This is a genomic window from Labrys okinawensis (assembly GCF_047345005.1).
Classification (GTDB): domain Bacteria; phylum Pseudomonadota; class Alphaproteobacteria; order Rhizobiales; family Labraceae; genus Labrys; species Labrys okinawensis.
The window spans coordinates 3,967,625-4,082,000 of record NZ_CP178864.1; the positions used below are offsets into that span (position 1 = coordinate 3,967,625).

Consider the following 114,376-nt stretch of genomic DNA (forward strand, 5'->3'; position numbering starts at 1 on the left):
TGGCGCAAAGACACGCCCTTCATGAACGGAACGGGAGCCCGCGATGGCGGTGATCGAAGCAGCGCAAGAGATGGCTGACGGCAAGACCGCGCCGACGGTGTCCTATGTCTCGCTGGGCTGCCCGAAGGCGCTGGTCGATTCCGAGCGCATCCTCACGCAATTGCGCGCCGAGGGCTATGGCATCACGCGCAACCACAAGGGCGCCGATCTCGTCATCGTCAACACCTGCGGCTTCCTCGATTCCGCCAAGGCGGAGTCGCTCGGCGCCATCGGCGAGGCCATGGCCGAGAACGGCAAGGTCATCGTCACCGGCTGCATGGGCGCCGAGCCCGATCCGATCCTGGAAAAGTTCCCGAACGTCTTCGCGGTCACCGGCCCGCAACAATATGAGACGGTTGTCGAGGCCGTGCATAAGGCCGCGCCCCCGGCGCATGACCCTTTCGCCGACCTGGTCCCGCCGCAGGGCTTGAAGCTCACGCCGCGCCACTACGCTTATCTGAAGATTTCGGAGGGCTGTAACAACCGCTGCAGCTTCTGCATCATCCCCAAGCTGCGCGGCGATCTCGTCTCCCGTCCGGCCGCCGATGTGATGCGCGAAGCCGAGAAACTGGTGAAAGCCGGGGTCAAGGAGCTGCTCGTGATCAGCCAGGACACCTCGGCTTATGGCGTCGACATCCGCTACGCCGAGAGCCCCTGGCAGGGCGCGCCCCTGAAAGCAAAGTTCTACGACCTGTCAAAGGCGCTTGGCGAGCTCGGTGTCTGGGTGCGCATGCATTACGTCTATCCCTATCCGCATGTCGACGAGGTCATCCCGCTGATGGCCGAGCGCAAGATCCTGCCCTATCTCGACATCCCCTTCCAGCATGCCTCTCCGACGGTGCTGAAGGCGATGCGCCGCCCCGGCCATCAGGACAAGGTGCTGGAACGCATCAGGAAATGGCGCGAAGTATGCCCTGACATCACCCTGCGCTCCACCTTCATCGTCGGTTTCCCCGGCGAGACGGATGTCGATTTCGAGTTGCTGCTCGACTGGCTGCAGGAAGCCCAGCTCGACCGCGTCGGCTGCTTCGAATATGAGCCTGTGGCGGGCGCCTCCGCCAACGATCTCGGCCTGCAGCCCGTGCCCGACGAAATCAAGAAACAGCGTCATCGCCGCTTCATGGAGACGCAGCAGGCGATCTCGATGCGCAAGCTGAAGGCCAAGGTCGGCAAGCGCCTGCCTGTGATCATCGACGCCGTTGGCCCGAGCGTGGCCAAGGGCCGCTCGATGGCGGATGCGCCGGAAATTGACGGCGCCGTTTACGTGGCCAGCCGCCGCCCGCTGCGCGTGGGCGATATCGTGACGGTGAAGATCGAGCGCTCGGATGCTTATGACCTGCACGGAATGGCGGTGTGAGGGGACGTGCCGGGTGCACGGGCATCTTGGCCGCTCTTGAACCACCGCGCCCGCAGGATGGAAACAACGGGCCAGATGCCCGCGCATCCTGAAAAGGCCCCCACGATGTTCCGAGCAGGAACTCTTCCCTGCGACCATGCGTTCTTCTCAACTCACGCGGAGGTTGTGAACCCGCACGCGCGTGATCCCAGATGAATATCGTCAACCCAGGAGCGACGATCATGGGTATGGATCTGATGCCGAAGGAAGTCTACGAGGCGTTGCGCGATCTCGACATGGAGGGGCAGGACGCGGACCTTTCCCCCGCCATGATCCAGATCCTCCAGGACGGGGGTTATGTCGAGATCATCGACGGCATTCCTACCGTCACCGAAGCCGGTCTGGTTGCCCTGCGGACGCATGAACGGAATATGCCGACCTTCTTCGTGAAGCCGCCCTCCGACTAGTGCTGCGCCCCGCTCAGCACGGCGCCGACGCTCGCTGCGATGACCAGGGCAATGCCGAGAATCTGCTGCATGCTCAGCGGTTCGAGCAGGATGAGGAAGCCGGCGAGCGCGCCGATGCCAGGCTCGGCGCTCATCAGGATGCCGAAGGTCGCCGACGGCAGGCGCCGTAGCGCGGCCATTTCGAGCGCGTATGGCAGCAGCGGCGTCAGGACCGCGAGGCCGATGGTGTGGAGGACCAGCCCGCCCGGCAGGTGAAAGCCCGCCTCGTAGAGGCCGAAGGGCGTGGCGATTAGCGCGGCTGACACGAAGGAGATGGCAAGTCCATCCAGCCCTTTGAAGGCCGCGCCGATATGCTTCATCAACAGGATGTAGGTGCCCCAGCCGACGCCGGCGAGGATTGCGAAAGCGAAGCCGAGCGGGTCGACGCTCCAGCCCGTGGTGTCAAGCACCAGGCAGAGCACGCCGGCAAGGGCGATGAACAGCCAGATGATGCGCCAGCTGCGGGCAAAGCCCAGCGTGGCGACGCCGAGCGGTCCCAGGAACTCGATGGCGACGACCAGGCCCAGCGGCACGCGGGTGATCGCCACGTAGAAGAACAGTGTCATGCAGGCGATGGCGGCGCCGAGCGCGAGGGCCGCCAGGATTTCCTTGCGGCCGTAGCGCCTGGGATCAGGCCGTACGATCGCCATGAGCAGGATGGCGGCCCAGGCCAGGCGCCCCCAGGTGGTGGCGAGTGTGCCATAGGCATCCATCGTCGGCTTGGCGAGCGCCGCGCCGAGCTGCACCGAGGTCATGGAGCCGACGGCCATCAGGGCGGCGAGGCCCGCCTGCGAGCGGGAGGATGACGCTCCCAAGGCCGTGCTTTCTTGTTTTTCCTGCAATGACGCTTCCCCCAGGGGCGTTCTTGTAGAGCGGGAAGTGTTGGAAGGGAAATGATCTTTGGCCTCGTTCTGCAGGAGCGAAAAGGCCGCCGAGGCGCTACCCGCCGACAGGGAATTGGTGTAACAAGCGGGCTGGCTGGTTCTTGCTGGAACGTCAGCGGCATCGGCACCAAGAGACGATCGCGGAGCGGAAGATGCCGGGGGGGACTGGCGACGTCATCGTTCAGATCGAGAAGGCCGACGGCAGCTTCGAATGCCGTGCTTTCACGGGCGTGCCGGCGGCGCGCCGAAGCTTTATTGCCATCGTCTCGTCAGGCTCCGTCGAAGGAAGCAAGACGGCGGGCGAACTCGGCGCGGAGCTGGAAGCGGTGTTGCTGGGATCGAATGCCGAGGTCCGGGTCGAGACGATCGACTGTCCCAGCACCCCAGACCGCTTCGATGTCAAAGCCGATGACACACAGGTGAAGGTACTGGTGCTCATCGGCAGTACCCAAATGCCGTTCCAGGGACTGCCCTGGTATGACAACTGGTGGTCCGACGAGCACAGCGCCTATGTCATGGTCGTGCTGAAGGCCGGCGATTACGGTGCCTATTTTGATCCGGCAATCAAGGACGAGGACCTTTTGCGTCGCGTCAACGCCTCTATCTGGCAGAAAAAAGTGAGCGAGGTTTTGCCGGGCCTGCTCGCCCGTGCCGAGATCACCGCTGCCGTGAGTCGCATCTTCATCAGCTATCGCCGCGTGGAGACGTTGCCGGTGGCGCTGCAGCTCTTCGATCGGCTGGTGGAGGAGGGCTTCGAAGTCTTCCTCGATCGCTTTTCCATTCCGCCCGGCTACGACTTCCAGCGTCGGCTGGGCCAGGAACTCGAAGACAAGTCGATGGTTCTGCTGCTCGAATCCAAATCCCTCAAGGATTCGCACTGGACCCAGCATGAGATCGATTTCGCCAAACGGAATCGGTTAGGCCTAGTTGCGGCGCGCATGCCGGATGTAACGCCGGGCGACGCACTGACCTCAGTCAGCGCGGATGCGCGCTTGGTTTTGGACAGGAAGGATTTCACCGGCGCGCCGGTCCCACACAAGGTGATCGATGCGCTCCGTGGCGAAGTCACGGTCGATGAATGGCCGAAGCTCGAGGACGACGCGCTCCAGCGGCTCGTTGCCAAGGTCAAGGAAGTCCATGCCGCGGCCCTCTTCCGCCGGCGCTATCGGCTGCGCACGGATGTCGTGGCCGCCCTCAATAAAGGTGGGCTGGCCACCCAATACAGCGCCGTTGGGCCGATCCGAATCGCGCAAGGCAGCGCCAAGCATACAGTTTGGCTGACCACCCGGCCTCCGGAGGTCGACGATTTTCGCTCACTTCAGGGTGCACATGCTGCGCTGGGAGCGAGCAAGCCGAGCTGGGTGGCGGCGATCATTGGCCCACGCGCTGCGCTAGAACCCGATCGGCAGACCCGGCTCGGGTGGCTAGAGAGAATGAGCGGCTGCCTGAGCTTCGATGAAGGTTCTCTCTCCACCTTTATCGACCGTCTCCTCCCCAAGGACCAAGCATGAAAGAGGGCGATACCATTTTTCTATCGGCAAGCGTGCCCTACCGGACTCCATGGGCGGAGAATGCGCGCGCCAGCGAGATCGAGGAGGCGATCGTCAGCCTCGCCCGCGCCGTGTTCGCGCGCGGCGGGCGGCTGGTCTTCGGCGGCCACCCCAGCGTCTCCCCTCTCATCGCGGCGGTGGCGGGCGAATATTTTCCACCCGATCCCAACCGCAAGGAGCGGCCGATCATCACCTTCCAGTCGCGCCTCTTCGAGGATGTGCTGCCCAATGAGACGACGGAGATGGTGCGCTTCGGCTGGTCGACCATCGAATGGACGCCCGCTTTGCCCGGCAAGACGGATGGCGACACGGCGCCGAGCCTGGCGCTGATGCGGGCGGCGATGCTCGATGTCGAAGGCAAGGCCTACAAGCGGTACAAGCTGAGGCCTCCCGTGGCCATGGTCGCCATTGGCGGCATGGAAGGCGTGCGCGATGAAGCGGATGCTTTCCTCGTCGCGCCGATGCCTTCATCCGCCATATGGAAGGCGCTCCGTTCCCTCGACCGATCACGCCTTCCACCGGCTGTGGGGGAAGAGGTCGGTGCTGTGCTGGATCGCTCGGCTCCCAGGCCGGTGCCGTCGCCTATCTACCTTTTTCCCAGCGGCGGCGGCGCTGCGGAACGGCTGCTCACTCCCGATGCATTGAACCACAATGTCACGGAGGACCGGCACGCCGATGAGAAGACGATCTTCGCGCTGACCGCGGCAAGGAGAAAAGGTCGTATCATCGATGCGGAGCAGCAATGGCGAAGCGAGCAAAAGGGCCTGCCGGAGATCCTGCTTTTCCAACCCTACGCCGCCATCTCACAGTGGCTTCTCGATCGTACCGCGCCGGCAGGCTGACGATGTCCGAGCCCAAGGTATCCCGCGATGAATGAAAGCCCGACTGACCCCGAAGAGGTCCAACCGGAGCGCGCCCCGCCAACACCGCCTGCTGCGCCCCCCGCCCCCCAGCCGGCCAAGCCGGATGCGACCTATCTGCAGATGCTGCAGGCGGCTATCACCCGCATGGCCGGCAATGCCTTTCTGGCCAAGGGCTGGAGCATCACGCTCACCACGGCGACGCTCGGCCTGACGGTAAAAGATGGCGGGCCGGCGTTTGCCTTGATCGGCCTGGTGCCTGTCGCTCTGTTTGCTTGTATCGATACCTATTACCTGGCGCTTGAAAAAGGCTTTCGAAACCTCTTCACCATCGCGGCGGCGGCCTACAACGCCGGCGAGCCACCAAGCTTCGTGATGAACCCCGGCGAGGTCGACGGCGATAAATTCGGCAAGGCAATACAAAGCCCATCAGTATGGGGTGTCCACGGCCCGCTGGCGGTTTCTCTGCTGCTGGCATGGCTTTGGGTTATATTTCGACAACTGCCGCATTAGACGGATCTGCTGTGCCTCCGTGAATGGAGCTGACCCATGCCCCTCCCCAACCCGGTTCCCCTTGGCGTTTCCGGCAAGAAGACGGTGTCGAGGGCAAGCTTCGAGGCCGCCGGCGGCAGCGAGGCATTGACGACGGAAGAGGAACGCGAGGCCTATATCGTTCTCAACCTGATTGAGGCCTTGCAACGTCCTCTCACCGGTGCGGGAACGGAAGCGCTGCTCAAGCCGGTGTTCGACCACATCCCGAACATGGCTGAGGTTCTCAGGGCCTTCGCCAAGAAGGTGCTGCAGACGCTACGCGATGGCGAGCCGCATTCGACCGTCGCGGTCTCCGGCACGACACTGCCCGTGGCGGTTGCCTTCGGTGCCTGGAATGGCAGCCATCGCGAGGTCCAGCCGGAGCGGACCGGCGGCTATCTGCCCGGGCTCTTGACCACCGGGCTGAAACTTCGCGACAAGGGTTTGAGCGTGGCCGCGCTCCTCGCCATCGACGTCTTCGCTCGCGAGGCGGTCGATATATCGGCGCCCGGTCGACCGCTCGATGAATGCTTCCTGCTCGATGCCGAACTGTCCTACGTCCCGGGCCTGCTGTTCGGCTACCCAGAGGACCAGCCGAATGATCTGCCCGCCGTGTTCCTGGTCAATCGCAGCCTGTGCACGCCGGATCAGCTTCAGATGCTGGAGCGGGTGAATCGCTGACGCAGGGCCTCCGGCACCGCCGCCAGATGATCGCCGTCGCTGCCGAACCCCCGCCAGGACAGGGCGACGGCAGGGGCGCTTGCCTGGCCGAGAGAAAGGTGCAGCATCTGTTCGCGAGGCGATCCGACTTCAATCTCCGCGATAACGGCAGGGTCGGAACTGGTGGAGGCGCATACACGGATGATCGACCCCCCATAAGGCAGGTCGAGCAGCCGCCAGGCCAGCCTCCCGACCTCCTGGTATATCCAGCTCGCCTCGGCTGCCAATGCGGCGATTTCCTTCTCATGCGCGCTCACGATCAGCCGCGCGAAGGAAGGTACGTCCTGAATCCAGGGCCCCCGACCAAGCTCGTCGAGGAGGTCGAGCCAGGTCCGGTACAGCGAATCCCATGCTGGCCGCTCGCCTTGCCAGCCAAGCAGATTCTGCATGCGCATCCCGACAAGGGCATCGACGCATTGGCGCCGCCTGCTATCGATCCGGTCAAGCCAGGCATCGAGCGTCGCGGAAGGGACATCCAACAGGCCGCCATAGAGACCTCTTGCAAGGAGCTGTTTCAGCAAACGCAGCAAGCCGGTCTGATAGCGCAGCAGAAGTCGTCGCTCATTGTCGCCCCAGCCCGGTACGGTGGGCCAGGCCAGGAAGGCGGTTGGAGAGGTGATCAGGAAGGCGATGTCGTCGTCGATGGGATCGGGATCGTCGAGATTGCCGGAGAGCGGCCGGCGCACACCGGCGACGGCGCGGCCACTGGCGATGAACCAGCGACAGGCGCGGATCATGGCGTCATCAGGCCAACGATCGAAATCCCGCAAGGTCATGTCCCAATCCAGCCCTTCGCCGGCAGCACGAAACTCGGCACGCGCCGCCACGGCTTCCCCGGAATTGTCGCTGCTCGCGCACGCCACCACCTTCTCGACCGTGAGTTGAAGCATGCGTTCGACGTGCCGGATGCGGGCGCGGAGCGTGACCAGTTCCAGCTCTCCGCCAGGTTCGATTGACGGGCGCTCGGCTGTAGTGACGGGCGGTCTCTCGGGCAGGACAATCGTCGGAGCTGGCATCGTCAGGCGCGCGACCAAAAGCTCCCGCAGGCGGTCGGTATTCTCCTCGTCGATCTCGATCCGCGGCCAGTCGGAGACGACCGTCGGCAGGATCGTGGCGGGCTCGGTGACGATCAGCATCCGGCGGATGCGCGCACCCTTTCCATAGTGCCCGATAGCCCAGGCCAGTTCCTGCGTGGCATAGCCGGCGCGCTCGAGAAACTCGTCGCTGGCGCACATCAGATAGACGTCGCAGGCGGCGATCCGATCAGCGAGCCCAACATCGAGCCACTCCTTCTGCAGTGGCTGGGCCTGGTCGAACCATGTCTCGGCCCCGGCCTGGCTCAGCGCATCATAGAGGCGCGCCGCCATGCCGGCCGCCTCGGAGCGGGCATAGGAGAGAAAGACGCGCATGCCCGAAAGCGGCCCGGATTGCGCCGGCATGATAACGCCGATCTTGTCGCGCCGGGCGCGGCCGCGCACGCGTCTCAGCTCATCGTCTACGGCGCGCTCGCAGGCCTCCAGCCACGTGTCCCACTTTCCTTCCGGGGCGGTGGCGCCGAGGCGAGGCGGCGGCATCACATTCTCGGCGCCCAGCGAGCGCAGTGCGAGGCCTGCAAGCTGCGTGGCCCGCGTGAGCCGCGGCTCGAAATCCGGGAGCTCCCCCCGGCTCGCGAGCAGCAGGCGAATCTGAGCGATCTGCTCATCCAGAAGATCCTCGGGCGCCGCGCGGGTCAGATCGATCATGGCCTCGGGCCAGGCTTCCGGCGGCGCCCATGACCAGGCGATCCGCGCTTCCGGAGTGCACTCCTCGCCGAGAACGAAGGCAGCGGCGAAGAGCTTGTCGGCGGCATCTTCCCACGAAACGATCAGATGATGGCAAGCCTCGCGGGCGGCCTTGCTCATCGCGGCGAGAGCGCGTCCCGCTGCTTGCGAGGCCGCACTGTCGGGATCGGCGGCCTCGCAACGGCCGACGAAGGCCAGCACCTGCCCGACGCCGGTGATCGCCATCACGAGAGGTTTGCCTCTCTCCCTCGCCCGATCGAGCAGGCCGGGCTCCAGCCGAAAATTCTCCGGGCGCAAATTGAGCGCCGGCAGCATCTTGCGAATAATCGCTTCCAGTTCCGCCGTGTTGTCCATGCGAGCCCCCTGCACCGCATCGAGACGGACAGGCGATGTCTCTCAATCGTCTGCGCGCCGCCGCCCCAGCCTGGCGGGATCGAAACTTTCGATGAATTTGATCAACGCCGCAACCGCCAGCCCCATATCCCTCACCGAGGTGAACTCGGCCGGGTTGTGACTGATCCCGCCCCGGCAGCGGACGAACAGCATGCCGATCGGGCACATTGCGCCCACCGCCTGGCCGTCATGGCCGGCGCCGGAGGGCAGATGGATGGCACTCTTGCCATCGCGCCCGCCGATGGCCGCGGTGAAGCCTGACTGCAGCGCGGGATCGCAGGGCCGGGCCGCAGCTTCATGGGTGCGCTCGATCCAGGCGGTGACGTGGCGCTTCGTGGCGATGGCGAGGATTTCCTCGCGCAGCCAGTTCATCGCCTCGATGCGGCGGGCGTCCGTCTGCGAGCGCAGATCAACGGTGAAGACCACGCGCGCAGGAATGACGTTGGAGGCGCCGGGCGACAGGCTCAGCTTGCCGATGGTCGCCACCATGAAATCGTCAGCGTTGCGCTGGGCGAGAGCCTCGACGGCGAGCGCGATCTCCGCTGCTGCCGTGAGAGCATCATGCCGCAAGTTCATCGGCACTGTGCCGGCATGGCCCGCCTCGCCCACCACCGTCACTGAATGGCGCGACTGGCTGGCGATGGCGGTAACGACGCCGAGCGCCTCATCCGCCTGTTCGAGCACCGGACCCTGCTCGATATGGAGTTCGACGTAAGCTGCCGCTTCGCCCGGCTCGTAGGCTGCGGCCGGGATCTCGGCCGGATCCTTGCCATAGGCTCGCAGCGCGTCCTCGAGCTTCACGCCGTCGACCGACTCCACCTGCAATGCAGCGGGATCGAAGCGCCCGGCCACGGCCTGAGAGCACAACAGCGTCGCCGGAAAGCGCGAACCCTCCTCGTCACCGAAGGCCAGCACGTCGATGCCGAAGGGCATCCTGCCGTGTTTTTTCATCACCTCGCGCACGGCCAGGATGCCGGCGATCACGCCCAGAGCGCCGTCATAGGCGCCGGCGTCGATCACCGTGTCGATATGGGAGCCGATCAGCAGGCGCTGCACGGAATTCCGGCCGTCGCTCTCCGGCGCCAGGCGCCCACGTACGGTGCCGAGCGCATCCTCGCTGACGTCGAGCCCGGCCTCCGCCATCCAGCGGCGCACGAGGTCGGCTGCCAGGCGATGTTCGGGCGTAAGATAGAGGCGCGTCAGATGTCCTTCCTCGGCGCTGATCAGCGCCAGGGCGCGGATCATGCTTTCGGCCTCGCGACCGAGTGCCATGGCACGTTCAACCATCCACCCGCTCCTCCAGACGGAAGCGGATGATACGCATCACCTGAGCCAGAGCCGTCAAGAACTCCTCCTCGCGCCCCCCGTGGATTCGGTTCGAGAAGGCATCGAGGATCTGGTGCTTCGTAGCGCCCTTCACCGCGAGAATGAAGGGAAATCCAAAGCGCTCCTTGTAACGCGTGTTGAGATCGGTGAAGCGCGTCATTTCCTCGGCCGTAAGCGTGTTGAGGCCGGCGCCGGCCTGTTCCATGCGAGAATCGGGCGCGAGCGTAGCCTTGCCGGCAAGGTCGGGATGCAGACGGATCAGGGCTTCCTGCTGTGCGCGCGGGGCCTGGGCGAGCACGGTCTGGAAGGCATCGACCATCGCCGCGCGCGAGGCATAGGAGCGTAGCGCGGCAGCCGCCTCCGCCACCCAAGGCGAGTGCTCCGCGATATCGCCGAAGGTTCGGACGAAAGCGGCCGGCGTAAGGGCGTTGATGGCGTCGAGGTTCATGGGAGAGCGGCCTGGCGGGATGAGAAGGTCATCCTGCATAGGGGAAGGAAAATGGGGCCGCAAGGCGGGACGTTTGAGGAAGAGGCACGGGCCTTCCCCACGAAGCTGGGGAGGGATTAAGGGAGGGGTGAGGGCGGAGTGAAGTAGCACGCGAGTTGACGGGACCGGGTTGCGTACTTGGATCCATGGGCGAGCCTATTCCTGGCCACGCCCCACCCCTGCCCCTCCCCAGCTTCGTGGGGAGGGCCCGTATTTCACTCCGCCAGGCTTTCCTCAATTCGGGAACTTGTCGTCGATGCCCTTCACATACCAGTTCATGCCCAGGATCTGGCCGGCGTCGAGGTGGTCGCCGCCTTTGCATTCCACCGTCTCTCCGGCCTGGTTCACCACCGGGCAGGAGAACGGGTTGATCTTGTGCGACTTGAGGCCCGCTTCGGTGTCCTCGGCGAGCTTCTTGACGTCATCCGGCATGTTGGTGAAGGGCGCCATCTGCACCATTCCCTGGTCGAGGCCTTCCCAGACATCGGACGACTTCCAGCTGCCATCCATCGCTGCCTTGGCGCGCTCGATATAGTAGTCGCCCCAATTGTTGACGATGGCGGTGAGCTGCGCCTTGGCACCGAATTTGATCATGTCGGAGTCCTGGCCGAAGGCGTAGATGCCCTTCTCGGCGGCGGCCTGCATGGCGGCCGGACTGTCGGTGTGCTGGGCGAGGATGTCGGCGCCCTGGGCGATCAGTGCCTTGGCGGCATCGGCTTCCTTGCCGGGGTCATACCACGTCGACACCCAGACGATCTTGAGCTTGAGGTCCGGACGCACGGACTGGGCCCCACGCATGAATGAGTTGATGCCGGAGATCACTTCCGGGATCGGGAACGAGGCGACATAGCCGACCACGCCGGTCTTCGACATCTTGGCGGCGATCACGCCCTCTACATAGCGTCCCTCATAGAAGCGGCCGGCATAGGTCGAGACGTTGTCCGCGCGCTTGAAACCGGTGGCGTGCTCGAAATCCACGTCCGGGAAGTTCTTCGCCGCCTTGATAGTGGGATCCATATAGCCGAAGGAGGTGGTGAAGATCAGCTTGTTGCCGGCATCGGCGAGGTTCTCGATGGCGCGTTGCGCGTCCGGACCCTCGGGCACGTTCTCGACATAGGTCGTCTCGACCTTGTCGCCGAGCGCCTTGACCAGCGCCTGGCGGCCGACCTCGTGCTGGTAGGTCCAGCCATAGTCGCCGATCGGGCCGAGATAGATGAAGCCGACCTTGAGCTTGTCTTGCGCCTGGGCCGGGCTGAGTGCGCCCGCCGCCAGGCCGATGGCCGCCATCGCCGCCAGAATGGTTTTCTTCATTGAAGTTCCCCGTGCTGTCGGGCCGCGAACAGATCCGAACTGCCAGGCCACGGCCCAAACCCGGCAAGGAACCTTTCCTCCTCAGCGATCCGGCACGAAGGGCGTACCGAGCGAGGCCGGTGCAGCGCCCCCTCTGCCCGTGCCTCGGGAGATCATCACCAGGACGATGACGGTGGCGAGATAGGGTAACGCCGTCCAGAATTGCGGCGGCCACACCAGCCAGGACGGCAGCGAGCCGCCAAGGGCCTGCATGTGCAGGTTGCCGATCCAGATCGCACCGAAGAAATAGGCGCCGATCAGCAGCCGCCAGGGCCGCCAGGAGGCGAACACCACCAGCGCCAGGGCAATCCAGCCGCGCCCAGCCGTCATGCCCGTCCCCCAGAAGGGCGTATCGGCGAGCGAGAGATAGGCGCCAGCGAGGCCCGAGCAACCGCCGCCGAACAGCACCGCACCGAAGCGGATGAGACGCACGGGGTAGCCAAGCGCATGGGCCGAGGCATGACTCTCGCCGACCGAACGCAGGATCAGGCCACCACGGCTGCGATAGAGAAACCACCAGACGGCGGCGACCAGCGCGATCGAGATATAGACCAGCGCATCCTGGCCGAAGGCGATCGGGCCGAGGAGCGGGATGTCGCTGAGGCCGGGGATGTGGAGCGAGGGAATCTTCGGGCGATTCAGGCCGACAAAATTGGTGCCGAGCAGATCCGAAAGGCCCAGGCCCAGAATGGTCAGCGCCAGGCCCGAGGCGACCTGGTTGGCGGCGAGGCCGAGGGTCATCAGGGCGAAGAGCGAGGAGAAGATCATGCCGGCAAGGATGGCGGCGATGAAGCCGAGAATGGCGCTGTCGGTCATATAGGCCGTCGCAAAACCCGCGATCGTGCCCATGATCATCATGCCTTCGACGCCGAGGTTGAGAACCCCGGCGCGCTCGACCACGAGCTCGCCGATCGCCGCCAGCACGAAGGGCGTCGAGGAGGTGATGATGGTGAGGATGATGGCTTCCGCGAGGTTCATTCAGGCCACCCTCGCCTCGGAGGCCACGACACGCAGGCGGTAGACGATGAGGGTGTCGCAGGCGAGCACATAGAAGAGCAGCAGGCCCTGAATCACGCTGGTGATGCCGATCGGCACCTTGAGTGCGATCTGCGCCGCCTCGCCACCAAGATAGGAAAGCGCCAGGAGGAGGGCCGCCAGCAGGATGCCGACCGGGTTGAGCCGTCCCAGGAAGGCGACGATGATGGCTGTGAAACCATAGCCCGAAGCAAAGGGGATCTGCAGCATGCCCATGGTGCCGTCGGCAACGCAGATGCCCGCAAGGCCGGCCAGGCCACCCGACACCGCGAAGACGAACAGCGTCATGCGCGTCGGGGAGAAGCCGGCAAACAGGCCCGCGCGCGGGGCCTGACCGAGTACCCGGATCTCGAAGCCCTTGAGGCTGCGCGAGAGCAGAATGGCCGCCGCCGCCACGATGATCAGCGCGAACACCGCATCCAGATGGATCGGGCTGCGCCGGAGCAGCGCCGGCAGCGTATTGTCGAAATTGGCGGTGAGCGGGAAATTGAGGCCGGCCGGATCGCGCCAGGGCCCGCGCACCAGATAGTCGAAGATCTTGTCGGCGATATAGACCAGCATAAGACTGGTGAGGATCTCGTTGGTGTTGAAGCGCGTCTTGAGGAGAGCCGGGATCAAGCCCCAGAGCGCGCCGCCCACGATGCCTCCGATGAGGATGAGAGGCACGGCGTAGAAGGGTGTCTGCCCCTGGAAGGCAAGCGCGATGCCGCCGCCCACCGCCGCGCCTATGAGGTATTGCCCTTCGGCGCCGATATTCCAATTGTTCGAGATGTAGCAGAGGGACAGGCCGACCCCCATGATCACCAGGGGCGTTGCGCGCACCACAAGTTCCTGCACGGTGCGCCAGCCGGTGAGCGGCTTGACGAAATAGACATAGAGAGATTCGAGGGGCCCGTGACCGTAGAAGGAGAAGATGATCGCCGCCGACACGATGGTTAGGCCGATCGCGATCAAGGGCGAGAGCACTGCCATCACAGTGGAGCGCTCGGGCCGCTTTTCCAGTTCAATGCGCATGGCCAGAGCCTCCCATCAGGAGGCCGATCTTCTCCAGACTCATCGCCGCCACCGGCTCGGGAGGCGAGAGGCGCCCGTCGTGGATCACGGCGATATGGTCGGCCACCTCGAAGATCTCGTCGAGGTCTTGGCTGATCACGATCACGGCAGCGCCGCGGCGGGAAAGGTCGATCAGCGCCTGGCGGATCAGCGCGGCGGCGCCGGCATCGACGCCCCAGGTCGGCTGGTTGACCACCAGCACTTTGGGCTCACGCAGCATCTCGCGCCCCACCACGAATTTCTGCAGGTTGCCGCCCGAGAGCGAACCGGCCTCCGGATCAGGCCTGCCCTTGCGCACGTCGAAGACTTTCGAGACCTCCGCCGCCTCGCGCGAGGCCTTGCCCATGTCGACCAAGCCATAGGAAACGAGGTCATTGGTGGCGTGGCCGGTGAGCAGGGTGTTCTGTGACAGCGTCATGCGCGGAGCTGCGGCGTGGCCGAGGCGCTCCTCCGGCACGAAAGCCGCGCCGAGACGGCGGCGCTGCGTGATGTCCAGGTCGCCGGAGGGCTTGCCGTCGATCTTCACGGCCTCGCTGCTCCCGGCCGCGCGCTCGCCCGAGATTGCTGCGAAGAGCTCGCCCTGCCCGTTTCCGGCGACACCGGCGATAGCGACGATCTCACCGCCGCGCGCCTGCAGCGCGATATCCCTGAGGGGCGTGCCGTGCAGGTCCTCTGGCGCCAGGTTGAGCCCCCTTAGTTCCAGCCGCACGGAGCCGCTGGCATTGGCAAGGCGGCCATGCTCGACCTTGGCGATGTCGGCGCCCACCATCATGCGCGCCAGACTCGCCGCCGTCTCCTGGCGTGGATCGCAGGTGGCGACCAGCTTGCCGTGCCGCAGCACGGTGGCAGTCTGGCACAGGCGCTTCACCTCTTCGAGGCGATGCGAAATATAGAGCACCGCCCTGCCCTCGCCGGTGATGCGCTCCAGCGTGACGAAGAGCTGGTCGGCCTCCTGCGGGGTGAGCACGGAGGTCGGCTCGTCGAGGATGAGGAGCTTGGGGTTCTGCATCAGACAACGCACGATCTCGATGCGCTGGCGCTCGCCTACCGACAGTGTATGCACGGGACGGCGCGGCTCCAGCGGCAGGCCATAGGCGGCCGAGACTGCGGCGATCTTCTCCTCGACATCGCTCAACCTCGTGCCGGGCGGCTGCGCCAGCGCGACGTTTTCTGCGACGCTGAGATTATCGAACAGCGAGAAATGCTGGAAAACCATGCCGATGCCGATCGCCCGCGCCACTGCCGGCCGCGCCAGATGGATGGGCTGGCCCTCCCACAACAGCTGGCCCTCGTTAGGCTGCAGCAAGCCATAGAGGATTTTGACGAAGGTCGATTTGCCGGCACCGTTCTCGCCCAGCAGGGCATGGATCTCATGCGGCATGATCTTGAGATCGATGCCGTCATTGGCCCGGAGCGAGCCGAAGATCTTCACGATGCCACGCGCTTCGATCAGCGGCGTCTCGGTGTCCAACATTGCTGCCACATTCATGGTCGTGCCCAATTCATAGGCGGTATTATGCGGCTTGCGAAGGGCTCAGACATTACGACGCGGCTTTTCCCCAACTGAGCGGTGTAGAACCGGCGCCTCCTTCGGCAGAGCCGAGGACTTGGCCGCTCGATTGCTCTCCACGAGCAAGATCTGGGCCACGACCGAGGCGGCGATCACCGCCGGTTCCTTACCCTCGATCCCGGGAATGCCGACGGGGCAGACCATCCTGTCGATGGCCGCCTGCGTCAGCCCCGCCTGGCGCATCTGCGAGACGAAGCGCGCCCGCTTGGTGTCGGAGCCGATGACCCCGACATAGGCAAAGCGGCCGGAGGAGAGCGCGGCCGAAGCAATGGCGAGATCAAGCGAATGGCTGTGCGTCATGATCAGGATGCGGGCGTCATCCGGCGCGTCGGCCAGGATCCTTTCCGGTTCGGCCTCCCGCCGAAGTACCACGCGCTGCGGCACGCGGCTGGGAAAGGCCTCGGGCCGGGAATCGCACCAGATGAGGTCGAGCGGTAGGGGCGCCAAGGCCAGTATCAGGGCGCGGCCAACATGGCCGGCACCGAAGAGATAGACGGGCGGGTTGCGCAGCCCCAGACTCTCGATCATCCGCCCGTCAGGCAGAAGCCATTCGTTCTCGCCCTGCGGCAATAAGGTGGCTTCGGCCGCATCGGCCCAACGGCGCACATAAGTGCCGTGAGGCTGGGGCGTACCGATCACCACCCGGCCGCCGGGGGCCGATGGTTCAACCAGCCCGGCCAGCCAGGACAGATCGTCGCGCTCCAGCCGCTCCAGCATCAACTTGACGCGTCCGCCGCAGCACTGACCGAGATCTGGGCCGAGCGCCTTGTCGAGCGTCCGCATCCGGCTCCCCCCGCCCGAGAGCAGCGCCTGCGCCTCCGCAAGGGCCTGCCATTCGAGCGCACCGCCGCCGATCGTGCCGGAGAAGGCCCCATCCGCACGCACCACCATGCGCGTCCCCGCCTCGCGCGGACTCGAACCACGTACAGCCGTGATGGTGACGAGCACGGCCCGGCCGTCCCGTTCGATCATGGCCTTCAGCGTGTCGAAGATGGACATCGGCACCCCATGGTGTGGCGGTCTCCGACCGCCACTATTGGACCCGGGTCGTTCATCGGATAGGCAGATGGCGGTCGGAGACCGTCACTCCGTTTTTATATATCACTTCAACTCGGTCGCATAATGGCTTTGATAGCCTTCAATATTTCTTCAGGAGTGGCCGGTGCGTTTAGCAGAACCGGTGCGCCCGGCGCCAGGCTGTGGATGGCATCGGCGATGGCCGAGAACACCGAGATCGGCAGCATCAGCGGCGGCTCGCCTACAGCCTTGGAACGACCCACCACATCTTCGCGATTCTGGTTGTCATAGAGCGCCACCCGGAAATCAGCGGGAATGTCGCCGGCCGTCGGTATCTTGTAGGTGGAGGGTGCGTGGGTGGCGAGGCGCCCCTTGCCGTCGAACACCAATTCCTCGGTGGTGAGCCAGCCCATGCCCTGCACGAAGCCGCCCTCGATCTGGCCGATATCGATGGCCGGATTGATCGAGCGACCGACGTCATGGAGGATGTCGACGCGGTCGACCTTCATCTCGCCGGTAAGCGTGTCGACGGTAACTTCAGAGCAGGCAGCGCCATAGGCGAAATAAAGGAAAGGCCGTCCCCGCCCCGCCGGGCGGTCCCAATGGATCTTGGGCGTCCGGTAATAGCCTGTCGAGGAGAGCGAGATGCGCGCCAGCACGCATTGCCGGGCGAGTTCGTTGAAGTCGATCTTCTTGTCGCCAGCCGTGACGTGGCCACCGCGGAACTCGACGGACTCGACTGCCACGCCAAACTCGCCGGCGGCGAAGGCGGCCATGCGGTCGCGGATCGTGCGCGACGCGATGCGGGCAGCCATGCCATTGAGATCCGTGCCCGAGGAGGCGGCCGTAGGCGAGGTGTTGGGCACCTTTGCGGTAGAGGTCGCCATGATCTTCACGCGGTCGACGCCAATGCCGAAGACATCCGCGGTCACCTGCGCCACCTTCTGGTAGAGCCCCTGCCCCATCTCGGTGCCGCCGTGGTTGAGATGCACCGAACCATCGGAATAGACATGCACCAGCGCGCCGGCCTGGTTGAGATGAATGAGGGTAAAGGAGATGCCGAATTTCACCGGCGTCAGCGCAATGCCCTTCTTAAGGATGGCGCTGGTCTCGTTGAAAGCAGTGACCTGCCTGCGGCGCGCCCGATACTCCGAGCTCTTCTCCAGTGTTTCAACCAGGTCGAGGATGACGTTGTCCTCGACGGTCTGGCCGAAGGGTGTGACATCCCGGCCGGGCGCATAGAAATTCGCCTTGCGAATATCGAGCGGATCGCGGCCGAGCCGCCAGGCGATGGCATCGATGACGCGCTCGATCCCCATCATGCCCTGCGGCCCGCCGAAGCCGCGGAACGCGGTGTTGGACACCGTGTTCGTCTTCATGCGGCGTGTGGCGACGCGGCAATCGCCCAGGAAATAGGCATTGTCCGCATGGAACATCGCGCGGTCGCAGATGCCGAGCGACAAATCCGCCGAATAGCCGCAGCGCGCGGCATAAGTAATGTCGTAGCCGCCGATCACGCCCTCATCATCGAAGCCGACATCGTAGTTGACCAGGAAGTCGTGGCGCTTGCCGGTCATCGCCATGTCGTCGTCGCGGTCGAGCCGGAGTTTGCAGGGCTTACCGGTGACACGGGCCGCAAGGGCCGCCAGCGCCGCCCACTGGCTGGCCTGGCTCTCCTTGCCGCCAAAGCCGCCACCCATGCGGCGCACGGCGCATTCCACTGCCGCGTCCGCCACGCCGAACACACGGGCGACGACATGCTGCACCTCGCTCGGATGCTGGGTGGAGGAGAGCACGTGCATGTCCCCGGCTTCGCCGGGCGTCGCCAGCGCGACCTGGCCTTCCAGATAGAAATGTTCCTGCCCGCCAACCCGGATCGAGCCCTGCAGGCGGTGTTCGGCCTTGTCGAGAGCCGCATCTGGATCGCCCTGGCCGAAGACGTAGTCGGGCATCACCTCGCCGCCATGGTCGAGTGCCTCGTCGACGCTGACGACAGGAGCAGCCTCCTCATAGGTGATCCTGGCCAGCCTACCCGCTCGCCGCGCCTCGTCGCGCGTACGGCCGACCACGCAGAACACCACCTGGGAATGGAACTCGATGCGCTCTTCAGCAAGGCAGGGATCGACATCGAATTGCACGGGCGAGACGTCGTTCCTGCCCGGCACGTCGGCTGCCGTCAACACTGTCACGACACCGGGCGCCGCACGGACCGCGTCGAGATCCATGGCGAGGATCTTGCCGGCCGCGATTTTGGCGCCCACAGGCACGACATGCAGCGTTCCCGCCGGCTCCAGCACATCGTCGATATAGAGCGCGGCTCCAGCCACATGCCGTGTAGCGGAATCATGCGGCAACGCCTGCGAGACAGAAGCGGTATCGGGAGAAGTCGCGGGTTTATGCAGCATCGGCGCGCTCCCTGTGACCGGTCAGCCGCGTCTCGGAGCTTTCGGCTCCGGCGATCTCAACCAGCGCCCTCATCAACAGCGCCCGCGCCACTTCGTTCCGATAACTGGCCGAAGCGCGCATGTCGGAGATCGGCTGGTAGTCGACCGCGAGAGCATCGAGCGCCCTGCCCCAGTTCGAGGAGTCGTCGAGTTCGATGCCGGCGAGCGCCGCCTCGGTATGAAGGCCGCGCTTCGGGGTCGCCGCCATGCCGCCAAAAGCGACGCGGGCAGAGACAATTTGTCCCTCGGCCAAGGTGAACTTGAAGGCGCCCATCACGGCCGAGATGTCCTCGTCGAAGCGTTTGGAGATCTTATAGCAGCGGAAAGCTTCGTCCTCGCCGGGCTTGACCACCGCAAGGCCCACCACGAATTCACCGGGCTGGCGGTCCTGCTTGCCGTAACCAACGAAGAAATCCTCCAGAAGCAGGGCACGTCCCTCCTCGCCCCGGCGCAGATAGAGCCTGGCGCCGAGCGCGATCAGGGCCGGCGCGAGATCCCCGATCGGCGAGCCATTGGCGATGTTGCCACCCACCGTGCCCGAGGCGCGCACCTGCGTGGAGCCGAAGCGCCGCATCAATTCGCCAAGGTCTGGATCGATGGCCGCAAGCGCCGGCAAGGCACACGAATGGGTGACTGTGGCGCCCATCGAGACGCCGTCATCGGCAATAGTCAGCCGGTCGAGCTTCGCCACCCGGCCGAGCCAGATGATCTTCTTCAGATCGCGCAACTGCTTGGTGATCCACAGCCCGACATCGGTAGCGCCGGCCACCAGCGTCGCATCGGGGTGCTGAAGATAGAGGCGGGCGAGTGCATCGACGGAGGCTGGGGCGGCGAAGAAACGCTGCTCGTCACCCACAAACACATCCATCTCGTCCTGTAAGTTGATCAAGGCCTGCCGCTTGCCTGCGCGGGCACGGGCGAACCTGTCGGCAGGCGGGGCAGCGCAGGCCGATTGGGCCGCGTCGATGATCGGCCGATAGCCGGTGCAGCGGCACAGATTGCCCGCAAGCTGGTCGGTGGTGGCCTGACGGGTCACCGGCCGCGCGCCGTCCTGATAGAGAGCGAACAGCGACATCACGATGCCCGGCGTGCAGAAGCCACACTGCGAGCCGTGATGATCGACCATGGCCTGCTGGACCGGATGCAGCATCTCGCCCTCCGCCAGGTCCTCCACGGTGATGACTTCGCAGCCGTCGACCATGCCGGTTAGCGTGATGCAGGCATTGACGGGCTCGTAGTGGAGCTCGCCGTCGCGGATGCGGCCGAGCACCACCGTGCAGGCGCCGCAATCGCCCTCGTTGCAGCCTTCCTTGGTCCCGACGGCCAGCTTGGATAGGCGCAGATGATCGAGCAGAGTCTCTCTGGGATCGAGCTCCTCGATGATCTCGACGACATCGTTGCGCAAGTAACGAACGGAGTTGCGCATTCAGTTGCCCCGGCAGTACGGCCAGCGGGTCACCGCGAGCCGGCTAACATGATACTGCGTCGCAAGAGGCAAGCCAAAGCGATTCGAGACAAGGCGTCCAGCTTGCCTGGCCAGCCCGCCTGTCGATATTTCTAATGCCATGCCGCCGGCTGCCTCCATATAGAGCAAGCCGATGATTGCCTCTTTTTGTGGCGGCGGAAAGAGGAATCTGGGACCGCCGGCTTTCCAGCAGGCCTCTTTCTTGCCGGCAACCGAAGCGGTTCCCAGAGCCCGCTGGAAAGCGGGCGGTCCAGGATCAGCGTGCCGGTCTTGAGACCGGCATCTTACCACCTCGGTCCCGGGTGTGCCGGTCTGAAGACCGGCACACCGCTTGTGGCCGCTGCCGGGGAACCCTCACCCCGCTCTATCAAGCGCCTGGTTGAAGTCCTCGATCAGATCCACCGAGTCCTCGATGCCGGCGGAGAAACGCAGCATGCCCTGCCGGATGCCCATGCCGAGGCGCTGGTCTTCCTCAAACCGCTGATGCGTCGTGGTAGAAGGGTGGGTGATCAGGCTCTTGGTGTCGCCCAGATTGTTGGAGATTCGGGTGATGCGCAGGGCGTTGGCCACTCTGAAGGCTGCCGCCTTGCCGCCCTTGATCTCGAAGGTCACCAGCGTGCCACCGGCCTTCATCTGGCGCCGGGCGAGTTCCATCTGCGGATGGTCGTGGCGGAAGGGATAGATAACGCGCTCGACCGCCCTGTGATCAGCAAGCGCATCCGCCACCCTGGCGGCGTTTTCGAGCTGGCGTTGCACGCGCAGTTCCAATGTCTCCAGCCCCTTGAGCATCACCCAGGCATTGAAGGGGGAGATCGAGGGGCCGGTCTGGCGCAGGTAGGTATGGACGTAGTCGGTGATGAACTTCTCCGAAGCCAGGATCACACCGGCGAGGCATCGGCCCTGCCCGTCGATATGCTTGGTGGCCGAATAGACCACGCAGTCGGCGCCGAGTTGCAGCGGGCTCTGCAGCAGGGGCGTGGCGAAGACATTGTCGACCACCAGCGTGGCGCCGGCACTCTTGGCGATCGTGGCGATGGCCGCAATATCGAGAATCTCGAGCGTGGGATTGGTAGGGCTTTCCAGGAAGAAGACTTTGGTCTCCGGCCGTACCGCCGCCTGCCACTGGTCGAGCTCGGTGCCGTCGACCAGGGTCGACTGGACACCAAAACGCGGCAGCAGTTCTTCAATGACATAGCGGCAGGAGCCGAAAAGCGCCTTGGCGGCGACGACGTGATCACCGGCCTTGAGCTGTCCGATCAGCGCGGCGGTGACGGCCGCCATGCCGGAGGCTGTGGCGCGCGCCGCCTCGGCGCCTTCCAGCTCCGCCATGCGCTGCTCGAACATCGCCACCGTCGGGTTGGAGAAGCGGCTGTAGATGAAGCCGACATCCTCGCCCTTGAAACGCGCCTCGGCCTGTTCGGCGGTCTCGTAGACGAAACCCTGCGTCAGGTACAAAGCCTCGGACGTCTCGCCATATTGCGAACGCAGCGTACCGGCATGGACGAGCCGGGTCGCCGGGCGCAATTCCCGGGTGGAGCGAGCGGTGGTGACATGTTTGGTCATCTGCGGCATCCCAATAGCCGCAAGTGGAGCCTTTCAGCTCTTTCCCACGGCCCCTTTAGCAAGTTGTTTTACGTGGCTGCAAGCCGGCCGGCCCAAATCCACCACGACGAAGGCTGTTGAGTAGACCCGCTGCCCCGTGGCGTCAATGGATCGTTTCGTCTAGCAAGGCGGGGAGCAGAAAAAAGCGAGACCCATGCACTCCCAAGGCATCCTGCCCTCCCAGGCGATTTCGGCCCTCGTCGAGAAGGGCGCCATCCGCATCGAACACCCTCTGGCGTCAGACCAGGTGCAACCGGCGAGCCTCGACTTGCGCCTGGGCACGAAGGCCTATCGCATGCGGGCGAGCTTCCTTCCGGGCCCGCGCGCTACGGTGGCCGAACGCATCGCCGACCTCGCTTTGCACGAGATCGACCTCACCAACGGGGCGGTGCTGGAGACAGGCTGCGTCTATATCGTGCCGCTGCTCGAAAGCCTCGCCATGCCGGAGGGGCTGCTCGCCTCCACCAATCCGAAGAGCTCGACCGGCCGTCTCGACGTCTTCACGCGCGTGATCACCGATCATGCCCGAGCTTTTGACCAGGTCGAGGCCGGCTATGACGGACCGCTCTATGCCGAGATCGGTCCCCGAACCTTCCCTGTGCTGGTGCGCACCGGCTCGCGCCTGTCGCAGATCCGCTTCCGCAGGGGCGAGGCGCGCATCGAGGACATGGCCCTGCGCGAATTACAGCGCCGCATGGGCCTGGTTTCAACGCCCGATCCGGATATCGCAGGCGGCGTCGCCGTCTCCGTGGATCTCACCGGCTTCAATGACGGCATTGTCGGCTTCCGTGCCAAGCGCCACACGGCCGTGATCGATGTCGACAAGCGCGGCGCCTGCGACATGCTCGACTTCTGGGAGCCGATTCCTCATCGCGGCAAGAACGACATGATCCTTGACCCGGACGAGTTCTACATCCTCGCCTCGAAGGAAGCCGTGCATGTGCCACCGGACTTCGCCGCTGAAATGGTGCCCTTCGATCCGCTGGTTGGAGAATTTCGCGTGCATTACGCCGGATTCTTCGATCCTGGCTTCGGCTATTCGCCCGACGGCATGGAAGCCGCTCGGGCCGTGCTGGAGGTGCGCTCGCGCGAAGTGCCCTTCATCGTCGAGGATGGACAGATCGTCGGGCGCCTGATCTATGAGAAGATGCTGGAGCGGCCCGGGATTCTCTATGGGGCCGGGCTCAACTCGAACTATCAGGGCCAGGCGCTGAAGCTCTCCAAGCATTTCAGATGAACCGTCGAGGAGGCGAGATCCATGAAGGCAGGCTACGCGATCGCCGCTCTCTCCTTGCTCCTTGCGACGCCGGCGGCGGCCCAGCAGGAGTGCATGCCGGGTGTGAGCTGCCACCAGATGGCAGAGGCTTCGGTGTCCTTCGGCATCGTGCGGGACTGCCCCGCCAATTTTATCATCAAGCCGGAAATGAAGTCGCGCTACGACGACATCATCCGTGCCCTGAAGGGCGCACCCGCGAAAAAGGGCGGCCAGCAGCTCTCGTCCAAGCGTCAGCCGGTGGCGCCGGGTTTATGCGACAACGTCGCCCGCAAGATACTCAAGGGTACGACGAACATCGAGTTTCTCGCGGTGAAGCCGGATGCTGCCGCTCGTTTGATGCCGAACGTGAAGTAGCGTGAAGTAGAGCGACGATCATCGCTACGCAGGGAGTGTCGATCACCGATCGCCATCTTCCTCCGCCGTCGACGCTCCATTTCAAGCTTGTCGATCGGTGATCGACACTCCAATCTTGCGTCACCCGTTTTGGTCAGGCCACCTAGCCACTTGATTGTTTGAGCGGCTCTGTTAGTCTGATGAATAACCAACAACAATGCGCATGGGCAGGTTATGCCATTTCAGGCGGTCGCCTCGCAGAGGCTGTTTCAGCAGGTGGCCGAGCAGATCGTCGGGCTGATCCGCTCGGGCGAATTGCCGCCCGGCACTCGCCTCCCTGCTGAACGCGACCTTTCCAAGAAGCTTGGCGTCAGCCGTCCTGTGGTGCGTGAAGCGATGATCGCGCTGGAAATCTCGGGCTTCGTCGAGGTGAAGACCGGCACGGGCAGCTATGTCTGTGATGGCACGCCGCGAGCAGACGATGTGGGTGATGCCGGCCCAAGTGCCTTCGAATTGCTCGCTGCACGCCGGAACATCGAGGGCGAGATCGCCGCCGTCGCCGCCGAGTCGGCCACGCCCGCGGACATCGAGCGCCTCGATGAAGCGTTGGCCTGGTATCGGCGCGAATACCTCAAGGGCGAGGACTCCTTTGAGGCCGACCGTGCCTTCCATCTCGGCGTGGCCGGGGCCACCGGCAATTCCGTCTATGTCCGCATGGTCGAACTTCTCTGGGGCGACATGCGCGGCCAGATCTTCTCGCGCCTCGGCGAACTCACCAAGAATTCCAAGAAGCTGCGTACCAACATGGCCGACCACGAGGCGATCCGAGATTGCATCGTGGCACGGGATGGCGTGGCCGCGCGGCGGGCGATGCAGAATCACATCGCCAATGTCGAAACCTATTTCCTGATGGATGCTGCGGAAGACGGCCAGTCAGGGCAGGTCAAGCGCGCCACGCGCGGAATAACGACACCCTAGACCGACAAAACACCAAACCTGGGAGGGTTTCATGACTTCATCCTTCACTCGACGTCAAGCGCTGGGCATGGGCGCCGGCCTGTTCACCCTTGGCGTGACCGGCGCCCGCGCGCAGGCACCGGCTCTGCCGAGTTCCCCCGTGACGCTCAACATCGTCGACGTCGCCGGCAACCTCGCCCTCACCCAGAAGGCGATCCAGAACTATGCCAAGGCCAAGACCAATCTCGTTTCTAAGATCAACTTCGCCAAGGCCCCTGCCCCGGAACTGCCAGGCAAGCTCAAGGCGCAGCAGGATGCGGGAAGCGTCGATATCGATCTGGTGCTCACCGGCACCGACGCCCTCTCGGCCGGCCTCGACCAAAAAATCTGGGTCCAGCTCCTGCCGGATCTTGCCGGTTCTCTGCCCAAGCTTGACGACATCCTGATCCCACCGGCTGCCAAGATGCAGGGCCTCGCCAGTGGAGCGGGCGTCGTCGTCTCCTACTATCCATCCGGTCCGCTGCTCGAATATGCGCCCGAGCGGGTGTCGAAGCCGCCAACCAGCGCCGAGGAACTGATGGCCTATGCCAAGGCCAACAAGGACCGTTTCTTCTATGCGCGTCCGGCCAATTCCGGCCCGGGCCGCACCTTCCTGATGGGACTGCCCTATATCCTCGGCGACGCCGACCCGAAGGATCCGGTCAAGGGCTGGGACAAGACCTGGGCCTATCTCAAGGAACTCGGGGAAAACATCGAATATTATCCCACCGGTACCGCCGCGGTGATGAAGGAGTTCGGCGAGGGCTCGCGCGACATCATCGTCTCCACTACCGGCTGGGACATCAATCCGCGCGTTCTTGGCGTGGTGCCGGAGAATGCCGCCATCGCCACGCTCAAAGGCTTCCACTGGGTGACGGACGCCCACTACGCCTGCATCCCCAAGGGCCTGGCGCCAGAGAAAATTGCCGTGCTGCTTGACCTGATCACCTTCATGCTCACGCCCGAACAGCAGGCCTACACCTATGACCAGGGCTATTTCTATCCCGGCCCTGCAGTGAAGAACGTCACGCTCGACATGGCGCCGCAGGACAGCCAGGACGCCATCAAGGGGTTCGGCCGGCCGGAATATGACAAGCTGATCGCCGACAATCCCACCGAACTGCCGCTCGTCCCAGCCCGGATGGTGCAGGCGTTCAACATCTGGGACAAGGAAGTCGGCGCCGCCAAGACCAAGTGAGGACACGACAAGGGCGAAAGCACCGCATGTCATCCCCTTCCCCCCGCTGCGCTCGGCCGGGGATGACAGTGCCTTGTTTTGACAAGATTTCTCGACGGCTGGGAGATACCCAGTCTCAACTTCCGCGCTCCATCTTCCGGTGGCTACCATGTCCGCGTTGAACACCTTCAAGACCCTGAAGCTCGATCGCGTGGGGCGCGATTTCGGCGCCATGAACGCCCTGAAGGACCTCTCCCTCGACGTCAAGCGCGGCGAGTTCATCGCCCTGCTTGGCCCTTCGGGCTGCGGCAAGTCGACTGCGCTGAACTGCATCGCCGGCCTCTTGCCTACGACTCGCGGCTCGATCTGGCTCGACGACAAGCGCATCGACACGCTCGGCCCGGAGGATCGCGGCTTTGGCATGGTATTCCAGAACTATGCGCTCTTCCCGCATATGAGCGTACGCGACAATGTCGGTTTCGGCCTGCGCATGCGTGGCGTGGCGCGCGAGGAGGCCGCCAAGCGCATCGATGCGGCGCTCGCAACCGTGCGCCTGTCGAACCAGGCGCAGAAGCTCCCGGGTCAAATGTCGGGCGGCCAGCAGCAGCGCGTCGCCATCGCCCGCGCCATCGCCATCGAACCGCCGCTGGTGCTGATGGATGAGCCCCTGTCGAACCTGGATGCCAAGCTCCGTCTCGAGATGCGCCAGGAGATCCGCCGCATCCACGCCGGCCTCGGGTCGATCACGCTTTATGTCACGCATGACCAGGACGAGGCACTCTCGCTGGCCGACCGTATCGTGGTACTGCGCGACGGCGAGATCCGCCAGATCGGCACGCCGGAGGAGCTTTATCAGCGCCCCGCGACCCTTGACGTCGCCGAATTCATGGGTTTCCGTAATCGCTTGCCCGGCGACATCGTCGGCACAATGGGCGACACCGTCTCACTGAATGTCGGAGGCGAGACGCTCGACGGTTCCGCAAGAGAGAACCTGGCCGGCGGGACAGCGGTCGCCGCCATCCGACCCGAGGATCTGCAGGCTGGCGAGCACGGCTTCCCGGCCGTCGTCGATATCTGCGAATATCGCGGCCATGCCTTCTTCGGCGCCGCCAAAGGCCCTGGCGGCAGCGAGGTGTTCTTCCGCTCCGCCAGTCGCATGAACCCCGGTGAGCAGGTGCGCCTCGCCGCCGATCCAGCCCGTGTGCTCGTGTTCAACGAGGCCGCGGCATGACCAGCCTCAGCACGCGAGTCCCCAACGACGCGAAAGTGGAAGTCGGCCTCAAGGCACGCCTTGCCGCACGCGGCATCGACGGCGTGACCCTGCTGGTCCTGCCGGCCGCGCTCTTCCTCCTCGCCCTCTTCATCTACCCCTTCTTCTACGGCCTCTGGCTATCCTTCCGCCCGAAGGATGGTTCCGTCTTCGGCAATTACATCACCTTCTTCAGTGATCCCGCGCTCTACGGCACCATCGCCACCACGTTGTGGATCTCCGTGCCCGTGACGGTGTTCAACCTGTTCGCCGCCATCCCGGTGGCCTTCCGGGTGCGGCTGATGCGCCACCAGCGCCTGCTCACCACCATACTGGTGCTGCCGATCACGCTCGGCACCGTGCTGGTGGCCGAGGGTCTTCTCAACTATCTCGGTCCTCAGGGCTGGTTCAACCGCGTGCTTGTCACCCTCGGCCTCGGCCAGGCCAGGCTCGTTCACAACTACTGGGGGGTCTTCCTTTCGCTCGTCATCACCGGCTTTCCCTTCACCTTCCTGCTGACGCTCTCCTATGTCACCGGCATCGACCCGGCGCTGGAGAATGCCGCCTCGACACTGGGGGCAAGGCCAGCCGCCCGATTCCGCTACATCTTCCTGCCGCTGCTGATCCCAGGGCTTGCGGTCACCTTCTGCCTGAGCTTCGTACAGGCCTTTTCGGTCTACCCTTCGGCGGTGATGCTGGGCGCACCGGCCGGGCCGACGAGGGTGATCACGATCCCCGCCTACCAGGCGGCGACCGAGCTCTACGACTACTCCATGGCCTCGGCGATCGCGATGATCATGGGAGCGATCCTGCTCGTCGTCATTACCATCGTGCTCGGGCTGAGGTCGCTGGCCTATCGCGGCCCGGCCGGCGGTGGAAAGGGCTGAAGCCGATGCAAGCATCCCGCCCGCTTACGGAGCGCCTGTGGGTTACGGCTGTCTGGGCCCTCACCATCTTCTTCGTCATCAACCTGATCGCGATCATCGCCACGGTGGTCGTGAGCTCCTTTGCCACGCGCTGGCTCGGCACCTGGCTGCCGGCAGGCTGGACCACGCGCTGGTACTCCTCGGCCTGGGATGAGTTCCAGCTTGGCGGCATCGGAGGCGTCCTCGCCGTCACCTTCGAGGCCGTGTTCGGGGTCGTGCTGCTCTCGGCCGTGCTGGGCATTCCCGCCGCCTATGCGTTGGCCAGACGCGACTTTCCGGGCAAGAAACTTGTGACGCTGCTCTTCCTGCTGCCCCTCCTGGTGCCACCGGTGACCTACGGCATCCCGCTCACCACCGTCCTCTACAAGGTCGGCCTCGGCAGCACGCTCGCAGGCGTCATCATCGCCAATCTCGTGCCGGCCCTGCCCTTCGTCATCCTGGTGATGATCCCCTTTATCGAGCAGATCGATCCGAGGCTCGAAGCCGCCGCCCGCGTTTTCGGCGCCCGCACCGCCTCGATCTTCCGGCATGTGCTGATCCCGCTGCTGCTGCCGGGCGCTCTGGCCGCCCTGCTCCTCGTCATGGTGCGCACCATCGCCATGTTCGAGCTCACTTTCCTCATCGCCGGGTCAGACAGCCAGACGCTGGTGGTCTCGCTCTATGCTGCCGTCACCGCCTCGGGCGTACGGGCGCCACAATCGATCGACGCGATGGCGGTGATCTACATGCTGAGCACGCTGATCTGGCTGGTGATCGCGCTGCGCTTCATCAATCCGACGCAGATGGTGACAAGGGTGAAGAAGCAACCGGCGCATTGAAGGGTGCTCGCTGCTTGCCGGGCCGATGCGGGCTACGGAAGCGAGCCGCGGCAAGAAGTTACAGACGGTAATGCGGATGAGACAAATCGATACAAATCGATGCGCTCGGGTCAAACGTCACTGACAAAGGCGATGCATCATCCTCCCATGATCTCGATGGCCAGGCTGCCAATCGTCGCTGGAAGGCCGTCGTGACATGGGTCTGTCGGAACTTGCGATCAGGCTCGACGCGTCATCGCACGGTGTAGGCCGTGTCGATCATCTGGAATGTCGTCAATGTTACGCAAAATCGTTCTTGCTTCCATCGCGGCGGCCGGCATGGCCCTCGCGGCGGCGCCCGCACAAGCCGGAGGATGGGTGGCTTGGGGCCACGGTTATCACGGTGGCTACTGGCACGGCGGATATTATGGCGGCTATTGGCATGGCGGCTATTACGGTCCTTGCTGCCGCGCGGGAGCTGTGGCCGCCGGTGTGGCTGTGGGAGCCGCTGCAGGCGTCGCGGCCGCAGCCGTTGGCCCCGCTTACGTAGCTCCGCCCGTCGTCTATGCACCGCCCCGCGTGGTGTATGTCGCGCCGCCCGTCGTCTATGGCGGGCCGGTCATCGTCTATGGGCGCTGAGATGTCCCGGCCCCGGACCGACAAAACGGGCCGGGGCCGCCATTCCTTTTGCTTCCTGGTCAATCGCATGTGCCGGCCATTGCGAGGCAACGTGGTTCACCGGCCCGCTCAACGTAGAACGGACCGCCAGCCTTACGCCTTGGTGGCCGTCGGCAGCGGTGCGGGCGGAGGCAGCAGCTTGCCGCGGATCAGGAGGTAGAGACTGCCGATTGCAAGGATCCCGATCACGATATTGGCAATGGCGAATAAGATCGGCGCCAGCACCAGCATGGGTTGGCTGCCACCCTCCGCTGCGAGGCGAACGACCGCCGTCGGCAGGGCGGCGATGCCGAAGCTGAAGCCCCAATAACCAGCCGAGAAGGGCTGCGCCATGATCCAGGGCAGCAGCCGCAGCAGGATAAGGCCCTGCAGAATGGCGTAGCCCACCAGCGCCATGGCGAAGACATCGCTGTGGCCACCACTGACATTCAGATAGGCGACCGCCCCAACCGCCGGCGGAGCCAGCTGGATGCCGAGACTCGGTCGCAGACGCTCGGCGAGGGTCGGCGCATGCAGCAGGCGATTGACCAGCACGGATTCGATCGCGAGCCAGGAGAACACGCCGCCGCCGAAGGCAAGCTGCCCCCAGTCGGGCCAGCCGAGGGCCGCGAGGGTCGAAGCCGTTACGAAACTGCCGGCGACCGTTGGCAGATAGAGGATGGCTGTTGCCGACGAAAGCTCGCGCCCGCCTCGCCACAGGCCGCCCGAGCGGTACACCGCGAACACAATCGCCCCCATGGCGCCCAATGTCCCCAGCAACAATGCAGCGCCGCGCGAATAAGGCAGAGCCGCCTGTGCCGTCAGCATTGTCGTCACCGGCGCGAGACCGATGAAGCAGCATTGGATGGCGTCCGCAAATTCGGCCCTCGCTTCGGGCGAGGCGAACAGCCATTTGGCGGCGAACAGCACGATCATCAACGCCCACACAACGGCGCCTACGGCCAGGATGGCCTCCGATATGCTCGGTGGCAACTGCCAAAGCTTCTCGGCTCCCCGCCACAAAAGACCGAGCGCGAGAAGTCCGAGGGGAATGCCGAAGAAGGCGGCCGGCGGGTAACGGAAGTTGGCAGGTGTCATCGGTCGCTCCCAGATCTCTCCTTGATTGTGCCCAGTATCATAGCCGAATAAGGCAGTCCGATACCTCGCTGCGCGGCGCAATAGTCTAGCTGGGCGGATCAGGTTGGAGGCTGTGATGGACGAGAAGACAGATGCGTTCGCGGGCCTGGCGCCTCTCCTGCGGGTGCGACCGCAATTGCAGCAACTCTCCAGCTTCGGCGCGCAATGGGCATCCTGGCACGACCACGAGGAACAGGGTTGGGCGCCCTTTCATATCGTCAGCCATGGCGGCTGCCTCCTCGATGTCGGCGAGCAGCATGGCATCCTGCTGGAGGTAGGCGATGTCGCCATCCTGCCCCATAGCGGCCAGCACAATGTACGCTCGCTGCAGGTCGGCACCGACAGGCCGCAGCCGAAAGCAGTGGTGAAACCCAGACGCGCCTATAGCGGCTTGACCATGCGCAGCGTCTCCACCGCAAAGCCGTTCTTCTCATAGAAGCGCCGCCCTCGGCCATTGCTCGCGAAGACATCGAGCGACAAGGCCGCATAGCCCTTTGCCCGGGCCCAGGCTTCCGCGCCATCCAGCAGCAACCGGGCAACACCCCGTCCCTCCGCCGCCTCGACAACAGCCAGCAGCGCGACATAGCCGATGCTCCTGCCGGTAATGCCATCGGGGCCGGGCAGAGCATGCAGGAAGCCGAGCCGCTCGCCGCCATCGCCTTCAGCGATCAGGGTCAGCGAATCTGGCGGAGGATCCTTGAGATTGGCGGCCGAATAGGCGTCCTGGAATGCCACGATATCATCGGCCTCGTGCAGGCTGGTCTCGATCACGCCCGCAAGGCGGCTGCTGAGGCCGAGCATGAAGCCCGTGTCCTCTTCGCCGGCCGCCCCGCGGATGCGTGCGCTCATCAGCGATAGGCCGCGGCGATGCCGAGGAAATCGGCCGCCTTAAGCGAGGCGCCGCCGACCAAGGCGCCGTCGACGTTGTCGACGCCCATCAATTCGGCCGCATTGCTTGGCTTGCAGGAGCCGCCATAGAGGATGCGAACGTTGTGGCCCTCCTCGCCAAGCGCGGCAATGAGCTTGGATCGGATGAAATCATGCACTTCCTTGATGTCGCCGGTGGTCGGCGTCAGGCCGGTGCCGATGGCCCAGACCGGCTCGTAGGCGATGACCACATTGGCCCCGGTGGCACCGGGCGGAAGGGAGCCCGCGAGCTGTACGTCGACGACTTCGAGCGCCTTGCCCGATTCGCGCTCGGCCCGGGTCTCGCCGATGCAAATGATGGCGGTGATGCCGGCGCGCTGCGCCGCTTCGGCCTTCGCCTTCACATCGGCGTCGGTCTCGCCGTGATCGGTGCGTCGCTCGGAATGGCCGACAATGACATAGCTCGCGCCGCAATCCTTGAGCATCTCGGCGGAAATGTCACCGGTATGGGCACCCGACGGCTTGGCATGGCAGTCCTGCGCGCCAATCTTGATGTGCTGGCCGGCAGCAGCCGCAGCAAAGCGGGCAATCAGAGTGAAGGGCGGGCAGATCAGCGTCTCGGCATGGCCGGCGCCGCCACCGGCGATGCCGGAGGCAATGGCTTCAAGCTCACCGACTCCCTTGAGGAGACCGTTCATCTTCCAATTGCCCGCAATGAGCGGGCGCGGCCGCGTCGCAGTCATGCTCTCTATCCTTCCTTGTCGAGTGGTTGCGGGTGATTATCAACCTGCCCGGGTCTGAGCAAGACGTTGGGGGCATATCGCGGCGGGATCCGCAGGAAACCCGCAGCCGGAATGTCAAAGGCGCTGTGCAGAGGTTACAAGAAACACATGCGCCCACCATTGCGACGCCACGCCCTCATCCCTATGATGCGCCGCTTTTCTGGGGAGGCTGCCGGCCGCTCCCGCCTGATGGAACCAAGACACCTATGCTGAGCTCATTCCGCAATGTTATGACCAAGGGACCAGCCAAGATCGTCACGGCTGTGATCATGTTTCTCTTGATCGGAAGCTTCGGCTTGTGGGGTGTCGAGGGCTGGCTCCATGGCAACACCTCCACCGATGTCGCCACTGTCGGCGGCACGCCGATTTCAGGCAATGCCTTCAGCGATGCCTATCGACGCCGCACGACCATGATCACCCAGGCCACCGGCCAGGCGGTGACGCCCGATGTCGCGCGAAGCCTGCAGATCGACAGGCAGGTGCTGAATTCGCTGGTCGCCGACACCGCTCTCGACGTACAGGCCAAGAAGCTCCACCTCGGCCTCGATCAGGCTGCGATGGTCCAGGCCGTGATGAATGACCCGAATTTCCAGATCAGCCAACCCGGCAAGCCACCCGTTTTCGATGCCACCAGCTTCCGCCGCCTGCTGCAGGACAACGGGCTAAACGAGGGCATGTTCTTCGCGCAGCAGCACGAGTTCTACCTTCGAGGCCAGATGAACGAGGCTTTCGCCGTCGGTGGCCCGGTGTCCCAGACCATGCTGCAGGCCGCTGCCCGCTTTACCCAGGAGAAGCGCAACATCTCCTATTTCGCTTTGCCGCAGAGCTCTGTTGGCGATGTCGGCCAGCCGGACGCCGCCACCCTGCAGAGCTACTATGACGAGCACAAGGGCCAGTTCCGCACGAAGGAACTGCGCAGCCTCACCTATCTGCTGGTCAACCCCGCGCAGATCGCTTCCGCCGCGACCGTGACGGACGCCGATGTCCAGGCCCGCCTCGCCACCGAGAATGACAAGGGCGCCGGCCTCGAGCAGCGCACTGTCGAGCAGATCGCTTTCCCTTCGCTGGATGAGGCCAAGGCCGCGGCAGCGCGGATCGCGTCCGGCCAGATCACCTTCGAGGGACTGGTGGCCGAGCGCAAGCTGGCGCCCGAGGACACTGAACTCGGAACCGTCACCAGATCGCGACTCACGGACTCCAAGATCGCCGACGCGGCGTTCGGCCTCGCGGAAGGGGCCACCTCCGGCGCCGTGCAGGGCACGCTCACCAATGTCATCGTGAAGGTCACCAAGGTGGTCACGCCTCAGGATGTAGCGCGCGCCGAACTGCTGCAGCAGCGGGCGCAGGAAGCGCTGAGGAACCTGCGCGATACCATTGAGGACGAGCGCATGGGCGGCACTCCGCTCAAGGATATCGCGACCAAGCTGAAGCTGCAGGCCGTGAGCGTGCCCCCAGTCGATGCGCAGGGTCTCGATGCCACGGGCAAGCAGATCGAGGTTCCACTGGCAACGCAGGTGCTTCCCGCCTTGTTCAAGACCGAGCAGGGCTCGGATCCCGAAGCGATCGATGGCCGCGACCAGGGCCTGATGTGGTTCTCGATCGACAATGTCGTGCCCTCGCGGGACCGCACACTCGACGAAGCCAAGGCCGATGTCATCGCCGCCTGGAGCGTCGACGAAAAGGCCAACAGGCTTCGCCAGAAGGCAGACGATCTCGTCAAGCAGATGAATGGCGGCAAGACCCTGGAAGACATGGCCAAGAGCGTGAATGCACAGATCATGCCGGCCTGGGACCTCATTCGCAGCGGCCAGAATGCCCCCGTGCCGCCAGCGACCGTCAGCGCCGTCTTTGCCACGCCGCTGAAGGGCTTCGGCTCCTCCATGGCCGCCAACGGCACAGATCGCCTGATCTTCCACGTCGAGGACAATGTGATCCCCGAGCTCGATCCGAAAGCCGACCAGACGGTCGCTACCGGCAAGCAGCTCACTGCAGCCATCGGCCAGGACCTGATCACGGAATATGTCGCCAAGGTCCAGGATCAGCTCGGTGTGACCATCAACCAGACCAATGTCGACCGCGTCGTCGGCACCCGTAGCTTCTGAGCCCTGTCCATGCTTCTCGAACCGTCCTCCGAAGCCTTCTCGGCTGACTATGCCGCGGGCAAGGCTCAGATCGTCACGCTGACCTTGGTCGGCGATTTGGAAACACCGGTCTCCGCTTTCATGAAGCTGGCCGGCGACCGCCCCAACGCTTTCCTGCTCGAATCGGTGGAAGGCGGCGCCACGCGTGGGCGCTACTCGATGATCGGCCTCGAGCCCGATCTGATCTGGCGCTGCCAGAACGGTAAGGCCTCGATAAACCGGCACGTCTCGACCGATGTGTTCGAGCCGCTGGAGGGCCATCCCCTGCAGACGCTGCGCGACCTCATCGCCGAAAGCCGCATCGAACTGCCCGAGGGCGCCCCGCCCATGGCAGCGGGCCTCTTCGGCTATCTCGGCTATGACATGGTGCGCCTCGTCGAGGAACTGCCTGCCGACAAGCCCGATCCCATCGGCATCCCCGACGCGATCCTGATGCGCCCGACCGTAATGGTGGTGTTCGACGCTGTACGCGACGCCATCACGGCGGTAACGCCGGTGCGCCCGCAGCAGGGCGTTACCGCCAGGCAGGCCTTCCTGAGGGCCGAGGAGCGGCTGATGGCCATCGTCGACGGCCTCGACCGCCCGACACCCAAGCTCGCCGAGACCATCGACCTCGACGGCCTGCACGCTGCGCAGATCTCCAACACCAGCGAGGCCGATTATCTCGCCATGGTGGGACGCGCCAAGGAGTACATCAAGGCCGGCGACATCTTCCAGGTGGTGCTGTCGCAACGCTTCTCGGCGCCTTTCCAGCTGCCGCCCTTCTCGCTCTACCGCGCTCTGCGCCGCATCAACCCAGCGCCCTTCCTGGTCTATCTGCAGCTCAACGGCTTCTCGGTGGTCTGCTCAAGCCCGGAGATCCTGGTGCGCCTTCGCGACGGCAAGGTCACGGTGCGCCCGATCGCCGGTACGCGCCCACGCGGCAAGAGCAAGGCCGAGGATGATGCATTCGCGGCTTCGCTGCTCAACGACCCCAAGGAACTTGCCGAGCACCTCATGCTGCTCGACCTCGGCCGCAACGATGTCGGCCATGTCGCTGCGGTGGGTACGGTGAACGTCACCGACCGCTTTTTCATCGAGCGCTACAGCCACGTCATGCATATCGTCTCGAATGTCGAGGGCCGGATCGGCTCCGGCCATGATGCCCTTGACGCTCTGGCCGCCGGTTTTCCGGCCGGCACGGTCTCGGGCGCACCGAAGGTGCGCGCAATGCAGATCATCGACGAGCTCGAAAAAGACAAGCGTGGCCTCTATGCTGGCGCCATCGGCTATTTCGGCGCCGACGGCCAGATGGACACCTGCATCGTGCTGCGCACCGCCTTGGTGAAGGACGGTGCAATGCATGTCCAGGCCGGCGCCGGCATCGTCTATGACAGCGTGCCCGCCAGCGAGCAGGCCGAATGCATCAACAAGGCCAAGGCCTTGTTCCGCGCCGCCGAGGAAGCAGTGCGGTTTGCGGGGCAGCCGGGACGCGGGCAGTGACCTGGGAGTGCGGGCGTCCCTGCCACAGGCGCTAACTTTGCTGACTAAGGAGCAGGATCGGAGTGTCGATCACTGATCGACAATCTTGGAAACGGTGCGCTTTGTCCGGAAATGAAGATGGCGATCGGTGATCGCCACTCCGCGTTTCTACCGCCTCGCAACGCAAAGTTAGTCAGCGCGTCTTACTTTCAGATAGAATCACCAAGAATCGCAAAACGCTTTTGATACCAGTGAGTTAATTTCGAAATCCGTTTCTATCCGAACGCATTTTGCTCTAGTGCCTATGGGCGTCCCTGCAGTCTCACACTTGTTGTATCGGCCCCGGATATCGGGCGACAACTTCGTCGCTAGTGAGCAGCTGAATTCCTTCGGCCATAGCCTGCGCGATCAGGATGCGATCGAAAGGATCCTTGTGGATTGCTGGCAAAGCATCGATCGTTACCGCATGTTCGCTCGTGACGGCGAGCTCGGCATAGCCGTTGTCCAGCAGGCCGCGGCGAAGCAGCCGAACATCGACCCGAAAATCGGGGCGGCCCAATCCGCTCTTGATGGCGACTTCCCAGATGCTGGCGGCGCTGAATATCAGTTCGTTTTCGGGGTCCTCCAGCAGTTCGGCGGCCCCAGGAGAGAGACGCCCCGGGGAGCTGGCAGCCCATAGCAACAAATGGGTGTCGACAAGATATTTCATGCTTCCCCGCCAAAGAGCACCTCGATATCGGCTTGCCCAATCCGGTCGAAATCGTCAGGCACTGCAAACTGATCGCGGAGGAAGCCGAGGCGCCGCTTCTGCCCTGCCTGCGGCCCCTCCAACGCCATGACCTTGACCATGGGCTTTCCGGCCTTGGCGATCACGAAAGGCTCACCCGCGGCAGCCTGTTCGACGAGTCGCGACAGATGCGTTTTCGCCTCGTGGATATTAACCGTCCGCATGTTGCCGCTCCTAGACTAAGTCTAGTTAGCTTAGTCTGTATTCAATGATGGGACAAGCTTGACCCGGAGCCGGTTCCCCCATATTGCCGCAGCCACGATGCCAGCGCCGATATCTCTCCGCAATTCACCCCATTCGAAGATCGCGCGCCATGCATAGATGGCCCGGTTCCACGCGCTCGGCGCTACTCACCATCGCCGCCGCCTACGTTGTGCTGCTCGCCGATTTCTATTTCTGGGGCCTGCCGGATGGAGAGCAGATCGCCGTCCTGCTCCTCAGCATCTTCATTCCGGCGATTGGCGCCGCCTATGGCATCTTCTTCTTCCACTGGCTGTTCGAGAGCGGGCGGGCAGGCACCAACTATGGAGCCGACTACAGTTTCGGCATCTGGCTGATTTCGTCGCTCGTCTCGATCGTCTATATGGGTGTCTTCGCAGGCTTTGCCGTGCTGGTCCCCTATACGATCACGCTGTTGCCCGACCTCTTTCCCACTGCTGCCAGGGCCTTTGCGGCGCGCATGATCGGCGCCACCGCCTATTTCGAGCCCTTCCTGTGGCGCAGCATCGGCATGTTCATCATCCTGGAGATCTTCGCCTGTGCCTACGGCAAGCAGGAAGGTATGCGAGGGCTAGGTTCCGAACGACCTGGAATGCCTCCTCCTTCCGACACTTCGCCGTAGCGCTTGACCCCGTGCCTCCACGCGCATAGTCGTGTTTGCTCCAAAGGAGGCCAGTGCCGTGACGACGACAGACCGTTCCATGACCGTGACGCTGATCGACAATTATGACAGCTTCACCTGGAACCTCTGGCATTATCTCGGCCAGCTGGGGTGCAAGGTCACGGTCTATCGCAACGACAAGATCAGCGCGGATGAGGTCATCGCCGGCAATCCCGATGCCATCGTGCTCTCGCCCGGCCCCTGCACGCCCACCGAAGCCGGCATCTGCTGCGAACTGATCGAGAAGGCGCAGGACAAGATTCCGCTCTTCGGCGTCTGCCTCGGCCACCAGGCCATCGGCCAGGTGTTCGGTGGCGATGTCGTGCGCCTCGCGGTGCCCATGCATGGCAAAATCTCCTCGATCGAACACACAGGCCGCGGCGTGTTTCGTGGCATCAACGGGCCCTTCATGGGCACGCGTTATCACTCGCTGATCGTCAAGCGCGAGAGCCTGCCGCTCGATCTCGAGATCACCGCCGAGACGGATGGCGGCGTGATCATGGGTGTGCAGCACAAGAGCGCGCCCCTGCACGGGGTACAGTTCCACCCCGAGTCGATCATGTCCGACCATGGCCATCGCATTCTCCAGAATTTCCTGGACATCGCGGCCGCCTGGAATGTGCAACATCGCGTCACGCAGCCCGAGCACGCCTGATGGACGGCTTCAAACCCTATATCGGCAAGGCCGCTGCAGGCGCCTTGTCGCGGCAGGAGGCGGCCGAAGCCTTCGACCTGCTTCTTTCGGGCCAGGCGACGCCCTCCCAGATCGGCGGCTTCCTCATGGCCTTGCGCGTACGTGGGGAAACGCCGGACGAGATCACCGGGGCGGTCACCGCCATGCGCTCCAAGATGCTGCCTGTGACGGCACCTGATGATGCCATCGACATCGTCGGCACGGGGGGTGATGCCTCCGGCTCCTACAATGTCTCGACGGCTGCCTCGCTCATCGTCGCGGGGGCGGGGGTGAAGGTCGCCAAGCATGGCAATCGCGCCCTCTCCTCCAAATCCGGTGCGGCGGACGTGCTGGTGGCGCTCGGCGTGAATATCGAGCTGAAACCCGAGGCGATCGCCCGCTGCATCGATCTTGCCGGTGTCGGCTTCATGTTCGCGCCCGCCCATCACGGCGCCATGCGGCATGTCGGGCCTACGCGCGTCGAGCTCGGCACCCGCACGGTGTTCAACCTGCTCGGCCCGCTTTCCAATCCCGCCGGGGTGAAGCGGCAATTGCTCGGCGTCTACGCCCGCAACTGGCTTCAGCCGATGGTGGAGGTGCTGAAGACGCTCGGCTCGACCCGCATTATCGCCGTGCATGGCAGCGACGGGCTCGACGAAATCACCACTACGGGCCCTACGGAGATCGTTTCGCTGGAGAATGGCGAGATCACGCACGGCAGCATCACGCCCGACGAAATCGGTCTGAGGGTAGCGAAGCCCGAGGATCTCAAGGGCGGGGATGCCGCCCACAACGCCGTCGCCCTGCGTGCCGTGCTGGAAGGCGAGAAGACGCCCTACCGCGACATTGCCATTCTCAACGCAGCAGCCGCTCTCCTCGTCGCCGGCAAGGCGAGGAACCTTGCCGAAGGCGCTGAACTCGCACGTGAATCCATCGACAAGAGCAAGGCTCTTGCAACCCTCGGCCGCCTGGTCGAGGTTTCCAATATGTGAGCGCCATGGCAACCATCCTGCAAAAGATCGAAGCCTATAAGCGCCGCGAGATCGAGGCGGCGAAGGCCGCCGTCCCACTGCCCGCCTTGATCAGGCACGCCGAACAGGCCGCGCCGGTTCGCGGTTTCAAGCGCGCGCTCGAAGCCAAGCTTGCCGCCGGCGAGACGAGCCTGATCGCCGAGATCAAGAAGGCGAGCCCCTCCAAGGGCCTGATCCGCGCTGATTTCGATCCGCCCGCCCTCGCCCGCGCCTACGAGGCCGGAGGCGCTGCCTGCCTTTCGGTGCTGACGGACGAGCCTTCCTTCCAGGGCAAGCCGGAATTCCTCACCGCGGCGCGCGCTGCCGTTTCGTTGCCGGCGCTACGCAAGGACTTCCTCTACGATCCCTATCAGGTGGTCGAAGCCCGCGCCTGGGGCGCCGACTGCATCCTGGTGATCATGGCGAGCGTCACCGACGAGGAAGCACGCGCCCTCATCGCTGCCGCAAAGGACTGGTCGCTCGATGTGCTCTGCGAGATCCACAATCTCGAAGAACTGGAGCGCGCCCTGCCGCTCGATGTCAGCATGATCGGCATCAACAATCGCGACCTCAACGATTTCGTCACCCGGCTGGAGACGACGGAAACCCTGGCGCCGCTGGTGCCGAGCGACCGCCTGCTGGTGGGCGAGAGCGGCATCTTCACGCCTGATGACGTGGCGCGGCTGCGTGAAGTGGGCGTGAACACCTTCCTCGTCGGCGAGAGCCTGATGCGCCAGGCCGACGTCACCGCCGCCACGCGCGCCTTGCTGGCGCTGGGCGCGGCGGCATGAGCTCAGGCCTCACCCACCTCGATGCGTCGGGCGCGGCCAATATGGTCGACGTCTCACAGAAGGATGTGACGAGCCGGGTCGCCGTCGCCGAGGGCCGGGTCGTGATGCAAGCTTCCACGCTTGGCCTCGTGCTCTCTGGCGATGCCCGGAAGGGGGACGTACTTGCCACCGCCCGCATCGCCGGCATCATGGCGGCAAAGAGGACGCATGAGCTGATCCCCCTTTGCCATCCCCTGCTGCTCAGCAAGATCGCCGTCGAGATCGAGCCCGATGCGAACCTGCCCGGCCTCACGGTGCGGGCCACTGCCAAGGTCTCCGGCCAGACCGGGGTGGAGATGGAGGCGCTCACCGCGGTCTCCGTCGCCTGCCTCACCGTCTACGACATGGTAAAGGCCGTCGACCGCGGCATGCGCATCGAGGCCATTCGCCTGATTGAGAAGTCCGGAGGCAAATCCGGCGATTGGCACGCGGAGGACGCCCGATGAGCCTGCTACCGGTTGCCGACGCCCTGGTCAAGGTCGTCGCCAATGTCAAGACGCTGCCGACCGTTGAAGTACCTATTCAGGTGGCAAGAGGCCGGACCCTCGCCTCGACCATCACAGCGCTGCGTACCCAGCCCGGCTTCCATGCCTCGGCGATGGATGGCTATGCGGTGCGAGCCGAGGACGCCTCCGATGGCGCCACGCTGGACCTGATTGGCGAATCGGCGGCCGGCCACGGCTATGCGGGCCGAGTCGGCGAAAAGCAGGCGGTACGTATCTTCACGGGCGCGCCGGTTCCTGATGGTGCCGACGCAGTGGTAATCCAGGAAAATACCAGGCGGGACGGCAGCCGCGTCATCATCGCGAGCGGCGTCCGGCCGGGCGCCAATATCCGCAGCCGCGGGCTCGACTTCGCCGAGGGCACTGAGGCCCTGACCCCAGGCAGCGTGATCGGCCCGCGCGATATCGCCCTTGCCGCCGCTATGAACCACCCGCGCCTGCCGGTTCGGCGCAAGCCCAAAGTCGCCATCCTCGCCACCGGCGATGAGCTGGTGCTGCCGGGCGAAGCAGTCGGCCAGGACCAGATCGTTGCCTCCAACACCTTCGCCATCGCTGCCCTGGTGGAGGCCGAGGGCGGCGATGTGCTCGACCTCGGCATCGCCAGCGACGACTTTCCGGCCCTGGAAGCGGCGATCAAGCGCGCCCGCAATGAAAAGGCCGACATCCTCGTCACCATCGGTGGCGCTTCCGTAGGTGATCACGACCTCATCCAGACGGCTCTCACCCGCGAAGGCATGACGTTGGGTTTCTGGAAGATCGCCATGCGCCCCGGCAAACCATTGCTGCACGGACGGCTCGGCGGAATGCATATTCTCGGCCTGCCGGGCAATCCGGTCTCCTCGGTGGTGTGCAGCGTGCTCTTCCTGGTGCCCCTCCTGCGCACCCTGCTCGGCCGCGCCGAGACCAATCTTGCCCGCAGGAAAGCCGTGTTCGCCGCCTCTTGGCCGGCCAACGACCTGCGCGAGGATTATATCCGCGCCCGCTTCGTACTTGACGATGCTTCCGGCATCATCAAGGTAGCACCACTGGCGCCACAGGATTCGTCGCTGGTCAGCGTGCTGCAGCATGCGGACTGCCTCGTCATCCGCCCGCCCTTCGCTCCGGAAGCAAAGCCAGGCGATGTGTGCGAGATAATTGACTTGCGCGCTGCCGGTTATTGATCGTGCTTTAACGGGAACTTCATTCTTGCAGAACACAGTGTGAACATGTAGCAATGTTCTTGCTTTGTTTGCCAAATCATCGTGATTCGCAGGCTGCCATAACGGGATCGCCCATGCTGACCAAGAAACAACACGAATTGCTTCGGTTCATTCATGAGCGGTTGAAGGAACAGGGCGTGCCGCCCTCCTTCGACGAGATGAAGGAGGCGCTGGATTTGCGCTCCAAGTCTGGCATTCACCGGCTGATCATGGCGCTGGAAGAGCGCGGCTTCATCCGCCGCCTGCCCAACCGGGCGCGGGCGCTGGAAGTAGTCCGTCTGCCGGAATCGGCTGTGCCGGGCCTCTCGCTCGCGAGCTCGCAGCGCGGCTTCCGACCCAATGTCATCGAGGGCAACCTCGGCAAGGTACGCACCGTCCGCCCGGAGGCGGATGACGATGCCGCCCGCCCGGTCCTCATCCCGGTGATGGGCCGCATCGCGGCGGGTACACCGGTCTCGGCCATCCAGACCAAGAGCCACACCATCAGCGTGACGCCGGAAATGCTGTCCTCGGGCGAACATTTCGCCTTGGAAGTGCGCGGCGACTCGATGATCGAGGCCGGCATCTTCGACAATGACACGGTGCTGATCCGCCGCCAGGACTATGCCGACACCGGCGACATCGTGGTGGCCCTGATCGACGACGAGGAAGCTACGCTCAAACGCCTGCGCAAGCGCGGTGCCTCCATCGCACTGGAGGCCGCCAACCCGGCCTATGAAACCCGCATCTTCGGCCCGGACCGGGTGCGCATTCAGGGCAAGCTGGTCGGCCTGTTCCGCCGCTATTGACGGGAGCACGAACCTCCGGTCCGTTCTCCTGGCAATCAATCCACGGCGATCATCACATCCGAGGCCTTGATCACCGCATAGGCGGCCTGACCGGGCTTAAGCTTAAGGTCGTCGACCGCCTCGTTGGTGATCGAGGCGGTGACGATGGTGCCGTTGACATCGAGCTGGACATGCGAGGTTGTCTGGCCTTTCGTGACGCTCTTGATGATGCCCTTGATCTGGTTGCGCGCGCTGAGCTTCATGAGATGTCCTCCCGATTTGAGTGATGTTCAATCATCCCCATCCGGTGCAGCGGTGTCCACAGCCGAATCAGCATCGGGCGTCTGCGTCGATGCCGCCGGCGCAGGCACGGAGACCTTCGCCGCCCAGGCCGGCATCGGTGCCCAGGGCCGCGAAGACCCCAGATCACGGGCCGTAACCACTCGCCAACGTGTTTCGCCGCCCCTCTCGGTGGGACGGTCAGCGTAGAGTGCGACGGAGCCGGCGGCGAAGATAAGGTCGCGGTTGAGCACGATCCCCCTGCCCGCGCAGCTCGTGCCGAGAGCGACAGGGCCGGCCAGCACGCTGACATGCCCGCAATCTTCCTGCGCCGCGTTGAGAGTGTGGTCGAGCATGAAGATATCGCCACCCTCGATCGGCGCGGAGCAGCCTTCCTTGTCACACAGGCGTTGCTCGGCGAGGCTGGGATCGTCGGGTTTGCGTCGGTCGCCCATCGCCAGCAGCCATTGCTGCACGGCGAAATTGTCTGAGCGGTTGGCGAGCGAGGTGAGGGAATCGCCCTTGCGGACCAGGGCGGCATGGCCGTTGGCGCCGAAGATCGCGACCGGAGTCGGCGTAGTCGCGGCCGCGGCGATGCCGCCGAACAGGGGAACGAGCGTAAAGACCGCAAGCCGGCCGCGCATCAGGGTGAGCAGCACGAGAGTGAGTGAGAACAGGCATAGCGCAACGGACGAGAATTGCGGCAGGACGAGATCCGAGCCCGGCCATGTCGCGACATAGCGGGCCACCTGCATGAACAACCCGACCGACCAGCCCATGAGATGCCAGAAGAACGCCCCGTAGCCGAAAGGCTCGGCCAGCACGGCCAGCAACGCCAGCGGCATCATCAGGAAGGAGACGATCGGCGTGGCAACCAGGTTGGAGGCGAGCGACTGCATGGTCAGGCGGTGAAAGTGATAGGCGGAGAAGGGAGCGGTCGCGAGCGAAGCCACGAGCGTCGTCAGCATCATCGCCAGCAGGATGCCCAAGCCCGAAGCGATGCCGCGTTCCCAGAAGGTCGCGTATTTGGTCCGCTTGCGCTTGCCCCAGGCGTCATGCGCCGCCACCAGCATGGCGACGGCCGCGAAGGACATCTGGAAGCTCGGGCCGAGCAACTGCTCCGGCGTGGTGAGCAGCACGAAGCTGGCGGCGAGGGCCACATTGCGCCGCGTGATGGCGCTGCGCCCGAGCGCCACTGCCAGCAGCACGATGGCGGTCATCACGAAGGAGCGCACAGTCGCAACCTCTGCCCCCGAGAACAGTGTATAGGCCGCGGCAGGCGCCAGGGAGAGCATCGCGGCGATTTCCTTGGCGCCACGATAGAGCACGACGCGCCGGGAGAGCGCCAGCAGGGCGCGGATCAGGGCGAAGAGACCACCGGCGAACAGCGCCATGTGGAGGCCGGAAATCGAGACGACATGATAGAGGCCGGAGGCGCGCAAGGCGTCGTTGGCCTCGTTCGGGATTTCGCCGCGCTTTCCCGTGACCTGCGAGGCCGCGATCGCTCCGTTCTCGCCAGGAACCGCCTCGACGATACGCGCCGTCAGCCGGTTGCGCTGGGTGTCGATCCAGATATTGAAGGCTTCCGCATAGCCCGGCTCGATAGGTGCTGCCGCCGGCGCGATCTTGCCGGCGACGAAGCCCACAGCGCCAATCCCGTCGAAGAAGGCATCTCGGGCGAAATCGTAACCCCCCGGCAGGGCCGGCGGCGGAGGAGGACGCATCACGGCCTTGACGGTGATGCTATCGCCGGCCTTGAGATCTCCCGCCCGGCGCAGCGTGAGACGGATCTGGCCCGGCGTGGCCTCGGCGGAAAGCCCTTCGATGGCAACGGGCCGCATGACGACACGGGCACTGTCGCCAAGCCGGGATTCCACCGAGAGCACCAGCCCCGTGACATTGCCGGAAAGCGACCGGGCGAGTTGCGGCGTGGCCACACTCATGGTGCGCAGTTTGGCGGAGCAGAAGCCGACACCGATCGCGGCAAGGCAGACAAGCGCGACATGCGGCCACCAGCGTCCGCGTAGCGAATAGGCGGCGGCGGTGACGACACAGGTGGCGATCAGGGGCGCTGTCAGACTCGGCTCATCCGGCGCCGCGAAATAGGCGATCACGCCGAGACCGAGGAATATGGGAACAACCAGGGCCAGCTCGAAGGCCGCCACTTCCGCGGCTACCCCCTTGGCAAGCCAGGCCAGCACGTTGCCGAAGACCTGTCCGACCCCTTCGGCGCCCGGGAGGACGAGACTTCCCTCGCCTCCCCTGCCACCGAGGACACCAACTCGTACACGTGCCCGATCATTCCCAGACAAAGGCGCCCCGCCGCTACCGCCCGATGAAACCCTGTGCTAAACGCCCTAGCCTATTTATATCAACGTCGCTCGCCAAGGGGGTTACCCTAAAGTGAGCGCCTTGCCCGTCCGTCGTCTTTGGAATTTTCAATGTCTTCGCCCGTCGTCACTCGCTTCGCCCCCTCGCCCACCGGTTTCCTCCATATCGGCGGCGGCCGTACGGCCCTGTTCAACTGGCTCTATGCCAGGGCCAAGGGCGGCAAGATGTTGCTGCGCATCGAGGACACCGACCGCGAACGCTCGACCGATGCGGCCATCGCAGCCATCCTCGACGGCCTGTCCTGGCTCGGCCTCGATTGGGACGGCGAGCCGATTTTCCAGTTCGCGCGGGCCTCCCGCCATCGCGAGGTGGCCGAGGCCATGCTCGCCAAGGGCAAGGCCTATTATTGCTACTGCACGCCGCAGGAACTGGACGACATGCGCGAGAAGGCCCGCAAAGAGGGTCGCGCGCCACGCTATAATGGCTATTGGCGCGACCGCGATCCGGCGACCGCGCCCAAGGACGTCAAGCCAGTCATCCGCCTGCGCGCACCCACCGAGGGCACGACCGTCATCGACGACGACGTGCAGGGCACGGTCACGTGGTCCAACACGGACCTCGACGACCTCGTTCTGCTCCGCTCGGACGGTACGCCGACCTATATGCTCGCAGTGGTGGTCGACGATCACGACATGGGTGTCACCCACATCATCCGTGGCGACGACCACCTCACCAATGCGGCGCGTCAGAAACAGATCTACGAGGCCATGGGCTGGGAAGTACCGCGCATGGCCCATATCCCGCTGATCCACGGTCCGGATGGCGCCAAGCTTTCCAAGCGCCACGGCGCCTTGGGCGTCGACGCCTATCGGGCCATGGGTTACCTGCCGGCGGCCATGCGCAACTATCTCGTGCGCCTGTCCTGGAGCCATGGCGACCAGGAAGTCTTTTCGACCGAAGAGATGATCAAATATTTTGATACCAACGCCATCGGCAAATCGGCAGCGCGCTTCGACTTCAAGAAACTAGAGAACCTCAACGGCCTCTATATGCGCAGTTCCAGCGACGAAGAGCTGATGGCGGCCATCGACCAGCTGCTGCCGCATATTCCGGAAGGACCGGCTCTGGCCGCGGCGCTGGCGGCCGGCAATGGCTCCAAGCGCATACAGCTACTGGCGGCCATGTCCGGCCTCAAGGAGCGCGCCAAAACGCTGATCGAGCTGCTGGATGGGGCGAACTTCCTGTTCGTCTCCCGGCCGCTGCCGCTGGACGACAAGGCGAAGGCGGTGCTCAGCGACGAGGCTCGCGCCACGATCGCCGCACTCGTGCCGCGCCTCGAGACGGTAACTGCGTGGGGCGCCGTGGCGACGGAAGCCGTGGTGCGTGCAATGGCCGAAGAGACGGGCGCCAAGCTCGGCACCCTCGCCCAGCCGCTGCGCGCAGCGCTCACCGGCCGTACGACCTCCCCACCGGTTTTCGACGTGCTGGCCGTGCTCGGCCGCGAGGAAAGCCTGGTGCGGCTTAAGGACCAGGCGGCCTGAACTCCGCCCAAGCTTTGGCACTCACCCATCATGTGAGCTCGTGCTACAAGAATGGCGCCATTTCGGCGCCATTTTCACGTCGCATGCGAAACCGTCTTTCGGTGCAATCGTGTAATCGTCACGCCCCGCATGCTCGGCAAAGCGAACCGTCGGTTTGGTCTCCTGTCATTCTTGCGGCATTGCAGCAAATGGTCTACCCAACGTGAACGGATCCACGGATACGCTTGCCCTTGCAGGGCCGGACCCGGAAACGGGCCCCGGGCGTGACGCTCAGATTTTCCGTGCAAGGAGGATTTCATGACCGGTAATACGGCGACTCTGACTATTGACGACAAGACGATCGAGTTGCCGACCAAGGGCGGCTCCGTCGGTCCGACGGTCGTCGACATTGCATCACTTTATAAACACACGGGTATGTTTACTTACGATCCGGGCTTCACCTCGACGGCGAGCTGCGAGTCCCAGATCACCTATATTGATGGCGACGAGGGCGTTCTGCTCTACCGCGGCTATCCGATCGAACAGCTAGCCGAACATGGCGACTTCCTCGAGACCTGCTATCTCTTGCTCTACGGCGAATTGCCGACCATGGCCCAGAAGGCCGATTTCGACTATCGCGTCACGCGCCACACCATGGTGCACGAGCAGATGGCCCGCTTCTTCCAGGGCTTCCGCCGCGACGCCCATCCGATGGCCGTCATGGTCGCCTCCGTCGGCGCTCTCTCGGCCTTCTATCACGACTCGACCGATATCGCCGACCCGCACCAGCGCATGATCTCCTCGATGCGCCTGATCGCCAAGATGCCGACGCTAGCGGCGATGGCCTACAAATATACGATTGGCCAACCCTTCGTATATCCGCAGAACAATCTCGACTACCCCTCCAACTTCCTGCGCATGTGCTTCTCCGTGCCTTGCGAGGAATACAAGCCCAACCCCATCCTGGCCCGCGCGCTCGACCGCATCTTCATCCTGCACGCCGACCACGAGCAGAACGCTTCGACTTCGACGGTGCGCCTCGCTGGCTCCTCGGGCGCCAACCCCTTCGCCTGCATCGCCGCGGGCATCGCGTGCCTGTGGGGCCCTGCCCATGGCGGTGCGAACGAAGCGGCTCTCAAGATGCTCAGCGAGATCGGCTCGGTCGATCGCATCCCGCAATATATCGCCAAGGCCAAGGACAAGAACGATCCTTTCCGCCTGATGGGCTTCGGCCATCGGGTCTACAAAAACTACGATCCGCGTGCCAAGATCATGCAGCGCACCACGCATGAGGTGCTTAACGAACTCGGCCACAAGGACGACCCGCTCCTGGAAGTGGCGCTCGAGCTCGAGCGCATCGCCCTGCACGACGACTATTTCATCGAGAAGAAGCTCTATCCCAATATCGATTTCTATTCGGGCATTACGCTCAAGGCGATGGGCTTCCCGACGTCGATGTTCACCGTGCTGTTCGCTCTCGCCCGTACTGTCGGCTGGATCGCACAGTGGAAGGAAATGATCGAGGATCCGTCCCAGAAGATCGGTCGGCCGCGCCAGCTCTACACCGGCGCTACCCGCCGCGATTACATCTCCCCGGCCCAGCGTCGCGGATAAGCCAAGAGGGCCGGTCCAACGACCGGCCCGTTTCTTTTCGCAGACCGGCCACCGTTACCGCTGCCGCATCGTCTCCAGAACGATGCGCGCCGCACGCTGGGAAGGCGTCTCACCCACGACCTGCATGCGCCGGTCAATCTCGTCGAAAGCCTGCATCTGTCCAGCACGCTCCGGTGTCTTGCCCAGAAGCGGCGTAAAGATGGCTGTCAGATTGTCGGGAGTGACTTCTTCCTGGAACAACTCGGGCACCGCCCGGCGGTCGACGATCAGGTTCGGCAACAAGAAGAACGGCGCCTTGACCAGACGACGGGCGATAAAGGCTTCCCACGCCGGGAAGCGATAGGCGCCGATCATCGGAATCTGCGACAGAGCGAGCTCGAGCGTCACCGTGCCGGAGGCAGCGAGTGCGCCGCGGGCACGCCGGAAGGCGGCAAATTTCTCCGCTTCGTCCGAAACCACCTGCGGCTTCTGTGGCCAGGAGGCCGTCGCCTCCTTCAGACGGGCGGCATGGCGCGCTACGGTCGGCAGGATCGTGTCGAATGCGCCGATCGCAGCCTCCAGGCGCTGGAGCGTCGCCCCGAAGATGTCGGTCAGCCGCGCCACCTCGCCCGAGCGGCTGCCAGGCAACACGAGAACCAGCGGCTTCTCGCCATCGCGCACAGCCTGCTCGGCGGCATTCGGGCGCAACTCCGCAAGGCGCTCTATCAGGGGATGGCCGACATAGCTGCACGGCGGGCCATCCAGGCGCTGGTAGGCCGCCGGCTCGAAGGGGAGCAATGCGAGGACATGGTCGACATAGGCCTTCATCTTCTTCGCCCGCCCTGGCCGCCAGGCCCAGACGCTGGGCGAGACATAGTTGACGATCGGCAGGTTCGGCAGGCGCTTGCGTACGCGCTTGGCGACGGCGTGCGTGAAATCCGGACTGTCGATGATCACAAGCACGTCAGGTGGCTCGGCCACGACATGGTCTATCGCCGTCCACGCGCGGGCGCGGATCGCCGGATAGCGCTTGATGACATCGCCAAGGCCCATGACGGCGATATCGTCGAGCGGAAACAGGCTCTCCATGCCCTCACGGATCATGGCCGGGCCTGCCACCCCCGTGAAACGGATGGGGCCCTGCACTGCGGCTCTCAAGGCCTGGATCAGCTTGAAGCCAAGCTGGTCACCGGAATGCTCGCCTATGACCAGGGCGACATGGAGGGCGCGTTCGGTCATGGCGCCACGCCGATGATATAGAGGCCGGCGGCGTCGGCGGCCTTGATGGTCGTCGCTCGCTCCACGACAAGCACACTGCCCGCCTCGATGGCGATACCACCAAGCCCGGCCTCGCGGGCCAGGCGCACCGTGCGCGGGCCGATGGCCGGCAGGTCGACACGGAAGTCCTGCCCCGGCTTGGCGGCCTTCACCAGCACGCCCCCCGACTGCTCGGCCACAGCCGGGCGGCCATGACGCAAGAGGCGGCCGATCAGGCCCTTGCGCCGCAATCCGGTCACGCGACGGATCATGTTATCGGTGCCTTCGGCTGCCTCCACTGCGAGCACCCGTCGCTGGACCACCACGACACCCTGGCCGATATCGCTCGCCCCCATGGCAGCCAAGGCCTTCTGCCCGGAGGTAATGTCCTGCCAGTCCGCCTCGTCAGGCCCATGCCGGCCGAGCAAGCCAGCCTGTGCCATCAACCCGGGGGCCACATCGCGCACGCCGAGCACGGGAAAGCCATTATCCTCAAGAAAAGCAATGATGCCGCGCAGGAGGTTGTCGTCCCCACCCTGCACCACCTTGCGGATCTCGTCGCGGTTGCGCACCGCTTCGTAACCTGCCATGACCAGCCCGATTCCGGGTCGGTGCACGGTGCCGGCCATGATCACCGCCCGCGCCTTCAGGCCGCCGAGAGCGGCCAGCACGCCATTGGGATCGAGCATGCCGACCGGCTGTTGCCTGAAGGCCGAGAAATCGGCATTGGCGACGCCTTTGATCGGCAGGATCGCCACTTCCTCCTGGCGTCCTGCCACTTCCGCAGCGATCTCCGCCGGCAATTGACCGGCCCCGGCGATGATCGCCAAAGGGCCTTCGCCGGTGCGGGCGCCTGCGCTCACGCCTCGGCGTCCGCCAGATCGCGCGGCGTCACGAGGGCGCGCTCACCGCCGGTGCGCACGAAGTCCACGATCTGCATCACCGCCGGCTGATCGGCGAACTCCTCCGCCACTTTCTCGACGCGCTCCTTGAGTGAGCCCTCCGACGTGAACAGCGCACGATAGGCACGGCGCAGAGCGTGGATCTGCTCGCGTTCGAAGCCGCGGCGCTTGAGGCCCACGATGTTGAGGCCGGCAAGGCTGGCGCGGTTGCCAAGCGCCATGCCGAACGGGATCACATCGTTCTCGACACCGGCCAGTCCTCCAATGAAGGCGTGAGCTCCGATGCGTGAGAACTGATGCACGGCCGCGCCGCCACCGACGATCACATGATCGCCCACCTGGACGTGACCGGCCAGCATGACATTGTTGGAGAAGATGACATTGTTGCCGATCTTGCAGTCATGCGCGACGTGGCTCTGGGCGAGGAACCAGCAGCGGCTCCCGGTCTGGGTCAGCAGGCCCCCGCCGGCGGTGCCGGGATGCATAGTCACGCCTTCGCGGATGACGCAATCTTCACCAACGACGAGCTTGGACACCTCACCGCGATACTTCATGTCCTGCGGCGGATGGCCCAGGGCGGCAAAGGAATAGATCTGCGTACGGGCGCCCACCGTGGTGTGACCTGTGACGACCACATGCGAGTGCAGGATCACGCCTTCGCCGAGGACGACGTTTTCACCTACGAGGCAGAAAGGCCCGACCGATACGCCTGCGCCAAGGCTGGCGCCGGCCGCAACGAGCGCCGTCGGGTGGATAACGGGAACTGACGTCGGCGTCATTCCATCACCACCATGGCCGAAACCGTCGCTTCGGCGACGATGACGCCGTCAACCTTCGCCTCGCCCTTGTACCACCACATGTTTCGGCGATTCTTGATCTTGGTCATGTGCAGACGCACCTGATCGCCGGGGGTAACGGGCTTGCGGAACCGGCATTCGTCGATCGTCATGAAGTAAACGACCTTCGGGCGGGAATTGCCCATGGTATTGAGCACGCAGATCGCTCCCGCGGTCTGCGCCATCGCCTCGATGACCAAGACGCCCGGCATCACCGGCTGCCCGGGGAAATGGCCGGTGAAATGGGGCTCGTTGACGGTGACGTTCTTGATGCCGATCGCGGAATTGTCGTGGTCGATTTCGATGATGCGATCGACCAGCAGAAACGGATAGCGATGCGGCAGCAGGGTGAGCAGCTTACCGATATCCACGGACTCCAGTGTCGTAGGCGTTGTTTCAGTCATAACAGTCTCGTTTCTGGGCCGGCCCCGTCCCAGGCAGGGCCGTTTCGTTGAGTATCGCTGCCTTCTCCGGCTGCTGGTTGCGGCTCAGCCTTCCTTCTTGGTATCGGATCGCACCCGCGTCTCCTTGACCAGGCGCTTGAGCAGGGCCAATTCTCGGGCGAAGTCGACCAGCGGCTGTGCCGGAGTGCCTGCCATGCGGGCGCCCGGCGGCACATCATCCTTCACATTGGCGGCGCCGGCGATCTGGGCTCCCATGCCGATGCGGATATGGCCCACCGTGGCTGAGGCTCCGCCCATGACCACGAAATCCTCCAGAACCGTCGATCCGGAAATGCCAACCTTGGCCACCAGCACGCAATGCCGGCCCACCATGACATTGTGGCCGATCTGGACCTGGTTATCGATCTTGGTGCCCTCGCCGACGATGGTGTCGCGATTGGCGCCACGGTCAATCGTAGTTCCCGCGCCGATCTCGACATCGTCCTGGATCACGACCCGGCCGACTTGCGGCACCTTGAGATGCCCGCGCGGCCCCATCGAGAAGCCGAAGCCATCCTGGCCGAGGCAGGCCCCGGAATGGATGATGACACGGTTGCCGATGAGGGAATGCTGGATCACGGCATTGGCGCTGATCGAGCAGTCACGGCCGATGCGAACGTCGGGCCCGACCACCGCATTGGCGCCGATAATGGTGCCGGCGCCGATCTCCGCCCGCGGCCCAATGACCGCGCCGGGATCGACCGTGACGCCGATCTCGAGCCGGGCCTCGGGATGAACGACGGCACCGGGAGATACGCCCTTGGCCCCAAAAAAGGACTGGGGTCGGGCCGCCTCCGGGAACATGGCGATGCCGATCTGCGCGAAAGCCCTGTAGGGTTCGCGCGCCACCATGAGTGGAGCGCTCCTTGGAGCCCGGTCAAGGAATTTCGGCGAGATCAGGATCAACGCCGCCTTGGACGTCGCCAGCATCGGCAGGTAGTGCGGATTCTCCAGGAAGCTGAGGTCGCCCTCCCCAGCCTGGTCGAGCGGTGCGACGCGTTCGACGGTGATGTCAGGCGACAGGCCCTCGATGGGTTCCGCGCCGGTGAGACGGGTGATGTCCGCCACGGCGAGCCGGCTGCGCGCCCGAAAGAAAACCGGATCAGTCATCATATCCACGCTGCGATCAGCCTCTTGGAAATCAGCACCGGAGGCCAGCAGGCCCGAAGCTGATATCAGTTCTTACGATTACGCCCGCCGATTTGCAAAAAAGTTACCGCAAGTGAGTGGTCGCGCCAGCCCATACACGAGTCTATCCTGCGGAGGCAAAACACTGAATATTTCAGAACTTTTCGTGTATGGCGCCTTCTAATCCATTTGGATCAGGAAACCTTCACATCCTATTGAATTGTATATCTTCTTTGCACGAACCGCTGACCGCCCTGCCTGAGTTCCTGCAATCTTCCATCATCAGTTGCGACCACAAAAAACCGGCCGGCCACATGGTGACCGGCCGGCCATGGTGGACAGGTCAGACCATCAATAGTTGACGATCGTGCCGAAATGGAAGGCCTGGGTGTCGTCATGCTTCGCTTTGGTAAGAACGAAAGCGTAGTCGAAGCGTAGCGGACCAATGGGCGAGGCCCAGAGCAAGCTGGCACCGACGGACGAGCGGATCGGATTATTCTTATAGAGGTCGAAGGGCCGAACACCACTTCTCAGCCCCCCACCGGCAAAGTCGCAGTTGCCGGTACCGGCAGGGTTGCCTGCAGGAAGCGGTCCGCACTGCTGGCTGAAATGCGTACCGCCATAGCCGAACACCGAGCCGGCGTCGGCGAAGATCGCGCCGCGCAGGCCGACTTCACGCGGCAGGCCGAAAATCGGGAACTGCAGTTCCAGCGTGCCACCATAGTAGCTGGTGCCGCCAAGCCCGTTGCCCTTGGAGCCGCCCGCCAGATCCCGGTCGCCGATGCCGCCAGGGGCGAAGCCGCGCACCAGATCCGGACCAGGGTTGAACTGGTCGACGATCGCAAGCTTTTGGCCACCGAAACCGACCATGTAGCCGCCCTGCGCGCGTGCCATGATCGTCAGGTCGTCGGTCAGCGGATAATAGTAGCGTGAATCAACCGAAGACTTCACGAACTTGGCATCGCCACCAAGACCAGCAACGTCCTGCTTGAACTGAGCGTAGATACCTTCGCTTGGCTGCTTCAGGTCATCCAGCGAATTATAAGTGAGGGTATAGCCGATCTGTGAGACGAGCCGATTCTTATTATCCAGTTCCTTGATGGCGCGCGAAGCTTCACCATTGAGGTAGTTATTGTCGTTATACTGCGAAGGGATGGTGACCTTCTCAGTATAGATCGTATAATTCACGCCGACGGTGAAGTTCTCGGTGATCGGGAACGCGGCGCGAAGCGTGCCGCCCGTGGTCTGGTCCTTGTAGAACTGGTAGTCGCTGTCATCGGTCGTCTTCGAGAAGAGATCGAAGCCGGCAGCGATGCGCTGGCCCATGAAGTAAGGCTCGGTGAAGGACAGTCCGTAGCCCTGTGTGCGCTGGCCATACTGGACCGACGCCTTCACATACTGGCCACGGCCGAGGAAGTTGCGCTCGGTGAGCGAGACTTCGCCGAGGAAACCGTCCGAAGTGGAGTAGCCACCGCCGACCGAGAACTCACCGGTCGACTGGTCGACCACTTCGACATTCACCACAACGCGGTCAGGCTCGGAGCCCGGCGTGTTGGTGATTTTCACGCTCTGGAAGTAGCCGAGGTTCCGCAGGCGGCGGGCCGCCCGGTCGATCATGGCCTGGTTGTAGGGGTCGCCTTCACCGATATCGAACTCGCGGCGGATGACATAGTCACGCGTGCGGGTGTTACCGGTGATGTTGATGCGCTCGATATAGACCTTCGCGCCTTCCTCGACCACATAGTTCACGCCGATCGTGTCACCGCTGTCATCGCGGACCGCACGAGGACGAACCTGCGCGAAGGGATGACCGGAGCCGGCAAGCTGGATGGTCATGTCCTCGACGGTCTTGTCCACGTCTTCGCCGCGATAGGTCCAGTTGTTCCAGCTATGAATGTTATGCTGAAGCTCATCCGGATTGACGTCCGAGATAGTGGACTGAACCTGCGAGGGGCCAAATTTGTAGTATTTCCCTTCATCGACCGTGATGGTGATGATGTAGCCGTCCTGCTTGTCGTTCAGCGAGGGCACCACCGAAAGCACGCGGAAGTCGGGATAGCCGTGGTTCACGTAGAACACGCGCAGACGCTCTTCGTCCGCAGCGAGGCGGTCCGGATCGTAGGTGTCGGTGGTGCGCAGCCAGCCCAGATAACCGGATTCAATCGTCACCATCTGACGCTTCAGGCGCCAGTCGGAATAATTGTTATTGCCGACGAACTTGATCTCGTCGATGCCGATCTTCACGCCTTCCGCCACCGTGAAGACAAGGTCGACGCGGTTGTTCGGCAGCGGAACTTCACGATAGCTGATCTGGACCGTCGAGCGCCCAGCCCGGTTGTAGGCTTCCTTCATGCGATCGATATCGGCATTCAGGGTGGCCTGGTTCAGCGGGCTGCCGGGCTTCGTCTCCATGATGGACGTGAGCTGATCCGACGTGACCTTCTTGTTCTTCTCGAAAACGATACGATTGACGATCGGCGCCGACCGCGACGCAACTTGCTTCCTAGGCGCAGCTTCGGCCGAGCCTACCAACGGAGAGGCTATAAAGGCACCGAAAAGCGATGGAACCGCGACAGCCGCGAGGGCAACGCCCAGCTTCAACTTGTACATTGCTGTTGCCATCGGGTCTTAATCCCACTCTTTTTACCAAACCAATGTGAGTTTCGATGCCAAGCTTAGAAGGCCCGCATTGAGCTCATTGGAAATGCTTCTACAGGGTTTCCCGACGCATGCAAACCGACCCGGGAGAGGCAGTCGTCCTTTTTTGGGAGACCGTTGCGAATCCGCCACGCCCATTCAACCGCCATAAATTTGTCGTGACAGATCATGGCCCAACACCAAAACAGTAATTGTAATTATCAACATGAGGCCGATGCCGAAGGAGAGCTCCTGCGCCCGCGCGCCGAGCGGTCGTCCGCGCACCGCTTCGATGGTGTAGAACACGAGATGGCCGCCATCGAGAACCGGGATAGGCAGTAGATTGATGAAGCCGACCGAGACAGAAAGGCTCGCCGTGAGCAGCACGAGGCCCATCAGCCCCATGGTCTCACCGATGGTCTTGGAGGCCACTGCGATTCCGACAATGCCCGCAACCTGGTTCGGATCACCTCGTCCGACGATCCAGCCATAGATAAAATCTACTGACGCACCAATGGTTTGCGCCGTAGCAAGAGTTCCCGTCCAGAGTGCCGTGAAGGGGTCGAGCCGCTCCATACCGCCCGGCCCGATGCCGATTCTGCCTTGGGTGACAGGCTTTCCATCCAGCCCCGGGGCCGTGGTTACCTTCGGCACGACGCTCACATCGAAACTCTCCGATCCCCGCTGGATCGTCAGCTTCACAGGTTTACCCGCCTCTCCCGCAATCAGGCCAGGAAGCTGGTCGAACACCGTAACCTTGGTGCCGCTGACTTCGACGATGCGGTCTCCCCTCTGCAACCCTGCCTTGGCGGCGGCGCCATCCACACTCATAGGGCCAATTACGGGATCATCATTTGGGTAACCATAAATGGAAAATGCCGCCGCGAAGACGAAGATGGCGAGGATGAAATTGGCCAATGGCCCGGCCGCGACGATGGCGATGCGCTGCCAGACCGTCTTGTGAAACAGGCTCACAGCCCGCTCCTCCGGCGTCATCAATTGATTGCGTTCCACGTCTGGCATGGAGGCGGCATTGGCGTCGCCGAAGAAGCGGACATAGCCACCGAGGGGGATGGCGGCCACTCGCCAATGTGTGCCGTGCCTGTCGTCGAAGCCGAAGAGTTCGGGGCCGAACCCGATCGAAAAGGTCACCACCTTGACGCCACACCACCGGCCAACAAGAAAGTGGCCGAGTTCGTGGAAGAAGATCAGGATGGAGATGATTATGACGAACGGCACGAAACCGAGCGCGCCCATGCCAAGACTGTCGAGAACGCCCATCATCCCATAACCCTCAAGCCTCGTCCGCGGGCGAGGCCCCTTTCCCAAGATCGGATTCGGGCCCTACCAGGCCACGAACCCCGAAGCCGGATGCACGCCGGCGCGAAGCAGTCCAATCACCAGCGCCACGAAGGCCGCGGCCAGAAAGCCGTCGAGCCTGTCCATGACACCGCCATGCCCTGGAATAAGGTGACTGGCATCTTTGGCATCAAAACGGCGCTTCAGGGCGGATTCAAGGAGATCGCCTCCCTGTGACACGGCGGCCAGCAACGCGCCCAGCAACACCAGCACAGATGAACCTGCAACCAGCCCGGCAGCAACCGCACCGAAGACAAGGCCGCCGATGAAGCCGGACCACGTCTTCTTCGGGCTGATGCTCGGCCAGAGTTTGGGTCCACCCAAGGTTCGGCCGGTAAAGTAGGCCATGATGTCGGAACCCCACACGATGGCGAACAAAACGAAGACGGCAAGCATACCATGCGGCTCGTCCAACCGCAGCAGCGTCACCGGCAGGACGATGCAGGCCGCGTAAGGCAAGGCCGCCGCCGTTAGAAGCGGCTGGGGCCAGGGCCGTGCGATAGCAACCGATCCGAGCACGATTGCTCCGCCGGCGATAATGAACAAGGCGGATATGCCATGGCCCTCGTAAGCGAAAGCCGTGGCCAGGATCAGGAAAGCGGAAGCCGCGATGACCGTGGGCCAATCCTTCGCCCCCGCCCGGATAAGGAATAGCCATTCGCACAGAACGGCAATCGCGGCGAGCAGCCAGAAAAGCGCAAAGGCAGGACCACCTAGCCAATTGGTGAGGAGTGCCAACCCCGCCATGACGAAAGCGGAAGCGATGCGGACCGTGAGGTCGGACCAATTGGTCTGGGCGCTCGGCATTTCAGAACCTGCAGGCGATCTGGGCATGGCGGGCAATTTGCCGCATCCGCATTTGTTTCCCGTGACGCCCAAACCGGAAGCACCCGCTGCCCTGCCCTTTCCTTCGCCCGTTCGCGCTCACTCCGGAATCCACGCGAGGCCTAACCTGAAGTTGCCTGGCGCGGGGGCGTTGGCTCGGACACACCGCCGAACCGACGGTCGCGAGCCTTAAACTCCGCCAGAGCCGCCTCCAAGGCGCTGCGGTCGAAGTCGGGCCAGAGCAACGGCAGGAAGACAAACTCGGCATAGGCCGACTGCCAGAGCAGGAAATTGGAGATCCTTTGCTCGCCCGAGGTACGGATCACGAGGTCGGGGTCGGGAATATCGACGGTATGCAGCTTGCCCGCCAGCAACTCCGGGGTTATCTCCTCCGGCCTCAGCGTCCCGGCAGCGACCATCTCGGCCAGGCGCCGGGCTGCGGAGGCGATTTCCTGACGGCCGCCATAGTTGAAGGCAACGATCAAAGTGAGGCCGGTATTGGCGGCGGTGAGGTTCTCGGCATCGACCAGAAGATCGGCGAGTTCGCCCTCCAGGCCGTCGCGCTCGCCGATGATGCGGACACGGACGTTGCTAGCATGGAGTTCGGCGAGGTCATTGCGCACGAAACGCTTCACCAGGCCCATGAGGTAGTCGACCTCGAGGCGAGGCCGCGACCAGTTCTCCGACGAGAAGGAGTAGAGCGTCAGATAACGAATGCCGATATCGGACGCCGCACGCACCGTGCGCCGCAGGGCTTCGACGCCGCGGCGGTGCCCCTCGAACCGCGGCATCAGGCGCCTGGATGCCCAGCGCCCGTTCCCATCCATGATGATGGCGACATGTGCCGGCAGCGTCGCCACATTCGCATCCTCGATCAGATCCCTGCCAAACATAAGTGCCTCGAAGCTTCATCCGCCCTATATTGGCACGAATTCTATCGAACGATCATCCGGGGGACAGTGGATATTTCGTGTCAAAACAGATCAAGAAATAGTCCTTGCGGACGGATTGCAAGACCTGTGTATCACACTTGCAGGATCTCTTTTTCCTTGGCGGCGAGCGTCTTGTCGATTTCGGCGATCATCGCGTCCGTCGCCTTCTGCACCTGATCGGCCAGACGCTTCTCTTCATCCTCGCCGATGGTGCCGTCCTTCTCGGTCTTCTTCAAGACGTCCAGGCCGTCGCGTCGGACATGACGAACCGCGACGCGGGCGGACTCCGCATATTTGTGCGCAACCTTCACCAGCTCCTTGCGGCGATCCTGCGTCATCTCCGGGATCCGCAGGCGGATGACCTGACCCTCGGTCTGCGGATTGAGGCCGAGATTGGAATTGATGATGGCCTTCTCGACCGCGCCGACCATGCCGCGGTCCCACACCTGCACGCTGATCAGGCGCGGCTCGGGTACGGAGACTGTGGCAACCTGGGAGAGTGACATGCTGGCGCCATAGGCCTCGACATGCACCGGCTCAAGCAGGGAAGAAGAGGCACGGCCGGTGCGCAAGCCACCCAACTCATGCTTGAGCGCGTTGAGAGCGCCGTCCATGCGGCGCTTGACGTCGGCAATATCGAATGACGCAGACATGGTCCTGCCCTCGGGAATCTTCTGGTTTGGACGATCAGTCGGTGACCAGGGTACAGGGTGCCTGCCCCCGCAGCACTGCAGCGATCGATCCGGCTTCATGAATCGAAAAGACGATTATCGGCAAGCGGGCCTCTCGGGCAAGGGCAAACGCAGCCGTATCCATGATCTTGAGGTCCTTTCGGATCACTTCGTCATGGGTAATCCGGTCATAGCGGGTAGCGGTGGGATCTTTCTTCGGGTCGGCGGTGTAGATGCCGTCCACCTGCGTGCCCTTCATCAGGACATTGCATTCGAGTTCCGCAGCGCGCAGGGCGGCACCCGTATCGGTGGTGAAGAAGGGATTGCCGGTACCGCCGGCGAGCAGGACCACGCGGTCCTTGGCGAGATGCTCCATCGCCTGCTGGCGCGTATAGGTCTCGACCACCGACGGCATGGCGACACCCGACATGGCACGGGCAGACTGGCCGAGCGAGGCAAGCTGGGCTTCGAGCGCGATCACGTTCATCACCGTGGCCAGCATTCCCATGGAGTCGGCCGCGGGGCGCGAAAGGCCCATGCCTGCGATCTGCGAGCCTCGGAAGATATTGCCGCCGCCGACCACGACCGCCACTTCCACGCCGAGCTTCACCGCCTCAATGACATCTTCGGCGATGCGGCGCACGGTGCCCCTATCGATCCCGAAGGCTTCCTTGCCCATCAGGGCCTCGCCGGAGAGCTTTACCAGGACGCGTTTATAGGGAAGTGCCGTCATGATTTCTGCTCCGATTCGCTGGCCACTTATACAACAGGCGGCACGAGGCCGCCTGTTGGTCGTTTCATTGATCCACATGACCAAAAGATGACCATGGGCGGATAAAAATGGCTGCGTCGATCTTCTCAGCCACATCGACTTCAGTCGATCTGGCGGGATCAGCACTTGGAAAAGTGCTCGAACCGGCCAGCACGGGTTCCATGCCAGCCGGAGATCGGCACGCTATCAGGCAGCGTGGCCGGCCTGGGCGGCGACTTCGGCAGCGAAGTCGCTTTCCTGCTTCTCAATGCCCTCGCCAAGGGCGTAGCGAATGAAGCCAGCCACCTTGATCGGGCCACCGGCCGCACCTTCGCTCTCCTTGAGGGCCTGGCCGACCGATTTCGAAGGCTCGAAGATGAAGGGCTGCTCGAGCAGCGTCACTTCCTTGAAGTAGGTCTTGATGCCGCTCTCGACGATCTTGGCGATCGCCGCTTCCGGCTTGCCCTGCTCGCGATACTTGTCGGCCAGGATGGCCTTCTCACGCTCGATCGTGGCTGCATCGACGCCGGCGGCATCGACCGCAACCGGATTGGAGGACGCGACATGCATGGCGATCTGGCGGCCGAGTTCGGCAAGCTTCTCGGCATTGCCGCCGGTTGACTCGAGTGCGACGATCACGCCGATACGGCCCTTGTTCGGCACCACCGGGTTATGGACATAAGTGGCCAGAGCCCCCTGCCCGACCGACAGCGTCTCGGCGCGGCGCAGCGACATGTGCTCGCCGATCTTGGCGACCGTAGCGGAGATCTTGTCGGCAACAGTGCCCTCACCGTCGAACGGAGCCGCCTTGATGGCTTCCACGTCGCTGCCGACCTTGAGCGCGACAGCGGCGATACCCGACACGAGATCCTGGAATTCGGGGTTGCGGGCCACGAAGTCGGTCTCAGAGTTCACCTCGACGGCAACACCCTTATTGCCCTCGACCAGCAGGGCGACCAGGCCTTCGGCGGCCACGCGGCCCGCCTTCTTGGCGGCCTTGGACAGGCCTTTCTTGCGCAGCCAGTCCACAGCGGCTTCCATGTCGCCGGCCACCTCGGTGAGAGCAGCCTTGCAATCCATCATGCCCGCGCCAGTCTGTTCGCGCAGGTCCTTCACCATGGCGGCGGAAATGTTCGACATCAGGGAATACCTCGTTGGGAAACCGGAATCAGTCCGGTGATGGGAAGCGGCCCGGCGCTTAGCATTCCGATGTGACAAACGGAATGCGAGCAACCGGGCCGTGTTTCACGATATATAGGATGGCTGCGGGAAAATTGCAGCCCGTCGATCCTAGAGCAAAACGCATCAACATGCGATTTTGCTCTAGCTCTTTGTTTCGACGCGTTTTGCGATTCTTGCCAATTCTGGCAAATCACAAAATGCTTTTAGGCGCCGGCGACCAGGTTGCGAGCGAGCTCCACCCAGCCATCACGCTCGATGCGGCCGTTGAGCTTGAGTTCGCTGTCGACCTTGGCGACATCTTCCGGCGTCATGGCAGCAAACTGCCAGTAATGCCACAGACCGCCTTCATTCAGCTTCTTCTCGAGCTGCGGGCCGACACCAGTCAGCTTCGACAGATCGTCCGGAGCGCCGCGGGGAGCCGAGAGAAGTTCGAAAGTCTCACCCGAGGTCTCCTCGGCAACCGGCAGTTCCTCGAGAACCGGCGCTTCCTCGGCTCCGATATCGATGCCGAGATCGCCATGAGCGCGGGAAATTCCGTCGAGAGCGGCGCGGGCAACGAGGTCGCAATAGAGCGACAGGGCGCGGCCGGCATCGTCATTGGCCGGAATCGGGTAGGTGATGCCATCGGGATCGGAATTCGAATCGAGGATCGCAGCCACCGGAATGTTGAGGCGGCGAGCTTCCTTGATCGCGATATCTTCCTTGTTGGTATCGATGATGAAGATCAGGTCGGGCGTGCCGCCCATGTCCTTGATACCGCCGAGGGCGCGCTCGAGCTTGTCGCGCTCGCGGGTCAGGTCGAGGCGCTCCTTCTTGGTGTAACCCTGCTGGGCGCCACCAGAGAGCAGCTCATCGAGCTTGCGCAGACGCTGGATCGAGTTCGAGATCGTTTTCCAGTTGGTCAGCGTGCCGCCGAGCCAACGCGAATTGACGTAATACTGAGCCGAACGGCGAGCCGCATCAGCGACCGCATCCTGTGCCTGGCGCTTGGTGCCGACGAAGAGCACGCGGCCGCCACGTGCGACCGTGTCGGACACGGCCTGCAGCGCACGGTGGAAGGCCGGAACCGTCTGCGCGAGGTCGATGATGTGAATGCCGTTGCGCACGCCGAAGAGATAGGGACCCATCTTCGGGTTCCAGCGATGCGACTGATGGCCGAAATGCGCGCCCGCTTCGAGGAGCTGGCGCATCGAGTAATCTGGCAGTGCCATGGTAGGTAAACCCCGGTTGAAAGCCTCCGCGGACATCCACCGTGCTCGCCTCGCCAGACCTTTCCGGCCCAAAGCAATAGCACGGCACCGGAGCAACTTGCGCTGCTTCGTCCGCGTGTGGAATGGGCGGCTCTATAAGGGCGCGCCCCGGAATAAGCAAGTACGAACTGCGCAAATTCTATCCGTATGACCGGATGGCAATCACGATCATGGCGCTATAAGCCGCACCGTGGGGAAGTAGGTGCGATAGCGCCGAACATCACGCGTGAGAATCGGCCAGCCTTGCACGGCCGCATGGGCTCCTATGAAGAAGTCAGGCAGCACCCCAGTACGCGTACCGCCATTGGCGCGATACTGCCGAAAGGCCTTGCCTGCTAGGAACAGAGCGGCCCGGGGCATCGGCACAAGACCAACCATGGTCTCCGCGAGCATAAGATCGAGGTCCTCAATCCGCTGAAATCCCATAGATATCTCGGAATAGATGACGTCATTGATCAAAATAGAGCCCGCAAGCGCAGCCTCCTCCAGCCGCGCCAACGACCATGACGACCAAGCGGAATCGTTTGTTACCAAGTCAATCAAGATATTGGCGTCGACGAGAACCATTAATCCTCACCGCGCGTCATAGCCATGATCTCATCCGTGCTGAGGCCCGCATCCGCGCTGCCCCGCCATTTGGCGAAGCGGCTCGCGGCCTCCTTCTTGTCCGCTTTGACCAGCACGATACTGCCGTCGGGAGCGCGCCGGAAGTCGATAAGGCTGCCTGGCCCCACGCCAAGCAGATCGCGCACTTCCTTCGGCAGCGTCACCTGCCCCTTGCTTGTCACTGTCGCTGTCATCGAGCACCTCGGTAATGCAATCTTTAAAAGATGCATTACTTAACATGAAAACAACGACTGAACTACATCTGCTGCACGGTCGCCACGCCCGGTATCGCCTTGATTGCGCCTGCGATCTGCGGCGTGACCAGGTAGCGGCCCGGCAGCTTCAGTTCGACCTCGCGCTGGCCGTCCTCGATCTGCAGGATCAGGAAGACCTCGCCCTCCCCCCGTTGCCCCAGGCGCTTGGCAACAGAATCGAGGGCCTGGTCGCCCTGCAGGAAAACCTTGATGCCGCGTTGGGTCTTGGCCGTGGCCGCGTCCAGCCGCTCTGCCGTAACGATGCGGATGCGTACATCATCGCCTTCATGCGCGGCCTGCACGGCGATCAGCACCGCCGTACCGGGCTCCAGCAATTCGCGATATTGCGCCAGGCCTTCGGAGAAGATCACTGCCTCGAACTGCCCCGAGGCGTCGGAGAGCATGATCACGCCCATTTTCGAGCCGGTGCGCGTCTTGCGTTCGGAGCGCGACAGCACCGTTGCGGCCAGGCGCCCGGCCGTCGCGCCCTGCTTCACCTTCTGGGTGAACTGAGCCCAGGATGGCACCTGGAGGCGCTCCAGCGCGGTGGTGTAGGCATCGAGCGGGTGGCCCGACAGGAAGAAGCCGATGGCGTCGAATTCGCGCTGCAGGCGGTCCGACGGTTCCCAGGGCTCGATGATCATGCCCTTCAATGGCTCGGGTGCCGAGGCAGCGCCGAACATGTCGCCCTGCCCTTCGCTCTTTTCGGCATGGGCGCGCTGGGCATGCGCCATGACGGCATCGAGGGAAGCCGTGATGCGGGCCCGGTCGCGGTCGAACTCATCGAAGGCGCCGGCGGCAGCCAGACTCTCCAAAATACGCTTATTGATCGCCTTGGGATCGATGCGGCGCGCGAAATCGCCAAGGTCGAAGAAGGGCTCATCGCCACGGATCTCGACCAGGCGCTGCATGGCCGCCGGACCCACGCCCTTGACGGCGCCGAGTGCATAGCGGATGGCGCCATCGTGCACCTCGAAATCCGGACCAGAACGGTTGATGGAGGGCGGCTCGACCTTGATGCCGAGGCGGCGCGCTTCCAGCCGGAATTCGTTGAGCTTGTCGGTATTGGAGATATCGAGCGACATCGAGGCCGCCATGAACTCCACCGGATAGTTCGCCTTCAGATAGGCCGTATGGTAGGAAACCAGCGCATAAGCAGCGGCGTGGCTCTTGTTGAAGCCGTAATCGGCGAATTTGGCGAGATAGTCGAAGATCTCGTCCGCCTTGGCCTTCCTGGTGCCGCGCTCGACGGCGCCTTCCACGAAGCGGGCGCGCTGGGCGTCCATTTCGGCCTTGATCTTCTTGCCCATGGCACGCCGCAGCATGTCCGCCTCGCCCAGCGTATAGCCGGAGAGGATCTGCGCGATCTGCATCACCTGTTCCTGGTAGATGATGACGCCATAGGTCTCTTCCAGTGCCGGCTTGAGCTGATCGAGCATGTAGTCTGGCTCTTCCAGACCCTTCTTGCGGGCGTTGTAGACCGGGATGTTCGCCATCGGGCCTGGGCGATAGAGCGCCACCAGTGCGATGATGTCCTCGAAACGGTCGGCGTTCATGTCGAGCAGGGCCTTGCGCATGCCCGCGCTTTCAACCTGGAACACGCCCACCGTCTCGCCGCGGCCAAGCATCTCATAGCTCTTCACATCGTCCAACGGCACGCCGGCGAGGTCGAGCTTGATGCCGCGCTGGGCCAGGAACATCAGCGCGCGCTGCAGCACGGTAAGCGTCTTCAGGCCGAGGAAGTCGAACTTCACCAGCCCTGCCTGCTCGATCCACTTCATGTTGAACTGCGTCGCCGGCATCGGCATCGCGGTCTTGGGGTCGTGATAGAGTGGCACCAGCTGCACCAGCGGACGGTCTCCGATTACCACACCCGCCGCATGGGTGGAGGCATGGCGGTAGAGCCCCTCCAGCTTCTGGGCGATGGTCAGGAGACGCTCGACAGTCGGGTCGTCCTTGGCGGATTCGCGCAGCTTGGGCTCGTCCTCGATGGCCTTCGCCAAGGTGACCGGATTGGCCGGGTTCTGCGGCACCAGCTTGCAGAGCTTGTCGACCTGATTGTAGCCCATCTCGAGAGTGCGCCCGACGTCGCGCAGCACGCCACGCGCCTGGAGCGAACCGAAGGTGATGATCTGGGCGACACGGTCCTCGCCATATTTCTCCTGCACATAGCGGATGACCTCGTCACGCCGCTCCTGGCAGAAATCGATGTCGAAGTCCGGCATCGAGATACGTTCGGGGTTGAGGAAGCGCTCGAAGAGCAGGCTGAAGCGCAGCGGATCGAGATCAGTGATGGTCAGCGCATAGGCAACGAGCGATCCTGCGCCCGAACCGCGTCCCGGTCCCACCGGTATACCCTTCGACTTGGCATGCTTGATGAAGTCCGACACGATCAGGAAGTAGCCGGGGAACTTCATGCGTTCGATGATCGAGAGCTCGAATTCGAGCCGCTTGGCATAGCTTTCCACGTCGTGGCCGGGCGCCGGGCCATGAGCGGCAAGCCGGGCGCCCAGCCCCTCCTCCGCCTGGCGGCGAAGTTCCACCGCTTCGTCAACGGGCTGCCCGTTCTCGTCGACGCCGGTCGAGAAGCGCGGCAGGATCGGCTTTCGGGTCCGAACGCGGAACGCACATCTCTTGGCAATTTCTATCGTATTCTCAATAGCCTCGGGGATATCCTTGAATAAGGACATCATCTCCGTGCGGCTCTTGAAGTAGTGGTGCGGCGTCACCTTTCGGCGATCATTCTCGGCAAGGATTCGCCCCTCGGCGATGGCGAGCAGTGCGTCATGGGATTCATGGTCGGCGCGCGCGGCGAAATAGACTTCGTTCGTCGCCACGATCGGGATACCGGCGGCATAAGCGAGTTCGATCAGAGGCGCCTCGATCTGCTGCTCCTCGGGCATATCGTGCCGCTGCACCTCGACATAAAGCCGGTCCCCGAACAGGCCTGAAAGGCGCTGCAGCCTCGTGCTGGCGAGTTCGTCCAACCCGTCGCGCAGGGCCATGTCGAGCGGACCGGATGGCCCACCGGTCAACACGATCAGGCCACCGCCGAGTTCCGCCAATCGCTCGATCGAGACATGAGCCTCCTCCCCGCTGTCGGGATCCGTGTAGGAATGCGAGGACAGCGCCATGAGGTGGCCATAGCCCTCCTCGTTCTGCGCCAGCAGGACCAGGCGCGGCAGACGGCGCTGATGCAACGCGCGGCGATCGGAGGCGTCCTCGCGATCGGCGAAACTGACGGCGAGCGAGATGCCCATGATCGGCTGGATGCCGCTGCCGGCCAGCTTCTCGGAAAACTCCAGCGCCCCGAAGAGATTGTTGACGTCGGTCAGCGCCACCGCCGGCATGCCGTCGGCCTTGGCGAGGTCGGCAATCTTGGGGACTTTCATTGCCCCTTCGAGCAGGGAATAGGATGAACACACATGCAGGTGCACGAAGCCAGGCCCGCCCGCTGCCTTGCCCTCTGCCATGATGCCTCCGCCTGCAGCCATCGGAACCCAGGGACGACTCACCGTCCCCATTCTCATTCAACCATCTAGGGCAAACCGATCGGCGGCCATAGGGAACATTTCGGCCCCGCCATCGCTGCCCGATGGCCGCCACATATTGGCCGCCGTGCCTGTTGAACGCCTGTGGATAAGTGTGGAAAACCAGGAGTCAAATACCGCTGAGAAAGCCGGTCCACATGGCAATCATGATCAGGAACAGGCTCATGGAGGTGATGGCGGCGAGATCTTCGGCAAAACGAACGAGCATTGCGTCCTCCTTTTGAATAAACGGATACTATGTTCACGTTTTGTTCCGAGTCAAGCGCGCCGTCGCGCAACTGCCATCTTGCGTCGCGCTTCTGTTCCGTTTCATTGCACAGAAAGAGCGCAGAACGGGAACAAACCCCGCCATCAAGAAATCGGATTATCGAGGAATTTCAAGGGCCTCGGGACAGACCGGTCCATGCGGAGCGAGCGCCGGCGCCGGCGTTTACCATATGACAAGCCCATCGGCCGCAGCCGATTGGCCATGCCGGGGACCGTCAGTCGAGCTCGACGATCTGCCCTTCCCGCAGCGTGACGCGACGATCCATGCGCGAAGCCAGTTCGAGATTGTGGGTCGCGATCAACGCCGCCAGGCCCGAGGCCCGCACCAGCGCCGTCAACGTGCCGAACACATGGTCGGAGGTACCCGGATCCAGGTTTCCCGTAGGCTCGTCGGCCAGGATGAGGAGGGGTGCATTGGCAACCGCGCGGGCAATCGCCACACGCTGCTGTTCGCCACCGGACAATTCGTTCGGCCGGTGGCCGAAGCGCTGGCCAAGGCCGAGAAAGGTCAACAGCTCCTCCCCCCGCTGGCGCGCCTCGCGCCGCGACAGGCCGCGGATCATCTGCGGCAGGATCACATTCTCCAAGGCCGAGAATTCCGGCTGAAGATGATGGAACTGGTAGACGAAGCCGATGGTATTGCGGCGCAGCCTCGTGCGGCCGGCATCGTTCAACTCGCTTGTCGCCTGGCCCGAGATCACCACCTCGCCGCTATTGGGCCTTTCCAGAAGGCCGGCGGTGTGGAGCAGCGTCGATTTGCCGACGCCCGATGGCGCGATCAACGCCACCGACTGGCCAGGCATCACGGTGAGATTGACCCCCTGCAGGATGCGCAGATCCGTCGGACCCTGATGATAGCTGCGATGGACATCGATCAGTTCGAGCGCGGGGGTGCCGTCAGCCATCGCCATTCTCAGGCTCCCCGCAGCGCTTCGACAGGATCGAGCCGCGCAGCCCGCCAGGAGGGGTATAGCGTCGCCAGGAAGCACAGCACCAGCGTGGTTATGACCACCACGATGACCTCGGTGGGATCGGTCTTGGCGGGCAGCCGCGACAGGAAATAGATTTCGGAGTTGAAGAGCTGGGTGTTCGAAATCCAGGAGATGAACTCCTGGATGTTCTCGATATAGCGGCAGAACACCAGGCCCGCGACCAGACCGCAGGTGGTGCCGATGATGCCGATCGACATGCCGGTGATGAGGAAGATGCGCATCATCGCCCCGCTGGTGGCCCCCATGGTGCGCATGATGGCGATGTCGGTCTGCTTGGACTGCACCAGCATCGCCATGCTGGAGACCACGCCGAGTGAAGCCATCAGCACCAGCATCATGAGGATCATGAACATCACGTTGCGCTCCACCTGCAGCGCGGTGAAGAAGGCCGCGTTGCGCTGGCGCCAGTCGGTCAGGGTAACCGGCCGGCTCGCGGCTTTCTCGATCGCCTCGCCGATGGCCTGCACATGGTCGGGATCATCGACATAGACCTCGATGCCGGTGACGTCGCCGTCGCGGTTGAAATAGGCCTGGGACTCCTGCAGGGGCATTATGACGAAGGCCGAATCGATATCGGACATACCGACCTCGAAGGTCGCCACCACGGGATAGACCTTGATGCGCGGCGTGGTGCCCAAGGCGGTAACGTCACCTTTGGGCGAGATCAGCGTGATGCCGTCGCCGATCTGCAAGCCGAGCGACTGCGCCAGCCTGGTGCCGATGATGACGCCCTGCCCCTGGTCGAAATTACCGTCGAGCTTGCCGTCCTTGATGTTGCTGGCCAGCCCCGGCATCTTCTGGATGTCCTCGAGCTTCATGCCATGCACCAGCCCTCCGCTCGCCGAGAAGGGCGAAGACACCAGCACCTGCCCCTCGACGAAGGGCACGGCGAGCTTGACGCCGGGAACCTTGCCGATTCGCTCCGTCACCGCCTGGAAATCGTTGAGCGGCGTCTGGGAGGGCGTGACGATGATGTGGCCGCTGAAGCCCAGAATCTTCGACTGCAATTCCACCCGGAAACCGTTCATAACCGACATCACGATGATCAGGATGGCGACGCCGAGCAGGAAGCACAGAAAGGAAATGACGGCGATCAGTGCGGCAACGCCGCCCTTGCGGTGCGGCAAGAGATAGCGCAGCGCCACCATCCACTCGAACGCGGAAAACGGTGCCGTTCCTGTAGGTTCCGACGATTTGGTGACAGGGGTGGAGGCGTTCATTCAGGTTCCAGGCGGGAAACTCAGGGCGCAACTCGCGCTAACACCCTGGGACCCTTACTCCCCGAGAATCGCGGCGTTTGCACGGCAAAAATACAACCATGCCCATCTTTGCCACGGCTTTTTACGATCGAAGAAACTTCATAAGGCACTTTCTGAATACAAAAACCTATTTGATATCCGTATATTGGAGGAATTTTTGTATTCAAATTGTAAAGAGCTCAACCAATCTTTGCTCGCAGAAAACCGAGTGCACGCTCACGCCCGCGCGGCGCGGCGCGGTTTATTTGGACAGCTTCGTTGCCAGCGATGTGCGTGGCCGGGATTTTTTACGCCAACAGGGCCAATACATCGCCGGGCGCCATGATCTGACGCTCGCCGGTGCGGCGGTTCTTCACCTCGACCTTGCCTTCCGCCAGGCCCTTCGGCCCGACGATGACCTGCCAGGGCAGGCCGATCAGGTCCATCTTGGCGAACTTGCCTCCCGGACGCTCGTCGGTATCGTCGAGCAGTACGTCTACGCCCTTGGCCCCGAGCTGCAGATAAAGGTCGCCGCAGGCCGCGTCCACGGCACTGTCTCCCGGCTTCAGGTTGATCAGGCCTACCTTGAAAGGCGCGATCGATTCCGGCCAGATGATGCCGGCTTCGTCATGGCTTGCTTCGATGGCCGCCGCAGCGACGCGGGTCGGGCCGATGCCGTACGAGCCGCCATGCACGGGCACCAGTGAACCGTCGGGGCCTGCCACCACCGCCTTCATCGGCGTGGAATATTTGGTGCCGAAATAGAAGATGTGGCCGACCTCGATGCCGCGGGCGGAAACCTGCTTGTCGGCCGGCAAGGCGTCGAAGGCGGCCTTGTCGTGCTTTTCCTCCGTGGCCGCATAAAGCGAAGTCCAGTGATCGACGATCTTCTGAAGGCCGTCCCTGTCGTCGAAATCCGTGCCGGACGCCGGCGGTGCCATCGAGAGGTAGTCGCGATGGCAGAACACCTCGCTCTCGCCAGTGGAAGCGAGGATGATGAATTCATGGCTGAGATTGCCGCCGATCGGGCCGGTATCCGCGACCATCGGAATCGCGGTGAGGCCAAGCCGCGCAAAGGTGCGCAGATAGGCCACAAACATCTTGTTGTAGGAATGCTGCGCGCCCGGCTGATCGAGATCGAAGGAATAGGCGTCCTTCATCAGGAATTCGCGCCCGCGCATCAGGCCGAAGCGGGGACGGATCTCGTCACGGAACTTCCATTGAATATGATAGAGGTTGAGCGGCAGATCCTTATAGCTACGCACATAGGCGCGGAAGATCTCGGTGATCATCTCCTCATTGGTCGGGCCATAGAGCATTTCACGCTCCTGCCGATCCTTGATGCGCAGCATCTCCTTGCCATAATCGTCATAGCGCCCGCTCTCCCGCCAAAGGTCGGCGGACTGGATGGTGGGCATAAGCAATTCGATGGCGCCGGACCGGTTCTGTTCTTCGCGGATGATCGCATTGATCTTGTTCACAACCCGAAGACCCAGCGGCAAGAGTGCATAGATGCCGGCCGCTTCCTGACGGATCATACCCGCACGCAGCATGAGACGATGGGAAACGACCTCCGCTTCCTTGGGCGTCTCACGCAGGATGGGTAGGAAATAACGGCTCAGACGCATCGGACAGACCTTCTTCAGAATATGCGGCCCTTCTCGAGGCCGGAATAAGTTGTGTGGCAAAAAGACGGCCGGACCTGCCGTCGCGATTGCGTTCACGCGACAAGTGTCCAGACAAATCGGTTCTCTCCACGAGCGGGCGGCAGATTGACCCGAACAGGCGTCAAAAAACAAGGGATCAACTGCGAAAACCGGCTTTCCTACCACTCTTGTCAAAGGGTTACAGCCGCAAGCCAGCCTGCCCAAGACTTGCTCACCGGTCCCAACACATCCCGCCCAGCGAAATGACGCGCACAAATTTTAAGCAAAGATATTAATTTTGTGCGGATTGATGCACAAAGACGTGACAAGCAAAAAAACTTCGTCTAGCGTCCAGTCCGTCAACGACAGGGCATCCAAAGCTCGGAAATGAGCACAGGAAGTCAGGGTCCAAGTCTTGGGAGGAAGCCCGCAGGCGCCACCAGTGGAAGAAACTGTGTCGAGCAGCCGTCCCGCTACTTCAAACAGCACAAAGATGCGTGGAGGAAGTCCCGGGAAGATGGGTTAGGACGAGGTCTAGAATAAAGCGAGGCTCGTGAGAGCCTCGCTTTTTTTTGCACGTGTACAGTCAGGGGTGCTCGCAAAGAGTGTCCCACAGTTGTCATCCCCTTGCGTAGAGGGTGAGGCCCACGCCGATCGAGCATCGCTCATTGTCCGCCTGTTCGAATTGCACTAGTTCTTATGCGCTGTGTGACGTGCGGCAGGACTGAGGTCGATGGGCAGCAGTTATCGGCGCCCTCCCCAGAGAAATAAGCACGTTGAGCCTGTGATCGATGAGTCGTAGCCCTATCTTGCAGCCAGCGCGCATCGCGCCCCTTGCCGTACTGCCGGTTTTCTATCGCCTCTCGGGCAAGCCCGTGCTGGTGATCGGCGCGACGCCGGGCGCGGTCTGGAAAGCCGAGCTCCTGGCTTCGACCGGCGCCCATGTCACCGTGATCGCGCCGCAGGCCGATGCCTCGCTCGTCGAACTTTGCGCTCGCGAGGGCGTCCACCTCAACCATCTTGCCCGTGCCTGGAGCGAAAGCGATCTCACCGGTGCAGCCCTCATCGTCGCCGATGTCGCGGACGACCAGGAAGCGCAGAGACTGGCATTGCTCGCGCGCAAGGCCGGCACGCCTGTCAACATCATCGATCGCCCCGATTTCTGCGATTTCCAGTTCGGCTCGATCGTCAACCGCTCCCCGCTGGTGGTTGGCATTTCCACGGACGGCGCGGTTCCCGTCTTCGGCCAGGCGATTCGGGCGCGAATCGAGATGTTGCTGCCGGCTGGCTTCCAGAAATGGGCCGAGGCCGCGCGCAACTGGCGCCCGCTGGTGCAGGCGCGCGGATTGTCGCTGCACGCGCGGCGGGCGGTCTGGGACCGTTTCGTGGCGGCTGCCTTCCGCAAGCCCGACCATGCACCGGATGAAGAGGATCGCATCGCTCTCCTCGCCTCGATCGAAGAGCAGGCCCGAGCACCAGGCCAAGGCAGCGTGACCCTGGTCGGCGCCGGGCCCGGCGATCCTGAACTGCTCACCCTGAAAGCCGTGCGTGCGCTTCAGGCGGCGGACGTCATCCTGCATGACGATCTCGTATCGCCCGAGGTGCTGGATTTCGCGCGTCGCGAGGCCGAGCGTATCATCACTGGCAAGCGCGGCCATCGCCCCTCCTGCAAGCAGGATGACATCAACGCGCTGATGGTGACGCTGGCCCGCGAGGGCAAGCGCGTGGTGCGGCTGAAGGGCGGTGATCCCCTCGTCTTCGGGCGCGCGGGCGAAGAGATCGCCGCCTGTCGCGCCGGCGGAGTGCCGGTCGAAGTGATTCCCGGCGTCACCGCCGCCTCCGGCGCGGCGGCGAGCCTGGGAGTCTCCCTCACCCATCGCGATCACGCCAGACGCCTGCAATACATCACAGCCCACGCCAAGAACGGCAAGCTGCCCGACGATCTCGACTGGAAGGCCCTCGCCGATCCCTCTGCCACTACCGCCATCTACATGGGCAAGCTCGTGGTCGACGAGGTTTCATCGAACCTGCTTGCAGCGGGTATTGCATCCGATACGCCGGCGATCATTGTCGAATATGCCACTTATTCGCGTGAGCGGCGTTTCCACACCACCATCGCGGCGATGGCGTCCGTCTTTGCGGCCAACGATCTGGATGGGCCATGCATCATCCTTTTCGGCTGGGCGATGTCGGAAGCCGCGCCCTGAGCAGACTGGCGTCGGCAAACCAACGCTTCGCCTGCTCAGGCGCTTGTTACGATGCAGGTTCCTGTCATTTTTCCGGAACCTGCCGGGAGCATTGTATTGGGAGGTGGGTGGCAGTTTTCGGCAAGAGCCATGCTTCAATAAAGGCCTTCCGCAGCGATCCTGAATTTCGAAAACTCTCCTCGCGGGAACTTTTATGTTCTCCCGTCAATTGTAGATGCTAGGTTCCTCGCGCGAGCAAGAATCAGATTGGAGATCGCAATGAAGAGACTCGTTATCACTGCTTTCCTTGCCACAATGGGCCTTGCGGCACTTCCTGCCACCTCTTCGGCGATGACGGCCGTTCCCGGCGTCACCACCGATTCTGGGTTGGTGCAGGATATCGCCTATGGCTGCCCGCGCGGCTATGTGCCCAACAAGTGGGGCCGCTGCGTGGGTGCCTACCGGCCGGCTCCCCGTTATTATTATAATGACTATGGCTATAATGGCTCGATTCCGGCCAACCGCAGCGGTTATGGCCGCGCCTGCCCGCCCGGCACCTGGCTCGGTCCGCGCGGCGGCTACTGCCACCCCCGTTACTGATTTCGAGGCTTTCGCCAAGGCCCCAGGCGCTCCAGCAGGATATCTTCCCGCTGGAGCGTTTTCTTTTGTGGCGCCTCCAAGACCATGTCCGGAGCTCGCAAGCCGCGCATGACAACGCCCGGCGGCTTCTCGCACGCAAATGCATTTTGGCGGCGTATTGGTGATTGCCATCCGGCGATTCACCGCCTATAAGCGCCGCCACGTCGGAGCGTAGCGCAGCCCGGTTAGCGCACTAGTCTGGGGGACTAGGGGTCGGAGGTTCGAATCCTCTCGCTCCGACCATTTTCCTAAACACGATAGATTATTTTGCTTTTCGCGATGCGGAGAGACGGGAGCGGCTTGTGGCTGCCTCTGTTGGGACCACTGCCGCCAACTCAGCTCTCGTCGTTCTCAAGGACATCCAGACCGGCGCTAACGCATTGCTACGGCCACCAGCAGTCGTCATGCCGGCGCCAGGCAATGCCTTCAACCGGGCGCAATCAGCACCATACGATATCGCAGGCGATCTTTGGATCGAGGCTGTGCTGTCCCGATGTCCCGGCCGCAACGGCCAGCTGCCTGCGGGCCTGTGAAGGCGCGCGCCAATCCATAATCGTATCGATAACCAATATCGTAATCACCAGGGCAACGAGAAAGCCCGTGATCATTTCACTCATATCCATGACGAACCTCCGACCGCCGGCTTTTCTTTGATGGACCGGCTCATGAGGGAATTCCCTCGCGACATGAACACAAGGAGTGTGCGCTTGTTCCCGCATGCCTTCAAGTGCAAAGAGCCGTAGAATCTCAAGGAAACGCAAGAATTCAAAGTGCACCGCAAAAGAAAAGCCGGCGCATTGCTGCACCGGCCTTTCTTGCAAATCGGATCTACCGATGAGCTTCGGTTACGGACTTACGCAGCTGCCTTGAGCTGATCGGCGGCCAACTTGCCGGAACGGCGATCCTGAACCAGCTCATAGCTGACTTTCTGGCCTTCACGCAGTTCGTACAGACCAGCACGTTCCACGGCGCTGATATGAACAAAAACGTCCTTCGAACCATCATCGGGCTGAATGAAACCATAACCCTTCTGGGTATTGAACCACTTTACGGTACCAGTGCTCATCGTGAGCTATTCCTTCAACGTAGTGAAAGCCTGGAGCAAATTGCGAGCTCATCGCAATATTTCCCCCAACTCTTTGTTTTGGCGCATTATCCAACCAAAAAAGCCTGGCCGACTTCTTCAGAAAATGCTCCGAGTCCGTGCGGAACACGGACCTCTGCGATAGTCGAATTCAGGGAAGAGCTTGTCAGCACGCGTTTGGCTAAGCCAAAACGCCGGGCCAAGTCGTTCGGCCGAAAATCGATCGCGAGAACCTGCCCGAACATATCAAGCAGGTCAAGACAAAGCGGCACGATGAGCTGCAATAATTGAAAAATAATTCGTTTTTCTGAAACAAGAGTAACAATAGATCGATTTTCGTTTCAATTTCTTTCCAGACGAACATGGGGCAGGGAACCCATACGACATGCCCCTATTACCGTTGCCTTATGGCGTTAGCCTCCAGACGTTTCGCAGTTGCAATATCTCCAGCGCCAACCCCGTTTAGACAATCGCGCAGGAAAGTGCGGCATACGGCGTTGCCATCATCCTTGGAGGGGATCGGTCCCTACTCCACTCTGACGGCCTCCGCCTTTTTCGCCGCCTGTAGGCCTCAAGGGAACTTGCCAAACCATGCTGCGCTGCGGCATGAAGGGGATGAAGATCTCTGACAGGAGTGGCTCGTTGACGAAGGGACTGGACACGCCGGCCGCACGGTCGCTGACAAGCCGTCTATACTTGTTTGCCCTGGCCGGCCTGGCGGGCTTTGCAGTCGACGCCACCATTCTGCTGGCGCTGGTGCATCAGGACCTGGATATCCGTCTTGCCCGTCTCATTTCTTTCGCCTGCGCGCTGGTTGTGACATGGTTGATCAACCGCTCGTTCGCTTTCGGCGACAGGGCGGGCACGCCCAGTCTCGCCGAGTTCGCGCAATATGCCTCGGCAAGCGCCCTGGCCGGGCTCATCAATCTCGGGGTGTTCACAATGCTCGTGACACTCTACGGCCCCTTTGCGGAGACGCCGGTGCTGGCCGCGGCCCTGGCCACCGGCGTTTCGATGAGCGTGAATTTCTGGAGCTATCTGACGATCGTTTTCGCGCCCAGAACAAGCTGAAGCGCGGGCCGGTCGAGACCGCGCCCACCAGACTCCGACCCGCCTTAGGGGCCGTCAAAAAATAAGTGAATCGGAATGCGGGTATTGGGATTGCAAGAGATGCGCGGCGCTTGAAGCGCTCAATCCGTAACGATCCCTTGGTTACCCCGGTCAAACCCCTCCTCAGCGTCCAGGTTAATCGATAATACTCCGCCTGGCAGCCTTCCCTCCGGTGATACACGCCGTTGGCCACAAGCACACAAAGAGAACGAATATTGACTTTCGTTCGTTCCCATGCTTTATTCCGTAACGGAATGAGGCGTCAGCGGCCGGGGTCTGTACAACCCTGCCCCGAACGCCTCCATCCACCCCGACAGCCTGTCGAGGCGATAGGCGCATGCGGCGGTCCTGCTTCTTTCGAAGCCGGCCTCCAGGGGTGACGAGCGGGACAGACGGGATCGGCACCCCATGGAAGTGCCCTGGATCCCTGGACGGAGCGTGAAGGGCTTGAGCCCGGCAATGCCTTCGTCCCTCCTCCCGCCGATGCGGTGAAGACGGCTGATGCCACCGTCCGGCCAGGACGGACGTCGCTCAGCCCCTTTGCCGAGCCGGCTGGGCCGGGTTCGGATGGTCCGTGCCATCCGCCCCCGGCTCGCCTCCGCCTTCAATAGGCGGAAAAACAGGTGGCCTTGCGCGCCTTGTCAGCGTGCCGGGCCGCCGGAACGGAGCGATGGCGGCCAGCACCGACAGTGCGGCCTGCATCTTCCATGAATCCTGCTTTCACGGCTGCCCCGCAGCCGCCATCGCCCGGTCTCCTCATCAACCCAGCCCGAAAGGGCGTGGGAACGAGAGCGCTTGCGCATTGCGGTGAGAAGGCGGTGGAGGTGAAAGAAGCTGGCGCCCTTAGTTGTTCCCGAAGCCCGGGATACCGGCGGTCATGCCGCGGGCGAGCTGGGTGATGAAGTTGAGGTCGCCGCCGGCCGTGGGCGTGGTGCGCGTAATGGAATCGAAGACGACGCCGTCCTTCAGGCTGTAATTGGCGACGCGGCTCACCTTGCCCTTGTCGAAGTAGACGGCCAGCACGTTGCGGTCGACGATATGAGGCGACAGGAAGGCGACCGGGCGGGCCGTGGTCTGCGAGACATAATAGAAGGCCTGGCCGTCAAGCGTCGAGGTGGTGGAGGGCGTCCCCAGCACGTCGAGGACCTGCGCCTGGGAGGTGCCCGGCTTGATGGCGGTCAGCGTGCTCTCGGTCACGACGATGCCGTGCACATTGGTTTCCCCAATTGACATCGAACCGCAGCTCTGCAGCAGGCCGGCGACGGACATCGCGACCGCGGCGGCCAGCGCTCGCGACCGGAAACTGGGGGGCAACACAACTATACTCACTCTGGCCTCCATCGGGTGCACGGGCTCGTTCGCCTTGTCGTCGCGCGGGCACTGGCGTAACCCGCTTGTCAGTGAAATTCAACCTTGGCGCCCGGGGAACATCCACTTATATGGTGTGAAATTCGCCCGCACGATTGGAACAAATGGCTTTCTAACGTCGATAAGCTGCCAATCCGTGAACGCCTGCTCTCGCTGCCGCTAAAGGGGATCATGTTCGGCCTTTTTCGCAACAAGGAGCGCGATGCTCAGATATCGCGTCTTTACGACCAGATTCTGGCGCAGAGCCGCGACCCCGTGCTTTTCACTGATGGTCGCGTGCCTGACACGGTCGAGGGTCGCATCGACATGATGCTGCTCCATCTCTTCTTGCTGATGCATCGCCTCCATGACGAAAAGGGTGAGATCCATGAGCTCGCGCGCGGGGTCTGCGACCGCTTCTTCGCCGAACTCGACAGGGCAATGCGCGAAATGGGCGTGGGCGATCTCAGTGTTCCGAAGAAGATGCGCAAGGTCGCCGATATCTATACCGGCTGTTCCGCCGCCTACGGCAAGGCGCTCATGAGCACCGACAAGGCCGAATTGCCGGAGGCTTTGCTGCGCAATGTCTATGGCCGCAGCGAGGAGCGGCGAGGCGAAGCGAAGGCTCTCGCCGACTACGTTCGGCGGTCCAGTGACATCCTCGCCGGCGTACCTGCCGATGTTCTGGTGCGCGACGCCATCCCCTTTCCCTCTCCACCTCTCACCCTCGGTGCCAGCGCATGAGCAACGATAAGCACATCTTCTCACGGCCAGTGCATGTCCACGAGATTCCAGGCTCAGGCCGCCATTTCAACATCACCACGACCACGCCCGAGCGGGAGGCGGTTGCACACCAGCTGGGCCTGCCCGGCATCGCCGAACTCACGGCCAAACTGGTAGTGAGGCCCTTCGGTAAGGAAGGTCTCGCCGTCGACGGCACCATCCATGCCGTTCTGACGCAGGTCTGTGTTGTCTCGGCCGAGGATTTCGAGAGTACGATCGAGGCGCCGGTCGATATTCGCTTCTCGCCAGACGGGAAGGACCCGAATGCCGACTTCGATCTCGCCGAGCTCAACGACGCTGACGCCGAAGATCCGCCGGACCTGCTCACGGGCGGCGAAATCGATCTTGGCGCGATCATCGCCGAATTCCTGGCGTTGGCTCTCGATCCATATCCCCGCAAGCCGGGCATCGACTTCGAGGCACCGGAGGAGGATCCCTCTCTCTCGCCCTTCGCCGCTCTCAACGCGCTGAAGGACAAGAGCCGCTAAGCAGGTTCCGGAGAAGTGTCATACGATTCTCCGACAGAAATCCGCGATGGAGCAACGAATCGATCAGATTCAGCGCTGGCCTGGAAGCGCACGTCTGCCTGGAGCGTTCCGCCACCGATCGAACACGATCGTGTGAGATTGCACTCCTGAACGGACCGGTTAATTGACCGGTCATACACCTGAGCCTAAGCAGCATGAGGCATGCTTGGCACCTTTGGAGAAACCGATGTTCTTGAAGCGTTTTCTGGCCGGATTGGCGCTGGGCGCCTGTGTGCTCACGGTGGCCCAGTCCGCCAGTGCCGATGAGCAGATGAGCCGTCCCGCCATCGAGGCGATCGTCAAGGACTATCTGATGAAGCATCCGGAGGTCATCACGGACGCGCTCAATGCGATGCAGGCCAAGCAGGAGGCCGATGCGGCCGATCGTCAGAAGCAGATGGTCTCCGAGAACTTGGACACCATCCTCAATGCGCCGCAGAACGCCGTGCTCGGCAATCCGCAGGGTGACGTCACGCTGGTCGAGTTCTTCGACTACAATTGCGGCTACTGCAAGCGCGGGTTGGCCGACATGATCAAGCTGCTCGACACCGACAAGAACCTCAGGGTCGAGCTGCGCGACTATCCGATCCTGGCTCCCGGATCGATCGAGGCGGCCAATGTGGCACTCGCGGTCAAGAAACAGCTCAAGGGCGACAAGTTCCTGCCTTTCCATCAGGAATTGCTGGCCACTCGTGGTGCCGTCGACAAGGATCGTGCCCTACAGGTCGCCCAGGATACCGGCGTCGACATGACCAAGCTGCAGTCGGACCTCGGCGATGCATCCCTGCGCAAGGATATCGCAGCCAACCTGCAGCTCGGCGACAAGCTTGGCATCAATGGCACGCCCTCCTATGTGATCGGCAGTGAGATCGTTCCCGGTGCGATCGGCTATGACGCGCTGAAGGCCAAGATCGATTCGATGCGCAAATGCGGGCAGACCGTCTGCGGCTGAAACGGGATCGCCGGTGGATGATTGCCCGCCGGCTTTGCCTTCCGGATAGGACCGCCCTATAAGGGGCGCAGAAGGCCCGTGGCTTCATGCTTCGGGCTTTGAATTTATCATCCGAATGGAAAGCATGGCGCTCGTCTACATTCTGAACGGTCCCAATCTCAATATGCTCGGCGTCCGTGAGACGTCGGTCTACGGTACGCTTGATCTGGCTGGCATTGAGAAGCTGGCACGTGAACGCGCGGCTCGACTTGGGATGACTGTCGAATTTCGCCAGACGAACCATGAGGGCGTACTGCTCGACTGGGTGCACGAAGCCTTTCACAAGGGGGCGGTGGGCCTCATCATCAACCCCGGCGCCCTGACCCACACCTCGATTGCCCTGCATGACGCCATCAAGGCCGTTAGCCTGCCAGTAATCGAATTGCATCTATCCAACGTGTTCGCGCGTGAAAGCTTCCGGCACCATTCCTGGGTTTCGCCGGCCGCCAAGGGCGTGATCTGCGGATTTGGCCCGAAGGGCTATGAACTCGCCCTCGAAGCACTGGCTTCGAGCGTATCAGCTCAATGAATGACGGGGCCGGGAGCCCCGCGGAAACGCAAGGCATGACGATGTCGCGAACCAAATCCGGGATTGATCCCGAGATTATCCGGGAATTGGCCAATCTCCTCACGGAGACGGATCTCACCGAAATCGAGGTCCAGCAGGCGGATCTGCGCATCCGCGTGGCGCGGCAGATCAATGTCACGGCAACGGTTCCCATCGGCGCGCCTGTTGTCGGCGTCGCCCCTCCCGTGGCTGCTGCGGCTGCCGCTGTCCCAGCGGCTCCGGTGGCGGCAGATCCTTCCAACCATCCGGGCGTTCTCAAATCTCCGATGGTCGGCACGGCCTTCCTCGGTGCGGCGCCCGGCGCCAAGCCCTTCGTCGAAATCGGCTCGAAGGTCAACCAGGGCGACCGCGTGCTGATCGTCGAGGCCATGAAGACCTTCAACGACATCATCGCACCCAAGTCGGGCACCGTCACGGCCCTGTTCATCGAAGACAAGCAGCCGGTCGAATATGGCCAGCCGCTGATGATCATCGAGTAAAGTGGATGTTTGACAAGATCCTGATCGCGAATCGCGGCGAGATCGCCCTGCGTGTGCTGCGGGCCTGCAAGGAACTGGGCATCAAGACGGTGGCCGTGCATTCCACGGCGGACGCAGATGCCATGCATGTCAAGCTCGCCGACGAGAGCGTCTGCATCGGGCCTCCGCCGGCTCGCGAAAGCTATCTCAACATTCCCGCCCTGATCGCCGCCTGCGAGATTACCGGCGCCGAAGCCGTGCATCCAGGGTACGGCTTCCTCTCCGAGAATGCCCGCTTCGCCGATATTCTCGACCAGCACGGCATCGCCTTCATCGGCCCCAAGGCCGAGCATATCCGCATGATGGGCGACAAGATCGAGGCCAAGCGTACCGCCAAGCGCCTCGGCATTCCCTGTGTGCCGGGTTCGGAAGGTGGTGTGACGAACGATGCCGACGCCATTCGCATCGCGGGCGAGATCGGCTATCCCGTGCTGGTCAAGGCTGCCGCCGGTGGCGGCGGACGCGGCATGAAGGTGGCGCTGACGGCCGAAGAGCTCCCGGACGCCCTGGCGACTGCCCGTGCTGAGGCCTTGGCCGCCTTCGGCGACGATGCGGTCTATCTGGAAAAATATCTTCAGAAACCCCGCCATATCGAATTGCAGGTGCTCGGCGACGGCCAGGGCCATGCCATTCACCTAGGCGAGCGCGACTGCTCGCTGCAGCGCCGCCATCAGAAGGTCTGGGAGGAAGGCCCCTCCCCCGCGCTCAATCCCGAGCAGCGCAAAAGGATCGGCGCCATCGTCGCCGACGCGATGATCGAGCTCGGCTATGTCGGTGCCGGCACGATCGAGTTCCTCTATGAGAATGGCGAGTTCTACTTCATTGAGATGAACACGCGCATCCAGGTGGAGCATCCGGTCACGGAGATGATCACCGGCATCGACCTGGTGAATGAGCAGATCAAGATCGCCGCCGGCTCGCCGCTGTCGATCAAGCAGTCGGATGTACAGATCGAGGGCCACGCCATCGAATGCCGCATCAATGCCGAGAATGCCGCGACGTTCCGGCCCTCGCCCGGGACGATCAGCTATTACCACCCGCCGGGCGGCCTCGGTGTGCGCGTCGATTCGGCCGTCTACCAGGGCTATCGCATTCCGCCCTATTATGATTCGCTGATCGGCAAGCTCATCGTGCATGGCCGCACGCGCACCGAATGCCTGATGCGCCTGCGGCGCGCCATCGATGAGTTCGTCGTCGACGGCGTGGAGACTACTCTGCCCCTGTTTCGCACCCTCGTGCGTAACCCCGATATGCAGAACGGCCTCTACGATATTCATTGGCTTGAGAAATTCCTCGAAGCCGGGGGCATGCGCGACAGCGAATAAGGGGTTCCATTGTCGAACGCCGACCAAGATCTGGAAATCACGCCGCAGGTTCTGCTCAAAGCCTATGCCTGCGGTATTTTCCCGATGGCGGAAAGCGCCGATGACCCTGGCCTCTATTGGGTGGAGCCGGAATACCGCGGCATCATCCCCCTCAACCATCTGATCGTTTCGCACCGTCTCGCCCGCACCATCCGCTCCGACCGCTTCGAGGTGGTCGTCGACCACGATTTCGAGGCGGTGATCGACGCCTGCGCCACACCCGCCGCCGGGCGCCGCTCGACCTGGATCAACAAGCGGATCCGCAAGCTCTACGGCGAGCTCTTCGCTCTCGGCCATTGCCACACTGTGGAGGCGTATCAGGAGGGGCGGCTGGTCGGCGGCCTCTATGGTGTCGACCTCGCCGGTGCCTTCTTTGGCGAAAGCATGTTCCACCGCGAACGAGACGCCTCCAAGGTGGCGCTAGCCCATCTGGTGGCCCGGATGCGACATGGCGGCTACCGCCTGCTCGATACCCAGTTCGTCACCGACCATCTCCTCAGTCTCGGCGCGGTAGAACTGTCGCGCTCGCAGTACCACCTGCTGCTCAACAACGCCCTGCAAATCGACGGCGACTTCCTGGTCTGGCCAAAGGGTGAGACGAAGACGGGCGCGGAGATCCTAGCCGAACTGGCAAAATGAGTGGCGTCATGACGGCCACGCCCACACGCGGCCAGCCCCTTGCCTCGCTGATGGCAATCAGCGCCGCAGCCTCCATGGTCGCGGTGGCATAGATATCCGCCTGCAGGATGCGGGGGACCTGGTTCAGCAACACATCCGCAATGCTGTGCCGCTCTGTCAGTCCTGCGGCGCGTTGGGATCGACTGGCTGGTCGAAGAAATCGCCATTGGCATTGCCATTGCCATTGTCGCCGGCATCGGGCGGAGGCGCTATCTCGTCCGTCGGCAGCTTGCCCTTCTTGCCCTTGCCGGGCTTGGGGCCTGGTGCGGAGGCGACGACGGGTGGCGGGGGCGGCTCGGTGCTCTTGCCGCCCTTGCAGTCGTTGAGCCAGACGTCATAGACGGGATGCTCGACACCGTTCAGGCCGGGACTGGCTGCAAACATCCAGCCATTGAACAGACGCTCGACCTTCTTGCTGAGGGTCATCTCGTCTATCTCGACGAAGCTGGTGGTCTGCGGATCCTCGCTGGCCGAACGCGAATAACACACGCGCGGCGTCACGCTGAGCGCGCCGAACTTCACCGTCTGACCCACAGGCACCTCGAAGGTGCTGATCTCGCCCGAGATCTTGTCGAGGCCGGTAAATACCGCCGTCGGGTTGGCGATCCTCTCCGCGCGAGCCTGCTCGACGCCAGTCGCAACCGAGACGCCGGCCAAGGCCAAGCCAGTCAGCAGGAGACAGCGCAGAGAGGTTGAAGCTAAAAGACTCAAGGGCAAGCAGATCCGTGTCCAAGGCAGCCCGAACGGCATACTGCCCTATCGGGGCGAAAAGACGGCTATCGAAACCGCCACCTTTGCCTCTGTTACTCGCCCGGTGTCCAGGCCTTGTAATCGCCCGTGGCGGCGGGACGGTGGCCGTGAGAGAGCATCGAGCCCTTGGGGTGATAGGCGTCCACCGTGCCGGTCTGGTTCGGGCGATGAGGCTTTTGCCACTCGTGCGGCGTGTACTCGGTCTCGCTCGGGGGCGTGTCGATCTGGTGATGCATCCAGCCCCACCAGCCTGGCGGGATCGCGGTTGCTTCGGCATAGCCCTTGTACAGCACCCAACGCCGCTGCACGCCGATCGTCGGATCCACAGCGCCGCCCTTGGTGCGGTAATAGACGTTGCCGAACTCGTCCTCACCCACACGCTCGCCCTTGCGCGAGGTCCAGAAACGGGTCCCGATCGTGGAGCCGTTCCACCATGTGAAGATCTGGAGAAGCGTGTTCATACTGGCTGCCGTTCTCGATGACGTACTGAGATGTCTTATGGCCAAGAGCGACGGCGATGTCCACCGTTACCCCGCGCGCGGGCCGCGTTTTATAGGCGCGCGATCGCCTGTGTGATCAATGCGAAGAACCCCTCCGCCTGAACATGTCCCAGCACATGAGCATTCTTCGGCCGCTGCGTGACGCCCCACCAGTCGATCACAGTCATGCCCATGGTGAGTTCGGACGTGGTTTCGATCTCGACATTGCAGGAGCGGCCGGAAAACAGCTCCGGCTTGATCAGCCAGGCGATGACGCAGGGGTCGTGCAGCGGGCCACCCTCGGAGCCATATTTCTGCACATCGAAACGCTCGAAGAAATCGAGCCAACCCACAGTTGCCTGAGAGACTTTCGAACCTATGGCCCTGATGGCGGCGACGCGATTGGGCGTGGTCAATGCCTTGTGCGTGGCGTCGAGCGGCACCATGGTGACCGGCGCGCCCGAACCGAAAACCACCTTGGCGGCATGGGGATCGACGAAGATGTTGAACTCGGCTGCCGGCGTGATGTTGCCACCCTCGAAGCAGCCGCCGCCCATCAGCACGATCTCCCGGATGCGCGGCGCGATACGCGGCTCGCGGATCAGCGCCATCGCAAGGTTGGTGAGCGGTCCGAGCGCGCACAGCGTGACGATGCCGGGAGGCCGCGTCATCAAGGTCTCGATGATGAAGTCGACGCCATGACGAGGGTCGAGCGGCATCGTCGGCTCCGGCAGATCCGCACCGTCGAGGCCGGTCTTGCCATGCACATGCTCGGCGGTGACCAACGGCCTGAGAAGCGGCTGGTCGGCGCCGGCACAGACAGTGATGTCGGCGCGATCGGCCAGTTCGCAGATCACCCGCACATTCCGGCTGGTGAGGGCCAGCGGCACATTCCCCGCCACGGCCGTGATACCGATCACCTCGATCGCCTCTGGATTGCCCAGCGCCAGCAGGATAGCCAGCGCATCGTCCTGGCCGGGATCGGTGTCGATAATGATGGAACGGGGCATGGGAGACTCGGAACAGGAAGGACGCGCCGGACCATGGACCGGGGCGAAGAGGGAAGCAAGATCGGGAGGCGATCTGCTCTACCTGGGCAGAGAATGTCCAATATCCGCACCGCTATTCCTTGTGAGCATCCAGCTTCTCCTCCAGCCTCCTCACCAGCCCGATCAGTTCCGCCACCTGCGTCTCGCGCAACAGGTCCAGCTTCTGGTGCAGGAGCTCGATCTCGAGCTCGGCCTTGGTGTTCACGTCATAATCATGGGTGGCGGCGGCCCGGTCGATGGCGGCCTGACGGTTCTGGCTCATCATGATGAAGGGGGCGGCATAGGCGGCCTGGAAGGAGAGCGCCAGGTTGAGCAGGATGAAGGGATAGGGATCCCAATGCTGCACCCAGGCAGCGACATTGAGCACCATCCAGGCCACCAGCAGGATCGATTGCACGATGATGAAGGGCCAGCTGCCCATCATGGCCGCGACGAAATCGGCGACCTGGGCGCCAAAGGACAGGTCCGACGGGCGCGGCGGCCGGCGCGTCCGCCGCTCGCCCCGCAGCCTGTGCAGGAGTGCCAGTTCGTCATCGTGCAGTTTGGTGGCGAGGCTCATCTTCATCTCTCTCCGGTGGGGCGGTTTGCGATGATGGTACAAAATCCGCTGTTTCTCTTGATGCTTTTTATTGTCGTCAAATCGGTGTCTAAGCAGGTGCTCGATCAGTGGCATCGCTGCAGGAGAACGGACAATGGCCGAGGGACTTCATCGTGTCGTCATCGTCGGCGCCGGCTTCGGAGGCCTGGAGGCGGTGAATCATCTCAAGGGCGCACCGGTGGAAATCACCGTGATCGACCAGCGCAACCACCATATCTTCCAGCCCCTGCTCTACCAGGTCGCCACCGCCTCGCTCGCCACTTCGGAGATCGCCTGGCCGATCCGCCAACTGATGCGCGGGCGGCCGGAAGTCACGACGCTGCTGGCCGAGGTCGTCGGCGTGGACCAGGAGGCGCGTCAAGTGCGGCTGCGCGATGGCGCCAGCGTGCCCTATGACACCCTCCTCCTCGCCACCGGTGCCCGCCACGCCTATTTCGGCCATGACGAATGGGAGCCCTACGCGCCCGGCCTGAAGACCATCGAGGATGCCACCACGATTCGTCGCCGCATCCTGATGGCCTTCGAGGAGGCTGAGATGGAGACCGATTCCAAAGCGCAGGATGCACTTCTCGCCTTCGTCATTGTCGGTGCGGGTCCGACGGGCGTCGAGCTGGCCGGTACTATCGCCGAACTCGCCCGCGATACGCTACCGCCCGATTTCCGCAACATCGACACCCATAAGGCCCGAGTGGTGCTAATCGAGGCTGGGCCGCGCGTTCTGGCGGGTTATCCCGAGGACCTCACAGATTACACGAAGCGTTCGCTTGAAGAGCTTGGCGTGGAGGTCGAGCTCGGCGCGGCCGTCACCGAATGCACGGCCGAAGGCGTGATCTATGGTGGCAAGACGCTCGCGGCGAGAACCATCGTCTGGGCTGCAGGCGTGCGCGCCTCGCCCGCCGCCGAATGGCTGGGCGTGCCAGCAGACCGGAATGGGCGAATCATCATCCAGCCGGACCTGACCATTCCCGGTCACCCGGAAATCTTCGCCATCGGCGACACCGTTACCCTGCCCGGCCCCAATGGCAAACCGGTCCCCGGCATTGCACCGGCGGCGAAGCAAGCCGGTATCTATGTCGCAAGGGCCATAAGAGCCCGCCTTGAGGGGGGGCCTGCACCAGGCCAGTTCCAATACAGGCATCAGGGGAGCCTGGCCCAGATCGGCAAGCGCAAGGCCGTGATCGATTTCGGCTGGATAAAGCTTCGTGGCGCAATTGCCTGGTGGATATGGGGTATTGCCCATATCTACTTCCTGATTGGCGTGCGCACCCGGCTCAGTGTGGCGCTGAACTGGCTGTGGATTCACGCCCGCAACCAGCGCAGTGCGCGCCTCATCACGCAAGGCAGCGATAGCCAGAGCGATTCGTCCGGCGGCCGGACGGCGTCCTGATAGGTGATGAAACCGTTCCGCTGCGATTCGCTGGCGATTTTCCTCTAATTGAGTTACCCTGCGGCACCTTCTCAAGGGCTTGCACGCAAGCTCTCGCGGGGTGTCCACGTGCCATCTTGAGACATGGTAAATGAAACATGACCGGAACATGGCAATTCCGCGACGGGCTTATGTCGGGGATTCCTTGAGAGATTCCCGAGCCTTGTCACCAAGCGCTCATGCCGCTCACCCTTTTCCACAGCTCAATACCATATGTAGATAGTCCCGATTTTGCCGGCACAAAATCTTGACGCACCCCGCCAGCATGCCTACCTTCAACCTATAGTCTGAAACGTCAGCGGCGGGGGGAACTCCGGGGGTAGCGACCAGGTTTTCGAACCTGGAGTTCCAACTGCGGGCGGGGGCAATGCACCCTAAAGGACACAGTAAACAGGATGTCAGATAGCGTGAACCGAGCCGTGATCATGGCACGGCGCGGGTTTTTGCGTCCAATTTTCGGGGCAGATCGCAATGCGGATAGAACGGCTTTACACGAAGAGGGGGCAGTCCCCTTACGCCTCCATCACCTTCCGGACAGCCACGAGCGAGATCCGGAATCCGGACGGCTCGATCGTTTTCCGTCTTGAGAATATCGCCGTGCCCGAGGCCTGGAGCCAGGTTGCGGCCGATATCCTGGCCCAGAAATACTTCCGCAAGGCGGGCGTGCCTGCGATCATGAAGAAGGCGGAAGAAAACGCCGTGCCCTCCTGGCTGTGGCGCACCATCCCCGACAAGAAGGCTCTGGCCGCCCTCCCCGAGGCCGAGCGCACTGTCGGCGAGACGGATTCGCGCCAGGTCTTCGATCGCCTCGCTGGCACCTGGACCTATTGGGGCTGGAAGGGCGGTTACTTCGACAGCGAGGAGGATGCCCAGGCCTTCTATGACGAGCACCGCTACATGCTCGCCATGCAGATGGTCGCGCCCAATTCGCCGCAATGGTTCAATACGGGCCTGCATTGGGCCTATGGCATCGACGGCCCCGGCCAGGGTCATTTCTATGTGGACTACAAGACCGGCAAGCTGACCTCGTCGACCTCGGCCTACGAGCATCCGCAACCGCATGCCTGCTTCATCCAGTCGGTTGCCGACGACCTCGTCAACGAGGGCGGCATCATGGACCTGTGGGTGCGCGAGGCGCGCCTGTTCAAATATGGTTCGGGCACCGGTTCCAACTTCTCGGCCCTGCGCAGCGAGGGCGAGAAGCTCTCGGGCGGTGGGCGCTCCTCCGGCCTGATGTCCTTCCTGAAGATCGGCGACCGCGCCGCCGGCGCCATCAAGTCGGGCGGCACCACGCGCCGCGCCGCCAAGATGGTGGTCGTCGATGCCGATCACCCCGATATCGAGACCTATATCGACTGGAAGGTGAAGGAGGAGCAGAAGGTTGCCGCCCTCGTCACCGGATCCAAGATCGTGCAACGGCACCTCAAGGCCGTGATGCGCGCCTGCGTGCAGTGCGAAGGCCCGGGCGACGATTGCTTCGACCCCGAACGCAACCCGGCCCTCAAGCGCGAGATCAAGGCGGCCCGCCGCAACCTGGTCTCCGACAACCTGATCAAGCGCGTCATTCAGTTCGCCAAGCAGGGCTACAAGGACATCTCCTTCGACACCTATAACACCGACTGGGATTCGGAGGCCTATCTCACGGTAGCGGGCCAGAACTCGAACAATTCGGTGCGCGTCGACGACGCCTTCCTGAATGCCGTCGAGCGTGACGGCGACTGGGAGCTCAAGGCTCGTATTACCGGCAAGACGGTGAAGACGCTGAAGGCCCGCGACCTTTGGGAAAAGATCGGCCATGCCGCCTGGGCTTCGGCGGATCCGGGCATCCAGTACCACACCACCATCAACGACTGGCACACGTGCGCGGCCTCGGGGCCGATCCGCGCCTCCAACCCGTGCTCGGAATACATGTTTCTCGACGACACGGCCTGCAACCTGGCGTCCTTGAACCTGCTGCAGTTCCGCAATGCGGACGGCAGCTTCAACCTGGCGTCCTACGAGCATGCCGTCCGCCTGTGGACTGTTGTGCTCGAGATCTCGGTGATGATGGCGCAGTTCCCCTCCAAGGCGATCGCGGAGCTTTCCTACCGCTACCGCACGCTGGGCCTGGGCTATGCCAATATCGGCGGCCTGCTGATGACCTCCGGCATCCCCTATGATTCCGACCAGGGTCGCGCTCTGGGCGGCGCCCTCTCGGCCATCATGACAGGCGTGGCCTATGCAACCTCGGCCGAGATGGCCAAGGAGCTTGGCGCCTTCCCGGACTATGAGCCGAACCGCGACTCCATGCTGCGCGTCATCCGCAACCACCGCCGCGCCGCCCGTGGCGAGACCTCTGGCTATGAGGCGCTCGCCACCAATCCCGTGGCACTCGACCTTGCCACCCTCGGTCGCCTTGGCGAGAACGGCGCCGCCATCGCCGAGCATGCCAAGAAAGCCTGGGACAAGGCCCTGGAGCTCGGCGAGAAGCATGGCTACCGCAATGCCCAGGCGACCGTGATCGCGCCCACCGGCACGATCGGCCTCGTCATGGATTGCGACACCACCGGCATCGAACCGGACTTCGCCCTGGTGAAGTTCAAGAAGCTCGCGGGCGGAGGCTATTTCAAGATCATCAACCGCGCGGTTCCCGAAGCCCTGCGCACGCTCGGCTATTCGGAAGCTGATATCGCCGAGATGGAAGCCTATGCGGTGGGTCATGCCTCGCTGCGCCAGGCCCCGTCCATCAATCACACCTCGTTGCTCGCCAAGGGCTTCACCGAGGAGAAGCTGGCGCAGGTCGAAAAGGCCCTCGCCTCTGCTTTCGACATCAAGTTCGTCTTCAACAAGTGGACGCTGGGCGAGGACTTCATCACCGGCAAGCTCGGCGTACCTGCCGAGAAGCTGAACGAGGCTTCGTTCGACCTGCTCACCTATCTCGGCTTCTCCAAGTCGGACATCGAGAAAGCCAATGTGCATGTTTGCGGCGCGATGACACTGGAAGGCGCCCCGCACCTCAAGGCCGAGCACCTGCCGGTGTTCGATTGCGCCAATCCCTGCGGGCGCCTGGGCAAGCGCTATCTCTCGGTCGACAGCCATATCCGCATGATGGCAGCGGCACAGCCCTTCATCTCCGGCGCGATCTCCAAGACCATCAACATGCCGAACGATGCCACGGTCGAGGATTGCAAGGCGGCCTATCAGCTGTCCTGGCGCCTGGCTCTGAAGGCCAACGCCCTCTATCGCGACGGCTCCAAGCTCTCGCAGCCGCTCAACTCGCAGCTTCTCGCCGATGAGGACGAGCAGGATGCGGTGGAAGAGCATCTCGAGCGTTCCGTGCCGGCCCGCGCCGCGCAGGTCGCCGAGAAGATCGTCGAGCGCATCATCGAGCGGGTGGAAGTGGCCCGCGAGCGCGAGAAGATGCCCGACCGCCGCAAGGGCTACACCCAGAAGGCCACGGTGGGCGGCCACAAGATCTATCTGCGCACCGGCGAATATGACGATGGCCGTCTCGGCGAGATCTTCATCGACATGCACAAGGAAGGCGCCGCCTTCCGCGCGATGATGAACAACTTCGCCATCGCCATCTCGCTTGGCCTGCAATACGGCGTGCCGCTGGAAGAATATGTGGAAGCCTTCACCTTCACCCGCTTCGAGCCGGCCGGCTTCGTGCAGGGCAACGACTCGATCAAGAACGCCACGTCGATCCTCGACTATGTGTTCCGCGAGCTCGCCATCTCCTATATCGGCCGCTACGACCTCGCCCATGTCGTGCCGGACGAGGACAGCCACGCCACGCTCGGCGGTGGTGAAACCCGCGCCCCTGCGGCCCCGGTGGTCGCGCCGATCTCAAGGGGCCTCGTGCGCTCCAAGACCGAACGCTTCGTGGTGATGCCGGGTGGCGCTGCCGCCGCCAGCACCTCACTCGCGCCGGTCTCGGGCGAAGCCCGCGGCGCCATCACCGCCCTCTCCTCGGCAGTGGCCAGTGCCGGCCTTACCCGCGGCGTGGTGGCTGGGCCGGGCGCTACCATCGGCGCCACGGCGCTGAAGGAGGAGGAAGCTCTCGACAGCCTTACCTGGAGCGCCCCTGCCCCGGTGGTGAAGCCCGCTTCCGAGCGCCGCAAGGAAGCCAAGCTGCGTGGCTACGAAGGCGAAGCCTGCCCCGAATGCGCCAACTTCACACTGGTGCGGAATGGGACATGCCTGAAGTGCGACACTTGTGGTGGCACGACGGGCTGCAGCTGAGGCCGCGGGGAGTTATAGCGCTGACGACCACCAAAGTTTGGCCACTCGAAGAGAAATAGATCGTTTAATATCAATCCCTTAGCAGGGACAGCAGAGACGCCGGGCAAGCAAGTTTGTCCGGCGTTGCATTTTGAGGCCAGAATTCGCTTGGAAACCTTCGGAATCTTCAAAAGCTGATTTGTAGCGTGTGAGGTTTCGGCAAAGCCCGGTGCGTGCATGATCCCGATTCTTCGCGGGCGACATTTTTGGGATCACTTTGCCAGGAGCTCGGTCAGCAAATTGTCATAGGCTTCGACAACGGATGGTTCCGTCGCCAGGAAGCGGCGGATGAGCTGTCTCTGGCGATCGCGATAGTTTAGCCAGTTGTCGTCATGGTGTTCCAGGGCGTCGACGAGCATCCGGGCGCCAACGTCGATTTCCGAATGGGGATAATAATAGCCAAGTTCCGGAATGAGATCGGCATTGTGGATTAGGGGATAACCCTGCCAGCAACACTCCAGATAGAAATAATTGAGCGGAAGACCCCATTGGTGGGAAATGACGCCATCGGTGTAGTTGGCAAGGAACCAGGGGGTGTCCACCCGTCCGATGAAGCTTGCCTTTTGCGCCTTGACGATGTCGAGTTGACGCATGAGGCCGGCAAACTCACGGTTCTGCTCGACGAAGCGTGTCGAATTGGCGACGTGAAGAAATTCGATGCGATTCGGCACTGATCGGAAGGCAAGCTCGGCCACCAGGATCGGATGGAGGCAGAACTTGAGCACGTCGATATTCGGTTCGACGATCGCGAGGCGCTTCGCCCCGGTGCGGGGCCGATACTCCCCCTGATTCTCGAAATTCGCGGTGACGGCCTCGATCGCCAGAGGATCCCAGACGAAAGGAACCTGCCTGGCAGGGCAGCGGCGGAAGGTTTGCAGATAGCCTCGATTCCCGGCATAGACCTGCGGGATGATCCACAACTGGTCATAGTGGGGATTGATGAATATCGTCTCCCACAAGGGTCGATCGAAAATCATCGCCTCGATGTTCTGGACATATTCCGGCCCGCAACAATAGCTTATCAGACGCGTGCCTTGCGCTTTCAGGCGAGCGGTCTCTTCCTGGCTGACTTGCCCGCCCAGCTCGATCACGACGTCCAGGCCCGGCCATCCCTCACTGAAGGGCACCGTGCTGAAGTAGTCGAGATCCCACGGTAGCTGGGAGGTGATCGGGACATTCGTCGTATTGAGGAGCAGGACCTCGTGTCCGCTGGCGGAGTGTTTCAGGGCCTTCGCAAGAAACAGGGCATTTTGCTTGATGCCGTTGATCCAAAGACTCTCATCGGGCTTTTGCAGGCCGATCGTGATTCCGATGCGCAGAGAGCGAAGACTCACGATGCCTTATCCTCGGCGAAGAGATCGAGGAGTGTTTGACCGTAAGACGTGATGTTCGCCTCACTCAGGGGATCGAGCTTGCTCAGAAATGCCCGCCCCTGGCGTCGATAATCGTCGAAGTGCCGGTCGTGGCCTGCGAAGGCCTGCAAGAGCGCCGATGCGGCGTCCTCCGGATCGAAATTGCGGTAGCTGTAGCCACATCCCTCCAGCAAATGAGAGTTATGGATAAGCGGATAGCCGCCATAAAGAGCTTCGTAATAGAGGTAGTTCTGTGCATTTTCCCAATGATGGGAGACGATGGCATCCGCGAACGGCCCCATGATTTCGAAGATGGGATACCGCCCCTCGAAGGTTGCCAATCCCTGCTTCACCAGGTCGAGGCTGCGTGCATAGGCCACGAAATCGCGATGCTCCTTGAAGGCGAGCGATCCGAACACGCGCAGGATTTCGATCACCGACGGGTTTCGCCGATGCGCGACATCACAGGCAAGCATAGGCAGGTGACAGGTCTTGACGCTACATACGTTGGGCTCGAGCACCGCGCAGCGCCAGCGTTTGCGCCCTGGTTCATACTCGAAGATTTTGCCAGGGTGTGCGACCGCCAAAGCCCGCTCGAGTACCGCAGGGCTCCATAGATGCTGCATGATGCGCACGGGCGCCCGGAAGCCGGTCTTGTAATAGCCCACGCAGGTGCGCTCGAAGGCCGGCAGGGTCCAGATCTCGTGGTAGGGAACGCCTGCCATGAGCAACGCAGGGTCAAGGCCGTAAGCCATGCGCTCGCTATCTATGACGAAGTCGTTCGCCACCCTCATGCCGACGATACGCCCTCCTCTCGCGACGAACTGTCGTCCCCAGTCCGGGTCGAGTTGTGCGCTGAGCTCGATGAGCACGTCGAGTTCGTTCATGGCCGTGGCGAGATCGATCACCGGTGCTGGCGCATCGGCAAGAAAGTTGCCTGCCTCGGCTGGATCCCCCGGCCCTCCCCTGACGATGAAACACCCCTCGACGAGCGGGCTGTTCTTCAACAGCAGAAGCAGGAAGAAGCAATTCTGGAAGATGCCATTTTCCCACAGTGACTGTTGCCCCTCGCGAAAATAAAGCGTGACGCCGACACGGATTCGATCGCGCTTCTCGCGGCGAAAGGGAGGTTGCGTCGACATGTTCATGGCGAGGTTCATGCGCGTTTCCACGCTCTTTCAGGTAGCGTCAAATTGACAAGTCGCCGGGCGTAGGCGTCCAGATTGACTGGATTTGCCGGGCTCAATGCATCGATGGCCCGCCGGCTACGCGTGGTATAGGCATCGAAGTTGCGATCATGTTCTTGCAAGGCGAGCCTGAACTGCGCCGCGCCGGCTTCAACGTCCGACCGCGGGTAGTAATAACCTATCTCCGTGAACATCTCGGAGTTGTGGATCAGCGGATATCCGCCGCAGACCGCGTCAAGATAAAGATAGTTCTGGGCGCAATCGATCTGATGGCTGACCACCATGTTGGCTCCCGTAGCCATGACATGGGCAAAATAGTCCCTTCCGCCCATTTCGATCTTGCCATGCTTGCCAAGATCGAGGTTCTCGATCAGGAAGCGGAAGGTCGCCTGATCCGACATGTGCTTGCTGTTGAGCAGGCGTACCCGCTCGATAATTGCCGGCTCGCGTCGCTCGATCTCTTCGCAAATCATCAGGGGAATCAGGCCCATCTTGATCGGCGACACATTCGGCTCGAATATGGCGGGACAGACCTTGCCTGGCTGCAGCGAACCCGGCTGGTAGCCGAACGGCCGCTCCTTCGCCGTCTCCAAAAGAAAAGTCGGTGCCCATAAATAGGGTACTTCATATGCCGGGCAGCGATGGATGCTGCGCATCATCGCCGTGAAAGCGCGATCCTTCGGAAGCAGCCACACCTCGTCGCAACGCTCCGCCTCGCTGAAGAAGCTCGGGCGTTTGAATATCGCCGGCTCGATCATCGCGGCGTAGGGCTGTCCGCAATTGGCAAAGGCGACACGACCGCCTCGAGCTCTGAACCGGGCAAGCCACTCGACATCCAGCCCCCCGGACATCTCGATAGCCACGTCGATAATATCGGAAGAGGCGTCGCGAAGAGGAATCAGTGGGAAATGTGAACCCATCTCACCGGAGTCGCCTGGTGGATATTCCTGGTCGCCGCAATTGAGCAGGACCACGCGCTCGACGAACGGTATGCGTTCCAGAGCGCTGGCCAGATGATAGACATTCTGGCCGATGCCATTGTTCCACAGATTATGACCCTGATGGGTCAGGATCGAAATTCCGATCCGCATCGCGTTCTCCCTATCAAGGTCGTATCCAGCTCTGGGCGGTTTCAGGCGAGCGCCGCCTCGCTGAAGCGGCGACCAAGGCTGCTATTGCGTCATGTGACAGTCTATCGCCGTTCCGGCGTCTTTGAGGGTAAAGGAGGCCTTAATAACGCCGACGGTCGCGTAGGTCCATGCCATGCTGGCATTGTCCGCGCTAATTAATTCGTCATGTATTCTCTGGTTAAACTGCATGGCCATGGTCCAAAGAGCCGGCTCGCAATTGTCGCTTGACGGCTGGCTTCGGATTGGCGCCGGATCGGGAGCAAATTCTTGGACAAGTGCCGCAGCGGAAAATCGGCTCCCATGAACCCGCATGCCGCGATTGTCACCGTTCGGTAGCGCACCTTTGCACCTGTTCGCTTTCATCTACGGCTCCCACAGATGAAAAGCTCCGGAAGTATCCTGCGGTAGTCCCATTTGCCCATGTGCCTATGCTGTGGCCCAGTGCCAAAACGGCTCAACCTCCTAAGACTCCACGAGCAGGAAATTTATTTGCGTTGAGGCTTGAAGCTGGATTTCAAGCGTGATGTGACTATGTCTCCAGCCCGAAACGCCTGCTCAAGGCGAGCGGAAGCGTTCGAAAACCCGGCCTGTTCCGAGCGGAAGGGCCTGCCAACTCCGGATCTCTTCTCGATGGCATTCAACACCTCAGTCTCGTGGCGCCGGCCTTTCAGCGAGCTTGAATTGACCAAAGCGACCGAATTGGGCGGGGCCGACGTCAAAGTCGGGCAGATCAGGTGACCGGCACCAGAGAGCAGGACGATGCCCCGATTCCCCAGCCGGTGCTCGGGCTGCTTACGCGCGCGGCGATCTTTCTCGTCGTCAGCCTGAAGCCAGGGTCGGAGAACGCCGGGAGCCTGCGAGCCTTTTGCGGCGATCTTTCGGGTCTTATCCGGGCGGTGGAGTTTCGCGATATCGAGGCCGGCCTTACCTGTGTCACTGCTTTCGGATCCGACGCCTGGAACCGGCTGTTCGGCGCTCCCCGCCCCGCCGAGCTTCATCCTTTCCGCGAGATCCGCTCGGGAGGCCGCCACGCTGTCGCCACGCCAGGCGATGTGCTGTTTCACATCCGCGCCAGCCGTATGGATCTTTGCTTCGAACTGGCGACCCAGATCATGGAGCGCATCGGGTCGGCGGTCTTGCCGGTCGACGAGGTGCATGGCTTTCGCTACTTCGACGATCGCGACCTCATCGGCTTTGTCGATGGAACCGAGAACCCGAGAGGACCAGCCGCAGCCGCCGCGGCTCTCGTCGGGGAGGAGGACGCGACCTTTGCCGGCGGCAGCTATGTCCTGGTGCAGAAATATCTGCATGATCTGGCCGGGTGGAACGCCCTTTCCACCGAGGCGCAGGAGCGGATCATCGGTCGCCGGAAATTGACGGATATCGAGCTGGATGAAGCCGTCAAGCCGACTTCGGCCCATAGCGCGCTGACCGTGATCGTCGAGAACAGCAAGGAGGTCAAGATCCTGCGCGACAATATGCCGTTCGGGCGGCCGGGCCACGGCGAATTCGGCACCTATTTCATTGGTTACAGCCGCTCGCCTCGGCCGACCGAACAGATGCTCGAGAACATGTTTGTGGGCCGCCCGCCGGGCAATTACGACCGGTTGCTGGATTTCAGCCGCGCTGTGACCGGAAACTTGTTCTTTGCTCCCTCCGCGACATTTCTCGAGGATCTTGGCGAAGAAGAGCCCGCCGCGGCGGTAGGCACGCCATCGGCAGAGCCTGAGCAATCCTCGGTTTCGCCTGTCGACATCTCATCCCCCGACACCTCGCACGACAGTTCTCTTGGCATCGGATCCCTCAAAGGAGACCATGGGCATGAATAATCTCCATCGCGAGCTCGCGCCGATTTCTGACGCGGCATGGTCCGAGATCGAGGAGGAGACGACCCGCACGCTCAAGCGCTATCTCGCGGGCCGGCGTGTCGTCGATGTGCCAGCTCCCGGCGGCGTTGGCCTGTCGGCGGTCGGCACCGGTCATCTCGTGCCCATCGCGGCCCCTGCCGAGGGCATCATCGCGAGGCAACGCGAGGTGAAGGCCCTGGTGGAATTGCGTGTGCCTTTCGAATTGACGCGTGCGGCGATCGATGATGTCGAGCGTGGTTCGAGCGATTCCGACTGGCAACCTGCCAAGGATGCCGCCCGGACCCTGGCCTTCGCCGAGGACCGGGCCATTTTCGAAGGCTACGGCAAGGCCAACATCGTCGGCATCCGGGAAGGCACCAGCAATCCTGTCATGACCCTTCCGGCCAACGTGGATGATTATCCCGATGCCATCGCCCAGGCCCTCAGCCAGCTGCGTCTTGTCGGCGTTAACGGACCCTATGCCGTGCTGTTGGGAGCCGAGGCCTATACCGCGCTCGCCGAGACGAGCGATCACGGCTATCCCGTCCTGGAGCACGTCAAGCGTCTCATCAACGACGAGATCATCTGGGCTCCGGCCATTTCAGGCGCCTATGTCGTTACCACGCGCGGTGGCGATTTCGAGCTTGCTATCGGGCAGGATATCTCCATCGGCTATCTCAGCCATACCGACGATACCGTTCGGCTTTACCTGCAGGAAAGCTTCACCTTCCGTCACCTGACGAGCGAGGCGGCTGTCGTGCTTCGTGCAAGCTCCGACAAGCCCTCCACCTGAACCGATGGCCGCACCCTGCCCGAATGACACGCCTAATAGTAACGCGGGATCGGGCCGTTATGCGGCGTCACGTTCCCTTCGAGATCGATGAAGCACTCGTCGATATAGCACCAGCCCCAGCCTTCCGGCGGGTCATAGCCTTCAATCACCGGGTGGCCGGTCGCCTTGAAATGCCGTGTGGCATGCTTGTTGGGTGAGTCGTCGCAGCAGCCGACATGCCCGCATGTCCGGCACAGGCGCAGGTGAACCCAGGTGCTGCCTGACCTCAGGCATTCCTCGCAGCCGAGCGCGCTGGGGGTGACGACAGGTATGTCTTCGGCGTGGGCGCATTCATCGACCATGGCTGTTGTCCTGTCTAGAGCGTTTTGCTTTCAGATCGAATCACCAAGAATCGCAAAATGCTTTTGATACCAATAAGTTAATTTCATAATCCGCTCTTGCCTGAACCCATTTTGCTCTAGGCGCTGGATTGGCGTGCGCCGGTAAGAAAGCCATGCAGGGCGGCGACGACCTGGGCTCCTTCGCCGATGGCGCCGCCGACGCGTTTGACCGAGCCGGAGCGCACATCGCCCACGGCGAAGACACCCGGCACACTCGTCTCGAGCGGCGACGCCGAGGACTTCGAGAACGAGCCGGTGATGACGAAGCCGGCCTTATCCAGTTCCACTCCGCAATCGGAAAGCCAGGCTGTTGCCGGCTCCGCGCCGATGAAGAGAAAGACATTGCGAATGTCCCTCTCAAGGTCCAGGGCAGCCTCGTCGTTACGCCAGCGCACCCTCTCAAGGCCAGTTTCCGGCGTACCTTCCAGGGCCGTGAGCTGCGTGCGCGTATGCAGGGCGATATTCGGGGCCGCGGCTATGCGATCGACGAGATATTGCGACATGGTCTCGGCAAGTCCGCTACCACGCACCATGACATGCACATTCTCGGCCGCACCGGACAAGAACACCGCCGCCTGCCCCGCCGAATTGCCGCCGCCGACGATGATGACCTCCTGGCCGGCGCAGAACCTGGCTTCGATGGGCGAAGCCCAGTACCAGACGCCCTTGCCTTCATAGACCTGCAGGTCGGCCACGCTGGGACGGCGATAGCGGGCGCCGCTGGCGATCACGACCGAACGTGCGCGGACGCGCGCGCCACCCTCAAGTTCAAGCGCGAGGAAACCGTCCGCCCTGCTACAATCCAGGCGCTTCACTTCGCATGGAATCATCACTTCCGCGCCGAATTTCTGTGCCTGGGCAAAAGCCCGGCCAACCAGTGCCTGCCCTGAGATGCCGGTAGGAAAGCCGAAATAATTCTCAATTCGCGCGCTCGCGCCAGCCTGTCCGCCGAACGCCCGAGCATCGAGTACGACGGCAGACAGGCCCTCCGAGCAGGCATAGACCGCGGTTGCCAGCCCCGCCGGGCCCGCCCCGACGATGGCGACATCATACGATGCGCTGCCTGGGCGCTCCGCGAGCATGCCCATGGCCCGCGCCAACGTGGCTTCTGCCGGGTTGTGCAATGTCGTGCCATCCGACAAGACGACCCATGGCAGCCCATTCAGGGCAGTTGGCGCCGCTGCAACAAGGCTTGCCGCCTCAGCGTCGACGGCGGGATCGAGGAGGTGATAGGGGTAGGCATTACGGGTTAGAAAGCTCTGCAGGCGCATGACATCCGGCATGTGGGGGCTGCCGACGAGCAAGGGTCCGCCGACGCCGCTCTGGATCAGGCCGACGCGCCGCAGGATCAGGGCACGCATGATGCGCTCGCCCAGATCGGCCTCCGCCGTCAGCAGCCGCCGCAAGCGCACTGGCGCGATGACAATGGCCTCGACCTCGCCCTCGGCATGGGCATCCACGAATGAAGCGCGGCCGGACAGTTGCCCCACCTCGCCGAGGAACTGTCCCGGCCCGTATTCGATGACCGGTGAGACATGATTCAGTCCGTCGCGTTGTGTGACCGCCACATGTCCCGATAGCACCACGATCACACCCGCGCCGGGCTTGCCGCTCTCGACGATACGCTCTCGATCCTGATAGCGCCTCGGCTCTCCGAACTTGCTCATCCGCGCAATTTCGACGCCGGTGAGCGTGGGAAACATCTGCTCGAAGCGGGCATTGGTAGGAGCAAAGCCAATCGATGGAGTGGTCATGACTTTGCTCCGCCCGCCGGCAACCTCTGATAAGCAACGATCGGTCCCGGAGTGTCGGCCCTCGCGGTCCAGTTCTCCGTTCCCATCGATGCCAACCTATGCGCCCCCGCGTGAGAGAGCTTATCGTTTCAATCCCGCTCTATTTCTCCAGGTGGCCGCCAAATTGGTAACGCATGGCCGACAAGAGCTTGTTCTGGAAATCGGCGTCGCCACGCGAACTGAACCGCTCGTAGAGGGCGGTGGTGAGCACCGGAGCGGGCACGGCCTCGTCGATTGCTGCCGTTATCGTCCACCTGCCTTCGCCGGAGTCGGAAACGCGACCCTGGAACTTTGCGAGGGCGGGGTCTTCGATAAGGGCTGCCGCCGTCAAATCAAGAAGCCAGGAAGCGATCACGCTCCCCCGGCGCCATACCTCCGCCACGTCGGGCAGGTTGAAGTCATACTGATAATGTTCCGGATTGCGCAGGGGCGTGGTCTCGGCGTCGATCACCCGCGATGTTTTGCCGATATTGGCTGCCCGCAAAATGCCTAGCCCTTCGGCATAAGCGGCCATCACACCATACTCGATACCGTTGTGCACCATCTTGACGAAATGGCCTGCCCCGCTTTCCCCGCAATGAAGATATCCCAGTTCCGACGTGCCGCTCGCTTCCGTTCGCCCCGGAGTCCTCGGAATATCACCTTGACCTGGCGCGAGTGTCCTGAAAATCGGGTCTAGGCGTTCAACCTCCGCGCTCGGTCCCCCGATCATCATGCAATAACCGCGCTCAAGCCCCCATACGCCGCCACTTGTGCCGACATCGATATAGCGTATCCCTTTCGAGGCCAGTTCCTTGGCGCGTCGGATGTCATCGATGTAATAGGAGTTGCCGCCGTCGATCAGCGTGTCTCCCGGCTCAAGCAAGGGCGCCAGCTGGGCGATCGTGCTATCCACGACCGCAGCGGGCACCATCAGCCAGACGGCGCGGGGCTTCTCGAGCTTGGCGACAAGGTCGGCCAGCGACGTACCACCGGTCGCGCCCTCCCCCGACAATCCCTGGACAGCCTGTGGAGACATGTCGAAGACCACGCATTGATGGCCCTGCTTGAGGAGCCTTCGCACCATGTTGGCGCCCATCCTGCCCAGACCGACCATTCCAAGTTGCATGATTCTCTCCCTTGAGGAAAAATTGCGCTGACTTTTCAAACTTCAGTGATAGCCGATGTCGGTCCGGACCTTGCCGCGGAAGACCCAGTAGGACCAACTGGTGTACATTAGGATGACAGGCAGGAGCACGAGCGTGCCGACGAGCAGAAAGGCCTGGGTTCGCGGCGACGATGCTGCTTCCCACAGGGTGAAATGTCCAGGCACGATCATTGGAAACAGGCTGATGGCGATGCCGATATAGGACAGGGCGAACATCCCGATGCCGCCGATGAAGGGCGCCGCCTCCGCCTCACTGCCGAGCGCGCGCCAGGTGAGGATGGCCACCAGGGCCGTGGCGATCGGTATGGGAGCGAGCAGCAGGGTGTTGGGCCAGCCGAACCAGCGAGCCGATATCGCCGGGCTCATGAACGGGGTCCAGATGCTGACGATGGCAACGGCGACGATCACTCCGAGAAGACAGACGCGCCCCTGCATGCGGGCCGCCGCCTGAACCGCGCCTTCCGTCTTCAGGATCAGCCAGCCGGATCCCAGCAGGCCGTAGCCGAACAGCAGCGCCACCCCGGTAAGTACAGAAAAGGGCGTGAGGAAATCGAAGGAGCTGCCCGAAAAGGTCCGGCCCGTGACCTGGAAGCCCTGGATGAAGGCGCCGAGTACCACACCCTGGGCAAAGGTCGCGATACCAGAACCATAGCAGAAGGCATGGTCCCAGAACGTCTTGTGCTCGGTATCGCGAAAGCGGAATTCGAAGGCGACGCCGCGAAACACCAGCGCCAGCAGCATGACGAGGATTGGGAAATAGACAGCGGGAATGATGATGGCGAAGGCAACCGGAAACGCGGCCAGCAGACCGAGGCCGCCCAGGACCAGCCAGGTTTCGTTGCCGTCCCAGATCGGGGCGATCGAATTCATGATGGTGTTGCGCGAGGGCGTGTCGGGCGCAAGGCCGTAGAGCAGGCCGACGCCAAGGTCGAAGCCGTCCAGCAGGACGTAGAAGAACACCGCCATGCCCAGGATCAGCGTCCAGATGGGCACGAAGTCGAGCACCGGGTTCATCGCACTTCTCCCTTGCCAAGGCCAACGGCGCCGGCCAGGACCGGCGCTTCAGGCCGCCCGCCCTCCACGATGGAGACCTCCTCTTCCACCTGCGCAGGCCCCTTGCGCACGAGGCGCAGCATCAGCAGGACGCCGACGGGGTAGATGATCAGGTAGACGAGCATGTAGCTCAGCAGCGAAAAGGCGACGTCGTGCCCGGTTAGCGAGGGCGAAACGGATTCGGCTGTGCGCAACAGGCCGAAGACGGTCCAGGGCTGTCGCCCGACCTCCGTCGTCGCCCAGCCGGCGATAACAGCGATGAAGCCGATCGGAATGGTGCATTGGCACAGGATGAGGAAGAATCGGCTGTCGTCGAGCCGCTCCCGCCAGCGCAGCCAGCCGCCGAGCACGACGATGCAGAGCATCAGAACGGCGCAGCCGACCATGATGCGGAAGGCGAAGAAGGGTATGGCGACGGGCGGGCGCTGGTCGGCCGGGAAATCGTTGAGGCCCTTGACCTCGCCGTCGAGCTCATGGGTGAGGATCAGGCTGCCCAGAAAGGGCACCTCGATGGAAAACAGATTCTTGCCAGCCTTCTCGTCGGGGATGGCGAACAGGGTCAGCGGAATGCCCCGGCCGGTGTCCCAGCGTGCTTCGATGGCGGCGAGCTTGGCCGGCTGGTATTGGCGCGTGTTCAGGCCATGCTGGTCACCGAGAAACATCTGCAGCGGCACCAGCACGGTGAGGAGCCAGAGCGCCATCGACAGCATCGTCCGCCCTTCGGCATAGGAGGCGCTGCGACGAGTGAGATGGGCACCGACGCCGAGGACCACGAAGCCGGTGGTGACGTAGAAAGCCACCACGGTATGAGCGAGCCGGAACGGGAAGGAGGGATTGAAGATGACGTCCACCCAGTCCGTGGGGAAGAAGCGCCCATCGATGAATTCATAGCCGGCGGGCGTCTGCATCCAGCTGTTGGCCGCGAGGATCCAGAAGGATGAGAATAGCGTGCCGACCGCGACCATCAGCGCCGCGACAAAATGGGCCCAGCGCGGCACCAGTTGCCGGCCGAAGAGCAGCACGCCGAGGAAGGCCGCTTCCAGAAAGAAGGCGGTCAGCCCCTCATAGGCGAACAGTGGCGACAGGACATTGGATGTCGCCTCCGCATATCGGCTCCAATTGGTGCCGAACTGGAACGGCATGATGATGCCGGTCACAACGCCCATGCCAAAGGCGATCGAGAAGATCTTGATCCAGAAGGTGGCGACGCGGAGGTAGACCTGCCGCCCCGTTGCCAAGGCAAGGCCTTCCAGCAGCGCGATGAAGGACGCCATACCGACGGTGAAGGCGGGTAGCAGAATGTGCCAACCAATGACCCAGGCAAATTGCAATCGTGACAAAAAGACGGGATCGAGTTCCATCACTTGCCCCCCAGAACTGCACCGTAGTCTCGGGACGAACCGCAAAACTAAGATGACTGCTGCTCGCGTCCGATGGCAAGAGGATAGATTTATTTGTTTTTACTTAGTGATCATTTTTTCTTCGATTCCAGGAAGTGCTCACCCACCGTTTTCGCTATCTCAGGTTGATTTGAAGAGGCCGGACACGCGATTGCCGCTCGTTGTCTGCCCGATGCACTTCGGGGAGACTGCGGCACCGTGTCTCTGCCGGTCTTCTTTCGCGGCCGGCTCGACGCGGACGGTGGAACTGGCTAGCCTTGATCGCCGCAGTCGAGCGCCTCGGCGTGAACGGAGCAGATATGAAATGACGCTCGCAGTCGTCACAGGCGCCTTCGGCTTTATCGGATCCGCGGTGGCCCGCCATTTGAGACAGGAAGGTTACCGCATACGCACGGTTGCACGCCCTTCCAGCCAGCGGGATAGGATGGGAGAACTGGACTGCGAGGTTGTCATCGGCGATCTCCGTGACGCCGAGGTGGCGCGGCAGTGCATGCAGGGCGCCGACTGTCTCTTCCACGTAGCGGCTGACTATCGTCTGTGGGCGCCGCATCCCGAAGAGATCCGCCACAACAATGTCGCCATGACGCACAACATCATGCAGGCTGCGCTCGAGACGCGCATCGGGCGAGTCGTCTACACCTCCAGTGTCGCCACGATCCGTCCACCGAGCACATCCGATGCCAGCGACGAGACGGCGCAACTGGACGAGGAGGATGCTGTCGGTGCCTATAAGCAAAGCAAGGTTGCCGCTGAGCAGCTGGTCCAGCAGATGATTCGGGAGCAGGGTTTGCCGGCTATCATCGTCAATCCCTCCACGCCCATCGGGCCCGGCGATGTCCGCCCCACTCCGACGGGCCGAGTCGTGATCGAGGCGGCGTCGGGGCGGATGCCGGCCTTCGTCGACACCGGCCTCAACCTCGTACATGTCGACGATGTCGCGTTCGGGCATGTCGCCGCCTTACGCCGCGGTCGAGTGGGCGAGCGTTACATCCTCGGCGGCCAGAACGTCTCCCTGGCGCGGATGCTTGCCGATATCGCCGCTATCGTCGGCAGGCAGCCACCGCGCATTCGCCTGCCGCGCAGCGCCGTCGTTCCCATCGCCGTCGCGGCCGAGGCGGTCGCCCGGGTGACGGGCCGCGAGCCCTTCGTCAGCCTCGATGCGCTCAGAATGTCCCGCCACAAGATGTATTACACCTCAGCCAAAGCGGAGCGAGAACTGGGCTACAGTGCGCGTCCCTACAGCGAAGCGCTGAACGACGCGATCGCGTGGTTCCGGTTGGCGGGATACCTGCGATGATCGTCCTGGCCCTTGTGAGCGCAGCCATCTGGATCTACCTGATCGTCGCCCGTGGCGGTTTCTGGCGAGCAGCCGATCGCGACGAACCGGTCGTGGATGTCTCGCCGAGCCAATGGCCGAGCGTCGTAGCCGTGGTCCCTGCCCGTAACGAGGCGGAAGTCATAGCACGGGCCGTCACCTCCCTGCTCGGGCAGGACTATCCGGGTCACCTTCGCATCGTGGTGGTCGATGACAGCAGCACCGACATGACCGCCGTGGAAGCCCTCGCCGCGGCACAGAGCACAGGTCGCGGCACGGACCTGACGATCGTGCCGGGAACTCCCCTGCCCGCGGGCTGGACAGGCAAGCTCTGGGCGCTCCATCAGGGCATCGAGGCAGCCGGCTCCACGGAGCCGGCTTACTACTGGCTGAGCGATGCAGACATTACCTATGATCCCGATACGTTGCGAACGATGGTGATGCGCGCCACAAAGGACAAGTTTGTCGCCGTGTCGCTGATGGCTCGGTTGCGATGCGAGAGCCTGGCCGAGAAAATGCTCATTCCAGCCTTCATCTTCTTCTTCCAGATGCTTTATCCCTTTCGCTGGGTACAACGCCCCGAATCGGGGACGGCAGCGGCCGCTGGCGGCTGCATCCTCGTCGCCCGGACCGCCCTGAGGGAAATCGGCGGCATCGGCTCGATCCGTGGCGCCCTTATCGATGACTGCGCCCTGGCTGCGCGGCTCAAGGGCCATGGTGGTTCGATCTGGCTCGGCTTGACTTCCCGGGCGCAGAGCATTCGGATCTACGACCATTTCGATGACATCCGCAGGATGGTGGCCCGCTCCGCCTACGCTCAGCTCCGTTATTCGCCCCTGATGTTGCTGGGGACCGTGCTGGGCATGGCTGTCGTCTATGTCGCGCCGCCTGCAATCGCCTTGCTGGGGCCGGCGCCTGCCAGCTATGTTGCGGCGGCCGTATGGATCGCCATGACGCTTGCCTATGTTCCGACACTGCGTTTCTATGCGTCCTCATGGCTTTGGGCGCCGCTGCTGCCTATAATCGCTCTGTGCTACATGGCCTTTACGCTGGACTCGGCGATCCAGCACGCACTCGGACGTGGTGGATTATGGAAGGGGCGAGTCCAGGCTTCGAGGAGCGCATGATGGACAGCGCCGCTTCTGCCAGGACCGGCAAGGGTTCGAGGGACGAGAATTTTCCCGTCGCCTCCTGGCTGATTGCCGACCGGCACCGTCCGCCGATCATGGCATTTTATGATTTCGTGCGCACGGCAGACGATGTTGCCGACCATCCCGAATTGGCGCCTGCTGAAAAACTTGGTCTTCTCGACCAACTCGAGGCGGGGCTGTTGGGCGTTGACGACCACGAACCTGCCGCCGTCAAACTGCGATCCGTCCTCGCCGACCATGGACTCAGCCCGCGTCATGCCCTCGATCTGCTCCACGCATTCCGCACCGACGTCACGAAATTGCGCTATGAAGACTGGGACGCACTGATGGAATATTGCTCCTTCTCCGCCATGCCTGTCGGACGTTATGTTCTCGACGTGCATGGGGAGAGCCAGGCTCTTTGGCCTGTCAACGATGCGCTGTGCGCCGCGCTTCAGATCATCAACCACCTGCAGGATTGCGGCGAGGATTATCGGGCGCTCGACCGGATCTATGTCCCACTGCAAGACATGCGCAGCGCTGGCGTTGAAGTCTCGGACCTCGGGCAAGGACATGCCTCCCCTGCCCTGCTGCGCTGTCTGTCGGGCCTGGCAGCGCGCACCGAGAGGCTGCTCGACGACGCCAATCCTTTCGCCTGGAATATTCGCGACGGCCGATTGTCCCTGGAGGTCGGCGTCATCCACAGCCTTGCCGTGCAGCTCGTTCAGTTGCTCAAGCACCGCGATCCGCTGAGCCAGCGCGTCCATATCGGCAAGGCCAGGGCTTTCGGCACGATGATCGCCGTTCTGGTGGGAAGAACGCGTTTCGGCCGGCGAAATCGCGTCCCAGGGCGCCGGCTGCCGACATGACCGCGGTAGCAGAGCCAGCAATACAGGCCAATCGCGCGAAGGGCAGCTCGTTCTACGCCGCGATGCGAATCCTGCCGCGTCAGCAGCGGGAAGCGATGTACGCGATTTACGACGTCTGTCGCAGGATCGACGATGTCGCGGATGAGGGCGGCACTTCGGCTCAGCGTCTGGCCGAACTCGAGAATTGGCGTCACGATCTCAAGTCGCTTTATGCGGGCGGAGCTCCTGGCCGATTTGCGAGCGTTGCGGCCGTCGTCGACCGCTATCAATTGGACAAGGACGATTTCACTGCCCTTCTCGACGGCATGACGATGGATGCCGAGGGCAATGTCATCGCTCCAAGCTTGAGTACGCTGGATCTTTATTGCGATCGCGTGGCGAGCGCCGTGGGGCGGCTCTCCAATCGGATTTTTGGCATTCGCGGCCAGGAAAGCACGGCATTGGCGCACCATCTCGGCCGCGCTCTACAACTGACCAATATCCTGCGCGACCTTGACGAGGATGCTGGACTGGGCCGCCTCTATCTGCCGGAAGAAGCTCTTCGCACAGCCGGCATCGAGACACGCGTCACGAGTGAAGTTCTGGCCCATCCCGCGCTTGCGACGGCGTGTCAGTTACTGATTGCACGGGCCCGTGGTCACTTCGATCAGGCCGCCCTGATATGGCGGCGAATTCCCCCTTCGATGACGCGCGCGCCACGTCTCATGGGTGCGGTCTATATGAGGCTGCTCGATCGCCTGGAAGATCGGGGCTTTCAGCCACCACGGGAACGAGTGAGGCTCGCCCGACTGACCCTGATCGGTCTTCTCGTTCGGCATGGCCTGTTTTGATGGCGCGCGGCACGGTTCATATCATCGGTGCCGGCCTTGCCGGTCTGTCGGCCGCGACCTTGCTTGCCGAGCGAGGCTGGCCGGTGCACCTTCATGAGGCAGCGCCGCAAGCCGGGGGACGCTGCCGTTCCTATGTGGACCCGACCCTGGACACCACGATCGACAATGGCAATCACCTAATATTGTCAGGCAACCAGGCGGCTCTGGCCTATCTGCAGCGCATCGGCGCAAGGGATCGCCTGAGCGGCCCTGACCGCAGCATCTTTGACTTCGTCGACCTGGAAAATGGGGAGCGCTGGCGGCTCGAACCCAGTCCTGGCCGCTTGCCCTTGTGGATCTTCGACAAGACCCGGCGCGTACCGGGAACGCGTTGGACCGACTATCTCGGCCTGTTGCGCCTGCAATTCGCGCGGGACGGCGCCACCATCGGCGACGTCCTTTCCTGTCGAGGCCTCATCTATGACCGGCTATGGCGGCCCTTGCTGCTGGCGGCCCTCAATATCGAACCGCCCTCGGCAAGCGCCAGGCTGGCCGGCGCGGTGATCCGCCAAACCTTGGCGCGCGGCGGCGATGCATGCCGCCCGCTGACGGCACGGGGCGGACTCTCGTCGGCGTTCGTCGAACCGGCGCTGGCCTTTCTGAATGGCCTGGGAGCAAGAGTGCAATTCGGAAGCCGATTACGATCCCTCTCTTTCGATGCCGACCGGGCCGACTGCTTGATATTCGCGGACGACAGGCTCTCGTTGGGGGCAGACGATCATGTCATTCTCGCTGTGCCGGGCCTCGCCGCCTCCCAGCTTCTGCCGGGGCTCACCGTGCCGGTCGAGCATTGCGCCATCGTCAACGGCCACTTCAGGATCGCGCCGCCCACCAGCCTTCCTCCGATCCTCGGCGTAATCGGCGGGGAGGCCGAATGGATCTTTGCTTTTTCCGACCATATCTCGACCACGACGAGCGGGGCCGACCGGCTTCTCGACATGCCTCGTGAGGAGCTCGCGAGCAAGCTCTGGCAGGACATCCAGGCGGCTACGGGATTGGACGCTGCGATGCCATCCTGGCAGATCGTGAAGGAGCGGCGAGCAACATTCGCAGCCCTTCCGGCTGAAGAGAAGCGGCGGCCCCCTGCCAGGACAAAATGGTCCAACATCCTGCTGGCCGGCGACTACACGGCAACCGGCTTGCCGGCGACAATCGAGGGAGCCATCCGATCAGGAGTCGTCGCGGCGGATATGGTGCGGCAGCATTCCGGGCACCCGTCCGCCATGGCTGCTTATTCTCAGGGATCTGTCTCGACATGACCGCAGCGACCGACAAGCAAGGCCTGCCGGCCCAATCCTCACTGGATATCCTCGACCGGGCAGTTGCCCGCGGCCGGGATGCTTTGAAAGCACGTCAGCGCCCTGACGGGCACTGGCTCTTCGAGCTCGAGGCCGATGCAACGATACCTGCCGAATATATCCTGTTGCGCCACTATCTGGCCGAACCGGACGACCGCGAACTGGAGGGAAAGATTGCCGCCTATCTGCGCCGCATCCAAGGCACGCATGGGGGATGGCCCCTTTTCGAAGGCGGGGCACTGGACGTCAGCGCAAGCGTCAAGGCTTATTTCGCCCTCAAGATGATCGGCGACGATCCGGCCCTCCCCCACATGGAGAAAGCGCGGCAGGCAATCCTGGCGCACGGCGGCGGCGCCCGCAGCAACGTCTTCACCCGCATCCTGCTGGCGCTCTACCAGCAGGTGCCCTGGCGTGCGGTCCCGATCATGCCCGTCGAGATCATGTTGCTGCCACGCTGGTTTCCCTTCCATCTCAGCAAGATTTCCTATTGGGCCCGCACCGTGCTGGTGCCGCTTCTGATCCTGCAGGCCCTCAAGCCCACGGCGAAAAACCCTCGCGGCGTCGCCATCGGCGAACTCTTCGTCTCGCCGCCCGACCAGGTGCGGGTCTGGCCCAAGGGACCGCATCAGAAGGCTCCCTATGCGCAGATATTCGGCGCCATCGACAGGGTGCTGCGTCCCGCCGATCCCTTCTTCCCGCGCCGCTCGCGTGAGCGGGCGATGGCGAAGGCCGTCGCCTTCATCCGTGAGCGGCTGAACGGAGAGGACGGCCTCGGCGCGATCTACCCCGCCATGGCCAATGCCGTCATGGCCTTCCACGCGCTGGGTTATGACGCCAACGATCCGATGGTCGCCACAGCTCGGTTGGCCATCGACAAGCTTCTCGTCGTCAGGGACACCGAAGCCTATTGCCAGCCCTGCGTATCGCCTGTGTGGGACACGGCGCTGGCGTGCCATACGCTCCTCGAAGCCAGCAGCGGGGATGACAGCCAGGAAGCCGGCGGTCAGGCAGCGGATCTGGGCCTCGCCTGGATGAAGCCTCGACAGGTTCTGGATGTCGTGGGCGACTGGGCCGAGGGACATCCGGGTCTCAGGCCGGGTGGCTGGGCCTTTCAATACAATAACGATCATTATCCCGATCTCGACGACACCGCGGTGGTGGTCATGGCGATGGACCGGGCCCAGAATGCGAGAGGACATCGCGACTTCGCGGATGCTATCGCGCGTGGACGGGAGTGGGTCGAAGGGCTGCAGAGCCGCAATGGCGGTTGGGGCGCCTTCGATGCCGATAACGACTACGAATATCTGAACCATATTCCCTTTTCGGACCACGGCGCCCTGCTTGACCCTCCCACCGCGGACGTTACGGGGCGTTGCCTGTCGATGCTGGGGCAGCTCGGGGAAACGGCGCAGAGCAGCCAATCCGTCAGGGGGGCCCTCGGCTATCTGTGGCGAACGCAGGAGAAGGACGGCAGCTGGTATGGCCGCTGGGGCGTCAATTACATCTATGGCACCTGGTCGGTCCTATGCGGCCTGAATGCGGTGGCGGTCGAGGCGCAGGCTCCGCAGATTCGCAAGGCCGTAGACTGGCTCGTTTCGATCCAGAACGAGGATGGCGGCTGGGGCGAAGACTGTGCCAGCTATCAGCTGGACTATACTGGCTACCAGGCGGCCGAGAGTATCGCCTCGCAGACGGCGTGGGCGGTACTGGGGCTGATAGCAGTGGGGGAGCAGGGGCATCCCAGCGTGGCGCGCGGAATCCAATGGCTTCTCGATCACCAGATGGATGACGGCTTCTGGAAGGAAGCCAGCTATACCGGCACCGGCTTTCCGCGCGTCTTCTATCTGCGCTATCACGGCTACTGCAAATTCTTTCCGCTCTGGGCCGTCGCACGCTATCGCAATCTGCAGAATGGTAATGGTTCGAGGGTGCTGCATGGCATGTGACCAGCCCGGCATGGTCCCCTCCGGCGCGCACCCCCGAACGGGGCGCCCGACGTGAAGCCACCGCCTGACACCGCGGGCTCCGTGACGGCGATATGCGGGATGTCGGCCGAGGCACGCATCATTCGCGCCGTGGCCAGGAAGACGGTCTGCGGGGCGGCGAATGCCAGTCTCCTTCGCCAGCGGCTGGCATCGGCCCTGACCTCCGGCCGAACCGTTGGGCTCGTTTCCTTCGGACTTGCCGGCGGTCTCGCCCCCGACCTGGCGCCTGGTACAGTCGTGTTGGCCGATTGGGTTGCCGTTCCGGGGCGCCGCTGGAACACGGACAGCGGATGGCGGCAGCGATTGTTGGAGGCCTGCGACGGCGCCATGTTGGCGGGAGTGGCTGGCAGCGATGCACCCGTCGCGACACGCCTTGCCAGGCAGCAGTTGCACTCAACGACGGGCGCTTCGATCGTGGATATGGAGTCTCACATCGTCGCCGACATGGCTGGGACGATGGATTTGCCCTTCGTGGTCATCCGCGCCGTCGCCGACGGAGCCGGATCGGACCTTCCCCCGGCGGCCTTGATACCGCTTCATGACGACGGCCGTCCTGATCTGCCGCGCATTCTGGCAAGCCTGGCGCGCAGCCCGGGCCAGCTTCCCGACCTTCTGCGCCTCGCGCGTGCCTCCAGACAGGCCTTTGCGTCACTCGGCGGCGTCTGTCGCGACCTCGGCCCCGGCCTTGCCTGCCCTTATTTCCTCTAGCTTGTGCTGAACATGCCTTGAAAACGCGTATTCGGCTGGCCGCTGGTTCTGAAGCGGAATATCGGGGGCCATCGGTCCCTCTGTACGTGGCCCCTTGAGACTGAGCGCGAGCAGCTTGAGCGGGTGCTTCACGGCATCCTTCACGGCCGTCGCCTCGAAGCCGCTATGCACCATGCAATCGGCGCATTTTTCGTAATTGCCGGTGCCGTAGCTGTCCCAATCGGTGCTGTCCATCAACTCCTTGAAGGTCTTGGCATAGCCCTCACCGAGCAGGTAGCAAGGCTTCTGCCAACCGAAAACCGTGCGCGTGGGATTGCCCCAGGGCGTGCAATGGTAGGTCTGGTTGCCCGCGAGGAAATCGAGAAAGAGCGCCGACTGGAAGAAATCCCAGTTACGGCCCCCGCGTCCGCGCTTGAAGATCTCGCGAAACAGCGTCTTGGTGGTGGTGCGATTGAGGAAATGCTGCTGGTCAGGGGCCCGCTCATAGGCATAGCCGGGCGAAATCGTGATGCCGTCGACTCCCAGCGGCCGGAGGGTGTCGAGGAAACCGGCAACGTTTTCGGGATCCGCATCGTTGAACAGGGTGCAGTTGATGTTGACCCGAAAGCCTGCAGCCTTCCCCGCCTTGATGGCGGCAACGGCCTTGTCATAGACGCCCGTCTGGCACACGGATTTGTCGTGCATCTGTTTGTCGCCGTCGAGATGCACCGACCAGTTGAAGTTTTTGTGCGGCTTGTACTGACCCAGCTTCTTTTCCATGAGAAGCGCGTTCGTGCATACGGTAACGAACTTTCCCCTGGCGAGCAGAGCCTCGACGATTTCGGGCAGCTCGCGATGGAGCAAAGGCTCGCCGCCGGCAATCACCACGACCGGAGCGGGGCACTCCTCAGCGGCGCCCAGACATTCCTCCACCGAGAGGCGCTGATTGAGGATGGGGGCTGGATAATCGATCTTGCCACAGCCCGCACAGGCAAGGTTGCAGCGAAACAGCGGCTCCAGCATGAGGACCAGCGGGTAGCGCTTCACCCGCATCACCTCATTCTTGAGGATGTAGCCACCAATACGGGCCATCTGGTTGAACGGAATACCCATACAACATGATCCTTCGAGAAACAGATCGCCACTTAGCTTTCGACAAGGTCGGCCGGCAGCTTGAAATGAATATGTTCTTCCCGACCTGACATGGTCGAGACGTCCAGATCGTCCCACTCGGCCAGCCGATCGATGACTCGCTCGATCAGTACCTCAGGCGCCGAAGCTCCTGCAGTGATGCCGACAGTGCGGACATTGCCGAGCCATTCGCGCTCGATCTTGGTTTCGTCGGCGATAAGATAGCTCGGAACGCCGGATTCCGCGCCAATCTCACGCAAGCGATTCGAATTTGAACTGTTTTTGGATCCGACGACCAGGACCAAATCTACCATCTGCGCCAGCTCGCGAACGGCTCGCTGACGATTTTGCGTCGCATAGCAGATATCATTGGTATCAGGACCTTCGAGGTCGCTGAAGCGCTGTTTCAGGGCCGCGATGATCTGACGCGTATCGTCGAGGCTGAGCGTCGTCTGGGTCACATAGGCTACCGGCACATCGTCGGAAAGCGGCAGTGCCGCGACATCGGCGACCGTTTGCACGAGATGAACAGGGCCTTCGATACGGCCCAGTGTTCCTTCAACCTCGGGATGTCCGGCATGGCCGATCAGGATGATTTCGCGGCCCTGCGCCCGATAGCGCCGCCCCTGGTTGTGCACTTTCGCCACGAGGGGACAGGTGGCGTCGAGAACGGGAAGGCCCCGGCTGCGCGCTTCGTCCTCGACGGCCTGCGCCACGCCATGAGCGCTGAAGATCGTCATCGCACCGGGCGGTATCTCATCCAGGCTTTCGACGAAGCGGGCCCCCTTGGCTTCCAGGCTTTCGACAACATGGCGATTGTGCACGATCTCGTGCCGCACATAGACAGGCGCTCCATGCCTCTTTAGCGCCAGTTCCACGATATCAATGGCCCTGACAACGCCAGCACAAAAACCGCGAGGCGTAGCGAGAATTACCTTCATCGACAACGGCCTATCATCCAATTGCACCAACCAGACTAACAACGCGACGTCAAACAGTCCAACTTAAAACGCCTCCATTTCGCAACCCTCGCTGGCTCCCGCTGTGGTTGGCGCAGGCAATTCCAAACTGGAAGCTAGCTTGTGGAAGGCCGGGGCACTAGGCATTAGAAGTTGTTGTGCAGTCGAGGCCGCGAGGAGCAGGTACGATGGTCGAAACGTTAATTCTTCGCATCGTCCATGCCTGCACGCATCACGCTTATCGCGTCCTGACTCTGGCCTTTCTCCTCGGGATGGCCGCGGCAGCCTATGCCGCAACGCATTTTGCCATCAACACCAACTCCAGCGAACTGATCTCCCCCGACGTGGCCTGGCGCCGATACGAGGCGGCTTTCAATGCCGCCTTTCCGAATCTCGACACCGGAGTCGTGGTGGTGATCGACGCCGCGACCCCGGATCAAGCCGACTCCGCCGCAGAATCACTGTTCGCCAAGCTGCAATCCACGCCGCAGGCGATCAAGCTGGTTCGCCAGACGGGAGCCGGCCCTTTCTTTTCTCGCAACGGCCTGCTGTATCTGCCGACCAATGAGGTCCAGCGCATGGCAGGCCAGATCCAGCAGGCCGCTCCCCTGCTCGGCCCCCTCGCCGCCAATCCCAATCTCGCGGGCCTGGGGCAGACCCTGACGGGGCTGGGCAGCGGACTGGCAGCAGGCCAGATTCCACCGGACGCCATCGACAGGAACGCGTTGGCGTCGATCTCGAATACATTGGGAAGTGTTCTTGCCGGCAAGCCGTCAGCCCTCGATTGGAATAGCCTGACCGGCGGCGAGGGAGACAAGCGCGGAACGCGCCGATTGCTGCTCGT

General features: G+C 62.9%; 104 protein-coding genes, 1 tRNA gene and 1 riboswitch (1 of these 106 only partly in view). Of the genes, 49 read left to right on the forward strand and 56 right to left on the reverse strand.

Annotation, left to right across the window (positions count from 1 at the left end; translation table 11 throughout):
- Positions 1 to 70 precede the first annotated feature (70 nt).
- Together rimO and ACMDCR_RS18620 are read left to right on the forward strand one after the other, a co-directional pair.
- The gene (gene rimO / locus ACMDCR_RS18615) at positions 71 to 1,396 is read left to right on the forward strand and encodes a 30S ribosomal protein S12 methylthiotransferase RimO (RefSeq protein WP_413993663.1); all 1,326 of its coding nucleotides are present in this window, start codon (positions 71 to 73) and stop codon (positions 1,394 to 1,396) included.
- Between the two features lie 221 nt (positions 1,397 to 1,617).
- Positions 1,618 to 1,842, forward strand: coding sequence for a hypothetical protein (locus ACMDCR_RS18620; RefSeq protein ID WP_413988037.1), 225 nt, complete (start codon positions 1,618 to 1,620; stop codon positions 1,840 to 1,842).
- On the opposite strand, the gene ACMDCR_RS18625 is transcribed toward ACMDCR_RS18620, so the two are convergent.
- Positions 1,839 to 2,696, reverse strand: a complete 858-nt coding sequence (locus ACMDCR_RS18625) for an EamA family transporter (protein WP_413988038.1) — start codon at positions 2,694 to 2,696, stop codon at positions 1,839 to 1,841. The genes ACMDCR_RS18620 and ACMDCR_RS18625 overlap by 4 nt on opposite strands.
- 170 nt (positions 2,697 to 2,866) lie before the next feature.
- Here ACMDCR_RS18625 and ACMDCR_RS18630 point away from each other — a divergent pair, with 170 nt between their 5' ends.
- The 4 genes from ACMDCR_RS18630 (at position 2,867) to ACMDCR_RS18645 (ending at position 6,387) form a co-directional block, all read left to right on the forward strand.
- Entirely contained in the window at positions 2,867 to 4,276 is a 1,410-nt protein-coding gene (locus ACMDCR_RS18630; protein ID WP_413988039.1) for a toll/interleukin-1 receptor domain-containing protein, read from the forward strand.
- A complete protein-coding gene (locus ACMDCR_RS18635; RefSeq protein ID WP_413988040.1) occupies positions 4,273 to 5,157 on the forward strand; it encodes a hypothetical protein in 885 nt (294 codons plus the stop codon). The genes ACMDCR_RS18630 and ACMDCR_RS18635 overlap by 4 nt, the downstream gene beginning before the upstream one ends.
- Before the next feature lie 141 nt (positions 5,158 to 5,298).
- Entirely contained in the window at positions 5,299 to 5,688 is a 390-nt protein-coding gene (locus tag ACMDCR_RS18640; RefSeq protein WP_413988041.1) for a hypothetical protein, read from the forward strand.
- Between the two features lie 36 nt (positions 5,689 to 5,724).
- Positions 5,725 to 6,387 (forward strand): hypothetical protein, encoded by a 663-nt coding sequence (locus tag ACMDCR_RS18645; RefSeq protein ID WP_413988042.1) that lies wholly within the window; start codon positions 5,725 to 5,727, stop codon positions 6,385 to 6,387.
- Here the strand turns inward: ACMDCR_RS18645 and ACMDCR_RS18650 are convergent.
- The 11 genes from ACMDCR_RS18650 to ACMDCR_RS18700 all read right to left on the reverse strand — a co-directional run bounded on the left by ACMDCR_RS18650 (position 6,360) and on the right by ACMDCR_RS18700 (position 21,910).
- Positions 6,360 to 8,561 (reverse strand): toll/interleukin-1 receptor domain-containing protein, encoded by a 2,202-nt coding sequence (locus ACMDCR_RS18650; protein WP_413988043.1) that lies wholly within the window; start codon positions 8,559 to 8,561, stop codon positions 6,360 to 6,362. The two genes, ACMDCR_RS18645 and ACMDCR_RS18650, sit on opposite strands and share 28 nt — an antisense overlap.
- Before the next feature lie 42 nt (positions 8,562 to 8,603).
- A complete protein-coding gene (locus tag ACMDCR_RS18655; protein ID WP_413988044.1) occupies positions 8,604 to 9,887 on the reverse strand; it encodes an allantoate amidohydrolase in 1,284 nt (427 codons plus the stop codon).
- Positions 9,880 to 10,374 (reverse strand): 2-oxo-4-hydroxy-4-carboxy-5-ureidoimidazoline decarboxylase, encoded by a 495-nt coding sequence (gene uraD, locus ACMDCR_RS18660; protein WP_413988045.1) that lies wholly within the window; start codon positions 10,372 to 10,374, stop codon positions 9,880 to 9,882. Before uraD ends, ACMDCR_RS18655 begins: the two co-directional genes overlap by 8 nt.
- Before the next feature lie 273 nt (positions 10,375 to 10,647).
- On the reverse strand, positions 10,648 to 11,724 hold the full coding sequence (locus tag ACMDCR_RS18665; protein ID WP_413988046.1) for a BMP family ABC transporter substrate-binding protein: 1,077 nt from the start codon (positions 11,722 to 11,724) through the stop codon (positions 10,648 to 10,650).
- Between the two features lie 81 nt (positions 11,725 to 11,805).
- Positions 11,806 to 12,741: an ABC transporter permease gene (locus ACMDCR_RS18670; protein WP_413988047.1), complete on the reverse strand. Its 936-nt coding sequence runs from the start codon at positions 12,739 to 12,741 to the stop codon at positions 11,806 to 11,808.
- Entirely contained in the window at positions 12,742 to 13,812 is a 1,071-nt protein-coding gene (locus tag ACMDCR_RS18675; protein ID WP_413988048.1) for an ABC transporter permease, read from the reverse strand. It abuts the gene before it with no gap.
- Entirely contained in the window at positions 13,802 to 15,340 is a 1,539-nt protein-coding gene (locus ACMDCR_RS18680) for an ABC transporter ATP-binding protein (protein ID WP_413988049.1), read from the reverse strand. The genes ACMDCR_RS18675 and ACMDCR_RS18680 overlap by 11 nt, the downstream gene beginning before the upstream one ends.
- Before the next feature lie 45 nt (positions 15,341 to 15,385).
- A complete protein-coding gene (gene xdhC, locus ACMDCR_RS18685) occupies positions 15,386 to 16,420 on the reverse strand; it encodes a xanthine dehydrogenase accessory protein XdhC (protein ID WP_413988050.1) in 1,035 nt (344 codons plus the stop codon).
- A 107-nt stretch (positions 16,421 to 16,527) separates the two neighbouring features.
- On the reverse strand, positions 16,528 to 18,843 hold the full coding sequence (xdhB, locus tag ACMDCR_RS18690) for a xanthine dehydrogenase molybdopterin binding subunit (RefSeq protein ID WP_413988051.1): 2,316 nt from the start codon (positions 18,841 to 18,843) through the stop codon (positions 16,528 to 16,530).
- Entirely contained in the window at positions 18,833 to 20,308 is a 1,476-nt protein-coding gene (gene xdhA / locus ACMDCR_RS18695) for a xanthine dehydrogenase small subunit (protein ID WP_413988052.1), read from the reverse strand. The genes xdhB and xdhA overlap by 11 nt, the downstream gene beginning before the upstream one ends.
- 393 nt (positions 20,309 to 20,701) lie before the next feature.
- Positions 20,702 to 21,910 carry an O-succinylhomoserine sulfhydrylase gene (locus ACMDCR_RS18700; RefSeq protein ID WP_413988053.1) on the reverse strand — a complete coding sequence of 403 codons (1,209 nt, stop codon included), beginning with the start codon at positions 21,908 to 21,910 and terminating at the stop codon, positions 20,702 to 20,704.
- A 34-nt stretch (positions 21,911 to 21,944) separates the two neighbouring features.
- A riboswitch (SAM riboswitch) is annotated at positions 21,945 to 22,025 on the reverse strand.
- Between the two features lie 78 nt (positions 22,026 to 22,103).
- Here ACMDCR_RS18700 and ACMDCR_RS18705 point away from each other — a divergent pair.
- The 8 genes from ACMDCR_RS18705 to ACMDCR_RS18740 all read left to right on the forward strand — a co-directional run bounded on the left by ACMDCR_RS18705 (position 22,104) and on the right by ACMDCR_RS18740 (position 29,342).
- Positions 22,104 to 23,186 (forward strand): 2'-deoxycytidine 5'-triphosphate deaminase, encoded by a 1,083-nt coding sequence (locus ACMDCR_RS18705; protein WP_413988054.1) that lies wholly within the window; start codon positions 22,104 to 22,106, stop codon positions 23,184 to 23,186.
- Between the two features lie 21 nt (positions 23,187 to 23,207).
- On the forward strand, positions 23,208 to 23,579 hold the full coding sequence (locus ACMDCR_RS18710; RefSeq protein ID WP_413988055.1) for a hypothetical protein: 372 nt from the start codon (positions 23,208 to 23,210) through the stop codon (positions 23,577 to 23,579).
- Between the two features lie 213 nt (positions 23,580 to 23,792).
- Positions 23,793 to 24,536, forward strand: a complete 744-nt coding sequence (locus ACMDCR_RS18715; RefSeq protein WP_413988056.1) for a FadR/GntR family transcriptional regulator — start codon at positions 23,793 to 23,795, stop codon at positions 24,534 to 24,536.
- A 31-nt stretch (positions 24,537 to 24,567) separates the two neighbouring features.
- A complete protein-coding gene (locus ACMDCR_RS18720; RefSeq protein WP_413988057.1) occupies positions 24,568 to 25,752 on the forward strand; it encodes an extracellular solute-binding protein in 1,185 nt (394 codons plus the stop codon).
- Between the two features lie 148 nt (positions 25,753 to 25,900).
- Entirely contained in the window at positions 25,901 to 26,962 is a 1,062-nt protein-coding gene (locus ACMDCR_RS18725) for an ABC transporter ATP-binding protein (protein WP_413988058.1), read from the forward strand.
- Positions 26,959 to 27,867 (forward strand): ABC transporter permease, encoded by a 909-nt coding sequence (locus ACMDCR_RS18730; protein ID WP_413988059.1) that lies wholly within the window; start codon positions 26,959 to 26,961, stop codon positions 27,865 to 27,867. Before ACMDCR_RS18725 ends, ACMDCR_RS18730 begins: the two co-directional genes overlap by 4 nt.
- A gap of 5 nt (positions 27,868 to 27,872) precedes the next feature.
- The gene (locus ACMDCR_RS18735; protein ID WP_413988060.1) at positions 27,873 to 28,724 is read left to right on the forward strand and encodes an ABC transporter permease; all 852 of its coding nucleotides are present in this window, start codon (positions 27,873 to 27,875) and stop codon (positions 28,722 to 28,724) included.
- 276 nt (positions 28,725 to 29,000) lie between these two features.
- Entirely contained in the window at positions 29,001 to 29,342 is a 342-nt protein-coding gene (locus ACMDCR_RS18740; protein WP_413988061.1) for a hypothetical protein, read from the forward strand.
- Positions 29,343 to 29,474: 132 nt separating this feature from the next.
- Here the strand turns inward: ACMDCR_RS18740 and tehA are convergent, their stop codons facing one another.
- Entirely contained in the window at positions 29,475 to 30,458 is a 984-nt protein-coding gene (gene tehA, locus ACMDCR_RS18745; RefSeq protein ID WP_413988062.1) for a dicarboxylate transporter/tellurite-resistance protein TehA, read from the reverse strand.
- A gap of 115 nt (positions 30,459 to 30,573) precedes the next feature.
- Between tehA and ACMDCR_RS18750 the strand changes: the two genes are divergently transcribed.
- A complete protein-coding gene (locus ACMDCR_RS18750) occupies positions 30,574 to 30,933 on the forward strand; it encodes a cupin domain-containing protein (protein WP_413988063.1) in 360 nt (119 codons plus the stop codon).
- Here the strand turns inward: ACMDCR_RS18750 and ACMDCR_RS18755 are convergent.
- On the reverse strand, positions 30,879 to 31,346 hold the full coding sequence (locus ACMDCR_RS18755; RefSeq protein WP_413988064.1) for a GNAT family N-acetyltransferase: 468 nt from the start codon (positions 31,344 to 31,346) through the stop codon (positions 30,879 to 30,881). The genes ACMDCR_RS18750 and ACMDCR_RS18755 overlap by 55 nt on opposite strands.
- Positions 31,346 to 32,107, reverse strand: coding sequence for a triose-phosphate isomerase (gene tpiA, locus ACMDCR_RS18760; protein ID WP_413988065.1), 762 nt, complete (start codon positions 32,105 to 32,107; stop codon positions 31,346 to 31,348). Before tpiA ends, ACMDCR_RS18755 begins: the two co-directional genes overlap by 1 nt.
- Before the next feature lie 245 nt (positions 32,108 to 32,352).
- On the opposite strand from tpiA, the gene ACMDCR_RS18765 reads away from it, so the two are divergent.
- A complete protein-coding gene (locus ACMDCR_RS18765) occupies positions 32,353 to 34,248 on the forward strand; it encodes a peptidylprolyl isomerase (protein ID WP_413988066.1) in 1,896 nt (631 codons plus the stop codon).
- 9 nt (positions 34,249 to 34,257) lie between these two features.
- The gene (gene trpE, locus ACMDCR_RS18770; protein WP_413988067.1) at positions 34,258 to 35,769 is read left to right on the forward strand and encodes an anthranilate synthase component I; all 1,512 of its coding nucleotides are present in this window, start codon (positions 34,258 to 34,260) and stop codon (positions 35,767 to 35,769) included.
- A gap of 301 nt (positions 35,770 to 36,070) precedes the next feature.
- On the opposite strand, the gene ACMDCR_RS18775 is transcribed toward trpE, so the two are convergent.
- A complete protein-coding gene (locus tag ACMDCR_RS18775; RefSeq protein WP_413988068.1) occupies positions 36,071 to 36,457 on the reverse strand; it encodes a type II toxin-antitoxin system VapC family toxin in 387 nt (128 codons plus the stop codon).
- On the reverse strand, positions 36,454 to 36,699 hold the full coding sequence (locus tag ACMDCR_RS18780) for a type II toxin-antitoxin system Phd/YefM family antitoxin (protein ID WP_413988069.1): 246 nt from the start codon (positions 36,697 to 36,699) through the stop codon (positions 36,454 to 36,456). Before ACMDCR_RS18780 ends, ACMDCR_RS18775 begins: the two co-directional genes overlap by 4 nt.
- A gap of 149 nt (positions 36,700 to 36,848) precedes the next feature.
- On the opposite strand from ACMDCR_RS18780, the gene ACMDCR_RS18785 reads away from it, so the two are divergent.
- The 7 genes from ACMDCR_RS18785 to lexA all read left to right on the forward strand — a co-directional run bounded on the left by ACMDCR_RS18785 (position 36,849) and on the right by lexA (position 42,418).
- Positions 36,849 to 37,376: a hypothetical protein gene (locus ACMDCR_RS18785; protein ID WP_413988070.1), complete on the forward strand. Its 528-nt coding sequence runs from the start codon at positions 36,849 to 36,851 to the stop codon at positions 37,374 to 37,376.
- A gap of 79 nt (positions 37,377 to 37,455) precedes the next feature.
- A complete protein-coding gene (locus ACMDCR_RS18790) occupies positions 37,456 to 38,070 on the forward strand; it encodes an anthranilate synthase component II (protein ID WP_413993664.1) in 615 nt (204 codons plus the stop codon).
- A complete protein-coding gene (gene trpD / locus ACMDCR_RS18795) occupies positions 38,070 to 39,080 on the forward strand; it encodes an anthranilate phosphoribosyltransferase (protein WP_413988071.1) in 1,011 nt (336 codons plus the stop codon). Before ACMDCR_RS18790 ends, trpD begins: the two co-directional genes overlap by 1 nt.
- Before the next feature lie 5 nt (positions 39,081 to 39,085).
- Positions 39,086 to 39,889 (forward strand): indole-3-glycerol phosphate synthase TrpC, encoded by an 804-nt coding sequence (trpC, locus tag ACMDCR_RS18800; protein ID WP_413988072.1) that lies wholly within the window; start codon positions 39,086 to 39,088, stop codon positions 39,887 to 39,889.
- Complete coding sequence (gene moaC, locus ACMDCR_RS18805; protein ID WP_413988073.1) at positions 39,886 to 40,374, forward strand: cyclic pyranopterin monophosphate synthase MoaC; 489 nt, start codon at positions 39,886 to 39,888, stop codon at positions 40,372 to 40,374. The genes trpC and moaC overlap by 4 nt, the downstream gene beginning before the upstream one ends.
- A complete protein-coding gene (gene glp / locus ACMDCR_RS18810) occupies positions 40,371 to 41,591 on the forward strand; it encodes a gephyrin-like molybdotransferase Glp (RefSeq protein ID WP_413988074.1) in 1,221 nt (406 codons plus the stop codon). Before moaC ends, glp begins: the two co-directional genes overlap by 4 nt.
- A gap of 113 nt (positions 41,592 to 41,704) precedes the next feature.
- On the forward strand, positions 41,705 to 42,418 hold the full coding sequence (gene lexA, locus ACMDCR_RS18815) for a transcriptional repressor LexA (protein ID WP_413988075.1): 714 nt from the start codon (positions 41,705 to 41,707) through the stop codon (positions 42,416 to 42,418).
- Positions 42,419 to 42,453: 35 nt separating this feature from the next.
- Here the strand turns inward: lexA and ACMDCR_RS18820 are convergent, their stop codons facing one another.
- Positions 42,454 to 42,660 (reverse strand): TOBE domain-containing protein, encoded by a 207-nt coding sequence (locus ACMDCR_RS18820; protein ID WP_413988076.1) that lies wholly within the window; start codon positions 42,658 to 42,660, stop codon positions 42,454 to 42,456.
- 27 nt (positions 42,661 to 42,687) lie between these two features.
- On the reverse strand, positions 42,688 to 44,988 hold the full coding sequence (locus ACMDCR_RS18825; protein ID WP_413988077.1) for a ComEC/Rec2 family competence protein: 2,301 nt from the start codon (positions 44,986 to 44,988) through the stop codon (positions 42,688 to 42,690).
- A 129-nt stretch (positions 44,989 to 45,117) separates the two neighbouring features.
- On the opposite strand from ACMDCR_RS18825, the gene gltX reads away from it, so the two are divergent.
- Together gltX and gltA are read left to right on the forward strand one after the other, a co-directional pair.
- The gene (gene gltX, locus ACMDCR_RS18830; protein ID WP_413988078.1) at positions 45,118 to 46,548 is read left to right on the forward strand and encodes a glutamate--tRNA ligase; all 1,431 of its coding nucleotides are present in this window, start codon (positions 45,118 to 45,120) and stop codon (positions 46,546 to 46,548) included.
- A gap of 297 nt (positions 46,549 to 46,845) precedes the next feature.
- Positions 46,846 to 48,141, forward strand: a complete 1,296-nt coding sequence (gltA, locus tag ACMDCR_RS18835; protein WP_413988079.1) for a citrate synthase — start codon at positions 46,846 to 46,848, stop codon at positions 48,139 to 48,141.
- A gap of 54 nt (positions 48,142 to 48,195) precedes the next feature.
- Here gltA and lpxB read toward each other — a convergent pair whose 3' ends face one another.
- The 19 genes from lpxB to proS form a co-directional block, all read right to left on the reverse strand.
- Complete coding sequence (gene lpxB / locus ACMDCR_RS18840) at positions 48,196 to 49,359, reverse strand: lipid-A-disaccharide synthase (RefSeq protein WP_413988080.1); 1,164 nt, start codon at positions 49,357 to 49,359, stop codon at positions 48,196 to 48,198.
- Entirely contained in the window at positions 49,356 to 50,240 is an 885-nt protein-coding gene (locus ACMDCR_RS18845; protein WP_413988081.1) for an LpxI family protein, read from the reverse strand. Before ACMDCR_RS18845 ends, lpxB begins: the two co-directional genes overlap by 4 nt.
- A complete protein-coding gene (gene lpxA, locus ACMDCR_RS18850; RefSeq protein WP_413988082.1) occupies positions 50,237 to 51,058 on the reverse strand; it encodes an acyl-ACP--UDP-N-acetylglucosamine O-acyltransferase in 822 nt (273 codons plus the stop codon). The genes ACMDCR_RS18845 and lpxA overlap by 4 nt, the downstream gene beginning before the upstream one ends.
- Positions 51,055 to 51,519 (reverse strand): 3-hydroxyacyl-ACP dehydratase FabZ, encoded by a 465-nt coding sequence (gene fabZ, locus ACMDCR_RS18855; protein ID WP_413988083.1) that lies wholly within the window; start codon positions 51,517 to 51,519, stop codon positions 51,055 to 51,057. Before fabZ ends, lpxA begins: the two co-directional genes overlap by 4 nt.
- Positions 51,520 to 51,603: 84 nt before the next feature.
- Positions 51,604 to 52,668, reverse strand: coding sequence for a UDP-3-O-(3-hydroxymyristoyl)glucosamine N-acyltransferase (gene lpxD, locus ACMDCR_RS18860; protein WP_413993665.1), 1,065 nt, complete (start codon positions 52,666 to 52,668; stop codon positions 51,604 to 51,606).
- Between the two features lie 369 nt (positions 52,669 to 53,037).
- On the reverse strand, positions 53,038 to 55,308 hold the full coding sequence (bamA, locus tag ACMDCR_RS18865) for an outer membrane protein assembly factor BamA (RefSeq protein ID WP_413988084.1): 2,271 nt from the start codon (positions 55,306 to 55,308) through the stop codon (positions 53,038 to 53,040).
- A gap of 174 nt (positions 55,309 to 55,482) precedes the next feature.
- Positions 55,483 to 56,607, reverse strand: a complete 1,125-nt coding sequence (locus tag ACMDCR_RS18870) for a M50 family metallopeptidase (RefSeq protein WP_413988085.1) — start codon at positions 56,605 to 56,607, stop codon at positions 55,483 to 55,485.
- A gap of 60 nt (positions 56,608 to 56,667) precedes the next feature.
- Positions 56,668 to 57,489, reverse strand: a complete 822-nt coding sequence (locus ACMDCR_RS18875) for a phosphatidate cytidylyltransferase (protein WP_413988086.1) — start codon at positions 57,487 to 57,489, stop codon at positions 56,668 to 56,670.
- A 140-nt stretch (positions 57,490 to 57,629) separates the two neighbouring features.
- On the reverse strand, positions 57,630 to 58,382 hold the full coding sequence (locus tag ACMDCR_RS18880; protein WP_413993666.1) for an isoprenyl transferase: 753 nt from the start codon (positions 58,380 to 58,382) through the stop codon (positions 57,630 to 57,632).
- A gap of 149 nt (positions 58,383 to 58,531) precedes the next feature.
- Positions 58,532 to 59,092 carry a ribosome recycling factor gene (gene frr / locus ACMDCR_RS18885; RefSeq protein WP_413988087.1) on the reverse strand — a complete coding sequence of 187 codons (561 nt, stop codon included), beginning with the start codon at positions 59,090 to 59,092 and terminating at the stop codon, positions 58,532 to 58,534.
- 34 nt (positions 59,093 to 59,126) lie between these two features.
- Positions 59,127 to 59,843 carry a UMP kinase gene (gene pyrH / locus ACMDCR_RS18890; protein WP_284314227.1) on the reverse strand — a complete coding sequence of 239 codons (717 nt, stop codon included), beginning with the start codon at positions 59,841 to 59,843 and terminating at the stop codon, positions 59,127 to 59,129.
- Positions 59,844 to 60,068: 225 nt separating this feature from the next.
- A complete protein-coding gene (gene tsf / locus ACMDCR_RS18895; RefSeq protein ID WP_413988088.1) occupies positions 60,069 to 61,001 on the reverse strand; it encodes a translation elongation factor Ts in 933 nt (310 codons plus the stop codon).
- Between the two features lie 245 nt (positions 61,002 to 61,246).
- Positions 61,247 to 62,254, reverse strand: a complete 1,008-nt coding sequence (locus tag ACMDCR_RS18900; protein ID WP_413988089.1) for a 30S ribosomal protein S2 — start codon at positions 62,252 to 62,254, stop codon at positions 61,247 to 61,249.
- Positions 62,255 to 62,461: 207 nt separating this feature from the next.
- On the reverse strand, positions 62,462 to 62,860 hold the full coding sequence (locus tag ACMDCR_RS18905) for a type II toxin-antitoxin system VapC family toxin (protein ID WP_413988090.1): 399 nt from the start codon (positions 62,858 to 62,860) through the stop codon (positions 62,462 to 62,464).
- Positions 62,860 to 63,093 (reverse strand): AbrB/MazE/SpoVT family DNA-binding domain-containing protein, encoded by a 234-nt coding sequence (locus ACMDCR_RS18910; protein ID WP_284314231.1) that lies wholly within the window; start codon positions 63,091 to 63,093, stop codon positions 62,860 to 62,862. Before ACMDCR_RS18910 ends, ACMDCR_RS18905 begins: the two co-directional genes overlap by 1 nt.
- Before the next feature lie 62 nt (positions 63,094 to 63,155).
- Positions 63,156 to 66,626 (reverse strand): DNA polymerase III subunit alpha, encoded by a 3,471-nt coding sequence (gene dnaE, locus ACMDCR_RS18915; protein WP_413988091.1) that lies wholly within the window; start codon positions 66,624 to 66,626, stop codon positions 63,156 to 63,158.
- A gap of 560 nt (positions 66,627 to 67,186) precedes the next feature.
- A complete protein-coding gene (locus ACMDCR_RS18920) occupies positions 67,187 to 67,882 on the reverse strand; it encodes an ABC transporter ATP-binding protein (RefSeq protein ID WP_413988092.1) in 696 nt (231 codons plus the stop codon).
- Between the two features lie 2 nt (positions 67,883 to 67,884).
- The gene (locus tag ACMDCR_RS18925; RefSeq protein WP_413988093.1) at positions 67,885 to 69,183 is read right to left on the reverse strand and encodes a lipoprotein-releasing ABC transporter permease subunit; all 1,299 of its coding nucleotides are present in this window, start codon (positions 69,181 to 69,183) and stop codon (positions 67,885 to 67,887) included.
- A 326-nt stretch (positions 69,184 to 69,509) separates the two neighbouring features.
- Entirely contained in the window at positions 69,510 to 70,829 is a 1,320-nt protein-coding gene (gene proS, locus ACMDCR_RS18930; protein WP_413988094.1) for a proline--tRNA ligase, read from the reverse strand.
- Positions 70,830 to 71,638: 809 nt separating this feature from the next.
- Between proS and cysG the strand changes: the two genes are divergently transcribed.
- The 3 genes from cysG to ACMDCR_RS18945 all read left to right on the forward strand — a co-directional run bounded on the left by cysG (position 71,639) and on the right by ACMDCR_RS18945 (position 73,915).
- The gene (gene cysG / locus ACMDCR_RS18935) at positions 71,639 to 73,054 is read left to right on the forward strand and encodes a siroheme synthase CysG (RefSeq protein WP_413988095.1); all 1,416 of its coding nucleotides are present in this window, start codon (positions 71,639 to 71,641) and stop codon (positions 73,052 to 73,054) included.
- Between the two features lie 258 nt (positions 73,055 to 73,312).
- A complete protein-coding gene (locus tag ACMDCR_RS18940; RefSeq protein ID WP_413988096.1) occupies positions 73,313 to 73,633 on the forward strand; it encodes a hypothetical protein in 321 nt (106 codons plus the stop codon).
- Positions 73,634 to 73,837: 204 nt separating this feature from the next.
- Positions 73,838 to 73,915, forward strand: a tRNA-Pro gene (locus ACMDCR_RS18945).
- A gap of 197 nt (positions 73,916 to 74,112) precedes the next feature.
- On the opposite strand, the gene ACMDCR_RS18950 is transcribed toward ACMDCR_RS18945, so the two are convergent.
- Positions 74,113 to 74,478, reverse strand: coding sequence for a hypothetical protein (locus ACMDCR_RS18950; RefSeq protein ID WP_413988097.1), 366 nt, complete (start codon positions 74,476 to 74,478; stop codon positions 74,113 to 74,115).
- Between the two features lie 47 nt (positions 74,479 to 74,525).
- A complete protein-coding gene (locus ACMDCR_RS18955) occupies positions 74,526 to 74,738 on the reverse strand; it encodes a cold-shock protein (protein ID WP_413988098.1) in 213 nt (70 codons plus the stop codon).
- A gap of 660 nt (positions 74,739 to 75,398) precedes the next feature.
- Here ACMDCR_RS18955 and ACMDCR_RS18960 point away from each other — a divergent pair.
- Positions 75,399 to 75,827, forward strand: a complete 429-nt coding sequence (locus tag ACMDCR_RS18960) for a GtrA family protein (protein WP_413988099.1) — start codon at positions 75,399 to 75,401, stop codon at positions 75,825 to 75,827.
- A gap of 882 nt (positions 75,828 to 76,709) precedes the next feature.
- On the opposite strand, the gene ACMDCR_RS18965 is transcribed toward ACMDCR_RS18960, so the two are convergent.
- Positions 76,710 to 77,195 carry an outer membrane protein assembly factor BamE gene (locus tag ACMDCR_RS18965; protein ID WP_413988100.1) on the reverse strand — a complete coding sequence of 162 codons (486 nt, stop codon included), beginning with the start codon at positions 77,193 to 77,195 and terminating at the stop codon, positions 76,710 to 76,712.
- Positions 77,196 to 77,405: 210 nt separating this feature from the next.
- Between ACMDCR_RS18965 and ACMDCR_RS18970 the strand changes: the two genes are divergently transcribed.
- From ACMDCR_RS18970 to aat, 7 genes are all read left to right on the forward strand, one after another.
- Complete coding sequence (locus ACMDCR_RS18970; protein WP_413988101.1) at positions 77,406 to 77,957, forward strand: ubiquinol-cytochrome C chaperone family protein; 552 nt, start codon at positions 77,406 to 77,408, stop codon at positions 77,955 to 77,957.
- A complete protein-coding gene (locus tag ACMDCR_RS18975; protein WP_413988102.1) occupies positions 77,954 to 78,484 on the forward strand; it encodes a YceD family protein in 531 nt (176 codons plus the stop codon). The genes ACMDCR_RS18970 and ACMDCR_RS18975 overlap by 4 nt, the downstream gene beginning before the upstream one ends.
- A 226-nt stretch (positions 78,485 to 78,710) precedes the next feature.
- Positions 78,711 to 79,475: a DsbA family protein gene (locus ACMDCR_RS18980; RefSeq protein WP_413988103.1), complete on the forward strand. Its 765-nt coding sequence runs from the start codon at positions 78,711 to 78,713 to the stop codon at positions 79,473 to 79,475.
- A gap of 124 nt (positions 79,476 to 79,599) precedes the next feature.
- On the forward strand, positions 79,600 to 80,043 hold the full coding sequence (gene aroQ / locus ACMDCR_RS18985; RefSeq protein ID WP_413988104.1) for a type II 3-dehydroquinate dehydratase: 444 nt from the start codon (positions 79,600 to 79,602) through the stop codon (positions 80,041 to 80,043).
- Positions 80,044 to 80,078: 35 nt separating this feature from the next.
- A complete protein-coding gene (gene accB / locus ACMDCR_RS18990; protein WP_413988105.1) occupies positions 80,079 to 80,561 on the forward strand; it encodes an acetyl-CoA carboxylase biotin carboxyl carrier protein in 483 nt (160 codons plus the stop codon).
- 5 nt (positions 80,562 to 80,566) lie between these two features.
- Positions 80,567 to 81,925: an acetyl-CoA carboxylase biotin carboxylase subunit gene (accC, locus tag ACMDCR_RS18995; RefSeq protein ID WP_413988106.1), complete on the forward strand. Its 1,359-nt coding sequence runs from the start codon at positions 80,567 to 80,569 to the stop codon at positions 81,923 to 81,925.
- Between the two features lie 9 nt (positions 81,926 to 81,934).
- Complete coding sequence (aat, locus tag ACMDCR_RS19000) at positions 81,935 to 82,603, forward strand: leucyl/phenylalanyl-tRNA--protein transferase (RefSeq protein ID WP_413988107.1); 669 nt, start codon at positions 81,935 to 81,937, stop codon at positions 82,601 to 82,603.
- Positions 82,604 to 82,759: 156 nt separating this feature from the next.
- On the opposite strand, the gene ACMDCR_RS19005 is transcribed toward aat, so the two are convergent.
- The 4 genes from ACMDCR_RS19005 to ACMDCR_RS19020 all read right to left on the reverse strand — a co-directional run bounded on the left by ACMDCR_RS19005 (position 82,760) and on the right by ACMDCR_RS19020 (position 85,485).
- The gene (locus ACMDCR_RS19005; protein WP_413988108.1) at positions 82,760 to 83,305 is read right to left on the reverse strand and encodes a DUF2155 domain-containing protein; all 546 of its coding nucleotides are present in this window, start codon (positions 83,303 to 83,305) and stop codon (positions 82,760 to 82,762) included.
- Positions 83,306 to 83,445: 140 nt separating this feature from the next.
- Positions 83,446 to 83,853: an NADH:ubiquinone oxidoreductase subunit NDUFA12 gene (locus ACMDCR_RS19010; protein ID WP_413988109.1), complete on the reverse strand. Its 408-nt coding sequence runs from the start codon at positions 83,851 to 83,853 to the stop codon at positions 83,446 to 83,448.
- 89 nt (positions 83,854 to 83,942) lie between these two features.
- Positions 83,943 to 84,881, reverse strand: coding sequence for a nucleoside hydrolase (locus tag ACMDCR_RS19015; RefSeq protein WP_413988110.1), 939 nt, complete (start codon positions 84,879 to 84,881; stop codon positions 83,943 to 83,945).
- Between the two features lie 112 nt (positions 84,882 to 84,993).
- The gene (locus ACMDCR_RS19020) at positions 84,994 to 85,485 is read right to left on the reverse strand and encodes a DUF1003 domain-containing protein (protein ID WP_413988111.1); all 492 of its coding nucleotides are present in this window, start codon (positions 85,483 to 85,485) and stop codon (positions 84,994 to 84,996) included.
- 127 nt (positions 85,486 to 85,612) lie between these two features.
- Between ACMDCR_RS19020 and ACMDCR_RS19025 the strand changes: the two genes are divergently transcribed.
- Positions 85,613 to 86,905, forward strand: a complete 1,293-nt coding sequence (locus tag ACMDCR_RS19025) for an NAD(P)/FAD-dependent oxidoreductase (RefSeq protein WP_413988112.1) — start codon at positions 85,613 to 85,615, stop codon at positions 86,903 to 86,905.
- Between the two features lie 510 nt (positions 86,906 to 87,415).
- Positions 87,416 to 91,168 carry a vitamin B12-dependent ribonucleotide reductase gene (locus ACMDCR_RS19030; RefSeq protein ID WP_413988113.1) on the forward strand — a complete coding sequence of 1,251 codons (3,753 nt, stop codon included), beginning with the start codon at positions 87,416 to 87,418 and terminating at the stop codon, positions 91,166 to 91,168.
- A 251-nt stretch (positions 91,169 to 91,419) separates the two neighbouring features.
- On the opposite strand, the gene ACMDCR_RS19035 is transcribed toward ACMDCR_RS19030, so the two are convergent.
- The 4 genes from ACMDCR_RS19035 to ACMDCR_RS19050 form a co-directional block, all read right to left on the reverse strand.
- Positions 91,420 to 92,541 (reverse strand): DUF2827 domain-containing protein, encoded by a 1,122-nt coding sequence (locus tag ACMDCR_RS19035; RefSeq protein WP_413988114.1) that lies wholly within the window; start codon positions 92,539 to 92,541, stop codon positions 91,420 to 91,422.
- The gene (locus ACMDCR_RS19040) at positions 92,538 to 93,719 is read right to left on the reverse strand and encodes a DUF2827 domain-containing protein (protein WP_413988115.1); all 1,182 of its coding nucleotides are present in this window, start codon (positions 93,717 to 93,719) and stop codon (positions 92,538 to 92,540) included. The genes ACMDCR_RS19035 and ACMDCR_RS19040 overlap by 4 nt, the downstream gene beginning before the upstream one ends.
- On the reverse strand, positions 93,716 to 94,837 hold the full coding sequence (locus tag ACMDCR_RS19045; RefSeq protein WP_413988116.1) for a DUF2827 family protein: 1,122 nt from the start codon (positions 94,835 to 94,837) through the stop codon (positions 93,716 to 93,718). The genes ACMDCR_RS19040 and ACMDCR_RS19045 overlap by 4 nt, the downstream gene beginning before the upstream one ends.
- 81 nt (positions 94,838 to 94,918) lie before the next feature.
- Positions 94,919 to 95,239 (reverse strand): hypothetical protein, encoded by a 321-nt coding sequence (locus ACMDCR_RS19050; RefSeq protein ID WP_413988117.1) that lies wholly within the window; start codon positions 95,237 to 95,239, stop codon positions 94,919 to 94,921.
- 371 nt (positions 95,240 to 95,610) lie between these two features.
- Here ACMDCR_RS19050 and ACMDCR_RS19055 point away from each other — a divergent pair, with 371 nt between their 5' ends.
- Together ACMDCR_RS19055 and ACMDCR_RS19060 are read left to right on the forward strand one after the other, a co-directional pair.
- Positions 95,611 to 96,705, forward strand: coding sequence for a Dyp-type peroxidase (locus tag ACMDCR_RS19055; protein WP_413988118.1), 1,095 nt, complete (start codon positions 95,611 to 95,613; stop codon positions 96,703 to 96,705).
- Positions 96,698 to 97,516 carry a family 1 encapsulin nanocompartment shell protein gene (locus ACMDCR_RS19060; RefSeq protein WP_413988119.1) on the forward strand — a complete coding sequence of 273 codons (819 nt, stop codon included), beginning with the start codon at positions 96,698 to 96,700 and terminating at the stop codon, positions 97,514 to 97,516. The genes ACMDCR_RS19055 and ACMDCR_RS19060 overlap by 8 nt, the downstream gene beginning before the upstream one ends.
- A gap of 32 nt (positions 97,517 to 97,548) precedes the next feature.
- On the opposite strand, the gene ACMDCR_RS19065 is transcribed toward ACMDCR_RS19060, so the two are convergent.
- The 5 genes from ACMDCR_RS19065 to ACMDCR_RS19085 form a co-directional block, all read right to left on the reverse strand.
- Entirely contained in the window at positions 97,549 to 97,857 is a 309-nt protein-coding gene (locus tag ACMDCR_RS19065; RefSeq protein WP_413988120.1) for a UBP-type zinc finger domain-containing protein, read from the reverse strand.
- A gap of 116 nt (positions 97,858 to 97,973) precedes the next feature.
- Positions 97,974 to 99,650, reverse strand: a complete 1,677-nt coding sequence (locus tag ACMDCR_RS19070; RefSeq protein WP_413988121.1) for an FAD-dependent oxidoreductase — start codon at positions 99,648 to 99,650, stop codon at positions 97,974 to 97,976.
- Positions 99,651 to 99,789: 139 nt separating this feature from the next.
- On the reverse strand, positions 99,790 to 100,797 hold the full coding sequence (gnd, locus tag ACMDCR_RS19075; protein ID WP_413988122.1) for a phosphogluconate dehydrogenase (NAD(+)-dependent, decarboxylating): 1,008 nt from the start codon (positions 100,795 to 100,797) through the stop codon (positions 99,790 to 99,792).
- A gap of 42 nt (positions 100,798 to 100,839) precedes the next feature.
- Entirely contained in the window at positions 100,840 to 101,850 is a 1,011-nt protein-coding gene (gene cydB / locus ACMDCR_RS19080) for a cytochrome d ubiquinol oxidase subunit II (protein ID WP_413988123.1), read from the reverse strand.
- Positions 101,847 to 103,250 (reverse strand): cytochrome ubiquinol oxidase subunit I, encoded by a 1,404-nt coding sequence (locus ACMDCR_RS19085; protein WP_413988124.1) that lies wholly within the window; start codon positions 103,248 to 103,250, stop codon positions 101,847 to 101,849. Before ACMDCR_RS19085 ends, cydB begins: the two co-directional genes overlap by 4 nt.
- 343 nt (positions 103,251 to 103,593) lie before the next feature.
- Between ACMDCR_RS19085 and hpnA the strand changes: the two genes are divergently transcribed.
- The 7 genes from hpnA to ACMDCR_RS19120 all read left to right on the forward strand — a co-directional run bounded on the left by hpnA (position 103,594) and on the right by ACMDCR_RS19120 (position 111,463).
- Positions 103,594 to 104,586 (forward strand): hopanoid-associated sugar epimerase, encoded by a 993-nt coding sequence (gene hpnA, locus ACMDCR_RS19090; protein ID WP_413988125.1) that lies wholly within the window; start codon positions 103,594 to 103,596, stop codon positions 104,584 to 104,586.
- Positions 104,583 to 105,731: a glycosyltransferase gene (locus ACMDCR_RS19095; RefSeq protein ID WP_413988126.1), complete on the forward strand. Its 1,149-nt coding sequence runs from the start codon at positions 104,583 to 104,585 to the stop codon at positions 105,729 to 105,731. Before hpnA ends, ACMDCR_RS19095 begins: the two co-directional genes overlap by 4 nt.
- Entirely contained in the window at positions 105,731 to 106,603 is an 873-nt protein-coding gene (gene hpnC / locus ACMDCR_RS19100) for a squalene synthase HpnC (protein WP_413993667.1), read from the forward strand. Before ACMDCR_RS19095 ends, hpnC begins: the two co-directional genes overlap by 1 nt.
- Positions 106,600 to 107,433 carry a presqualene diphosphate synthase HpnD gene (hpnD, locus tag ACMDCR_RS19105; RefSeq protein WP_413988127.1) on the forward strand — a complete coding sequence of 278 codons (834 nt, stop codon included), beginning with the start codon at positions 106,600 to 106,602 and terminating at the stop codon, positions 107,431 to 107,433. Before hpnC ends, hpnD begins: the two co-directional genes overlap by 4 nt.
- A complete protein-coding gene (gene hpnE, locus ACMDCR_RS19110) occupies positions 107,433 to 108,731 on the forward strand; it encodes a hydroxysqualene dehydroxylase HpnE (RefSeq protein ID WP_413988128.1) in 1,299 nt (432 codons plus the stop codon). Before hpnD ends, hpnE begins: the two co-directional genes overlap by 1 nt.
- Positions 108,728 to 110,716 carry a squalene--hopene cyclase gene (shc, locus tag ACMDCR_RS19115; RefSeq protein ID WP_413988129.1) on the forward strand — a complete coding sequence of 663 codons (1,989 nt, stop codon included), beginning with the start codon at positions 108,728 to 108,730 and terminating at the stop codon, positions 110,714 to 110,716. Before hpnE ends, shc begins: the two co-directional genes overlap by 4 nt.
- 99 nt (positions 110,717 to 110,815) lie before the next feature.
- A complete protein-coding gene (locus ACMDCR_RS19120) occupies positions 110,816 to 111,463 on the forward strand; it encodes a phosphorylase (protein WP_413988130.1) in 648 nt (215 codons plus the stop codon).
- Here the strand turns inward: ACMDCR_RS19120 and hpnH are convergent.
- Both hpnH and ispH read right to left on the reverse strand, forming a co-directional pair.
- Positions 111,404 to 112,555 carry an adenosyl-hopene transferase HpnH gene (gene hpnH, locus ACMDCR_RS19125; protein ID WP_413988131.1) on the reverse strand — a complete coding sequence of 384 codons (1,152 nt, stop codon included), beginning with the start codon at positions 112,553 to 112,555 and terminating at the stop codon, positions 111,404 to 111,406. The genes ACMDCR_RS19120 and hpnH overlap by 60 nt on opposite strands.
- A 32-nt stretch (positions 112,556 to 112,587) precedes the next feature.
- Entirely contained in the window at positions 112,588 to 113,514 is a 927-nt protein-coding gene (gene ispH, locus ACMDCR_RS19130; RefSeq protein WP_413993668.1) for a 4-hydroxy-3-methylbut-2-enyl diphosphate reductase, read from the reverse strand.
- A gap of 206 nt (positions 113,515 to 113,720) precedes the next feature.
- On the opposite strand from ispH, the gene ACMDCR_RS19135 reads away from it, so the two are divergent.
- Positions 113,721 to 114,376, forward strand: the 5' portion of a protein-coding gene (locus ACMDCR_RS19135) for an MMPL family transporter (protein ID WP_413988132.1). The gene runs 1,960 nt beyond the window's last position; 656 of the gene's 2,616 nt are visible here — the first part of the coding sequence; it begins with the start codon at positions 113,721 to 113,723; its stop codon lies off the right edge, out of view.

Coding starts and splice junctions, on each gene's coding strand:
- rimO (WP_413993663.1), top strand. CDS start 71: ATGGCTGACGGCAAGACCGCGCCGACGGTGTCCTATGTCTCGCTGGGC.
- ACMDCR_RS18620 (WP_413988037.1), top strand. CDS start 1,618: ATGGGTATGGATCTGATGCCGAAGGAAGTCTACGAGGCGTTGCGCGAT.
- ACMDCR_RS18635 (WP_413988040.1), top strand. CDS start 4,273: ATGAAAGAGGGCGATACCATTTTTCTATCGGCAAGCGTGCCCTACCGG.
- ACMDCR_RS18640 (WP_413988041.1), top strand. CDS start 5,299: ATGCTGCAGGCGGCTATCACCCGCATGGCCGGCAATGCCTTTCTGGCC.
- ACMDCR_RS18645 (WP_413988042.1), top strand. CDS start 5,725: ATGCCCCTCCCCAACCCGGTTCCCCTTGGCGTTTCCGGCAAGAAGACG.
- ACMDCR_RS18650 (WP_413988043.1), bottom strand. CDS start 8,561: ATGGACAACACGGCGGAACTGGAAGCGATTATTCGCAAGATGCTGCCG.
- ACMDCR_RS18655 (WP_413988044.1), bottom strand. CDS start 9,887: ATGGTTGAACGTGCCATGGCACTCGGTCGCGAGGCCGAAAGCATGATC.
- uraD (WP_413988045.1), bottom strand. CDS start 10,374: ATGAACCTCGACGCCATCAACGCCCTTACGCCGGCCGCTTTCGTCCGA.
- ACMDCR_RS18665 (WP_413988046.1), bottom strand. CDS start 11,724: ATGAAGAAAACCATTCTGGCGGCGATGGCGGCCATCGGCCTGGCGGCG.
- ACMDCR_RS18670 (WP_413988047.1), bottom strand. CDS start 12,741: ATGAACCTCGCGGAAGCCATCATCCTCACCATCATCACCTCCTCGACG.
- ACMDCR_RS18675 (WP_413988048.1), bottom strand. CDS start 13,812: ATGCGCATTGAACTGGAAAAGCGGCCCGAGCGCTCCACTGTGATGGCA.
- ACMDCR_RS18680 (WP_413988049.1), bottom strand. CDS start 15,340: ATGAATGTGGCAGCAATGTTGGACACCGAGACGCCGCTGATCGAAGCG.
- xdhC (WP_413988050.1), bottom strand. CDS start 16,420: ATGTCCATCTTCGACACGCTGAAGGCCATGATCGAACGGGACGGCCGG.
- xdhB (WP_413988051.1), bottom strand. CDS start 18,843: ATGCTGCATAAACCCGCGACTTCTCCCGATACCGCTTCTGTCTCGCAG.
- xdhA (WP_413988052.1), bottom strand. CDS start 20,308: ATGCGCAACTCCGTTCGTTACTTGCGCAACGATGTCGTCGAGATCATC.
- ACMDCR_RS18700 (WP_413988053.1), bottom strand. CDS start 21,910: ATGACCAAACATGTCACCACCGCTCGCTCCACCCGGGAATTGCGCCCG.
- ACMDCR_RS18705 (WP_413988054.1), top strand. CDS start 22,104: ATGCACTCCCAAGGCATCCTGCCCTCCCAGGCGATTTCGGCCCTCGTC.
- ACMDCR_RS18710 (WP_413988055.1), top strand. CDS start 23,208: ATGAAGGCAGGCTACGCGATCGCCGCTCTCTCCTTGCTCCTTGCGACG.
- ACMDCR_RS18715 (WP_413988056.1), top strand. CDS start 23,793: ATGCCATTTCAGGCGGTCGCCTCGCAGAGGCTGTTTCAGCAGGTGGCC.
- ACMDCR_RS18720 (WP_413988057.1), top strand. CDS start 24,568: ATGACTTCATCCTTCACTCGACGTCAAGCGCTGGGCATGGGCGCCGGC.
- ACMDCR_RS18725 (WP_413988058.1), top strand. CDS start 25,901: ATGTCCGCGTTGAACACCTTCAAGACCCTGAAGCTCGATCGCGTGGGG.
- ACMDCR_RS18730 (WP_413988059.1), top strand. CDS start 26,959: ATGACCAGCCTCAGCACGCGAGTCCCCAACGACGCGAAAGTGGAAGTC.
- ACMDCR_RS18735 (WP_413988060.1), top strand. CDS start 27,873: ATGCAAGCATCCCGCCCGCTTACGGAGCGCCTGTGGGTTACGGCTGTC.
- ACMDCR_RS18740 (WP_413988061.1), top strand. CDS start 29,001: ATGTTACGCAAAATCGTTCTTGCTTCCATCGCGGCGGCCGGCATGGCC.
- tehA (WP_413988062.1), bottom strand. CDS start 30,458: ATGACACCTGCCAACTTCCGTTACCCGCCGGCCGCCTTCTTCGGCATT.
- ACMDCR_RS18750 (WP_413988063.1), top strand. CDS start 30,574: ATGGACGAGAAGACAGATGCGTTCGCGGGCCTGGCGCCTCTCCTGCGG.
- ACMDCR_RS18755 (WP_413988064.1), bottom strand. CDS start 31,346: ATGAGCGCACGCATCCGCGGGGCGGCCGGCGAAGAGGACACGGGCTTC.
- tpiA (WP_413988065.1), bottom strand. CDS start 32,107: ATGACTGCGACGCGGCCGCGCCCGCTCATTGCGGGCAATTGGAAGATG.
- ACMDCR_RS18765 (WP_413988066.1), top strand. CDS start 32,353: ATGCTGAGCTCATTCCGCAATGTTATGACCAAGGGACCAGCCAAGATC.
- trpE (WP_413988067.1), top strand. CDS start 34,258: ATGCTTCTCGAACCGTCCTCCGAAGCCTTCTCGGCTGACTATGCCGCG.
- ACMDCR_RS18775 (WP_413988068.1), bottom strand. CDS start 36,457: ATGAAATATCTTGTCGACACCCATTTGTTGCTATGGGCTGCCAGCTCC.
- ACMDCR_RS18780 (WP_413988069.1), bottom strand. CDS start 36,699: ATGCGGACGGTTAATATCCACGAGGCGAAAACGCATCTGTCGCGACTC.
- ACMDCR_RS18785 (WP_413988070.1), top strand. CDS start 36,849: ATGCATAGATGGCCCGGTTCCACGCGCTCGGCGCTACTCACCATCGCC.
- ACMDCR_RS18790 (WP_413993664.1), top strand. CDS start 37,456: ATGACCGTGACGCTGATCGACAATTATGACAGCTTCACCTGGAACCTC.
- trpD (WP_413988071.1), top strand. CDS start 38,070: ATGGACGGCTTCAAACCCTATATCGGCAAGGCCGCTGCAGGCGCCTTG.
- trpC (WP_413988072.1), top strand. CDS start 39,086: ATGGCAACCATCCTGCAAAAGATCGAAGCCTATAAGCGCCGCGAGATC.
- moaC (WP_413988073.1), top strand. CDS start 39,886: ATGAGCTCAGGCCTCACCCACCTCGATGCGTCGGGCGCGGCCAATATG.
- glp (WP_413988074.1), top strand. CDS start 40,371: ATGAGCCTGCTACCGGTTGCCGACGCCCTGGTCAAGGTCGTCGCCAAT.
- lexA (WP_413988075.1), top strand. CDS start 41,705: ATGCTGACCAAGAAACAACACGAATTGCTTCGGTTCATTCATGAGCGG.
- ACMDCR_RS18820 (WP_413988076.1), bottom strand. CDS start 42,660: ATGAAGCTCAGCGCGCGCAACCAGATCAAGGGCATCATCAAGAGCGTC.
- gltX (WP_413988078.1), top strand. CDS start 45,118: ATGTCTTCGCCCGTCGTCACTCGCTTCGCCCCCTCGCCCACCGGTTTC.
- gltA (WP_413988079.1), top strand. CDS start 46,846: ATGACCGGTAATACGGCGACTCTGACTATTGACGACAAGACGATCGAG.
- lpxB (WP_413988080.1), bottom strand. CDS start 49,359: ATGACCGAACGCGCCCTCCATGTCGCCCTGGTCATAGGCGAGCATTCC.
- lpxA (WP_413988082.1), bottom strand. CDS start 51,058: ATGACGCCGACGTCAGTTCCCGTTATCCACCCGACGGCGCTCGTTGCG.
- fabZ (WP_413988083.1), bottom strand. CDS start 51,519: ATGACTGAAACAACGCCTACGACACTGGAGTCCGTGGATATCGGTAAG.
- lpxD (WP_413993665.1), bottom strand. CDS start 52,668: ATGACTGATCCGGTTTTCTTTCGGGCGCGCAGCCGGCTCGCCGTGGCG.
- bamA (WP_413988084.1), bottom strand. CDS start 55,308: ATGGCAACAGCAATGTACAAGTTGAAGCTGGGCGTTGCCCTCGCGGCT.
- ACMDCR_RS18870 (WP_413988085.1), bottom strand. CDS start 56,607: ATGATGGGCGTTCTCGACAGTCTTGGCATGGGCGCGCTCGGTTTCGTG.
- ACMDCR_RS18875 (WP_413988086.1), bottom strand. CDS start 57,489: ATGCCGAGCGCCCAGACCAATTGGTCCGACCTCACGGTCCGCATCGCT.
- frr (WP_413988087.1), bottom strand. CDS start 59,092: ATGTCTGCGTCATTCGATATTGCCGACGTCAAGCGCCGCATGGACGGC.
- pyrH (WP_284314227.1), bottom strand. CDS start 59,843: ATGACGGCACTTCCCTATAAACGCGTCCTGGTAAAGCTCTCCGGCGAG.
- tsf (WP_413988088.1), bottom strand. CDS start 61,001: ATGTCGAACATTTCCGCCGCCATGGTGAAGGACCTGCGCGAACAGACT.
- ACMDCR_RS18900 (WP_413988089.1), bottom strand. CDS start 62,254: ATGGCACTGCCAGATTACTCGATGCGCCAGCTCCTCGAAGCGGGCGCG.
- ACMDCR_RS18905 (WP_413988090.1), bottom strand. CDS start 62,860: ATGGTTCTCGTCGACGCCAATATCTTGATTGACTTGGTAACAAACGAT.
- ACMDCR_RS18910 (WP_284314231.1), bottom strand. CDS start 63,093: ATGACAGCGACAGTGACAAGCAAGGGGCAGGTGACGCTGCCGAAGGAA.
- dnaE (WP_413988091.1), bottom strand. CDS start 66,626: ATGGCAGAGGGCAAGGCAGCGGGCGGGCCTGGCTTCGTGCACCTGCAT.
- ACMDCR_RS18920 (WP_413988092.1), bottom strand. CDS start 67,882: ATGGCGATGGCTGACGGCACCCCCGCGCTCGAACTGATCGATGTCCAT.
- ACMDCR_RS18925 (WP_413988093.1), bottom strand. CDS start 69,183: ATGAACGCCTCCACCCCTGTCACCAAATCGTCGGAACCTACAGGAACG.
- proS (WP_413988094.1), bottom strand. CDS start 70,829: ATGCGTCTGAGCCGTTATTTCCTACCCATCCTGCGTGAGACGCCCAAG.
- cysG (WP_413988095.1), top strand. CDS start 71,639: ATGAGTCGTAGCCCTATCTTGCAGCCAGCGCGCATCGCGCCCCTTGCC.
- ACMDCR_RS18940 (WP_413988096.1), top strand. CDS start 73,313: ATGAAGAGACTCGTTATCACTGCTTTCCTTGCCACAATGGGCCTTGCG.
- ACMDCR_RS18955 (WP_413988098.1), bottom strand. CDS start 74,738: ATGAGCACTGGTACCGTAAAGTGGTTCAATACCCAGAAGGGTTATGGT.
- ACMDCR_RS18970 (WP_413988101.1), top strand. CDS start 77,406: ATGTTCGGCCTTTTTCGCAACAAGGAGCGCGATGCTCAGATATCGCGT.
- ACMDCR_RS18975 (WP_413988102.1), top strand. CDS start 77,954: ATGAGCAACGATAAGCACATCTTCTCACGGCCAGTGCATGTCCACGAG.
- ACMDCR_RS18980 (WP_413988103.1), top strand. CDS start 78,711: ATGTTCTTGAAGCGTTTTCTGGCCGGATTGGCGCTGGGCGCCTGTGTG.
- aroQ (WP_413988104.1), top strand. CDS start 79,600: ATGGCGCTCGTCTACATTCTGAACGGTCCCAATCTCAATATGCTCGGC.
- accB (WP_413988105.1), top strand. CDS start 80,079: ATGACGATGTCGCGAACCAAATCCGGGATTGATCCCGAGATTATCCGG.
- accC (WP_413988106.1), top strand. CDS start 80,567: ATGTTTGACAAGATCCTGATCGCGAATCGCGGCGAGATCGCCCTGCGT.
- ACMDCR_RS19010 (WP_413988109.1), bottom strand. CDS start 83,853: ATGAACACGCTTCTCCAGATCTTCACATGGTGGAACGGCTCCACGATC.
- ACMDCR_RS19015 (WP_413988110.1), bottom strand. CDS start 84,881: ATGCCCCGTTCCATCATTATCGACACCGATCCCGGCCAGGACGATGCG.
- ACMDCR_RS19020 (WP_413988111.1), bottom strand. CDS start 85,485: ATGAAGATGAGCCTCGCCACCAAACTGCACGATGACGAACTGGCACTC.
- ACMDCR_RS19025 (WP_413988112.1), top strand. CDS start 85,613: ATGGCCGAGGGACTTCATCGTGTCGTCATCGTCGGCGCCGGCTTCGGA.
- ACMDCR_RS19030 (WP_413988113.1), top strand. CDS start 87,416: ATGCGGATAGAACGGCTTTACACGAAGAGGGGGCAGTCCCCTTACGCC.
- ACMDCR_RS19040 (WP_413988115.1), bottom strand. CDS start 93,719: ATGAACCTCGCCATGAACATGTCGACGCAACCTCCCTTTCGCCGCGAG.
- ACMDCR_RS19045 (WP_413988116.1), bottom strand. CDS start 94,837: ATGCGGATCGGAATTTCGATCCTGACCCATCAGGGTCATAATCTGTGG.
- ACMDCR_RS19050 (WP_413988117.1), bottom strand. CDS start 95,239: ATGAAAGCGAACAGGTGCAAAGGTGCGCTACCGAACGGTGACAATCGC.
- ACMDCR_RS19060 (WP_413988119.1), top strand. CDS start 96,698: ATGAATAATCTCCATCGCGAGCTCGCGCCGATTTCTGACGCGGCATGG.
- ACMDCR_RS19065 (WP_413988120.1), bottom strand. CDS start 97,857: ATGGTCGATGAATGCGCCCACGCCGAAGACATACCTGTCGTCACCCCC.
- ACMDCR_RS19070 (WP_413988121.1), bottom strand. CDS start 99,650: ATGACCACTCCATCGATTGGCTTTGCTCCTACCAATGCCCGCTTCGAG.
- gnd (WP_413988122.1), bottom strand. CDS start 100,797: ATGCAACTTGGAATGGTCGGTCTGGGCAGGATGGGCGCCAACATGGTG.
- cydB (WP_413988123.1), bottom strand. CDS start 101,850: ATGAACCCGGTGCTCGACTTCGTGCCCATCTGGACGCTGATCCTGGGC.
- ACMDCR_RS19085 (WP_413988124.1), bottom strand. CDS start 103,250: ATGGAACTCGATCCCGTCTTTTTGTCACGATTGCAATTTGCCTGGGTC.
- hpnA (WP_413988125.1), top strand. CDS start 103,594: ATGACGCTCGCAGTCGTCACAGGCGCCTTCGGCTTTATCGGATCCGCG.
- ACMDCR_RS19095 (WP_413988126.1), top strand. CDS start 104,583: ATGATCGTCCTGGCCCTTGTGAGCGCAGCCATCTGGATCTACCTGATC.
- hpnC (WP_413993667.1), top strand. CDS start 105,731: ATGGACAGCGCCGCTTCTGCCAGGACCGGCAAGGGTTCGAGGGACGAG.
- hpnD (WP_413988127.1), top strand. CDS start 106,600: ATGACCGCGGTAGCAGAGCCAGCAATACAGGCCAATCGCGCGAAGGGC.
- hpnE (WP_413988128.1), top strand. CDS start 107,433: ATGGCGCGCGGCACGGTTCATATCATCGGTGCCGGCCTTGCCGGTCTG.
- shc (WP_413988129.1), top strand. CDS start 108,728: ATGACCGCAGCGACCGACAAGCAAGGCCTGCCGGCCCAATCCTCACTG.
- ACMDCR_RS19120 (WP_413988130.1), top strand. CDS start 110,816: ATGTCGGCCGAGGCACGCATCATTCGCGCCGTGGCCAGGAAGACGGTC.
- hpnH (WP_413988131.1), bottom strand. CDS start 112,555: ATGGGTATTCCGTTCAACCAGATGGCCCGTATTGGTGGCTACATCCTC.
- ispH (WP_413993668.1), bottom strand. CDS start 113,514: ATGAAGGTAATTCTCGCTACGCCTCGCGGTTTTTGTGCTGGCGTTGTC.